Consider the following 113986-nt stretch of genomic DNA (forward strand, 5'->3'; position numbering starts at 1 on the left):
GAGGTTTTTCGCTTGACAGTGCCACCCCATTCCCTTCTGCTTACCCCGCCCACGCAAGTGGCTCGCCGCTTGCTCGGAAGTCCAGTGTTTGAAGATCCCGAGGGGCATCCGACACAAATCGGTGGCCCATGGACATGGCTCGTGAAACCTGGAACGGCGATAACACCAGACGGCATTGTTCATATACACCATGCAGACTATGATGAGTACATGGAAGATGAATGGTGGCGAGACCATGAACATCAGCATATTTGGCAGTATCGACAGATGCGAAACCAGTTTCTACTTGCAATCCTTCTCGATTACAAGGACAACGGTTATGACAATTCCAATTTAGAAAAGGACGCAAACAACTGGGCCAATTTCTTGAGGGACCATCCAGAATGCAGAGAAAAACATCTAGATTAAGCACTTTGTTCGTCGGAGTCTTCCTCGTCACCTCTGCCCTTCAGTTGGTTGGTTGTACCAAACCGTGCAGGATTGTGCTCGTCAATGGAATGGCTGCTCCGGCGGCGGTTACGGTTGACAACGGCGGTTCAGTAACTATTCCCGGCTTTGGACAGGCACTTTTGACAGGGGGGAAAACTCTACGTGTTGGTCAGAACTTCAAAATGGAGATTAATCGAGGTGGCCGTAAAACATCTCAGGAAGTAGATCAGGTCAACTGGAGTGCTGATCGCTACGATGACCTGTTGGTCGTGGTGCTCAGAGAGTAGGTTTTATGACGAGCAACGATAAGAGGATTCTAGAGCAGTCTCTACTGATCGCAATCTCTGTCGTTGGGGTGCTGATGCTTCTGTTCTTTGTTGCCGGTTTTGGGATTCTGTCGGGGATCATCAGATGAAGAAGATGGTTACGGCCGACGAGCTAGTCCCACGCACACGATCTACGAGTCCCTGGCTGGTCTCCACGAGGGCTAACCGTCACGGCGAGAATACAGTTCTGGCCTACGACGCCCTCGGCCGTGCCTGGCGCAAGTTCTTGAACAATGGACTCTACGAGGAGTAATCGTACGACGCCTCTAACCGCCTCATCTCGGTAGGGCTTTACAACCCTTCGCCATCGACGATGATTCGGTTCGAGTCGTATACGTACAACCTCGCGAACCAGATGACGAGCAAGACGGTGGGCGGAGTGACGACGAGTTACACCTACGATCTTGCGGGCCAACTCGCCAGCGAGTCCCGTCCTGGCTACTCGTGCTCGTACACCTACGACGCCAATGGTAACCGTCTCACCAAAACCCTAAACGGAGTCACTGAGACCTACACCTACGACGACGGTGACAAGATGCTCACCGCTGGTTCCAAGAGCTACGGCTACGATGCGGCGGGAAGAACTACGTCCGTCACCAACGGCTCGTCGGTAACCAACCTGAGCTACGACTGGGAATCCAGGCTCACAAGCCTCAGCGGAGCAACGACGGCGAGCTACACGTACAACGGCCTAGACACCCGTGTGTCCAAGATTGAAGGCGGAGTCAGCAACACCTACGTCCGCGACGGCGTAGGCGTCACCGCTCCGGTCATCCGTGACGCTTTTGCCTCCTACACCCCGGCGAGCCACTTGCGTGGGCGGGGCAAGCAGAAGCAGTTTGGGTGGCACTGGTAAGCCCTTCAAGAGATGCTATGAAGATTCTAGGAGCTTGCTTACCAGTGAACCTGCTTGTAACCATGCGTGAGCAGAAATCAAGCCTGAGGATGCGATTCATCACATTCAGTGAAACCCTGCCGCACAGGACTTTGTTCTGATATGATAGGTTATCGATTGTCCTGAACCTGGGAAACTCTGCCCGATGAAAAGGGAGAGATTGAGGTGGAGTCGAGTTGGAAGCATGAGCGAAAGGCTGTTCACTGACAAGCTAGTCTGTTGGAGTTTGAAAGTCCCGAGAGGTTTTTCGCTTGCCAGTGCCACCCCATCCGATTCTTTTTACCCCGGCCACGCCAGTTGCTTTACGGAGTGAGTATGGGAAGGACCCACTTCACAAAGGTAGGTGGCTCTAGTGACTTACATGGACTACCCTTTGAAATTTGATTTGGACGGTGGTTTTGAACTCGTCATTGAAGCGACGAACGGATGCGTGCACGCATACTGCTATCATAGTGGCTCCATTGAAGGTGATGTTTGGCTATTCAATTACGTAACTGACCTGGAAGTTCAGGGCGATGTGGAAATCAAACCAAACCCAGACACTAATTGTCGCGAGCCTAAGCGCCTACAATTGCCAGAAGAAGGTGAGTTTAGAGCCTTTTTTAACCCGGCCAATCGAAGAATAGGAGTCTATCTTAGAGGAACACTCATCGCAGTTATCTGGGATGGGGCCAAACCGGGAAAGTCTGCATTCGCTGCTGTCAGCTCTGGATGGGCCCATGTCATGGAAAATCCACCGGACTTGACTACCTTTCAGTCCTACCCGTCCTGACCCCTACTGACCAGTTCCAAATACACTGACGAGCATTGATCTTCGGGACCAGCACCTAGTTTTTGTCCACAATGTGGTCGGAACAACTTCGCGATACATTTTCGAGTCATTTTGGTGCGTGTGTTCGTCAAACAAGAATAGCAAGATGAAACGTGTGTTGATACGGAGGGGGGTGAGGGTTCCGCCGCAGATGTGGCGGGATACGGCTATACGCCGAATCTCCCGCGCCGCCGCCCGGATCAACACAGCCCAGCACATTGCGTGACTGGGCTGTGTGCGTTTTGGCTTGTTAAAAGTGAATTAAGATGGCAGTGCAAGAAGTATTAGTTTTGAATAGCAACTATGAGCCTTTGAACGTGTGTCATGCTCGGCGGGCGATGGCTTTGTTGATGCTTGGCAAGGCGGATGTATTGGTTCAGCGGGACGAGCCGATATTGACGACTCACGGTGAGATAGATTCTCCGGCGGTGTTGCGGATGAAGTATTTGGTTCGGCGTCCGCACCCCCAGTTGCGTTTGTCGCGTCATGCAGTGTTGGCTCGGGATAACCATATTTGTCAGTACTGTGGTGTGAAGGCGAAAGAGATGACGATTGACCACGTGGTTCCTCGTTGGGCGGGCGGTCCTCACACTTGGGATAACTTGGTGGCTTGTTGTCGCCGGTGCAATTTGAAGAAGGCAGACAAGACTCCGCAGCAGGCAAATATGAAGTTGGCTCGCAAGCCGAAGCGGCCCTCGTTTGTTCCATATCTTTCTTTGCCGACCTATATGAAGGCGCAGGGACGAGATGAATGGCGCGACTTTTTGCCTTATTTTCCTGAACTTCAATCTCTGCCGTTGGCTAGCTGAGGTTTTCCCCTAAGATGATGGCGTCCAGGGGGTAAAATCCCATGCTTAAATGATCCCCATGGATGGGTCGGATCAAGCTCATGGACGCATTATTAATCAAGGGTGGGAAGCGGCTCTCGGGAGTCATCGAGGTTGCGGGAAGTAAAAACATAGCCCTTGCGGTTTTATCAGCGGTGCCGCTAGCGCAGACTCCGGTGCTGCTGAAAAACGTTCCGGTCATTAGCGATACGCAGATCAAGGTTCAGTTGCTGGAGGCGTTCGGCGCTAAGGCTGAGTGGAGGGGAAGCGACCTTCGGCTTGATTGTTCTGACCTGCATTCGGCGGAGCCAGATGAGGATATGGTTCGGCTCATCAGGACTTCTTTTTACATGCTTGGGCCGCTGGTGGCTCGGGTCGGAAAGCTGCGGATGGCGGCACCGGGTGGCTGTAAGATTGGGGCGCGACCGGTCGATTTGCACCTGAAGGGCTTACACGCGTTGGGGGCCAATGTTGAATTGGACGGTGGTGTTTACGAGGCTTCGGCAGGGGTTTTGCAGGGAGCCGAAGTGTATCTTGACATGCCCAGCGCTGGAGCGACTCAGCACATCATGTGCGCCGCAAGTATGGCGCAAGGGATAACCACGATTCAGAATGCGGCGATGGAGCCGGAGATTGTTGCGTTAGCAGAGTTTTTGATTTCGCTCGGGGCGAAGATTACTGGTCAAGGCTCTTCGATGATCACCGTTGAAGGTGTCGATCAGCTCCACGGGTCGGATTACAAGATTCCGGCGGACCGAATCCAGGCCGGAACGTTCTTGATCGCGGGCGCGATGACGGGTGGGAACGTCACGGTTCGGGATATCAATGCAGACGACCAGACAGCCGTCGTCAACAAGTTGCGCGAGGCAGGCGCGGAAGTAGAAACTACCGAGACATCGGTGACGGTTAACGCGCCGAACCGGTTGAACGGGGTGAACATTAAGACGATGCCGCATCCTGGGTTCCCAACCGACGTTCAGCAGCCGATGTCTGCGGCACTGTGTGTTGCCAAGGGAGCTTCGGTGGTGGAGGAGACAATTTACGAATCTCGGACCGGACACCTTCCGGAGCTGAGCCGGATGGGTGCAAAGATTCGGCAAGAAGGTCGTTCGGCTTTCATCGTTGGAGTTGATAAGTTACGAGGTGCAAAGGTTCAGGCCAGCGACCTGAGGGCGGGAGCTGCTTTGTGCTTGGCGGGGTTGGTCGCTGAGGGCGAGACATTGGTGCAAAACATCCATTGGATCGATCGGGGATACGACTCGATAGAGCGAAAACTGACCGAGTTGGGGGCCGAGGCTTTGCGAGTTCAAGAGGGTTAGAAAAGGTAACCTGAGGCTAAGTTGAGATTTGTCCCCCAGTTAGGAATCGACCTCGGAACCGCGAACCTCTTGGTCTACCGGCGCGGAAAGGGGATTGTGCTTTCGGAACCCACGGTTGTCGCAGAAAGCATTACTACGGGGAAGATCTTGGCAGTTGGAAATGATGCCCGTGAGATGCTTGGGCGGACTCCGACGAACATCCGGGCAGTCCGACCGATGAAGGACGGGGTGATCGCGGATTATACAATCACTCTCAAGATGCTGGAGCATGTGATCCAGAAGACTTGCGGGACTCGGTTGCCGTTCAAGTTCGCTCCAACGACTTTAATCTGCGTACCGGCTGCGGTTACCAACGTTGAAAGGCGGGCAGTCATCAAGGCGGCCAAAGAGGCTGGTGCAGGCATTGCGATGACCGTGGAGGAACCGTTCGTGGCTGCGCTAGGGGCGGGCCTACCGATCAATGCTCCAGGCGGGAATATGGTGGTTGATATTGGTGGCGGAACCACCGATATTGCGATCTTATCGTTGGGTGGAATCGTTCTTTCTTCGAGCATTCGGGTTGCGGGAAACAAGATGGATGAGGCGATTATTCGTCACGTTCGCAACGCCTATAACTTAATGATCGGCGATATGACGGCTGAGGATATCAAGATCAAGCTCGGAACTGCTTATCCGGCTTCGCAAGAAGCTCGCATGGAAGTCCGTGGAAGAGATATGATTCACGGTCTCCCGAAGACAATCGAAATTTCGTCAATTGAAATCCGTGAGGCTCTGAATGAGCCAGTGCGGCAGATCGCTGAGAAGCTGTGTCAGGTACTCGAGGAGACTCCGCCGGAGCTTGCGAGCGACGTGATTGAGCGTGGGATTACTCTGACGGGTGGTGGCGCGTTGCTCCGGGGTCTTGACCGATACTTGCAGGACGTCACTCAGGTCGATGTTCGCGTAGCGGAGAATGCGTTAACTTGTGTTGCTACCGGAACTGGCATGGCGATCGAAGACCTGGAGAACATCAAGAACAGCGGAGCTTTGACATCGTTATGAGAACTTTTGCGCTAGTGACATTTCTTATCCTCGCTACCTTGTGTTCTGCTCAAAGCGGGGAAGAATTCAAGAAGCCGACGCCAAAAGTCGTGAAGACCTCGGTAGCTCCCGTGACTCGTGCTGAGGCACGAAAAGTTTTGGATCGCGCATGGAGTGTTCTAGCAAAGGGCCTTAAACTCGCTGGAGGTTCTCCGGTGAAAATGACCAATGGTCCGGAGGCAATCACTAAGAACGAGGTGCTAGCGGAGTTCTCGCTCATTGTTCAGGCCACTACGAAGCAGTTTAAGCGAAGTCCGAGACCAGCGAGTTTTGATGCCAAGAGACTTCGGGTTGACGGAGACTCAGCTCAAATGCAGTTCCTCGTGGCCAAGGGCTTGGTGATGCCGTTGGGGCCCTTGGTGACGGGTAAGAATGGGCCAGTTTCTACCTCGGAGTTTGGCGATGCAGTGGGGGTGTTGATCGCGCGATTGGCCGATCTCTGCCACCTGCCTAGTACGACATATTCGCCGAACTTGATGCCAGGCTAGATTAGCTGCGTAGCCAGACTTGCATAAAGCTCTTTTCGCTCGCGTTCCACTCGCGGTAGGGAATCAACTTGAGGGTTGTTTGGGCAAATTTTGGCTCTTGGTTGTAGTCGTAAAGAGGACCGTCGTCGTCGAGTTGAAGAAGGGCTTCTACTTCAAGTGTAGGGGCTCCGGCTTTCGTGCGCGCGGAGCCAAGTTGAATTTCCTCGGACAGATCAAGAGTGGCCCGCTGGGGGGCACCGTCTTCGGAAAGGCTCTCGGCGCAGTACACGGATGGTCCATATTGAATGGCCACTCGGCCCAAGTTGTCGAGCACTTTTGAACTAGACGCGACGATTCTCGGCTCCATCTCAAACTCGACGTTGAGGGTGCGCTCGCCTTCCCAAACTTCGTCGAATACTGCAAAACCCTCTTCGTACTCGGCGGGCTGGGCGCCCGGTAGCGTGGTTGTGACTTCTTCGGCCCAATCAGGGATTCTGATCGCCAGTCGGTAGCGGGTCGGCTTCGTAGCTTTGACCGTGATCTGGGCTTCACCTTTATGGGGGTATTGGGTTTTGATGCCGACTTTCAGACCATTTTCTAAGGTGAATTCACATTCGATAGGGAAGGCGATGTAAAGGGTCTTGTTGTCGGCCTGCAGTGCGTAATCGGTGATCGAGGCAATCAGGCGTGCAATGTTTGGCGGGCAGCAGGCGCAGCCGAACCAGGGCTGGCGTTCGGTGTTCGCCCGGCTTTCGAGAGGGTTGTCGTAGAAGTATCTCGTTGTGTCTTGTGCTATTCCGCTGAGGACTCCGTTGAAGATGACTCTTTCGAGAACGTCGAGGGGATCTGTCGAAGGGTTTGCTTCAAAAGATCGGCGAGCCCACATTGCCAGAGCGATTCCAGCGCAGGTCTCGGCGTACGCGTTGAGGTTCGGAAGGTCAAAGTCGGCAGTGAACCCCTCGCCGTCGCCGGTTGAGCCGATACCACCGGTGATGTACATTCGCCGTTCGGTGAGGTTCGTCCAGATTCGGTTGAGGGCACTTTGTAGCTCTTGGTCTTTACGGCGGGCGGCTGAGAGTTGAGCAGCGGAGTAGAGATACGCTGCGCGAACGGAGTGGCCGACGATGGTGTCTTGGTCTCGGATAGGCTTATCATCCTGGAGGTAGGAACCGTCATATTTTCCGTCTTTGAACTCGAGCCAGTGGGCTTTCGGAACAATGATGTTTGTCTCCGGAGTTTCGAACTCGGTTTCGAAAGGTGAAGGTCGTTGGCCGCGGCAGTCAATCATCCAGTCGGACAATTCGGCGTACTTCTTGTGTCCGGTTTCGTGCCAGAGTCGGTACAGGGCAAGTTCGATCTCGGGGTGTCCACATGATCCAACTCGCGTTCCTGGGCCGAACGTGTCAGTGATGCAGTCCACTGCTTTGATCGCAACTGGCATGAGACGGGAGTCGCCCATTTGATTTAGAGCGATGCAGGCTTCGACCAGATGTCCGATGCAGTACATCTCGTGCATGTGCACGAGATTTTTCCACTTCCAATCCGGCTTGTTGAGCTGGACCAGCGTGAAGATGTAGCCGTCTTCGGCTTGCGCGTTGACGATCGCCTGGATTGCAAGTTCCATTGCGGCCTTGGTCTCGGAATTTGGGTTGAGCACCTGGGAGTATGCGGCGGCTTCGAGCCATTTGTAGAGGTCACTATCGTCGAATCGGATGCCACGATGGGTTCCGCTTTTACCCTCGGCGACATCAAGAAAGTTCTGTAAGCGGCCGGTTGTAACGATTTGCGTCCATTGGTGGATCAGACCCTTCGCGGCAAGTTCGGTTTGATACCTTCCCCAAAAACCTCCGACGGATCGGAACTGCTTGAGAGGAATGGGAGACGGCATCTTGATGAAAGATTACCGCACATTCTAGGTTCATATTGGGCTATGATAATTATCGTGAAACAGGGAAGTGTGCGGGGGCTGGATGCCGCCTAACAAGCAAAAGTCGAAACGAATTACGTTGCACGATGTTGCTGCGGAAGCGGGAGTTTCCATCCAAACGGTTTCGCACGTCATGACCGGGAACCCTACGGTCAAACTTCCCGAAGCCACGCGCGAAAAGGTTCGAGAGGCCGCGAAGAAGGTTGGATACACTCCCAATCGCCACGCTCAGGCGATTAGGAGCGGAAAAACAAATGTCATTGCTATTTGGATGCCGGTCGATCGCCCAATTGTGAGCTACATGCGCATGCTCCGGTTGGTCTCACGGGAGGCCAAAAAAACCGGGCACGAGCTGATGATTGTTCCTCTAGATCGCGAATCAGGTTTGACGGAGCAAGCAGTTGCACCGAATATGTGGCCGGTTGACGGGATCCTTGCGATGGACTCGGGAGCGGCCGTTCAAAAGTATCGGGAGACCGCAGAGGGGAAATCGACTCCCGTCGTCGTGATCGGATACGAGTTGGTTGAGAACGGCGATGCAGTGGCTTGGAACGTCGCTGAGTCCGTTCAGAGAGCGACGAAGCGGCTAGTCGATTCGGGTTGTAGGAAGATTGTCTACATCACGATGGATTGGCAGGAACGGGATTTTCCGAATGAGCGGCGGCGGGCGGGTTACATGGCCGCGATGCTTCAGGCTGGGTTGGAGTCGTCGGTTGTCGTTGTCGATGAAGAGTCTCGTATTGGTGCTTCTCGTGCGGTTAATGGGTACATCACGGCGAACGGGGTTCCCGATGCTTTCGTTGGTATGACGGACTTGCTTGCGATGGGTGCGGTTCGTGCGGTTCGAGCTGCAGGTAAGCAGGTACCTCAGGATTGCCAAGTCATGGGCTATGGTTCGCATCCTGATGCCGAAGACTTTGAAGTGCCGATTTCGACTCTGCGATCGCCGATCGGCGAGGTGATTCCCCGAGCTTGGGAGAAGTTGAATCAACGCATTGAAGATCCGACTTTGTCTAGCGAGCTTGAGACGTTCGAGATGGAATTTATTAAGCGCGACTCGACTCGCTAGGGCCGCCTTGGCGGAAGCGCTTTGATCGCTGAATAGCTTGTTTCTTCGAGCTCTGCAATCGCCTGTTGGATCGCTGTGATCTGATCCATGAGGGTGATCGTTTTGCCCATCGCCTCGGTCTTCTTGGCGACTTCGGCCAGTTGGAGGATTAAGCCACAAACTCGAGCGAGGTCTTCTGAGGCGGCAAGCGCTTCGGGGTCGGCTGCGACCATGCCGTCCCATTTCTTCCTTTGCATTCCCACAGGGCGGTACTGGCCGTGGAGAGAAAAGACGACCTCGCGCATCGCTTTGCGGATTGATTGTTGGACCTCGCGGTGAGTTTCGTTGCCGAGGACGTTGAGTGAACTCTTTTTTGCAAGCCACTCTTTGACCTGAAAATAGGACGTTGCTGCCGTCTCGAGTTGGGTAGCTAGGGCCGGATGAATTCGTTCGTTCAGCGTTCCCTGAGTGGAGTAGCGGCTGAACTCTCGAATCATTTCTATGTAGTGGGCTTGTAGAGCGTCGGTTCGTTCTCGCCTTGATTCGTCCCTTCGTCGAGCCCACTTGTAGGCTTTGTAGGCAATAAACAATGCGATGCAGAGCCAGACTAGACCGAACCTACCGGCTTGATCCCTGAGAACAAGAATCATGATGAAGGCGACGAGGACAAAAACAAGTACGGCAAAACCGAGGAACCTTCCTTGCTGCCTTGACTCTTCGACCGCCTCAGCCTCGCGCAGAAACGCCGCAAATCGCACCATTCCTCTCCCTAGCCGAGCCACGCTTTAGTTTAGCTTGTCGGCGGGAACACCTTCAGGATCGCAGTCGAGTCAGCTAGAACGCGCGAGAAGTGGGTTATGATTGATTCGTTTGGTGATGAAGTACTGGAAGGTAACGACCGTTGCTCTGGTTGTTTTGATTCTGATCTGGAGTAGCTTGCTGGTCCTCAAGGGTCGTCGCTCAGTGCCCAAGCCAATTGTGATAAGGGCTGCGGTGGATGCGGACTTTCGCGGCTCTGCCGCCTTGCAGTATGCGGCCAAAAGGTATCGGCAGCGCGGCGCCAAATACATTTGGGGGACGAATGATTGCTCTGTATTCGTCTCGGACTACCTCTTGAGGCTCCCTCATCCGCCGAAAACACGACTGACCACGTGGAATCTGAATCAAGTGGATGTTGAGCCGTTTGGACTGACCATCGAAGGTTCAGTCAAACCGGGAGACGTTTTGAACTACCGTTACCGCTCGCGAAAACGAAACGAGGTGGCAGGGCATTGCGGGGTCGTTGTCCAGAAACCGGATGGACTCTGGGTTGTCCATAACTGCGTGAGCATGGGGTTGGCGATACAGCGGATCTCTAGTTTCTACACCACGGCTCAGTCCCTTGGAGTGAGCAAGTTGGAGGTCACAGTTTTGCGGCCGAAGAAATAGAAAATCCCCCGATTGCAGTAAGCAACCGGAGGACCGTGCTTGGCTTAGAAGCGGCCGACGTTGAGGCGTCCGCCCGTTACACATCGAGTGCTCACGGAAGACGTTGCTGTTGTTTGGGACAGAATCGCCGAACGAATCTGAGCGGCGGTTGCCGACGGGTTGATCGACTTGAACAATGCGGCTGCGCCAGTGACGTGAGGTGTCGCCATTGACGTTCCGCTGTACGATGCGTACGCTGACGTGTCTCCTGCTCCTGGAACTGTTGAAACGATACTGCTTCCTGGTGCGAACAAATCCACCTGAGTCTTTCCAAAGTTGGAGTAGCTTGCGCGTTGACCGGCGTTGGTAAGAGCTCCAACTGCGATGACGTTCGACATCGTGTAGTTACTCGGATAGTTGGGAGTCGTGTCGTTGTTCGTTCCGTTGTTTCCAGCGGCTGCGATGAATAGGATGCCGGCGTTGTTAGCCCGTGTGATTGCATCAGCAAGAGCCTGGCTGAATCCGCCGCCACCCCATGAGTTGTTGGTGGCAACGATATTGAGGCCGTGGCGCACCTTCAGGTCGGTGATGTAGTCGATTGCCTTGACTGCATTCGCGGTCGTTCCACCTGATGCTCCGAGGAACTTTGCTGAAATCATCTTGACGTTCCAGCAAACTCCTGCGACACCGATTCCGTTTCCTCCGACGCCTCCGATGGTTCCGGCGACGTGAGTTCCGTGGTCGTCGCCTGTTCCGTCGTACACGGTGTTGTCTCCGCCAGCGAAGTCCCAGCCTCGAGAATCGTCCACATAGCCATTACCGTCATTGTCAACTCCGTCCACCGGATCATAGGGGTTGAGCCAGAAGTTGGCCGTTAGATCAGCGTGATTGAACATGACCCCCTCATCAATGATGCCCACGTAAACCGTGGACGAACCGGTCTTATTGGCGTTCCAGGCGGCGGCGGCGTTGCTGCCAAACGTGTTTGTGCGAAGCGGTGTTGAGGCGCCATACATTCCCCAAAGTCCGCCATTGGTGTACTGGGTGTCATTGGAAACGACCTGCGTCCGGTAGATCCAGTTTGGCTCGGCATAGTCAACGTCACCGTTCGCCTTGAGATCATCGATGGTGTTCTTCACATCGCCAGAAATCTTGACAACGACGGTATCTGTAGCGGTGGTCGCGTTGATGGACGCGGTGGCTAGAGGAGCTTGGTTCAACGAGCCAATGCGCTTGACTAGAGCCTGTCGAACACGAGGCGTCGTCGACTCTTTGAACTTGACGATGATTTCGCCGGGCATGAACGTTGGGCCATTGAGGGGGCCGATGAATTTTGATTGGGCGAAGCCGCACGCGGCTAGACCGAGGACGAGACTTGCGGAGGTCAAGAATCTCAATTGCATGGAATTCACTTATTCCGCAACGCTGCGGAATCATCACATTTTCCCGAGCAAAGCTGTTAGAAAAAAGGGTCTAGTTCGAAAGCCCTAGCGTGGAACTCGAGTGACCCACTTGATTTCTTGTTCTCCCGAGTGCATCACAAGTTCAGAAAGTTGTCCGGCGTGTCCGGCGAGATGGCGAAGATTCATGAGCTGATGATCGAGCTTTGGCATGTTTGGATACCAGTGGAAGCCCGACTCTTGGCTATCAAGATCGAGTCGGTTAATCCAGGATTCGATGTTCTGGTCGATGAACGCCAAGTATTCAAGCATTTTCGCCTTTGGGAAAGGATCGAGAATCGGCGGATTTGCATCATGCCAAAGATCTGTGCAGTCGCGATGGTGCTCCCACGTGACAAAGTCATCTTCGCGAGACATCGCGTAAAGGTGAGTGTAGAAAAGCGCATGGTAGGCAATTCTCCAGAAGTTTCGGGGAAACGTTCCCCCGATCCAAGTCTCTTCTGGACACTTTTCAATTGTCTCGCGAAGCATTGCGAGCGTAGCTCGGTACTGCCCGGTGAGGGCCCGTCTGATTGGCATAGTTTGCGAACGATACCCGGATATACTCGCGGCTGTGTTGGCTGGATTTGCAGGAATAGTATTGGGTTCGCAGGTTGTTCGAGAAGTTCGCGGGACTTGGGTTACAACGACCGCCAACGAGGCGATTAGCAACCCAGCTAACACCTCGGCTTCGATGCGGAAGCTTCGCGAGATTGGGCTGAACACGGTTTACGTCGAGTGCTGGAAGAACGGATATACCGAGTTTCCCTCCGAGGTTATGAAGAAAGCTACGGGAATCTCGATGAAGATTTCGCCGTCGCCAAGTGGGGCAGTGCAGCGAGATTTACTTGACGAGACGCTGAATGCCGCCCATCGCAACGGTCTCATCTACGTTGGCTGGTTTGAATATGGATTCATGGCGGCCTGGAAGGATACGCAGAATGAACTTCGGGCTCGAAAGGACTGGCTGAGCCTAGATAAGAATGGGAATGAGGTTGCTAAGAACGGGTTTGTCTGGCTCAATCCACTTCATCCCGATGCTCAGAAGTTGCTTCTTGGGATCGTCAAAGAGGCTATCAAGAAGTACGACATGGACGGAATCCAGCTCGATGATCGGATCGTTTGGCCGTACATCGACATGGGCTACGATGAGTTCACCCAGAACCTTTACGCCTCGGAGCACAACGGGCAACGCCCGCCTTTGGACCCCAAGGAACCTGAGTGGGTTCGGTGGCGAACTGAGAAAGTTCAGGCCTTTTCCAAACGGTTCGTGAAGGAAGTTCGGGAGGCGGCGGGGAAAGACTTCATCATTTCGCTCTCTCCGGGTCCGCATCCTTGGGCGTTGGATAACTATTTGATCGACTGGCCCGCTTGGAGTCGGTGGACGGATTCGCCGACCTGGGATGAGTACGTGCCGCAGGTGTATCGCATGAACTATCCGTCCTTCGAGCGGGATTGGAAGCAACAGGTTGGATTCATGGGGACGCGGAACAAGGACCTCATCGCCGGAATTCGACTGGTGGGCGATGGTCCAGATCAGAAGGCCGAAGACGTGGTGAAACATCCTTCTTTGACCCGCGAAACGCTGAGCGGCGGGCACTGCTGGTGGTACAGCAAAGGGGTTTTGGAGAAGTTCTCAAACGAGATCGCGGCTTTTTACGATGTGCCGAAATACGGTCAAGCGGCGCATCCGCGTTTTGGGGCGAGCTGGCGTCCTGCTCCGGTGGTCGCGGTCGCGGCAGGTTCAAAGGATCGCTGGAAGGCAAAGTTGACGGTTGGCAACTGGCGGGTGATCGGGAAGTTTAGCGATACCTGGCGGACCGTTGCCACTGTTCGAGCGACCGCCACCCAGCAGGTGGTGGTTTCAGTTAAAGGAGCCGATGCAGTCGAATTCTTGGTCAGCCGCCGGTAGGTTACTACTGGGCCTTCACCAGTTCCAGCCGTCGTCGCCGCTGAGCGTTTGGATGAAATTGAGCTGACCGGAGTGGTACCAGTTGTGGTTGGCTACAAACCGGCAGCGAGCTGAGCTAGTGGTTGGCCCACGTTCGGTTTGAACGGTTCCGAGCAAGTCTTCCTCGGACAGCGCATCGATGGTTGCCATAAACCTGTCGCGCGACGCCAGTAGGCTGGCGATCACTACTTCTTTGGCTTGAAAGTCCGGGGGCGCGGTTACGAATCCCTCGTATGGCCATGGAGCAGGAGTTTCACCTCGAATTGTTGCTCCGATATGGTCATTAACTGCGTTGATTTCGAAGATGATGTCCGCCACGGATCGTGATTTCCCTTGAAAACTCTTGGTGAATAGGTCTTCGGGCATTGCGATCAGGTCCTTCTCCAATATCGTGAATGAACCCCTTACACTTTCGATGGTCTCCGCCTTTGTCATGCTCTGAGATTACTGCAAAGGACGAATCTCTATGCCGAAGCCGAACTCGGCACCAAGCTGGGCGGCGGGATGAAGGGATGCGATTCTGATTGCTTCCTCCATGTCTTCTGCCTCGATGATGAAGACACTTCCGAGCTGTGAAATCCCTGGCACGAACGTGCGCTTGCTCGGCTGTTGCGACGGTCTTAGTGAGACTGCCTGAGAGTGATGCTCGACACCTGCTTCGAAGATCACTTTTCCGGTCTCTCGAAATGGGATGCAGAGGGAGGCGCATTGGGAGAGGATTTCGGATTTGGCGGCCTCCGGGGCCGCATCGAACTCGTCCATGTTCAGGTAACCGAGACAAAGGAATTGCACCTTGTTAGGATACTTACTGGAAATAAATGCTGGGAGTAGCCAGGAAATTGGTGCCCAGGAAAGGACTCGAACCTTCACCTCATTGCTAAGACTGGCACCTGAAGCCAGCGCGTCTACCAATTTCGCCACCTGGGCACAGGCGGACATTGAGTATGGCACGAGAATCGGCGGGGTTGCAAGCGAGACGCGGATCGCAATTTGGACGTAAATGAAACAGGAATGCCTACGCGCGAGATTGCTTTTGTCGTCGAACCCTTAGTTGCCCATGAGGCCGAGGGCGTCAAGATTCGCAGAACCATTGGTAGCGAGCGGCTCGCGATTCTTGATCCGTTCATGCTTTTGGATCACTTGACGCTTGAGGCACCCACCGATGGTCGTGTTGGGTTCCCGAGGCACCCGCACCGGGGAATCGAGACGCTGAGCTACGTGATCGACGGCCGTGTGTTTCATAAGGATTCACTCGGAAATGAGGACTCAGTAGGTCAGGATGAAGCTCAGTGGATGACCGCCGGGCGCGGTATCTGGCACGAGGAAATGCTTGAGGCAGTTGATGGAAAGGTGGAGATGCTTCAGCTCTGGTTTGCGCTGCCGAAGGCAGACAAAATGATCGCTCCTGGGTACGCGGCGGGACGTCAGCTAACGGTGATTGATGAGGATGGGACGCATGTCCGCGACGTTTCGGGGGCGTTTTCGACCATCACTGGCGATCCCTACATCGCCCAAGTTGACCTGAATGAATCCGAGTTTGCTTGTGAGGTGCAAAACCTCGCCACGACCGCGTTCTATGTTTTTCGGGGTTCAGTTTCGGTCGAGGGTCGAGAGGTGGAAGCAGGGAATCTGGCGGTGCTAGGGAGTGGAGACGAAGTCCGTGTAATCGGAAGTGGTCGACTTCTGTTCATCTCGGCGATGCCGTTGATGGAGCCGATTTTGCAGTACCGCTCATTCGTGATGAACCACCCGGACGATATCCGAGTGGTCGAAGAAGACATCAAGAGCGGCCGCTTTGGCTTAGAGTAGATGCGTTTACTCGCCTGCATGGGCGGCTGCACAGGCGGCACAAAATGTTTTGCCGTCCTTCTGCTGCGCCTCGGCAGCGGCGACCATCGTCCCGCAAGCGGAGCACTTCTTCTGCTCGGTTGCGGCGGCAGATGTGGATGGGGTGGAAGAGGTTTTTGAGTTGTCGGCTGGCGCACAACCGAACAGCGACGCGCAAAGGATCAAAGTTGGGAAGACGAGTTTCATCATTTCTGCCTTGTCGATGCTTGATTCTCTCGATCAGTTCCGGGAACTTATGGCTTGATCTGCAACTTGTCAACAGTTTTCTCCACGCCCTTGGTCTCTTGAACGAGTTCGAGAATGAGTTTCTTGGCTTTGAGTGTGGGAATCGTTCCTTTGAGGGTGATTGTGCCCGCTTCGGATTCGACGGAGAACGTGCTGGTGTCAACGCCTTTCCGGAGGTTCAGGACGGTGTTGACTTTGGCGGCAAGGCCAGCGTTCCCGAGTGAGCGGGTTGAGCTTTCGGCGAGTTTGGTGGCGTCCTTTTTGAGGTCCGCTTGGTCAGCGGCATTGCAACCGAGCATCAAAATCGAACCGAGTAGAAGACTTGACTTCATGCTCGTTTAAAGAACCTCTTGTTAACAACAACTCCGGGCTCACGTTTTCCGCGAACTTCGATGGCAACGGCGGTGCCTTGCTTAATATCGGAGCGGAGGAACGCGAAGGCTATCCCGGTATCGAGCAAGGGAGATACGACTCCGCTGGAAACTTCGCCGATTTCTTCGTCGCCTAGGAAGACCTTCATCCCTGGTGCGATGAGCCGTTTGGCTTCGAGCTTGATGCCCTGGAGCTTTGTGCTAGTTCCTTCCTCTCGGGCTTTGTTGATGATGTCCGAGCCGTTGAAGGTTTTGGTTTTGCTGATGACCCATCCAAGCCCGGCGGCGATGGGAGAGAGTTCGTCGGTGAGTTCGTGGCCATAGAGAGGAAGTCCGGCTTCGACGCGGAGGGTGTCTCGTGAACCGAGACCGCATGCCACGACTCCGGCTTGGAGTAGCGCATTCCAAACGGTTTCTGCTTCATCTTTGCTGTAGATCAGCTCGTAGCCGTCTTCGCCCGTGTAGCCGCTGCAAGCGGCAAAGGTTTCGACGCCAGCGACTTTGCAGTTGACGACTTCGAAGAGGGCGGCATCGCGGATCGCGGCGGAGTTATCAGAGAGGTTTGCAACGATCTCGCGTGCAGTTGGTCCTTGGACGGCAACCATCACGGTATCTGCAGTTTTGTCGTGCATCGCAACGGTTGAGGGCATAAACTTCTTCGACCATTCGACGTCCTTTTGGTGGTTGGAAGCGTTGAAGACGACTTCAAAGTGATCGGAAGCTATGCGGTAGACAATGATGTCGTCAACGATCCCGCCCTCAAGGTTTGGCATCATCGAATACTGCCCTTGGCCATCTCCGAGTTTGGAAACGTCGTTTGTGGTGATCTGCTCTAAGAATGCCTCAACGCCTTGTCCAGAGAATGAGACCCGAGCCATATGCGAGACATCGAACATTCCGGCGCCTTCACGGACAGCCTTTGACTCCGCGATGATGCTGGTGTATTGAACCGGCATGTCGTAACCCGCAAACGGCACCATTCGGGCGTTGAGTTTCAGGTGGGCGTCGTACAGGGGCGTTCGCAACATTGCGGCTTCGGACATAGTCTAAAGAATACCGGCGGGTGAACTCGTGCGAAGCACTTCGTGATCCAAAGCGGAAACAAGTTTCCGCACTCCACAGGTCTTACCCTTCGAACGCAAAGACCGGTTCAGGGGTGTGGTCAACGCCGCCCTTCAGAATATCCTCGGCCATCGCAAAGGCGAAGATGCTGAGTTGCGGATCTGTCTCGCGCTTAGCATGCTCGCGGAGTTCCTGAACCACGCGAGGCTCCATATCGGGAACCCATTCGCAGACGTGGAATAGTCCGTGGATCGCCGATCGTCGTCCGACCAGCGACGGAGCATTGAGGCACTCAAGCAGCGCCTGGCCGCCTTGGCGGTGGGGAAGGTGGCCACCGAGCACGACTCCCGCCTTATAGACCGATCTCGCGAAGTCGTCTTCCGCGTCCCAAAGCATTCCCTTCATCGCGCTCACCGCTCTTGCGTTGTCTTCTTCGGAGTCGATGTAAGCCGGAAGATCTTCGAAAAGATCGAGGACGCACCACTGCGCTGAACGTCGCCAAGGATGCTTGCGGTCCTCCAGGATCTCGCAGAGGGCAGGGAAGTAGGAGGTTCGGAAGTGCGAAACTTCCACAAACTCATGCGCCGCGTTGGCGACATCTCGATCTTCGCAGTAGAACAGCTTGATGATGTCTAGAGGCGCAAGCTGGCGGATTTCTCCAGCGTATCGCGATGTTTGCTCCAAAGCTTTGGCGATGATGAATTGCCTCTTAAAAAGTGGCTCGGCAGCCTTTTTGATCGCGTTTAGCATGTCGGGTTCCGTCTCTGCCCGGGCCTCATGCCACAATGCGGGACATCTCCCGAACACACCAAAGGGAGTTCGGGCTACCTCGACGTCGAACGTCTCGCCATACGCTTCGAACGTCGCTTTACCCGTCCAGTCGGATGCCAGCACGTGGTACTCGTAGCTCACGGGGTGTGGCGGCCAGTGGAACTTAATGCGATGCGGCGGGTTGACGGCTTTGCTTCCGGTTCGAGCCGCTACACGCGCGATGTAATCCCGAATGTCCTGAACCAGGGCATCCGAGTCAAACGGCTCTTCAACGCGCTTGTGCGGCATCCTCAACTGTTAAGATACCGCTACTTTGCTGTCGCAAAGTGCGCGGGATACTGAACTCCTGGCTTGTAGCCCGCCCAAAGCAAGCGGTTGAGAGAGTCAAAATCTGCACGATCGATCTCGGAGAAGTCGAGAGTTTTCGACCACTCAGCAAGTTTTCCGCTCTCTGGATTCTTTTCGTTCACGTTGTATTTCGGCTCGATCACTTTAAATGGTTGCAGATCGGGCTTTGATGAAGCCGCCATGATCATCGGGGGTGCTATGGCGTCGTATTGGCTGAGAGGCGCAGTGCCCAGGATGAGACCCATTGTTCGCAGCATCGAGGAGGTGGTGTAGTGCATGGAATCGACGACGCCACGGCGAGTGTACGGCGAAATGAAGTGGGCGACGGTGCGGTGGGCGTCAACGTGATCGGGGCCGTCTTGGGCATCGTCTTGGATCACAAAGATTGCGGTCTCCTTCCAGAACTTGGAGTGAGATACTGCATCGACCAGCCGCCCGAGTGCGAGGTCGTTGTCGGCGACCATCGCCTTTGGTGAATATGTTCCGGGGCTGAAGCCGTGGGTGTGGTCGTCGGGGAGAGCCATCACCATGAGATTCGGTAGCTCACCAGTTCGCTCGGCTTCTTTGAACTCGCGAAGGAAGTCGTCAATCTTTTCGGTATCGCGTCCGCCGCGAGCAAAGATCCTCTCCCACGTCGCGCTGTAGCCATACCTCTCCGGATCGGCTTTGATTTCGGCTGAGTTGAGCGAATCGTGATCTTCCTGAACGTCTACATATTCGCCATAGACTCGGGCTTTGAGTCCCTGTTTTCGGGCCTGCGTCCAGATGTACTCTCCCGGTGAAGAGGTCAGCCTCAAGTCGCTACGAATCTGGGATCGTCGTGAGTAGCCGAGGACCCACTGCTTTTCGCAATAGTCGTTGGCAAAAGCGGCGTCGGTCCACTGGTGTCCGCACTGGGAGCATTCGCCGTCGGCGTAGAAATTGTCGAACAAGATGAAGTCCTTCGCAAGCTGGTGCGAATTGGGAGTGACATCTTCGCCGAACAGGCATAGCGACGGATCGCCATTGCCTTGTTTCATATCGCCGAACACTTGGTCATAGGTTCGGTTTTCGCGGATAACGTAGATCACGTGCTTGATCGACTTCATCGCATCCATCGCCGACTTTTGCTTCATGAGCAGCTCATCGGCCTCGCGCTTTCGAGCAAGTGCACCTTCGCGAGCGGACTGGGTGTACGCCTTCAGTTCTTGGGTTGTGGGAACGTCGAGGAGGGTTAGCCTCCCTTTAAGCATCGTTGAAATGTAGCGGTAGGGGATGTTGTACTGCTGGCCCCGCACGCCTTTGACGGTGGTATCAACTTTGGAGCCGGCGTTTGGTCCGTACTCACCCTTGGCGGTGCCAATGATCAGCCGTTTTCCATCGGGAGTTTCCTTGACAAGGGTTGGATAGCGGTCGGTTGGGATGTGTCCGATGAGGTTTGGTGTGGCCTTGGTGAGATCCACGACCGCCACCGAGTTGTTTCCTGCGTTGGCGACGTAGAGCCGAGATTCATCTCGGGATATGCTCAACGCAACCGGGCTGCTCCCAACTGATTGCGCTAGACCGAAGCCGATGTTGACCTTACTGACCGGCTTGGTGCCGTCGATGACGGCGACATAGTCTGCCCCGGAGACCGATACGAAGAGGCGGCCGTCTTTTGCGTATTGGATCGAAGAAGGGAGAGGGCCCACTTCGGCGTAGCGGGTCATGGACATCGTTTTTGTGTCGTAAATTGAGACAGACTTATCTCCCCAATTCGAAACTGCAATGTGCTCGCCGTTCGGCGAGAGTGCCAGCGCGTAAGGGCGGTAGCGCAGCCGGTTCTTCTGGACTGGATTCCACCCTGAGTCAAGAGTTATGAGTTCGTCGGTCTGGATGTTGAGGACATAGATTCGGTCCTTTGTCCGAACGATGGATGAAACGAAACGGTCATTTGCCGGAATTGACGTATCCAGCCAAGGCTCCTTGCTGACCAACTTTCCGCCATCCAGAGCAAAGCGGTGAATCATTTCGCCCGACTTTGGCTGTCCCGCAGAAAGGAGGATTTCGGACTCGTTCTGGGCGTCCAATCCAATCCAGGCAGTGGGAACGGTGATGGTTTGGCCGACGGTGCCTGATTCTAAGTTAATCAGATTCAAAGTGTGGTCATTGAACCCGGCGGTGTTCACGAGTGCGTGGCGACCGTCGGCAAGGAAGGCGACGTCCTGGGGGAAGTCGCCAGGCAGGTCGATGAGCTTGCCAACTTTGCTGACCGTCCAGCCGTTAGGAAGTTTGAGCGAGCCATCCGGGCGAACTCCGGGGAGATCACCCGTCTTTGCCTTCCAGCCCAGCATCGCCAGTCCAGCGATCATGATAAGGACGCCGCCCGTTTTCAACCCAAACTTTGCCGCCATACGTTTCCCCAATCTCTGGTGCGAAGATTACTCCGCGTCCTTTGCCAGACCTTAGCCAACACTGATTAAGAGAAGGTTAAGCCGGGTCTTGAACTTGGAATTGAAACACATCATTTTCGACGGTGACCCGGACGGTCTGACCCTCCCGAATCTCGCCTTTGAGCAACAAGGTGGATAGCGGGTTAACCAGTTCGCTTTGGATCGATCGTTTGAGCGGACGCGCTCCGTAGACCGGATCAAACCCCTTGATCGCGAGGCTCGTTAGAGCTTCTTCGGTGAGAATGAGTTCGATGCGGCGGTCGGCAAGGCGGCGCTTGAGGCCCTCAAGCTGGATACCGACGATACCCTTGATCTCGTTTTGAGTGAGCGGTCGGAAGACGATCATCTCGTCGAGACGGTTGAGGAACTCGGGTCGGAAGTGGGTCTTCAGCTCTTCGAGTACTAGCGGCTTTACTTCATCAAAGCTTGGTCCGCTAACGGGGTCGCCGTAGTGGTGGCTTCCGATGTTGCTGGTGAGGATGATGACGGTGTTTTTGAAGTCAACCGTGCGCCCCTGGCCGTCGGTAAGACGACCATCATCGAGAACTTGGAGGAGGACATTGAAGACCTCAGGATGCGCCTTTTCGATCTCATCGAGCAGGATGACCGAGTACGGTTTTCTCCTCACAACCTCGGTGAGCTGACCTCCCTCGTCGTAGCCGACGTAGCCCGGAGGGGCGCCGATGAGGCGAGAAACGGAGTGCTTCTCGCCGTACTCGCTCATATCGATGCGGGTGAGGGCTTTATCGTCGTTGAAGAGGAGCTCGGCGAGGGCTTTGGCGGTTTCGGTCTTTCCGACGCCAGTGGGGCCGAGGAATAGGAACGAGCCGATGGGTCGACTGGGATCGCTGAGGCCGGAACGGGAACGTCGCACGGCATCGGAGACGGCGATGAGGGCCTCGCGCTGTCCGACGACGCGCTTTTCGAGCTGCTCTTCGAGGCTAAGGAGTTTTTGCATTTCACCCTGAAGCAAGTTACGGACGGGCACGCCAGTCCACTTGCTCACAATCTCGGCGATGTCCTCGCTATCAACTTCCTCTTTGAGCATTTTGCCATCGGCTTGGAGCCTTTTGAGGTCCTCGCTGGCGACTTCGATGCGCTTGTTGACGGCGGGGATCCGTCCGTATTGGATCTCGCCCGCCCGGGCGAGGTCTCCCGCGTTGGTGGCGTGCTCAAGCTCGCTCTTGAGCTGCTCGAGTTCGGCTTTGCCTTCGCGCACGACTTCGATCTGATCCTTTTCCTTCTGCCAGATGGCGCGGAGACCGCCTGCTTTTTCTTTGAGTTCGGCGATTTTGCGTTCAACGCTTTCGAGTCTCTCCTTGCTCGCGCTGTCTTCTTCTTTTTGAAGCTGTTGCTGGCTGATTTGGAGTTGGACGATTTCGCGTTCGACCTCGTCGATCTCATTCGGCACCGAGTCAATTTCGATTTTAAGTTTGCTACCCGCTTCGTCGATGAGGTCGATAGCTTTATCCGGCAGGAAACGGGCGGTGATATAGCGGTTCGAAAGGGTCGCGGCGGCGACGAGGGCGGAGTCGGTGATGCGGACGCCGTGGTGGACTTCGTAGCGCTCCTTAAGACCCCGAAGGATCATGATGGTCTCGTCAACGGTGGGCTCCTCGACCAAGACCATCTGGAAGCGGCGTTCGAGAGCTTTGTCTTTTTCGATGTACTGGCGGTACTCGTTGAGGGTGGTCGCGCCGACGCACCTCAGCTCGCCTCGGGCGAGCATTGGCTTGAGCATCTGGGCGGCGTCCATGGAGCCTTCAGCTTTTCCGGCACCGATGAGGGTGTGCATTTCGTCGATGAAGAGGATGACTCGGCCCTCGGCTTTTTTGACATCGTCGAGCAGCGCTTTCAGGCGCTCTTCGAACTCGCCTCGGAACTTCGACCCCGCGACCATTGCGCCAAGGTCGAGAGTAATGACGCTTTTGTCCTGAAGGCTTTGGGGCACGTCTCCAGCGACGATTCGCTGGGCGAGACCCTCAACGACGGCAGTTTTTCCGACTCCGGGCTCGCCAATGAGGACGGGGTTGTTTTTGGTGCGTCGGCTGAGGACGTGGATGACGCGGCGGATTTCTTCGTCGCGTCCGATAACTGGATCGAGCTTGCCGCTTCGGGCTTTGGCGGTGAGGTCAACGCCGTACTTTTCGAGGGCTTGGTAGGACTCTTCGGCGTTGGGGTCGTTGACTTTGCGTCCGCCCCGAATGTCATCGATGGCTTTGATGAGATCGGTTTCTTGAACTCCGGCGGCGCGGAGCATTTTGCCGACGTTGCCGGGTTCTTTACTCAGGGCGAGTAGGAAGTGCTCGGTGGAAATGTATTCGTCTTTGAGCTTTTCGGCTTCTTTGAAGGCTTCTTGAAAAATGGTGTTGAGGCGGCCCGTCATGCTCGCGCCGTAGCCAGCCGAGTCCGGGACTTTGGCTTGATTGTCGAGATATTTTTCTAGTTCTTGTTTGATCGGCTGAGTTTCGACGCTGAGCTTTTGGAGGAGCGGCTTGATCAGCCCTTGCTCTTGTTCGAGCAGCGCGAGCATGAGGTGCTCGGCATCAATGGCCTGGTGCTGGTACTTTTCCGCAACGGTTTGCGCGCCTTGGAAGGCGTTTTGGGCTTTGAGAGTGAGTTTATCGAATCGCATATGAGTCTTCTACTGTCAAATCATTGTACGTCAGGATACTCAAAGTAGTTTCGAGTTTGGGGTTCGGAGTGGGGAGTTTTGTGGACAACTCAAAGACGCAGCTTGGTTTGAAACCGATTCGCGTTGGTTCACGTTCAGATTTTCAATCATGAAGCAAAGCGTTTGGCACTGGTTTGCGGTGACGGGATTGTTCATCGGTTCGGTGATGCTCGCCCTTTCGGTCGTCCTTGATCCGAATCGATTGTTAGGTGCCTTCCAGGATAGTCTGCTGATGGCTTGCGTCATCAACCTGGGTTTCGGCGCGTTTGGTGGCTACTTGGGCGGTTTGATCAAGTTCCTCGATTCAAGGGACTCAGTCGAGCTCGCGGCTCTGTTTGGAGTGAAGATCGGGCTGTTTGTGTTTGCGGTCCTGATGATTGTTTCGCTTGTTCTGAAGTGGTGCGATCAGCCGCCGACGGCGGCACCGGGCACACTGATTTTGGCTCCCTTTGCAGAGCCAGGGTTGCTTTGTATCTGCTGTGATCCAACCTGGTTAATGGCTCTCAACGGAGTTGGCTCAGCCGGTTCTTCAAAAGCTGATCGTAAGAAGCTTGAAAAGGAGATTGAGCTACAGCGGAGGCAGGATGCTGAGGATCGGAAACGGAAGTCGGGGTGAGAATTGCGGAAAGGGAAAGTTCACGAGCAGGTTTGGATTGAGTCCGTGTGGGCGGGAATCGTCTGTCTCGTGCTTACGGGGTTGCCTGTTGGAGTAGCTTGGGTGGTTCAAAGGTATGCACCAGGGATGGAAGCTTGGGGGTTCAGGGCCCCGGTCTGGATTCCATTTGCTTTGATAACTAGCGTAGGGTTTGGTTTGGGCCACGCAATAATAAGGAATCGGGACGAGATTCGTACCGTTCGGCAATGGCATCCGAGAGAGTCGGTTTGGCACGGAGTAGGGCATGCGGTGGTGGTCATTGGCGGCGGATTCTGGTTGTTGGGCCGGGGAGAGAACCCGTTTATCGCACCACTTATCGCCGGCGTAGGGATTTACGTATTGTTGGAGGCCTTTTGGCCATTCATACGCGACTACATGACCGGGAGCTTTTGACGTCGGGGTTACTTGCCGATGCAGAAGTCGCGGAAGATTCGCTCCAAGAGGTCCTGATCAGCAGTCTCGCCGGTGATGAGCCCCAGCTCATGGAGGGCGGAGCGGAGGTGGGTGACGAGAAGGTCGGGGGGGTGATTGGCGGCGAGGCCGAGGAGAGCGGTTTTGACGGAGGTCATCGCGGCGCCCAGGTGCTCAGTGTGGCGGCGGTTGGGTACGAGGCCGCTCAGGTCTCCCGACCACTTTTCTAGTTGGCTGACGAGCTGATCTAGTCCGGCTCCGGTGTAGGTCGAGACGAGTATCCCCTCTTCCGAACTGTGCAGATCGGCTTTGTTAGCGACCAAAACGACGGGGGCGTTGAACTGGGTGAGTTCATTCTGGTCTTCCGCAGTCAGGCCCAGGGAGCCGTCGAAGACGTACCAGATGAGGTCGGCTTGGGCGGCCATCGCCCGGGCGCGCTGAATTCCGATTGCCTCGATCTGGTCTCCGGATTCGCGCAGGCCGGCGGTGTCAATGAGGTTGCACTGGAATCCGCCCAGAACGCAGGTCTCCTCCACGTAGTCGCGTGTCGTGCCAGCAATGTCGGTGACAATGGCGCGGTTGATGCCTAGGATTCGGTTGAGAAGGGAAGACTTTCCGGCGTTGGGCGGGCCGACAATAGCAATTCGGATTCCCTCGCGGATGAATAGACCTTGTTGGCCATTGATAATCAACGGGTTGAGGATAGTAGCAACGTCAGAGAGTCTGTTGCCAAGGGCTTGTGTGTCGACTTCGCCGATTTCCTCGCTGAAGTCGACGCTTGCCTCGATTGCGGCTAGAGCGGAGACGAGGTGTTCGCTCGCGGAGTTTACGGAGGAGCGCAATCCGCCATCACGAAGGTCATTTGCAACTAATAACTGACGATCTGTGATGGCTCGGACGCTGTCATTGACGGCCTCGGCCTGGGACAGATCGAGGCGGCCGTTAAGGAACGCTCTTTCTGTGAATTCGCCGGGGCGGGCGAGGCGGGCTCCGTTCTTTTCAAGTTGTTGGATCAGCAGGGTGACCGAGGCGGGGGAGCCGTGGACGTTGAGCTCGGCGGATTCCTCTCCAGTATAGGAGTGCCCGGCGGCAAAGAGGAGGATGAGGCCGTCGTCGCCGTGGGAGAACGTTCCGTAGTAGGCGCGGTGAGACGCCGGGTGGGCGGGGAAGTTGTTGAAGACTTTTTCGGCAACTTGCCAGGCTTCAGGCCCGCTTAGACGGATGATGGCCACGGCTCCGCCGGGGGCAGTGATGGGGGCGCAGATGGTGTCGAACGGAGTCATGACCGGTGGGCTACGAACCTCAAGCGCACATAATCCGCGATCCAGATTCCTTGGTCGTCGCAAAGCGACTGTTGTAGGAGGTACTCGGCGTGCGCGACGGCTTCTTCGGCCTCTTCGGGGCTCAGTCCCGCGAGGGCAGATTTTCCGAAGGTGGCATACCAGCCGCGAACCCCTTCTGGCAACGGTGTTGGACGGTGGATGATCTCAGTGGACTCGACTTCAAAACCGGCCATAACGAGTCGCTGCCGAAATGCAGTTTCGGTGGGATAGTTGTGGGGGTATCGGTCAGTTATGTCGTAGCCCAGCCGTGCGACCCCGGCGAGAAGAGCAGTCCGAACGGCGGCGATGTTTCCGTGCCCGCCAAACTCGCCGACAAATCGGCCATCAGGCTTCAGTGCGCGATGAACGCCAGAGAGAACGGCATCATGGTCCCGAATCCAGTGGAGGACCGCATTCGTAAACACCGCATCGAACTCGTTTTCGAACGAAAGGGCCGTCGCGTCCATCACTGATGCATCCAAACCACGCCCAACTGCGTCCGAAATCATCTCGGCAGAAGAGTCGATGCCTAGGACTGAAGCCCCTTTTTCAGCCAACGAAGCGGTCAAAACTCCGTCTCCGCACCCTAAATCCAAAATTCTTTGTCCCGAAACGTCTCCAAGCAAGTCCAATACGGATGCACCATAGAATGCGACAAATCCGGCATTTTCTCGATATTGCTTCGGATCCCAGGTCTGTGCGCTCACACGAAAGAGGCTACCAGACCTCTAAAGAACCGAGTAGCGATTCCAATAACCTGAATGGGCACCCCAGCAATCCTGCTAGGTTCTTACCTGGCAGTACACCTAGCTGTGATATTTATCAAATTCCATCTCAAATATCACTCCGCCGTGTGGAAAGAACTTTGTGAAGGCGGTTGAAAGAGAAAGTGAGGGGTGGGTTATGCCAATAACAACGACTGTAAGAACTGAAGGCGCAAGCCGGTCGGTTCGATTAACAAAACGAGAAATTGAAGTTCTTAGTTTGATTGCACAGGGTCACAGCAGCAAGGAAGCGGCTGACGTTCTGTATGTTTCAAAGCGAACTGTTGATTTTCATCTTGCCAACATTTACGACAAGCTTCAGGTTAACAACCGAGTGCAGGCGTTCCGCGCCGCAACTAGGTTGGGTCTGATTCCGTTCGAGCCAAGCTTCGGCCATGCTCGCGGCGACGCTTGATCCACGACTGATTGTTCAATCGCGAACGTGCTCTCTACCACTCGGTGGAGGGCACTTTTTGCATGTGGGTGCCTGGTAATTTTGCCAATCCTCCTGTGGGCCATTTACAGCAGAAATAGCAGCGAGTAATCTAGCGATGATGTTATTACGTGTCGGCGTGCTTGCTCTTGGGGCTGTCCTTTCGTCGGGCGCATTTGCCCAGTTTTCGACCGGCAATCTCGCGGTTGTCCTTGTCGGGGATGGAACTACCGCCCTCGGTGCGACGGGTGCAAAGACCCAAATCGTCGAGATTGACAGAGCGACCGGGTTGCTGACGAGCAAAGCTTGGGATCTGACATTTAATGCCTCCACGCGGCAAAACGGAATTGTTTTGACGGGCAACTCGGTGTCGGAAGGCGGACTCAACAGTTACAACGGCAAGGCCGTATTGGGTGGCTATTCCGCGGCGGTCGGGACTGGAAGCCTGGGGAATCTTGCCACAAAGAGAGCCCTGCAAGTGGACTACGGAACGGGTGGGATTACGTTTAGTGACTTTATTGCAGGTGGGAACATTCGAAGTGTTGCGACTTCGGATGGATCAACCTATTTCGCTGCGATGAGCACGGCAGGGGTGATGAAAGGCGTCACTGGAAATCTGACGCCAACGTTTGTTTCTGGCACGGATACCAACATTCGGTTTACACAAGTTGGACCCGGCGTTGAAGTGTTCTACTCAATCAATGGTTCGGGCGGTGGGTTTATGAAGACCACCAATACCGGAAATGCGGCATCTTGGTCCACTGCCGCAAACACCATCGGTATTGCTGATTTCGCATTTAGTTCGGACGGACTAAACCTTTATCTTGCTGCAGATGCCGGGACGACGCCAGGCGCGGGAGTTTATCGGCTCTCTCGAACCAGCACTTCGTCGGCGTTCACCGGTGCGGCGACAAGGATCAGTGATGTCGCTACTCGCTATCTGACGCTCTACGAGACGGGAACCAGCACTTCGGTTTATGCGACCCGACGGCCCACCAACGTGACGAGTACTCTGGTTGCATTGGATGGTGCGGACACGGCCACCACAGTGATTTCGCCTAGTTGGTCCTTTACCACCAGCGCAAATCAAGTTGTGATGGGGGTAGACCTGGTTCAGGTAGTTCCGGAACCTGCGACCCTGGCTGTACTTGGCCTCGGTCTTGGAGTTCTAACCCGAAGACGCAAGTCACGCTGATGTCGAGGGCAGGAATCGTGCTCTGTTCCATGTTTGGAGCAGGGCACTTTCGTTGTGCTCTCGGGCATACTTTGTTGCATGTCTCGGCTGACTTATCTTGATCCATCAAACTTAGAACTTCGCCGTCGCGAAGGATCGTTGTTTTTGGATGTCGAGATTGATGGCGCATGGGTCGAGAATGTGCGTCTTGTTCGGGCGTTTCCTCTGTCTCATACCGAATCGTTCATCTCGGTAAGAGATGAGGATAACAAGGAGTTTGGGATTATCGAGTCGCTTGCGGCTCTCGACAACGAATCTCAAAAGCTCGCTCACGAAGAGCTAGACCGTCGTTACTTCACCCCCGCCATCACCCGAATTAAAGCACTCAAAAACGACGCCTCAATGTGGTGGTTTGATGTCGAAACTACCCGGGGCCCGTCTGACTTTTACGTCAGAAACTGGCGAGATAATGCCCACGAGCTGACTCCCGGTCGGTGGCAGATCACAAGCGTTGACGGCGGACGGTACGAGATATTGAACCTGGATGAGCTTGATGAAAGAAGCCAAGTCCTTATTGAGCAGCTTCTTTAGTGCGATTTATCCGGCGAAGTGCGCCGTGTGCGGACTTGTTGGCTTCGATGTCGTTTGTGACCAATGTCAGCAAGAGCTGATTCGAGAGGAACTCCACTTCGTCCAGCCGATTGCTTTTGTCGACGAAGTATGGGCTTTTCATGCTTATGAGCAGACGGCGGCGGAGATGGTCAAGGCTCTTAAGTATCATCGCGAAACTGCGCTGGGACATCGGATGGCGGGGGACGTTTTGGATGTTTATACGGCGCATTTCGCCTCGGTAGATTTCATCGTTCCGGTTCCGATTCATCGTTCGCGGCTGGCGTGGCGCGGATTCAACCAAGCGGTGGCACTCTGCTCCCGACTACCGGATTCTATGGTTCGAGAGGGCTTGGTGAGGACTCGAAGAACAACACCTCAGGTTCATCTGAATGCTGAAGAGAGAGCGAACAATCTGGAAGGGGCGTTTGAGGCTCTGTCGATTCCAAAGGGTTGTCGAGTTCTTCTTGTGGACGACGTTTTCACCACTGGAGCCACGGCGAGCGAGTGCGCTCGCGCGCTCAAAAAAGCCGGCGCCAGCTACGTTGGAGTAGGTTGCTTTGCGGCTAAGCGGAGGGACTATCCCGCTTCGCCTGCATCGCCTGCATATGACCAGCGAGCAGAAGACCAATAAGCACAAGCGAGGCGATGACCATGACTCCTGCAGGATAGACTTTGCCTTCGGAAAAGAATGGCTTGATGAACCGTCCCATTCCACCAAGCGCAACTAGGAGGGACATGATGCGACCAGCGCGGGGGTTCTTGGTCCAAACAAACAACGAAACTAGCTCTAGCACGCCGATTCCCCCTCCACCCATCAGTGACGGAAGGGATTGCTTTGCCATATAAGCCTCAACCCCTAGGCCGATGCACAGAATAGCGTAGACGACGACCGCCGCGTTGATTGTTTTAGTCATGCAAGGGAGTTTACTAGGTGAAAGTTGGCAGTTGAATCGCTCTCTCTTCCGATTGCGTTTTCTTGTTCAATCTCACACTCTATGTTACAAACTACTTACTCAGCCATGCACATGCCATCGGGGATTCCGCCGGTGTCGTAGGTTTTGACAACCTTCCAGGTCTTTGAGCTGATTTCTGCGATAGCGTGGGAGGTGACTAGGACGACCAGGAGGTTGCCATTCTTGCGACGCCAAAAGTTCATAGGGGCTGGCCATTGGTTTCCGTAATCTTTGTTCGCAATTGGTCTTTGCTTTAACTCGACGGTGGCCGTCTTAGTCCACTTTGTGGTGTCGAACACTTCGACGACACCTGAGCCGACGCAGGAGATGGCGAGTCGTTTTCCGTCGGCGGTAAAGATGGTTCGGATCGCGGCGGGCGTGTCCTTGATCGTGTGGATTACTTCGAGCGAGCGAGTATCGATGATGCTCGTGTCATTTCCACCGACGTTGGCGCAAGCGATATACGATCCGTCGGGAGAGATTGAGATGCCCTCCGCTCTGTTCCCCGCCACAATCTGTTTCGTGATCTTGCCTGCGCTGAAGTCAAAGGCTGTTATCGTTCCGGAAAAGGCGTTGACGGCAAATGCGTTCTTGTTATCGTTTCCGAAAACGACAAGGTGAGTGCCCTTCTGTTGTGTAGGCATTGTTCGCAAAACTTTGCCGCTCGGGACGTCGAACTCGTTGATAGAATCCGATACGTGAGAAGTGAATACAAGACGGTCATTACTTAACCATTGAATGCCGTGTGGGGCGCCGTTTGGCTCAATATTGACGGTCTTCTTGATCTCGCCTTTCTCGATATCTACGAAAGTTAGAGTCTTTCCTGGTCCTCCAGGGCCGCCGCCCATATCGCTGATGGTAGCCGTCTTCTGGTCGGGCGACACCATCACTTCGTTCGGATTTGGGCCGGTGGGCAACTTTGCTCTCGGCTTTCCAGACTTCTCGTCGATTAACCAAACCGTATTCTCCGCCTTGTTGAGAACGAGAATGGTTGGAACGACCTTTGGGGCGAGGAGAGTAAGAACGCAAATCGCAGTGATCATCACACTTATTACGATTTGTAATAGATCAAACGGTTCCAAGAAAGTTCAAAAACCGATGCTCAGACACAAAAATGGAGCGGGCAACGAGATTCGAACCCGCGACCTACTCCTTGGCAAGGAGTCGCTCTACCACTGAGCTATGCCCGCTCGCGGATCAATATGTTACCCCGGTCTTAACGCGGCAGGTCAAGCGTTGCAGTCATAATCATTGCTAATGAGTCCCGACTTAGCTTCCCTTTTGCAAATCGTTCGTGAGCAAGGGGAGTTCGCAAAGTCGACCTCGCTTCGGTCTGAGATCAAGATTAAAGGTGACGGGAGTGTCGTCACTGGAACGGACGTTGCAGTTGAGAAAGCTCTGAGACGCACGCTTCCCGCACTCGCCAAAGGGTCCAGCTTTTGGGGTGAGGAACTCGGGTGGGAAGAAATGTCGGCCGGTGGAATCTGGTTGGTTGATCCGATCGACGGAACTTCCAATTACGCTTCGGGAAATCCCCTGTGGGGAATCTCGGTTGCTTTGCAGGATGCGGAAGGCCTGAAGATCGGATGTATCGTGCTTCCCGAACTGGGTTTTGAGCTCTGCGCAGAACGAGGCGGCGGCGCATTCTGGAACGGTGAGCGCCTTCCGGTTCTCGAGCCAACAGATACTTTGCCTCACGAACTGATCAGTGTTAACGACTCTGCATTTCGTCAGCTGGACGGAGCGGTGGTCGGTAAACCTCGCCTCTGCGGAGCGTTTGTCGTCGATGGAGCGTTTACGGTGCGCCGATGGTTCAAGAGCCTCTATGGAATGAATGAGAAGCTATATGACGTAGCCGCCACAGTTCTGGCAGCCCGAGAAATCGGTTTGGATGCGCGATACTGCGATAGCTCAGTATGGGATGAGAAAGACCTTTTGTCCGATCAGAAGATCGGCAAAGCTTGGCGAATCGGTTTCGTTAACGACTGACGGATGCCGTCGCAAACGCACAAATGCCTTCGGCGCGTCCAATTGCACCAAGGCCCTCGTTTGTGGTCGCCTTGATGCTGATTCGTTCCACCTCGACGCCGACCAACTGGGCTAGTCTTTCTCGTATATCAGTGGCCCGAGGCATGATCTTTGGCCTCTCAGCTTGGATCGCAATGTCGATGTGATTCACCGTCCAGCCGGAGGTGTGAACACGACGAACAGCCTCAACGAGAAAATCAGAGGACGCTCGGTCTTTGTTGGCTGGGTCATCGTTGGGGAAAAGCTGGCCTATATCGCCAGCGGAGATCGAACCGAGAAGTGCGTCGACGACGGCGTGAATTACGACATCCGCGTCTGAATGTCCTTCGAGCCCAATCTCTCCAGGAAATAGAACACCCCCGAGCCAGCACGGACGCGCCGCGTCAGTTGAGAATCGATGGATGTCATAACCCAGCCCTGTCCGGCTCTCCGTCCCGAGCAGAGCCCGAGCACGGGCCAAGTCCTCCGGAGTCGTGATCTTGAAGTTAGCGGGGTCGCCCATGACGTGGTGAGTACGGTACCCGGCTTTTGATAAGAGTTCGACGTCGTCAGTTACTCCTTCGATTCCCTGGGTAATCGCCAGAGAGAACATTTCAATTGGCGCTCCCTGTGGAGTTTGAGTTGCCACGAGATGCGATCGGTCCAGGTGCTCATCAATCTCGGGACCGTCTACGGATTTGATGGTGTCGACTACCGGAATAGCGGCAGCGACCGCCTTGCCCTCAAAGATCTTCTGAGCGACGCGGTAGATGACTTCTGCAGAGACAAAAGGGCGAGCCCCATCGTGGAACATGATTCCCTCACACCCGATCTGCGAGGCTTTCCAAAGTCCGGCTACCGTCGATGCGAGCCTGGTGTCGCCACCCAACAGCACTTCGCCTTCGTTTCCAACTAGTTGCTTGACCGAAGTGAAGTTCGCATCACTACTAACCACGAGAACTTCGGAGATCAGTGGATGGTCGCGAAAGGCAACAAACGAGTGCCACCAGACAGGCTTTCCTTTTAGCAGAATCGCGAGCTTATCGGAACCAAACCGCTGGGCCGAGCCAGCGGCAAGAATCACCGCTCCCAGCTTCATCATCGGCGCGGCTTTCGAGCTCGACCGTCAACCGGCTCGCCCTCAACCTCGGCAAAAATCAACTTTCCACGCTCAGTTTGAATGACCTGGGTAACCATCACCTCAAGAGTTTCTCCGATGTGACCACGTCCGTTTTCGACGATGACCATCGTGCCGTCTTCGAGGTAACCGACGCCCTGTCCAATCTGATTTCCTTCACGAACAATGCTGAGTTCGAGGGTTTCCTGGGGGAGCACGTTCGGGCGGAGCGAAAGTGCTAGGTCGTTGATGTTCAGTACTCGAACATCTTGCAGAGTTGCTACCCGATTAAGGTTGTGGTCGTTCGTCACCAAGTCTCCACCGAGAGCAGTCGCCAAACGAACGAGTCGTGAGTCAACCCCGTCTCCTTGATCGGGCGCCAGGCGATCATGCAGACCAACCTCAATATTGAACTCAGCCTGCATCAATTTCAGGATATCAAGCCCGCGTCGCCCTCGCTGGCGGCGTAGCGCGTCATGGCTGTCTGCGATGTACTGAAGCTCTTCCAGAACGAACTGGGGGACGTAGATTTGACCTTCAACAAATCCGACCCGGGCGACATCATAAACGCGACCGTCAATGATGACGTTTGTGTCGAGGATCTTTAACCCGGTGCGGCGAGCGCGAACCTTACCTCGATACCAGGGCAGCGACTCCTTCATCGTGTGGAGCGCATACACCGAAAGAGCTGTGAACAGGAATCCAATTCCAGCAACGGCCAGCGCGACAACGACCTTGTTAGGAATGATCGCGAGGAAGAAGTTGATAAAGAACGTAGCGACGAGGAAGCCAATAATCGTCCCGAAGAACCAGGTGAGCTTTTCGCTATCATCTGTGCTGTCCCAGCGAGCGCCCAGCTTTTCAACAATGCGCATCAGCAGCGTCGCTACGAACCAGCCAACAAGCACTCCGGCGCCAACAAGCGGTAACAAGCCAAAGAACCCTTCTGGTGCTTTGTAAGTGTTCTCAGATGATGCTCCCAGTCGCCCTGCAACCCAATTGCCGCCCATTTCCAGCCACTCACGACCAAATTGGGCAAACAGCAGAGCCGAACTTGTGGAAAACACTGCCAAGATCAGCCATTGGAGCAGCGAACGTCGCTTTTGTGGATTCACGTTTCGAGGTTTGCGTTCTTGTTCACTCATCTACTTCTGCTCCAACACTTCGATTTTTGCGCCTGATAAGACGGTAAACGCAAACGCCGTGTCAACGTTTCCTTCAGATAGTTTAACATGGGTTGCGCTGAATTCCGGTGCACTTGGAATACTATCGTACGGAACCCACTTCGATCCTGTGAACACTTCAACCCATGCGTGGTAGTAGAAGGTTCCGTCAAAGCTGACCAAGCCACTTGCAAGCTTGGCTGGAAGTTTAGCTGCCCGGCATAAAGTTGCGGTTAAGATCGCGTAGTCCCGGCAAACTCCAACCCGCGTTTTCAGAACTTCGTTCGCGTCGCGCAGAATGCCAATTCCAGCGTCTGGAGTCATGATGGAGTTCACGTGCGTCCGAATCTTTTCCGCCGCTTTTGCAGTGTCTGTCGTGGACCCAACGATCTTCTTTGCGAGGGCGACCATTTTGGGGTTATCGCTCGGGATCAGGTGACTCGCTTTGAGCCACGTCGGTTGCGCTTTCGCACATTCGGATATCGACTTGGAGGGTTCGGCTCGGGGCTGTGTAATGCTGACTGTCCAACCAGAATCGGACTTCTCAATTTTTTGGAAGTCGCCGCTCGGCATCCCCCGAAGATTCTCCGCCGAAACCTTGAGCTTAAGAAACTTTGTGGTTTGGGGGTTGTTAAGTGTTGGAGTCGGTCGAATCGCAGTTACTTCAGCCAGATCGGGCCTTGTCCCGGTGTTTTTTATCTCCTCCAAGGCTTGGGCTTTGCTCAGAGGCTTCATTTCGACACCAATCGAGGTCCCAACTTTGACGATATCTCCCTTTCCGGAAAGATAAATCTTAGTCGTCAGCCGAGGATCCTCGACGATGACGGGAGCAATCGATACTCCGTCCATATCCTCTTTTTCGCCAAAGAATGCTCGGTTCTTCATCAAGGCGACGGAAGAAGGATCGAAAATATAGAAGTTCAATTCCTTGCCGGCGATCCCGGGTTGAGCCTGAAGCGCAGTAATTGGATCGTCGTAGATGCGACCGTCCTTAGGCAGGGGGATCGTCGTATTCGACAGGGTCCCTCCGTTGTTGATGCTTGCCTCAATTGAAGTCTCTGAAAATCGAGCTTCAACGGTTTGCGTCCTTCCCGCACTGGACGTCAGGAACCTCATTCTAAGAGGTCGATTTGCCACAGTAATTGTCTCCGAGTCGATCTTCATGTCGACTTCGGAGCCGATTAGGCCAATTTTTAGAACGGTCAAGGACCGAGAGCGCTCAGCACTCTTCCCGGCAAATACCGTCCGAGTCGTTTCATAGAGCGCATAGCCGACTCGCTGACCCTGCAAATAGACCCCAAAATATTGAGCTTCCAGCATCCCGGCGGCAAGAGACAATGTGACCATAGACCCTATATTGACGCACACGCAGGCCCGAAGCATTCCAAAGAATTGCAACCTTTTATCAAAACTGGGTACGGTGTCCCCGCAAACGCGGCATCATATCTATCGCGGCAACGTAGACTCAAAAGGAATTTATGGCAACCAAACTGGTCATCGTGGAATCGCCTGCAAAGGCGAAAACCATCGGCGGATACCTCGGAAAGGATTACGAGGTGCTCGCGAGCATCGGACATATCCGCGATCTGGTGCCAAATGGCCGAGGTCTTCCGCCCGAGTTCAAGAAGAAGTGGTGGAGCGATTACGGGGTCGACGTTGATAACAACTTCGAGCCGTTCTACGAAGTGCCTGCTGAGAAGGCAGCCCAAGTCAAGAAGCTCAAAGACGCGTTGAAGTCGAAAGAAGAACTGATCCTAGCGACTGACGAAGACCGAGAAGGTGAGGCGATTTCGTGGCACCTTCTCGAAGCCTTGAACCCCGCCAAAAAGGTGAAGATCAGTCGAATAGCATTCCATGAAATCACCAAGGAAGCAATTCAAAAGGCTATTCAGGAACCGCGAGAGATCGACATGGATCTGGTCGAAGCCCAGGAAACCCGCAGGATTCTTGACCGCCTTTACGGCTACACGCTTTCCCCCGTACTGTGGAGCAAAGTCACCAAGAACCTCTCTGCGGGCCGCGTTCAATCTCCAGCTGTCAAGTTGGTCGTCGAGCGAGAACAGGAACGACGGGTCTTCATTGAAGCCGAGTATTGGGATTTGCGCGCTCAGTTCCGGGTGAAAGATGGTTCCTTCACAGCTGACCTCAAAATGGTTGAGAAGAAACGCCTTGCCGAGGGGAGAGACTTCGAACCGACAACTGGTGAGACAAAGGCGGACGTCCTTTGGGTCAATGCTGAAGAGGCCGCAAAGCTTGCGGTCGCAGCTCAGACTGCCAAGCCTTATGAAGTAGAAAGCCTGACCGAGAAAGAGGGCCGGATGAACCCCTCTGCTCCGTTCATGACGACCACCCTTCAACAGGACGCCAACCGCAAGTTTAGCTTCGCGGCAGATCGAACAATGCGAATCGCTCAGACGTTGTACGAAGGCGTCGACATCGGGGGCGAAACAACTGGTCTGATCACCTACATGCGTACCGACTCGCTGACTCTTTCAGGCGAAGCGCTGAGCGGAATTCGAAGCTATGTTGGCAAGCACTATCCTTCGGCTTTGCCGAGCAAGCCTAACCAATACCGAAGCAAGGTCAAAAACGCGCAGGAGGCTCACGAAGCGATTCGTCCGACCGACGTCAACCGGACTCCGTCTTCTGTTCGTGGATACCTCACTGACGACCAATTCAAGATTTACAACCTCATTTGGCAACGTACCGTCGCCTCCCAGATGATTCCCGCAACGGTGTCGCGGACGGAAGCCCTAATTGGGGTGGATAGCACCAGCGGACACCTCACCTTTCAAGCCAATGGCTCGCAAATTCTTGACCCAGGCTTCCTGGCTGTGTACAGGGAGGGCCAAGACGAAGAGGACGACAGTGGAGACAAACTTCTGCCCCGAATGCAACAGGGCCAAGCCGTCGATCTTCTCGATCTCAACGCCCTTGAGCACCATACGTCTGCGCCGTCGCGATACACCGACGCTACATTAATCAAGCGGCTTGAAGAACTCGGGATCGGGCGACCCTCGACATACGCATCGATCATCTCGGTCATCGTCGATCGCGGGTACGTTCGGAAGTCAGGCAAAACTCTCTTCCCAACTTGGCGAGCGTTCATGGCGATGGAGGTTCTTGACGTTCACTTCCGTGAGGTGATGGACTATCAGTTCACCGCGCTAATGGACGAGACGCTCGATGAAGTCTCCGAGGGCAAAGCGAGTGCAAAGGACTACCTGCACTCATTCTTCCTCGGTACCGAAGCAAAGCCCGGTTTGAAGACCATGGTCGAAGAGCGCAAAACCCAGATTCCGTTCCCCGCTCCGATCATCGGAAACCACCCAGAATCTGGCGAGGTCATCATCGTTCGCAACGGTAAAGATGGGGGTGCATTCCTTCAGCTTGGCGACAAAAAGCAGTACGCCAATGTACCTGACGATCTCGCTCCGGCTGACCTTACGGTAGCCAAAGCCGTAGAGCTTTTGAACTCTAAAGCATCAGGGGCCGAATCTATCGGAGTCCACCCTGGGACTGGACGGAATCTCCTCCTCAAGTTCCGCCAGGGGTACTACCTGGAAGCTGAACGAACCGAACAAGAGATCGAAGACAAGGTCAAACCCATCTGGATATCGCTTCCCGCCGGGGCCGATCCCAAAACCCTATCCCAAGAAGATCTGAATATCCTCTGCTCCTATCCGCGTGAAATTTCGAAAGAAGTGTTCTTCAAGATGGGTAAATTTGGCCCCTATGTCGAGAAGGGTGAAGAGCGAAGAACAATCGAGGATTGGCGCGCTGGCGCGACGATGACGCTTGAAGAAGCCGAAGTGATCCTTGCTCAGCCAAAAACCTTCGGAGCAAGAAAGACCGCTGCCGCTGGCCCGATCCTCGAGTTCGGCAACCTTGAAGGGTGCGCCGGTAACGTGCGAGTCCTCAGCGGTCGTTTCGGTCCCTACGTGACGGACGGCGAAACGAACGCAACCCTACCGAAAGGCAAGGACCCCGCAACCGTGACCGCAACCGAGGCAGCCGACATCCTGCAACGTAAACGCGATGCAGGACCGTCGACCCGAAAGCCGTTCAAGAAAGCTGCCGCTAAGAAACCTGCGGCAAAGAAGGCACCGGTCAAGAAGAAGAAGTAGTTCCGCAGTCTAGAATATGAGTGTGGAACTCAAAGAAATCCAGCATGGCTCGGCGGAATACGCTAAAGCAGTCCAACTGCGCCGCGAAGTTCTAAGGTGGCCCCTGGGGCTCGAGTATACGGAAGAACAGTTAGCCGCCGAGGCCAGTGTGAGGCACTTCGTAGGGGAATGTGGTGCCACCGGCGAACTAGAGATCCTCTGCTATGCGCTTCTGACCGAGGAAGTGCCGGGGTTGGCTCGGATCAAGCAGGTAACCGTCCGTCAAGACTGTCAAGGGAAGGGACTAGGAACTGAGATCATGCTGTTTACCGAGCAAGCCGCAATCAAATCTGGCTATGAGCGAGTTACGCTCTGCTCGCGGCACTACGCGATCCCTTTCTACGAGAAGCTAGGTTACGTTTGTACAAGCGACTGGTTCGAGGAAGTGGGAATGCCTCACAAATCGATGCTCAAATCACTTTGATCGGCGTCGCCTTCGAGGCATCGCTGGTAATTTGATCCCGGCCGATTTGAGCATCTGAAAGGCCTTGACCACAGTTCCAATCGTTGCAAGCGCCGGAGCGTAGCGGCCAAAGTTGGCGGATCCTAATTGAGCGATCATCGCTAGTGAATCAGCACCGGTCGAGGTCTTCTCGCCGACATTCTTCACCGTCGATTGCACGTTGGTTGCAATGTCATCAACCTTTGCCGAAATAGAATCCAACCGGTCTGAGATTCGGTCGATCTTCGGCTTCAACTCTTTGCTGAGTTCCAAAACCTTCAGTAACGCAAAAATGAGCACGCAGAAGAAGACCAAGTTGATTACAAAAAACAACCCAGAGACCACCAACCACCAAGATGGAATTTCCACTTCTTAATGATAGTCGGTAATCAGTGGCGCAGGGTTAGAGGGAAGCGAATAATCGTTGAACCCAAAGACGGTTCGATGATCTTCACCAACTCGGCTACTTCACCTTGAACGGCCAGTTCCCGCAGGCCGCCGAGCCCTTGTCATCATTTATATAGACGTACAGCCGATACCGGCCAGGGAGGCCTGGGACCTTGGCTTCTAGCTTCCCGCCTTCGGCGACTTGCCAGCCACCTTGGACGATTGCGCCTGTTTTCTCGCCTTGTCCGTCGTGTTTACGCTCGGGAGTTTCGTCGCGGACTTCCCATCGGACTTTAAGGCTTTTCGAGTCTGGATCGTGATAACTGACATTTGCGCTGAAGGTCGAACCCGGTGAGACTTCTTGACCCTTTATGTCGAGTTCGAACGAGTCGATTTCGGGAGCGCAGTTGTGGGGCAAGTGCCCGCTCCAGGCTCGAATCATGACGTCGACTGCTTCAGTTCTCTCGCCAGTTGGCAAATACATTCCGAACCAAGTCGGAGTTTCTTCCTGCTTGTCTCCCCAGAGGAACGCGTAGGAACCGAGGCACCAACCCTGCTGAGAGCGAACCGACTTCTGGTAGTCGCTTGCGTACTTCTTGGCTTTTTCGGTGGAAGTTGGTTCGTAAGCGGCTCCCCAAGCAGTTTTTTTCGATTCCCAGGGTCCAATTGGACCAAATTCCGTGACGATGTAAGGCTTAGTCCAGCCGGCCTCTTTGAGTCGCCTGGGGACCGTGGCGAGGCCGCCGTAACTGTTGATGCCCAAAACATCAATGGACGGGCAATACTTGCGGATGTTTGCAATCTTCTTTGTGTCGAAGTCGGCAATCACGGTTGAAGTTGGGTGATTCGGATCCAATTGCTTCGCCAGTTTTGCGAGGTCTTCGATCGCCTTCCAAGTTTCAGGGATATCGTTTCCGATTTCCATCTCGTTCCCAAGTCCCCACACAAGGACCGCTGGTTTGTCTTTCAATCGCAGAATATCTTTCTTGACCGACTCATACTGCTCAGCGACCTGCTTTGGGTTCTTGTAGTCAAAGTAATTCTTGTGCCCCAGCCATATCCCGACCATGATCGAGATTCCCCTTTTATGGGCCTCGTCAAGCTCCTCTGCGACCTTCTCGGTTCCCCAAGTGCGCATGGAGTTACCTCCGGCTTCTTTGAGCTGTTTCATTTTGATCGTTCCGCCGACACCTTTGACGAAATACTTCTGGGTTCCGCGCATCAGCTGGTACCCGGCAGGCGTCTTCACTATTGAAACTTTGATGGGTCCAGCGGACTGTTGCAGAGCAAGAGCCAAAGCTGCGAAGAGGAGCATAGGTTCATTCTAGCCGCTCATGTTTCATAATCATATGGGAATGCAGGAGCGGCCGAGTTGGGATACCTATTTCATGGAGATTGCCCATCTTGTGGCAACTCGGGCTACTTGCCCCCGGCGTTCAGTTGGGGCGGTTCTAGTGAAGGACCGCAGAATCCTCGCCACTGGCTATAATGGCGCTCCGAGAGGAATCTCCCACTGCCCTGAGCAGGGTGGAAGCACCGACTGGCCCCAGGGTTGTTTGAAGGCTGGACACTGCATCCGGGCACTTCATGCAGAACAAAATGCGTTGCTCTCCGCGGCCATGATCGGAACTCCGTGCCAAGGCAGCACAATCTACGTCACCTGCCAGCCGTGCAACATGTGCGCGAAGATGCTCATCAATGCCGGAATTGAGCGAGTGATTTATGAAGGTGACTACCCGGATGAATTCTCACTTGAACTGTTCCGCGAATCGGGAATGGAGCTCTATCGCTACGTGGCAAAAGAACTCGTCAAGGTGACTCTTTGATCTTCATCGCAGCCCTGCAGGACTCCCTGAAGGGCATGAAGCAGCCGTTCATTGCGGGGATCATTGCACTGATCGTCAGCTATGTTCTGACGCCCTACGTGCGCAAACTTGCGATCCACAAGGGCGCCGTGGACGACCCGACCCGAGACGATCGAAGGGTTCACACCGAGCCGATCCCTCGTTGGGGCGGCCTCGCGATCTACGCCGGAATTCTGCTTTCTGTGATCTCAGCATTTGTCATCAGTGGCCAGCCGCTAAAACCCTACGTCATTGGAATTCTGTTGATCGGCGGGATTCTCATGCTCGTTGGTGCCCTGGACGATCTTTACCAATACAAGGCCAAACTTCAAGCTGGAATCCTTTTTTTGGCTGGCGTCGCGATCCAGTTTTTCTATAACAATCCCGAGGATTGGAAGCTCTCGCGGGTCCATATCTACGGCTTTGAGATGCCGTTTACCAACCAATACATCTGGCTAGCTTGGGCGGCGATACCGCTTACTGCCATCTACATCTTTGTCGTGACAAAGACGATGGATACGATTGATGGGATCGATGGTCTGACTGCGGGGATCGCAACCATCGCCGGGGCTACGCTTTCGCTCATCGCGGTTTTCGGTGCTCAGCCCCGGGTTGCAATTCTTGCCGCTGCTGTGGCGGGGTCCTCGCTTGGATTCCTGCGACACAACTACAACCCAGCTAAAATCTTCATGGGTACGGGAGGCGCCTATGTGCTCGGCTTCACGCTTGCTTGCCTCAGCGTTGTCGGGACTCTCAAAACTGCCGCCGCCGCCGCGATCTTTATGCCGCTTCTCATTTTTGGGCTCCCGCTCATCGACGCGATGAATGTCGTTGTGCGGCGCATCAAAAACAAAGTGCCGATCACCCAAGCTGATAAGCGGCACATGCACCACGAGCTTCTGGCACGAGGCCTCTCCCAGCGGCAGACAGTATGGGTGCTATACATCGCTGCGGCGGTACTCTGTACAGCCGGACTCCTAGTGATCAGGGTTTTTGGCGCGAAATAGATGGATATTCTACAAGCAATCGTTTACGGCGTCGTCGAAGGAGCTACTGAGTTCATTCCGGTCTCTTCGACGGCCCACATTTATCTGGTTCCTTATGTTTTTGGGTGGGAGAAGCCCGCTACCGAGTTCACCGCCATCATTCAACTTGGTGCTATCTTGGCGGTTGTTCTCTACTTCTGGAGTGATCTTTCCAGGGCTGCCACAGCCTGGGTCAAGTCTTTGATGGGCGGACCGAAAGACACGGTCGAGGTGAGGACCGGCTGGGCAGTCGTAATTGCAACCGCGATTATCTCAATCGTAGGATTGGCTCTTCATAAGTACATCGAGGGCCCTTTTCGTTCACTGTGGGTGATCGGAAGCTCCCTCATCGTGATGGGTCTCATCATGGTTTTAGCAGAGAAGCGAGCCACACAGTCCCGAGGTGCCGAGTCTGTCAGTAACCGCGATGGAGTCCTGATCGGTTTGTGGCAATGCATTGCCCTCATACCGGGTATGAGCCGTAGCGGCTCTACGATCTCTGGAGCCCTCCTCGGTGGGTTCGACCGAGCCTCGGCGGCTAGGCTCTCTTTCTTGATGTCTGTTCCGGCCATTGCGCTGGCAGGAGCCTATGAAGGTGTTAAAGAAGTGAAGCACCTTAGGGAAGCAAATCTCGTAGTGCCTACTTTGGTAGCGACGGTAGCAAGCTTCGCTGTTGGCTATGTCTGTATCAAATGGCTGATGGGATTCATCCAGAAACGTGGTGTTGTTCCTTTTGTCGGTTACCGTGTTGCTCTCGGTGCATTCGTGCTCGTCATGTGCGCGACAGGGAAGTGGGATCCGAATCCCGAACTGAACAAAAAGTCGACAACAGAAAAGGTAACTGCTCATCGTCAGTTGCAGACTCCTGACCTAACCCAAGATGTTTCGCAAAAAATCGCCCGCGCCCGTTGATGTCGAGTGGCTGATTGTCGGTCTTGGCAATCCCGGTCCTGAATACTCGGGAACACGTCACAACATCGGGTTCGAAGTCATCGATGCGGTGGCCGAGAAGCACGGGATCAAACTTGACAAAGCTAAGCACAAATCTCGCTACGGACTGGGCGTCATCGAAGGATCAGGTGTGTGTTTGGTTAAGCCGATGACCTTCATGAATCTCAGTGGACAAGCGGTTGCTCCTCTGCTTAAAGAGCATCGGCTTAAACCTGACCGCCTCCTTATCATCGCTGACGAACTCGATCTTCCGCTTGGACGGCTCCAACTCAAACCCAAAGGAGGCGCTGCTGGGCATAACGGGCACAAGAGCGTGAAGGCGTTGATCGGCACCGAGGAGTATCCTCGGCTCCGGTTCGGCATCGATTCGAGTCGAAAGGAAGATACCATCGACTTCGTTCTCTCAAAGTTCCATCCTGAAGAACGAGTTGACATCCAACAGCTTCTCAAGAAAGCCGTACGTGGAATTGAGGTCCTCGTCGAACAGGGGTTCGAAAGAGCGCAAAACGTTGTTAACGAAGGCTAGCTTGCGAGCAGGAAGGGCTTGTCGGGTCTGACAAAACGCAAGTCAACGCGCACGACCAAGTCCGGATCAACCGCCATCCAAGGGAAGCCTTCAATCGAGGCAAGTGCATTCTCGAACCGTTCGGGTGAGATGTCATTCGAAGCTACGATGAACTCGGAACCTGAGTATCGGCCAACAAGCGATCCAGCGGGTAGACCAACGGAGATTGCCGAAGCGACCCGCGATAAGACCTCGTCACCAACTTTCCGACCAAATCGGCCGTTGATCACGTCGAGATTGCGCACGTCGAACACCGCGACTGTCGGAGAGCCCAGCGACTTCATTCGTGACACGAATTCCGTTCGATTCAATGCGCCTGTCTGAGAATCTACATTTGCAATCAGCGCGAGATGCCCGACGTGAGCCTTGACTTGGTCTTCCGAGTAGGTCCAGCCGGTTTCATGCAACATCACTTGAGACTCATCCAGGAGGGTCTCGTTTAGTCCAATCGTGAAGTCGTGCATGTGCGCCCAATAGTCAGATCGCTGTAACTGGATGCGCTGATCAAACTCCAGTGCCTTCCAAAGCGCCCGCATGGCGCCTTGATGATCTCCTGAACTTTCACATGCCTCGGCGAGCCACCGATGGAGGCTGGCAAGGTCTTCGGCAGATGTCGAATCTGGTGCGTGGATAATCGCCGCCGCGATAAGGTCCTTCGCGCTCAAAAAGTCATCCAGCATGAATTTGGTGTAACCAATGAGACCTTGAATTCGAGCCTCCGTGCGAAATCCTCCGAGCCGGGTCGAAGCCTCGGCAGCCTGCTTAAGATTTGCCAATGCCTCGGATGGTCGATCCTGCAGAATAAATGCCTCCCCCAGAGTCCGGAAGGCCGATTCGTACGATCCTGGGGAGAGTTCCGTTGATCTGTGTTCAAGAATCTTGAGCAGCAGGGACGTGGCGATCTGTGCGTCGACCAGCGCGTAACCGGACTCTTGAAGCTGTTGCCGAGCCCACGCCCGCCTCACGTAAACCTGTGCAAGCGAGACTCGAAGGTCGTCTTCAGACTCACGATCCCCCAATTGGTCCACAATTTCCAACGCACTAATCCGGCAACGAATGGCATGGTCCAACAAGCCTAAAGCCGAATAACTCTCAGCGTAATGCATCAGGATCCAAGCAATCCCTCTCATATCCCGAACTTGACGGAAGTACTCCAGCGCGCTCTGCCAGTCACCGAATGCCTCAACCGGTTTGCCTTCCTCAAGCGACAGCCAGCCGCGAGTCTGGTGGATTCTTCCCATCACGTAGGTAAGCCTGAGTTCAAAGGCGACACTCATCGCGTCATGAAGATGCTTGAGCGCGTCCTCCCGTCTTCCGAGGCAGGCATAGGCTGAGCCGAAAGCCGCCAGGGCGTAGGCTGATGTTTGGTAATCACCCGGATTCGAAAACTCAATCGCAGACTTCGCGAGTTCAATCGCACGATGTGGTACGCGACTGCTCAGCTCAAGTGCGAGCTTTCCATCGGCAAGGGCTTGTTCGTGCTGTTCGGGCATCCGCTTAGCAGTTGCCATGAACCATCGATTCATGGCTAGGGAGGCTTACCGGGTTTCTAGCGACTTCTTCCTTTGCCCAAGGATGTATGCAACCACGCCGACAATTACGAGCAAGTCATCGATCCAGCCAACGACCGGCATCAGGTCAGGCAAGAAGTCGAAAGGGAACAGTATGTACAGAACACCTAAGGCTGCCGCGATGCGGACGCCCTTGGGGTTCTTCGGATTCCGAGCGGCTTCCGCGAGCCGAACACCACGGTTCACACTCTTTAAGACTTGCCGCCAGACTTGGGCGTTACACCCTTGGGGATTTTGGCCTGGCGCATAGCCTCGGTCTCAAAAGGCAATGGTCGTAGCGCAGGATAACTTCGACCCGGGTTTTTCTTCAGAGTATCCGCGGCAAGGGTCCGAATCTTCTTGATTCGGTTAACGTCGTCTGGGTGGGTCGAAAGCCACTCTGGACCGGACCCCGCTCCTTTCATTGCCCTAAACATCTCGAAGACTCGAGCCATCCCTTCAGGGTTGTAGCCGGCCTGCACGACGTGGCGGAATCCGTACTCATCCGACTCCCTTTCCTGGCCACGTCCGTTTGCAACGTCGACGCCAATTTGCTTTATCGCCTGTAGCACAGTCATCTGTTGCTGTCTAACTCCAAAGATTGAACCTAAAATTAGCAATCCAGCCTCTTTCTCTTGAGCCGAGTTCACTGCGCTAGCCCAGTGCTCTCGGCGAATATGAATAATCTCGTGCCCCATGACTCCGGCCAGCTCATCAATCGTCTGAAACTTGTCGATCAACCCGGTATAGAAAAAGATAGGCCCACCCGGGATCGCAAACGCGTTCACTTCTTTGGAGTCAATCACATCAAATGTAAAGACCCAAGGTTCGCTCTTCTTCTCTGCGGCCGAGCGAGTATCCAGGATTTGTTGGCCGACCTGTCGCAATAACTTGACCCTTGGATCGCTCTCAGGAAGAATTTTCTCCTTCTTTCGGAGCTCGGCCGCATACTCGGCACCCGCTTTGATTTGCTCCTCCTTGGAAGGCTTGAACATTTGGGCGGTAGCTCCACTGACCATTCCGGCGAGAACAAGTGGAAGTGCAAGAAATCTCATAGTGTCCATTTTACGACGTGCAACCCAGCCACAAGGCTTCTAAAGAGATGTTGCGAGAAATTCTGTAAAGTCTCGGAGTAGCGGAGCCAATGATATTTCTATCGCAGGGTGAAAATTCGATTCGTTCAGTAAAAAGGCAAACCTGGTAATTCAGCCTAAACCTAAAGACTGCGCGGTAAGGAACCAACACTTTGCTTGGGAGCATCCCGGATCAGACTGGGTGATGAAAAACCAACTATGAAGCGAAACAACAAGAAAAACCGAGGCTTTACCCTCGTCGAAATTATGATCGTGGTCCTTATTATCGGGATTCTCGCTGCGATCGCCGTCCCTAACTTCGTGAAGGCACGAGAATCGGCTCGACGCCAGACCTGTATCGGTAACCTGACGCAGATCAACTCGGCGAAAGAGCAGTGGGCAATGGACCAAAGGAAGACCAGCGGAGACGCTTGCGCTTCGACCGACGTTGCTCCTGCCTACATCAAGTCCTTCCCTGTATGCCCAGCTGGCGGTACCTATACCGTTGCGGTCATCGGAACCAACCCAAGTTGCACCAAGTCGGCAGCGCCTGACCTCCACGTGCTTCCGTAAGCTCCACCGGGATCTTACAACAACAGAAGTCCTCAACCAAGATTCTTGGTTGAGGATTTTCGATGAATGAGTGGGCTCAGCTTGGCGGATATGGAACGACTCTTACGGAAGGTTAATACCACTCGGCAGGAGCGATCAATGCACGCGGAACTGAGAGGAAATTAATGAGCGCTATGAAACGAAACAACAAACAAAACCGGGGCTTCACCCTCGTCGAAATTATGATCGTCGTCCTGATCATCGGGATTCTTGCCGCAATCGCGGTTCCCAACTTTGTGAAAGCTCGAGAGTCGGCTCGCCGCCAGACTTGTATCACGAACCTGAAGCAAATCAACTCGGCAAAAGAGCAGTGGGCAATGGACCAAAGGAAAGCCAACGGTGATGCTTGCGCATCTACCGACGTTGCTCCGAACTATCTTAAGTCGTTCCCAACCTGCCCAGCGGGTGGTACATACACCGTTGCCGTCATCGGTACAAACCCCAGCTGCACCAAGTCCGCGGCGCCTGACTTGCACGTCCTTCCATAACTTCGTTTTCAAGCATAAAAACCTCGGCCGTGTGTGGTCGAGGTTTTTGTTTTTGTGGAGTTTGGAACTTCTGGCACCGATAACTAGGTATGCGGCAACGCGCCTACACCTTGATGGAAATCATGATCGCGGTCTTGATCATGGGTGTGTTGGCGGCAGTTGCGATTCCGAATTTTGTAAATGCCCGTGTACGGGCGAGACAAAAGACCTGTATCAGCAACATGATCCAGCTAGAAACTGCGAAAGAGCAGTGGGCGACCGAGAACAAGAAGTCAACTGGAGATGCTTGTATGCTCTCCGACATCATCGGCCCTGGGTTGCATATCAGAACATCGCCGTCTTGTCCGGCGGGCGGAACGTATTCCGTGAATGCTGTGGGCACCAAGGCTTCCTGCACCCTGTCGGCAGCTCCCGAGTTGCACGCGCTGCCATGAGAACGAACATCAAGAGCAATGTCATTTTTGCTCTCATTCTCGGGGTTACCGCTATCGGTGTTCCTCAAATTGTTCCCGAAGGCCTGTTGACGCAAACAAGGTTTGGAAATTCTAGGGAGAACTCCAGGAAGCGCTGCTGCGTCGCCAATTTGGCCCAAATCCTCTCCGCAAAAGAACAGTGGGGTATAGACCACTACAAAAAGGAAGGTGCACAGATGGTTTGGGGAGACATTGTAGGCCCATACATCAAGAACAAACCAACTTGCCCAGAGGGTGGTATTTATGTTCTCGGCAAGCTGGGTCGCAACCCGAAGTGCATCCAAGTGGGCTACGAAACCCCGCACGTTCTCCCATGAAGATTTTTGTCCGTCCGGTATTGCTACTACTTGCCGTATTCGTTTGGGGCATCGTGGGAAATCAAATTTTCGACCTTCGGCGCGCTAACATTCGGGATGTTGGCAGTGCGCGTTCTCGTTGTATCAGTCAACTTGTCCAACTGGAATCGGCGAAAGAGCAATGGACAATGGACAACAAGGCGCAAAAGGGAGCCGAGGTTACTCTGGTTGACGTGATTCCTTCGTACATCCGAGTTTGCCCAATCTGCCCGCAACAGGGTACATATCTCCTCGGCAAAGTTGGTGATCCAGTTCGTTGTATCGGCGCGAATTCCGATACTGCGCACGTCTTGCCCTCGGCGCCTTCCGCAAACCGAGAACCGAAAACCCCCAAAGTGCCAAACTATAGAGCATGTCCCGACCGATTGTGACCGTCCGAGAGCTGCGCGAGAAATATCTGCGGTTTTTCGCCTCGAAGGGCCACATGATCCACGACTCTGGCTCGCTCATTCCCTACGACGTCACCGGACGCCTGGACGAGAGCCTCCTTTTCAACGGCGCGGGCATGGTGCAGTTCAAGCCCTACTTCCGAGGTGTCGCAACTCCGCCTCAAAAGCGGCTGACGACCGCCCAAAAGTGTGTGCGAACCGGTGACATCGACGAAGTTGGCGACGACAGCCACCTCACCTTCTTCGAGATGCTCGGCAACTTCTCGTTCGGCGACTACTTTAAGAAGGAGGCCATCGATTACTCCTGGGAGTTCCTGACTTCCTCCGAATGGCTCGGCCTTGATCCGTCGCGGCTCTCTTTCACCGTCTTTGAAGATGATCAGGAAGCCTATGACTTCTGGTCCGCTCACCTCACCGCCGCCGGACTCGATCCCTCGGTCCGTATCTTTAAGCTCGGTGACGAAACAAACTACTGGCCCGCCGGCTCCTTCACCAAAGGTCCCCCCGGCCCCTGCGGCCCTAACTCCGAGATGTTCTACTGGCAAGGCGCTGGCGATCCTCCGTCAGCCCCTTACACCACCGAAGACTGGTTGGCCGATGACGCCGCCAAGAACTGGCTGGAAATCTGGAACGACGTCTTCATCCAATACGAGTGGCAGGGAACCGAGAGCGATAGCGGCTGGATCAAAACCGGCATGCCCAACCTCCCGTTCAACGGCATCGACACCGGAATGGGCATCGAACGAACCGTCGCCGTCCTGAACGGCTACAAATCCGTCTACGACACCGACGCCTTTTCAGCGATCTTCGCCAAGTTGGACGAGCTTTGCTCCCCCTCTCCACAAGTGGAGAGGGGGTTGGGGGGTGAGGCAGTCACCGCCGCCCGCCGAATCATCGCCGACCACATCCGCACGGCCTGCTTCTGTATCGCCGACGGAATCCTTCCTGCCAACAACGGTCGAGGCTACGTCCTGCGCCGACTCATCCGCCGCGCTGTCCTCAAAGGCCAACGCACCCTCGGCTTCAACGACCTCTTCATGCACAACGTCGCCGACGCAGTGTTCGAGACCTTCGGTGGTCACTATAAGGAGCTCGCTGAACGAAAAGACATCATCGTAGAAACTCTCAAGAGCGAGGAAGAGCTGTTCCGACGCACTCTCAAACGAGGTTCTGAACTCCTCGAAGAAGCCATCTCGGATTTATCGGGCCAATCCGTCCTCTCCGGCCCCACGGCCTTCCAACTCTACGACACCTTCGGATTCCCCCTCGAAGTCACCCAAGAACTCTGCGCAGAGGCGGGAATCTCTGTCGACCTCGACGGCTTCAACCGAGCCATGCAGGAAGCCCAAGAGCGCAGCCGAGGCGCGCAGGGCGACAAGTCCGCCTACGGCGACCTTGAAGCCACCGAGGAACTCAAAACCGAAGACGCCCCTGACACCACCGAATTCCTCGGCTACTCCGCTACCGAGTCAGTGAGCAGTGTCACAAGAATCCGCCACACCGCCCCCGGCAAAGCCAAAGTTGCCCTCGACCGAACCCCCTTCTACGCCGAAAGCGGCGGACAAACCGGCGACACTGGCATTATCGGTAGCTACCGCGTCACCAACACCACCAAAAGCGCAGGCATCTTCTGGCATGACATCGAAGGTGAGAACATGGAATGGCTCCTCGGAAACGACGTGGAAGTGCGAGTCGAAAGCCCACGCAGGAGCAAAACTCAGCGGCACCATACCGCGACCCACCTCCTCCAAGCCGCCCTCCGTCACCACCTCGGAACCAGCGTGAACCAGGCGGGAAGCTATAACGGCCCCGACAACCTCCGCTTCGACTTCACCCACGGCAAAGCCCTCTCCCAAGAAGAGATCGCTAAGGTTGAGCAAACGGTCAACGAAGAAATCCTCAAAAACACGACCGTAACAACCTACGCCGACCTCCCCATCGCCGAAGCGAAAGCCAAAGGCGCAATGGCCCTCTTCGGCGAAAAATACGGCGACAAAGTCCGCATGGTCGAGATCGGCGAGTTCAGCAAAGAGCTCTGCGGAGGAACCCACGTGCGCACCACCGGCGAAATCGGCCTCTTCAAAATTGTCAGCGAAAGCAGCGCCGCCAGCGGAGTCCGCCGAATCGAAGCCGTCTGCGGCGAGGCCGCGTACGCCCTCGTCAACCAGCAGCAGAGCGACCTCAAAGAAGCCGCCGCCCTCCTCAAGACGAACCCCAAAGAGATTGTCCAAGCCGTCGAAAAGACCCTTGAACAGCTCAAAGAAGAGCGCAAGAAGCGAGAGAAAGCCGAAATGGCCGCGATGAGTGGAGAAAGCACAAAGCAAGAAACCACCAACATTAACGGCATCGAGCTCTGGGTGAAAAACTTCGGCGACGCCGACCAAAAGGTGGCGTCCCAAGCTATTGACAACGAGGCCAACGGGAAACCCGCCCAGGTGACCCTCGGAGCTGTCGTCGGCGAAAAGATCACGTTCATGTGCAAAGTCGGCCCCGACGCCCTAGCCAAGGGAGCCCATGCGGGGAACATCCTGCGCGAAGTCGCGAAGATCGCGGGTGGTGGTGGAGGCGGTCAAGCCGCGTTTGCAACCGCGGGTGGCCGAGACGCCACCAAAGTCGAAGAAGCCCTTAGCGCCGCCGCCGCGATCCTAACCGATCAGCTTTCCTAAGCCGAACCCGGATCAAGCCGCCAACTCCAACCGTCAGAGCCGCCAAAGAAGCCGGCTCTAACGATTGAGACTCACGAGGAGCCATTGATCCGAACATCGCCGGAGCATCCGCCCGCGCTCCTGCCGGAACCAAAACCATCACCGCAACCACCAGTTTCAACATCGTTAACCCGATGGATGACAGCTGCAAGATTCATGCCATTGAAGGCAGGGTGAACTCGAAAGTCGGAAGCCTGCCGCTAGTATGTGGGACTGCCTGATGCGAACGCGCGCCCCGAGCCGTTCGACCGCCTCCAACTTCCGACTTCTGACATCCAACCTGACGAAGTAAACTACTGCCTTGCTACGAACCTTCCTTGCCTCCGTCTTCCGCGCCGCCTTGACCCAGCTCGTTGAGCAAGGCCGCCTGCCAAAGGAGGTTCTAGACGTTCGTATCGAAATTGCCGACCCCAAAAACCCCGATCATGGCGACTTCGCCTGCAACATCGCCATGTCCGCGAGCAAGGTAGCCGGGAAGAACCCGCGCGAATTCGCCGAGTTGTTGGTGGAACCGCTGTCGACCTATCGAGGCGATGTGGCGTACTCGGAGAAAAGCGGTGTCGATAGCGATCCGATTGTGTCCGAGGATACGATCAGTTTCACAACGAAGACCATCATGTACGAGCTGTCCTACGAACTCTTCGACAAAATCGAAGTCGCTGGCCCCGGCTTCATAAACCTCACGCTGAACCCTGAGTACGTCGCCTCCCACGTCGGCGTCATCAACGCCCTGGGTGAAGGTGACCTCGCCAAGCAGAGCCCGGTCGAGAACCCGCTCAAGATCAACGTCGAATTCGTCTCCGTCAACCCCAACGGCCCCATCACCATCGGCTCCGGTCGAGGTGCCGCCTACGGCTCCACCCTCTGCAACATCTTCGAAGCCGCCGGTCACACCGTCCACCGCGAGTACTACATCAACGACGGCGTCAACTCGGAGCAGATGAGGCTATTCGCGGAGTCGGTGCGTGCGCTAGGTCGAGGTCAGGAGGTTCCAGAAAAGGGATACAAAGGTGATTATGTTCACGAAGTTGCCAAATCCCTAGCCGAGGTGAGTTTCGTGCAAAACGCTACGACCATCCACGAGATTGCTGGCTTCTGTGCATTCGCGATCGCGCAAACGTCGTCTCCCACAATCACCCTAGGTAAGTCCAAGAATGGCGAGTGGCTTCATCTTGGCGGGGCAGGATGGAGCCACGCTGGGCTGAGTTCGTTAGTCGATCAGCTGACAATTGAATCTGCGCGAGGGTTCTTCAACCAGGTTGATCGCAAGCTAGGGTCCCTTGGAGTCGTTAAGGATGGCTTCTCTGGAGACGTCGAAGAGCGACATGGCACTGATCCAGCCGCTCAGTGGTATGAATACTCCGTCCCACAGCACGTAGCAAACATCGGGTTGCAACGTGCTTCGGAACGTCTGATGATCGAGGCTCAGCGGTCTGCACTCGCGGCCTTCGGTGTCACCTACGACACCTGGTTCTCCGAGCAATCCCTCCACGACGTCGGAACCGTTGCCGACGAAATCAAATCTCTCGCCGCCAAAGGAATCGCCAACACCGACCCCACCCGGACCAAGCTCAAGTTAGCCAAAGGCGGAAAGATCGAGGATGTGATCATCGAATCCCAAACCGCCGATGTCGACGACGAAGGGGAAGTCCAGCAGGCCGAAGCCACCGCCGAAGGTGAAACCCTTTGGCTCCGCTCCACCAAGCTCGGCGACGACATGGACCGCGTCCTTCTCCGCAAAGACGGTCGCCTTACCTACATCGCCAGCGATGTTGCATATCACAAAGACAAGTTCAACCGCCCAGCCGGAGCGGACAAATTGATCACCATCCTCGGCCCCGACCACCACGGCTACATCGGCCGCCTCACCGCCGTCGTCGCCGCCATGCTCCTGGAGCCAAGCGAACTCGGCGAGCCCTGCCCAGACGAGTTCGACGCCAAGCTCTACCGCGACGAAAACGAGAAAGCCGCTTGCCAGAAGGCGCTGAAAGAAGCCCGCGAGAAACTAGAAGTCCAGATCTACCAACTCGTCCGCTTCATGAAGGAAGGGAAGCCTGCCCCGATGCGAAAGCGGGACGGCAACATCTACGCCCTCATCGACCTCATGCGCGAAATAGGCGAGAAGCTAAAACCAGAAGGAACGGAGCAAGAAAAACTTGAGTCCGGCAAGGACGTTGCCCGCTTCTTCTATCTGATGCGCTCACACGACACCACGTTCGACTTCGACCTCGACCTCGCCGAGAAGCAGTCCGACGAGAACCCTGTCTTCTACGTCCAGTACGCCCACGCCCGAATCTGCTCGATCCTCGAAAAAGCTGGCGAGCAAGGCGACGCCAACCTCGCGCTCCTCACCCACCCCAAAGAGAAAACCCTTATCAAGCGCATCGCCGACCTCCCCAACGAAGTCAGCCGCGCCGCCGAGGACTACGGCGTCCACCGCCTCACCACCTACGCCATCGAGCTCGCCCGGGCTTTCCACGGCTTCTACGGCGATTGCAAAGTCATCTCCGAAGATGCCGCTTTGACCGCGGCCAGAGTTCAGCTTTGCGAGGCGACGAAGAAGGCGCTCAAAGAAACGCTCGATTTGCTTGGCGTCAGCGCTCCGGAGCGGATGTAAACCCCCGAAACGAATCACCATCTTCGTGCGTCCCGTAAGACAGGAAACTCAATGTCAGAAAATCCAAATCGTAGTCTTATCGGAACCGGAATCATCGCCTTTGCGGTGATCGCCTCGACCATGCTCCTCGGCAACGCCGTCGTGCGCGCTCGCGGAGGCGGCGAGATCAAAGTCACTGGCTCCGCCCGCAAGGACATCGACAGCGATATGATCGCCTGGACGGGGCGCATCTCTTATCGTTCGGATACCATGGGAAATGGCTACTCGGCGGTCAAAACGGCGATCGGCAAGCTGACGGATTACTTAAAGAGCAAGGGCTTGAGCGAGAAAGAGATCGTCATCGGTGCGGTCCAGACAACCGCGCTCTACGAAGAAAAGAAGGAAGGCGGATACGACAACGGCGGCTACCGTTCGATCAAAGGCTACGACGTCTCCCAGGCTGTCACGGTGCGATCGACAAAGGTCAACGAAGTCGAGCAGATTAGCCGCGAGTCAACCGACCTCATCGCCCAAGGCGTTCCGCTGGTCAGCGAGACACCGCAGTTCTTCTACACCAAGATCGGTGACGTCAAGCGCGAAATTCTTGGGTTAGCCGCTGAAGACGCCCGTAAGCGAGCTGAAGAAGTCGCTAGTAAGTCTGGCGCCGGAGTTGGCGATGTTCGCGGTGTCCGCATGGCCCCGTTGCAGATCACTCCGCGCTACGACTTTGAAATCTATGACTCAGGTTTCAACGACTTGACCTCGAAAGAGAAGTCGATTTCGGCGGTTGTGACGGTCACGTTCGGTGTGAAGTAGTTCACGAAAAATGGCTCACGTCGCACTTAAGAACGATTATCCCGGCATCGGGGGACTGCTCACAAGCTTTCCCGAAACCGGGAATATCCTCCTCAACCTGGCGGAGACCTTACTGAGAGGGCCGTCGAGCCTCACTTCTGCCGAGCGAGAGACAATCGCCACGATGGTGTCGGCTGGCAACAAGTGCAAGTTCTGCACGATGTCACATGCCGCAGCCGCGCGTTCGCACTGGGGCGAGGATTCGGACATCGTTGATTCGGTCTTAGCAGGGGATTACTCTAAACTTGACGCGAAACTGTCAGCTTTGTTGGCAATTGCCGAACACGTTCGTGGGAGGGTCACCCCAACTCCGGACCACTTGGTCCAGCAAGCACGCGACGCCGGGGCTGATGATAAGGCGATCCACGACACCGTCCTCATTGCTGCCGCTTTCTCGATGTACAACCGCTATGTTGAAGGCCTCGCCACGTACGCACCGGAAGGTATCGAAGCGTACGCAGCGATGGGCGAGCGCCTGGCGAAACAGGGGTACCTGAGCCCTCGTAGCTAGTTAAAGCCAGGTAAGAACTGTGCTTCAGCATCGAAGAGTCGCTTCGTAAGCTCGCGGATCTCTGCCGGGCAGCACACGGCCGAAGTCAATGGGTCGAGCATCAGCGCCCACTCGGCATGCTGCTTCGACTTTTGCACCGCCGCGTCTGCGGCGAGGTCGAAGTAGCGCATGTTTGAGTCGCAGATCGCCGCCATTTGCGAAGGGAGGCGGCCAAACTTCGTGGGCTGGATCCCGTTATGGTTGATCAAGCAGGCAACCTCAACGCAGCCATCATGAGGGAGGTTTGAGATCAACCCCTGGTTCGGGGCAACGTTTCCGTAGACGACGATGGGAGCGTTCTTCTCGATGGACTCGATGATCCAGGCACCGTATTCGAACGACCGCTTGAGGTCAAGCTCCTTCTCGCCGGAGATCATCTTGTCACGGTTCTCATCCGCCGTCTTGCGCCATGTGGGCCAGTTGTTGGCGTAGAACGACTCCTCGCCACGGTAGCCGGTATCGGTGTACTTATCAAGAAGGTCCTTGCGCTTGCGGTAGTAGGGAAGGTACTCGGAAAGGTGGCCGCTTGACTCGGTGATGAACGCTCCAAAGTGGAGCATCATGTCGCTTCGCACGGGTTCCTTGGTGGCGAAATCCGACGATCGATCCGCCGCCATCTCCATGAGCTTGGGATAGAGTGACTTTCTGTCTGGACCGTTGAACTCCGTGAACCAGGCGAGGTGGTTGATTCCTGCACATTGCCACTGAACCTGTTCGTAGGGAACTTCGGCGAAGCCAGCCAGCATTCGTGAAGTCCCCTGGACCGAGTGGCAAAGGCCGATCTGCTGAATCTCCGGCACCGCCCGAGCTCCGGCAAGAATCATCATGCTCATGGGATTGGTGTAGTTGAGCATGATCGCCTTGGGGCAAAGCTCGCGCATGTCGCGCAGGATGTCGAGGTAAACCGGAATCGTCCGCATCCCCTTCATGAGGCCGCCGGGACCAAGAGTGTCGCCGATGTTCTGGCTAATGCCGAACTCGAGTGGGATGTCGTTATCGAACCGAACGCATTCAGTTCCGCTGACTTCGATGGAGTTGACGACATAGTCGATGCCCGTCATCAACTCGCGCCGATTGGTCGAGCCTACAAGCTTCCATTTGTCGCTTTGACCCACCGTATCGATCAGCTTCTGCATCAGGGTCATCTGAAGCTGAAGCCGAGCCCCGTCGATATCGCACAGGCGCAGTTCGCCGCCTTGGTTATCGGGGATCAGGACGACATCGCGAAGCACAGAGTTCGTAAAGAAGCTCCCGGCGCCCATCATCAGGACGTTGACTTTGCGAGGCATCGAACCCGGAAGTCCATTGCGCTCGTCGGCTTTGCTATGGTCGAGGTGCGATTCAGTGGCGGCACTCATAATGAATGCAAAGTTTAACCGCCACCGTTGAAACGCGCCTAGTTTGCAGTCGAAAAATGGATGCTAGACCGTGAAAAGATCATCAATCGACAGTCCTCTCGCCCTCATTCCATCCTAGAAGTGGTGCTATTCTTTCGCTCATCTCCGTCAAAGACCATTCCGGAAGCGCTGATTCCCCACCAAGCTGAAGAACGCGAGTTGTTCCGACTCGAAATCTGCCGTTTGAGTAGCCCACCTGAGGCATTATCGAGAACGCCATCATTGCTAAGTCATCCTCCTTGTATGGGTCCACCAACGCGAAATGTGCATAGACCTTTCCTCTCCATCTCCTCAAGGTTTCGACTTCTTCGACATCTTTTAGGGAGGAAGCGCACCTTGCCTTGAGCATTTGTTTTTGGGAGCTGGTTGGTTGCGGAGTGCTTTCAAGCCAGTCGAACTCTCTATCCTGCTCCGCTTTCATAAATCCTTGAAGCCGTATATAGCTACAGATCGATACAGTGAACCAGGCAAATGCAGGTTCAATTAGTGCTAGTTCTCGTGGTTCGAGTCCAAGCATTGGGGCATGGTTTTCAGCGTCAAACAAAGTTAGGATGTCACGTCTGCACCCCGATGACCTTTGAAATTGGTCGACTTTGAATTCTATGGCGGCCACGCTATCTCTTAAAAAGAACAATCCTGATTCAAGGTTTGCGAGCGCAAGATGTGTGTTTCGGATCATTAATGGTAGCCCTTCTTCCTGATCTGGAACTACGCCGTAAAAAGATCATCAATGGATAGGTATCTCTCGCCCGTGTCATAGCAGAAGGTAAGCACCGTCGCTCCGTCCGGGAGTTCGGGAAGCTTCTTGGCCACCGCCGCCAAAGACGCTCCCGACGAGATGCCGATGAAGATGCCTTCCTCTGCTGCTGCCCGTCGAGCGTATTCAAATGCCTCGGCTTCCTCAATCTGGATCACTCCGTCGAGAGTATCGGTATGGAGGTTTGCCGGGACGAACCCGGCTCCGATTCCCTGGAGCCGGTGGGGCGAAGGGGCTCCACCCGAGATCACCGGGGACTTGGCTGGCTCCACGGCAAAGACCTGGAGAGAAGGGAACTGGGGCTTCAAAACCTCGGCAACGCCGGTGATGTGTCCGCCCGTTCCGACTCCGGTGATGATCGCATCAAGACCGTCTGGGAAGTCAGCCAGAATCTCGGCCGCCGTCGTTCGGTGGTGGACTTCGATGTTGGCCGGGTTCTCGAACTGCTGGGGAATCCAGCTATTGGGCGTTTCGGCGGCAAGCTCTTTGGCCCGCTCGATCGCGCCCTTCATTCCTTTCTCCTTCGGAGTCAGATCGAAGGTTGCCCCGTACGCCGACATGATTTTGCGCCTCTCGATGGACATCGACTCGGGCATCACAAGGATCAACTTGTATCCTTTGACCGCCGCAACCAGAGCGAGGCCGATTCCGGTGTTGCCCGAAGTCGGCTCAATAATCGTGGTTCCCGGCTTGAGCGACCCATCCGCCTCCGCCGCTTCGATCATGGCGAGCGCGATTCGATCTTTGATCGATCCGCCCGGATTCTGCCGCTCGAGCTTCATGAAGACGTTACATCGATCCCCAAAAAGCCGGTTGAGCCGCACGTGCGGAGTGTTGCCGATTGCTTCGAGGATGCTGTTGTATTTCATTTTGGGTTGTATTTCACAAAGGAGCCAGGGGCGACGGATTCGGTGATCCAGGCGTTTCCACCGATGATCGAGCCACGACCGATGACAGTCTCGCCGCCGAGAATCGTTGCATTAGCGTAAATCAGAACATCGTCTTCGATGGTGGGATGGCGTTTCGATTTCGCCATTTCCTTCGAAATCGAAAGTGCGCCGAGGGTCACGCCTTGATAAAGTTTTACGCCGGAGCCAATGACCGTTGTTTCACCAATCACAACTCCCGTGCCATGGTCGATGAAAAACCTTTCGCCAATCTGGGCGCCCGGATGAATATCGATTCCAGTCTCTCGGTGGGCCTTCTCGGTGATGATTCGAGGGACGAGCTTGAATCCTTGCAGATGAAGGAAGTGAGCAAGCCGGTAGTGGGCGGTCGCAAGAAAGCCAGGATAGGAGAGAATGATTTCGTCAAGCGTTGTTGCGGCCGGATCACCAAGGAGAATCGCATTGGCATCCAGCACGAGACTTTCCCTGATCTGCAAAAGTGAAGCAAAGAGTGATTCAGGTCTCAGAGTGGGCAGCTGAACCAGTTTCGAGAGCGATTCGGTTAACTGCGATATTGATTCAAGTCGCTCGCGCACAACTTTGTCCTCACAGTCCGCACTCTTGCAGAGTTCAGGAAAAAGCGCAGAGAGCACTTGTCCAACCCACTGCTCCGACGTGTGCTTTAGCGACAGCAGCGGCCGACTCGCATGAGCGATCTCGATAAACTGCTGGGTGTAGTCGGTTTCGCTCATTGTCCTGAAATACGACTTCATCGTACCGCCCGTCGCAGGAAAGTGGAACCCGTCGCAACGTCCAAGGTATTCTTATCGTATACCTACTTGAGTGTCTAAGACTCAAATGGTTTAACGCCATAATAGTAAGTAAGAGCCAACATGGGAAAAACAGTAGGAATTGACTTAGGAACTACCAACAGCGTCGTCGCCGTCATGGAGGGCGGTGAGCCAGTCGTTATCGCAACGGCCGAAGGCTCCCGAACCTGCCCATCCGTCGTCGGCTTTAAGCAGAATGGAGAGCGCCTCGTGGGCGTTACTGCAAAGCGACAAGCGGTGGTAAATCCGGACAATACAATTTCGTCGATCAAGCGATTCATCGGCCACCAATTCAGCGAAGTCTCCGGCGAGCAGAGCCGAATCAGCTACAAACTCAAAGCCGGGAAGAACGGGCAGACGGTTGCCTATGTGCCCGCTCTCGATAAGGAGCTAACCCCCGAAGAGGTTTCGGCAATGATTCTTCAGAAGCTGAAGACTGACGCGGAATCGTATCTCGGTGAAACGGTCGACCAGGCGGTCATCACTGTTCCCGCTTACTTCAACGACGCTCAGCGAACCGCAACCAAGAACGCCGGGGAGATCGCCGGACTCAAAGTTCTGCGAATCATCAACGAGCCAACCGCTGCTTCTCTGGCCTACGGGCTCGATAAGAAGGCTAATGAGACCATTCTGGTCTTCGACCTTGGTGGAGGAACGTTCGACGTCTCCGTCCTCGACGTCGGCGAAGGCGTTTTTGAAGTTCGCTCGACCAGTGGCGATAGCCACCTTGGCGGAGACGACTTCGACAATAAGATCGTTGACTGGCTTGCTGCGGAGTTCAAGAAGGACCAGGGCGTCGATCTTCTAAAGGATCGTGCGGCCGTCCAGCGACTTCGTGAGGCTGCAGAGCGAGCAAAGATTGAGCTCTCGAGCCAAATGTCGACTCAGATCAACCTTCCGTACGTCACGGCGGTTGACAACGAGCCGAAGCACCTCGACTACTCCATGACCCGTGCGAAGTTCGAAGAGCTGACCAGCGACTTGATGGACCGAGTCAAGAAGCCATTCAACCAAGCGCTCGAAGACGCAAAGATTAAGGCCGGCGAAGTCGACGAAATCATCATGGTTGGCGGCTCCTCACGAATGCCCCAGGTTCAAGACCTGGTCAAGAAGCTCACCGGCAAAGAGCCGAATCGCTCGGTTAACCCGGACGAAGTCGTTGCCATCGGCGCGGCCATCCAGGCCGGAGTCCTTGGCGGAGAAGTCAAGAACATCGTTCTCCTCGACGTCACCCCGCTGTCGCTGGGTGTCGAGACCCAAGGCGGAATTTTCGACAAGCTGATCGACCGAAACACCACGATTCCAACTAAGAAGAGCCGGGTTTACACAACTGCCGCGGATAACCAGCCGGAGGTCGAAATCCACATCCTTCAGGGTGAGCGACCAATGGCTCGCGACAACAAATCGCTCGGACGCTTCCACCTCGCCGGAATCCCGCCTGCACCGGCCCGGGTTCCGCAGATCGAAGTCACCTTTGATATCGACGCCAACGGAATCCTGCATGTTAGCGCGCAGGAGAAAGGAACCGGTGCCAAGCAGTCGATCACGATCACTGGTTCGGGCAACCTGAACCGTGATGAGATTGAGCGAATGGTTCGAGAGGCCGAAATGAACGCCGAAGCTGACCAGCAATTCCAAGAACTCGCCGAGTTGAAGAACAAGGCCGACAGCCTTGCCTCCCAGACCGAGAAGACACTTCGAGATGCAGGTGACAAGATCGACGAGGCGACGAGACAATCGGCAACCGAGAAGATCGAGGCCGTTCGAAAGGCGGTCGTGAGTGGATTTGAAGAAGAAATCAAGACCACCTACGCCGACCTCGAACAGCTTTCTCACTCGATTGCTGAGAAGTTGTACGCAGCTTCCGGAGCCGAAGGCGGAGTTTCTGAAAACACGGCTACTGACGGCGAAGAAGTCATCGACGCCGAGTTTAAAGAAGAAAAGTAAGGACAGCCATTAGCGGTCTGCCCTCAGCCCTCAGCGCTTAGCTGGGGGCTGTTTACTGTTCGGGTCGCGCATTTTTGTGCAAGAGATATTAGGACTGCTCGCTGATGTGTCGGGATTAGCTATGCTTGTTCCTATGGATTTCCGAGTCGTGCGTCTATTGCTTACCGTTTCTACTCTCGTCGGAGTCACAAGTCTGCCACTTGCCCAAACCTCAAAAAAGCTCAACCCTGAGTTTCTTATGGAGAAAATGACGGGAAAATGGGTGATGCGGGGGACGATCGCCGGGGACAAGGTCACGCACGATGTCACTGCGGACCGGATTCTTAACCGTCAATATGTCCGCATTCACGAAGTCTCGCGCGAGAAGGACTCAGCCGGAAAACCTGCGTACGAAGCATGGCTCCACATTGCCTGGGACAAAGCGAACGAGGAGTTTGTGGTCATGTGGCTAGACAATACTGGAGTCACCAACTTTTCTGCCGACGGAGTGGGACACGGAAAGCCGGTTGGTGACCGGATCCCGTTCGTCTGGAAATTGGCCGACGGGAGCGGAATTCATAACACGTTTGCTTACGAGCGCGAGAGCAATTCGTGGTCTTGGAGCATCGACAACGTGGACAAGTCTGGGAAAGCATCTGCTTTTGGCCGGGTGACGTTGAAGCGGAAGTAGAGGTTACAAGCTGGGCTGGCGAATGGCGAATGGCGATTGGCTCGGGTGTTGGGTCGATTGTCAGTGCCACCCGAGGACTTCTCCAGCCCACGCGGTGGTTCGTCGCGCTGCTTTAACGGCTTGCTCGCCGTCGGCTAAGCGCAACTAGGCCAAGACCCAGACACGCAAGGGTCGCGGGTTCAGGTACAGCGGCTACGACAGACACGTTGTCTAGAGCGGGACCGAAAGAAGTTGCGTCGAGGCTCGCAAACTTTAGAGTCGCTGCTGTGTCATCTGCCACGAAGCTGAATGATTTTTGCACCCATCCGATGTTCGGTCTAGAGAAACCTGTGGTGTCGAACGTATAGATTTGGGAGAATGAATCTACAGTTACTTGCGCGTTCTTGACCACCGGGTTACCGTCGGGGTTTCCGGCAAAAAAGAATTCGACGCTGTAGGTGGTGCCGGGAACCGTGACGAAAGACTGCTCTACCGAGCCAGCAAAGACTCGGGACAGATCAATACTCTTAGTGCCGTGTTGGGCAGTCCAATAGCTTTCGATCCAGTCGACGTTTGTCGCGGACCAACCGGGGAGAATGTTTGACGTACCGGGGATGGGCTGAACACCAGCAGAGCCGGTATAGTTACCTAGCTCGAAACTTCCGTTGACAAGAATATTGGCCGAAGCAGATACAGAGATGGCCGAGATGGCAAGTAGGAGCGCGACGCGAATTGTGAACACTCGCAAATTTTACAGCGATATTGCGATTATTCGGCTAGTAGAAATGCTAGTCGTAGCCAATGTGACTCAAGAAACTTCCGGTGCTACCACAATCGCAATTTGGACGCAATGAATCAGCGTGCCGTGATCCATTTGGGGAGTTTTGGGTTGGAGGCATGGAGGAACACTGACAAGCTGGGCGGACGGAGGGCGATTGGCTCGGGTGGTTGGTCGCTTGTCGATGCCAGACTACTTCCTACCTAGTTTGCCAGAAATTTGGATTTTATTAAACTTGCCTAGCAGAGGGTCAGATTTTATAAGAAGCAAAGGTAACATCCCGGCGTGAAGGCAAGTGAGTTAAGACGAGGTACGGCTGTCTTGGTCAGTATCGTTTTCGTACAGATCAGTAATGCTCAGTACACGGCAACAATTCTGAACAAAACGGGATTTGCTAACCCCAAGCCATCGGGTGCTAGCGGAAGTGCTACCGTGGGAACGGGAGACGTCACGGTTGGGCAGGTTCAGATTCCCCATGCCATGCTGTGGACCTCGCCGGGAGCAACTCCAATTGATCTTAACCCAGAGGGGTTCATCCAAACCTTCGCTACTGCCTCAACCGGTACAAATCAGTACGGATACGGGTACGGAGACGTAACCAGCTCGCGTTTTCATGCGCTTAAGTGGTCGGGGACAGCAGGAAGTTACGAAGATCTTAATCCCACGGGTTATCAAACAACGCAGATTTTTGGAGCTCATGGGAACTCGCAAGTTGGGATTGGTTTTGGTTTGATCACAAACAACACATGGAGGGCGATGCTGTGGCAAGGAACCGCCAATAGCTTTGTCGACCTTTCACCAGGAACGGTCTCCTCTGCGAAAGCAGTCGGGGTCTGGGGATCTCAGCAGGTTGGGAACACCCAAGTGAATGGAATGCATGCGCACGCGGCGTTGTGGAGTGGGTCTGCGGAATCCTGGGTCGACCTTCATCCGGCATCTTTTACACGAACCGAGGCCACTGGAGTTTGGAATGGGGTGCAAGTTGGATTTGGAGAGAGCACGGCAACGGGCAACCAGAGCCACGCTTTGCTTTGGCGAGGGTCGGCGGCTTCTGTTGTTGATCTTAATCCGACCGGTTTCTCGTTCTCGCAAGCTCTCGCGATCTCCCAAGCTGGCCAAGTGGGATTTGCGTATGGCGCGGCGACTTCTTTTCGGAGTCGTGCTGGGTATTGGAACGGTACAGCTGGCTCGTTCGTCAATCTCCATTCTCAGTTGACGGGGCTTGGAGTGAACTTCATTGAGAGCCAAGCCACGGGCATCGTGGATAATGGCGACATCGTTGGTTGGGGTTTCGACAGCGCCAGTAACTATCACGCATTGAGGTGGTCGCAACCTGTTCCCGAGCCGGCCACGGTGGCCGCGCTTGGTCTCGGATTGGTTGGTTTGGTTCGCAGACGTCGACGCAACTAGGTTGCGGTAGCGGCTGAAAACTGACGAGCTGGGCGGGCGGATGGCGATTGACTGCTCGACGCTAGTATGGTCGAGTCTTGGGGTGCATGGGAATTCCGTCTAGCGTGATCTTAAACCGGCGGGTAACGATAATGGTGAGTAGATCGAGATCTTCGGCTCGAACGTTCGAGGTGAAGTTCCAATCACCGTTCAGAGCACGGTGTACTTTGCTCAGTTGAGCGGCATGGAAGGTTTTTGACTTGGTCGCTACTGCATAAGGAACTTCGATCAACTTTCCTTCTTCGTCAACCGCCAGCCATGTGCTACCGTCCCTTGTAGGATGCTCAACGTATGCGTCCAAGTCAAAGTCTGGCTCACTCAATCCGATCTTGAATTTGCTCCTTATGAACATCGTCTCAGGAACAATCCTTGCAGGACCGACCTCAACGGGGCTCACAGTATCAATACCACCAAAAGTAAGAACGAGCTGTCCTAGCTTAGCCGAGCGAGTGTTGCGCAAGGAAAAGCCAGACACCCGAAAGGTCACCGAAGCGTCGGCCTCCACCTTGGTCTGCTGTTCGTTTTGACCAACGAGAACGGTGACGACTTGGTAGTTCCACATGGCGTCAGCGTAGGAGACTCCCATACCGTAGCTGTTTCGATAATTGCTCGTCACATTGCCAACGATTATTTGTGGGTTAGAGTAGGGGGTGCCGTCCTTGTGACTCGTGCGAAAATAGAGCAGCCTACACTCTCTTTTGAACATGGCCGGAAACGTCGGCACGTTTGGACCTTGCAGGTAGAGTTCCAACATCTTCTCAAATGCAAGATCTCTCATGCCTTGTACGTCCCAAGCATGAACCGACGTCGGCGTGACCCTGGCGATCCGGTAAAGGGGAGTCGAGTAGGGCAGTTTCTTGCTCACTACTTTGGAAACCCACTCCGGTAAGTCGGGTGTCGGCTTCCATGCAGTGGAAAGATCCCCGGGGTTCTGGGCGGTAAGCACTAACGCGGCAACGTTTAGCAGTGAGAGCATTTTCTTTCTTCGATTATAGGTCAGATTTCTCGAGCCAGGTAAAAAGGGACGGTGTCAGACGGGCGGTACCGGCATTGGAGGAATCCGAACGGGGAAGGGCGGACTTGTTTCGTGACCTCTACATGCCTGGACTTCGCGCACTTGTTCGGTCGCGACGAATTGAAAGACGTGATGGTTCGCTCCTTGCTCAGCGATTGCTGCTACTACGGAGCTCGGTTGCACGGATTCGTCGTGATGTCGCACCACATCCACTTAATCGTTACTCCAAGCGAGACAGAGGAGATTTCGGACCTAATCCAAAAAATCAAGCGAAACTCGGCCAAGGCAATCAATCCGTTGCTGAATGATCAGGAGCGTGCTCAGCTGAAGGACCAGATCGGGCTGAATCAGCGGACGTTTTGGATGCGGTCTTTTCGTGGACTCTTGGTCGATTCCGAGAGGGTCTTTCACCAGAAGTTGGACTATATCCATACGAACCCGGTCCGAGCCTCGCTGGTGGGTCGCCCGGAGGAGTACCGGTGGAGCTCGGCGCGGATGTACTTAGATGAGGTGCTTGACGACCACTTCGTGCTCTCCACGGAGAAGGCTCTGCGACTGTTCTAATACTTCCGATGCCTCCACAGTCGCACTGTGGAGGCATGATTGGTCACTCCGGCTGGTACGGATGCTGTTCAGATGGTGCCGTTCCGAGCTCGTAGGTTGCTCTGCAGGCTGGTCGTCTTAGCCTCCACAGTACGACTGTGGAGGCATCGGTTCTGGCTCTTTTGCTCCCGTGCCTGATGCCGCAGCAGTCTCACTGCTGAGTGCTTGTTTGGGTGCGAGACTTGCCTGGGGGCTGGTCGTTATCGCCTCCACAGTGCGACTGTGGAGGCATCGAGAACAAGCTGGGCGGGCGAATGGCGATTGGCACCCCAGCACGAGTCCCTAGTTAGCCCACGAAGTGGCTCGTCTACTTGATGTTTAGATCAGGCGCAACCTCTAACTTAGTTCCATCCTGGAAGATAATCGCGGCTGGCTCGAATTGAAGTTTAAGTTTCGATTCGTCGGCATCACGCAGTTTTTGATCCTCCGCCATAAACTGGTTGAAGTCTATCTTGCCTGTCCAAGTGACAGTCTTCATAGCAGGAACCGTCTCGTCGTGGCTCAACTTTATTTTTTTGATGGTATCTCCAAACATGTCGAGGAACTTCAGTTCACCTTTGAATCCAGAAATGTCCCTTGTAGACTTGTTTTGGAACCCGAGGGTTACAATAATCGAGTCTGAAAAGTCACCCCCGTTCATCGGATCTGCTGCTCTCACTTTCTTAGAAACTAGAACGACACTGAGTGTTTGATCCACTTTTTTCATGAACTCTTCGCGCTCAGCTCGAAGTTTGTCGGCGAGTTTCTTTTCTTCTGCCTCTTTGGCTTTTTGCGTTGCTTCGATGTTTAACTGCTCAGCAATGGCCTCTTCGATAGTAACCGTCCCCAGTTTCGATGTACCGCCGAACGCTTCTGCCATCTTGGACCGCATCATGTATCGCCCAACAATCTGTCGATCTTGGTCAGACAACTTTTCGAGGGTGGGCTTAAGCTCCTTCTCCCATGTCGAGGCATCGCTCGGTAGAACCGTCTTTTTCGGATCCGCACATCCGAGCGCAAGGAACAGAACTAAACCAGATAGCAACAAACAGTAGCGATTCATATTAAGTGAGAGTTTCCCGAAGAGAGCATATCCTACAACTGAAAACAGATAGTACGTTCAACTTGGATTGCACTTTGTTTGTCTGCTCGGCACCAGATCAGCTTTGGTGATAATCATGCTTTCGGAGCCAGTCTTTGGCGGTTTGGATTTGCTTGTGGGTGAAAAGGTCCCAGAATTTCTCGTTGGCGAGTAGCTGTGCCTCTACAGTCAAGTCGAGCCTTTTCCGTTCTAGCAGAGCTGTGAATCCGATAGAGACCTGGGGCTTATTGAGAAGTTGTTTGGCTGTCTCAAGTCCACCGAATTGACCTAGCATCTTCTTGAAGATGGTTGCGTTGTAGCCCGCTTCGGATTTTGCACGATTGTAGATGGAGACCATCAGTTCGTGAAACTCTTGTTCAAGCTGGGTCATCAACTCGTTCTCCAGGAATGAAGTCGTCTTCTAGCCAGCGAACAAACGTGTTTGCGTGGCGCAGATACGTTCCCTTGGTGTTGATGCTCATACTGGTTGCTTCAACCTCCTCGGTGTACTGTGCCAGCGCGAGTTTGATCTCAGCGAGTGCGGAGGGAGTTACTTTCATCCCTTGACTGTATCACGTTTGGAAGAACACTGACAAGCTGGGCGGACGGAGGGCGATTGGCTCGGGTGGTTGTTCGCTTGACAGTGCCACCCGAGTCCTTACCCAGCCCACGAAGTGGCTCGTCGGAACCTTTAGCCTCGGGATCGCGGATCCCGAGGCATCAAAGTGGCTCTGCAGCGACGAAGTGGCCAGTTGCAAGACCTTGTTTCAATATTTGCTATGCAAAGAGCCTACAAGTAGTATATAAATACGTGGTATGGAACACATCGAACAAACCAAGGAAATTAACCAGATCGCGGTCGCCGGGAAAGTTTTCGGCAGCATCAACGAACACGCCTTTAACGGAACGGTAACAGGAACGGCGAACAGAGCGACAGGTCACGTAAGAAACATCTATCATGGAATCGATCCCGCAATTGGGGCAGAGCTGAGCCGAATCGTACTGGGCCTAACGATTGTTTGCTCTGATATGGCAATCGAAGTCGGCACCGCGCGCAACCTAAACTCGATCGCGCCGATGCAGTCTATGCGACGGCTTGCGACGTACAGGCTGCCAAATCACACGATGCAGTGCTTGCAAACGGTGATCTGGCCTGTTCAGAATATCGCCGTGGTTACCATGGAGTACTCTGGTACTCTACCAGTCGTGAGCGGAGAAGGCCCCCCAATTCCAGACGTGATCTGCGACTTCCAACAGACAGGGCCGCAGACGATTCGTCAGTACGGGCAGACTCATGCTTCATTTGGAGCTGAGGCACTTCCGCTATCGGTGGAAATCGATTACTGGATCAACGTTCACCGAATTGCATGGTCTAAATCGGAAAAACAATGTCTAGCAAACGAGAAAAACTCGTCTAAATATGATGCTACTCGCAGAACGATCACTTACGACACTCATGTGAGGATGCTAGAGGCAAGCTGAGCCATTATCGGAGCCACTTGGTGCCTCCAACCCGCAACAGTGGGGGCACTAAGCGCCAGGACCTACCAGCCCAAATTGTTGCTCTCCGCAAATGAGGAGACCTTATTCATCTGCGAATGGGTCGTATTCATCGAAGGCTTTTTTCGAAACCCGCATAAAGGATTCTTTCCATTCTTCTGGCCGAAACAGTTTGAGTCGAAATTCTGAGTCGAAGACTTCCTCCGAGACCTCGAATTGGGTAATGAAGCCCTCTCGTTGTCGACGAAAGGCATACCAGCCGTCGTTAAATGGATCGTACTCACCAATGATAAACTGTGCTAGAAATCCGTAAGCGGCAAGAAGGTCACACAATTCCTCCACTGAGGTGAAATAGACTCTGTGTTTTATGTTGAGCTTCTTCGTGAGGGCCGAAAAAGCGGGATGTATGGACAGCATCAACTCCTTGGTCAAGTCCTTTGACTCGATCTGATTGGAAAGCACTTCTGATAAATCAACTAGAACTTTGGAGACCATGAGAAGCTCACTTAGGGAGTGGTCGTACCGTTTCTGCCGTTGGGTAACAAGAAACTGTTGAAAGAGCCCAGCCCATTGTTCTCGTAGGAGCTCGATTATTTCCTCATGGGTTCGGAAAGGGAATGTCGCGTTGTTTTGACTGAGCTGCAAGACCTCATCCAAAAATGCGAAAACCCGTATGTCGGCATGTGCTGGTTCGTAGCCTGCCAATTCAGCGTTCTTCTTGTAATTTGCGAATTCGGCGTAGATATCGGCCTGAACAAACACGAATAATTGCTTTCCCAACTCATGGGCGATACGAAGTTCCTTCTGTGAGATTGACGTGTTTTCATCGCCAGATTTACTTCCAAACCTGGCACCAATAATCGAAACAAGAATATCGCAGTTTTCGATTTCTCGGTAAGCACCCTCTTCGGGCTTACCATCCGCTCTATATGGAACGGAGCCTCGCTCGTGCAGAACTGTTTCATAACCCAGAGACTTGATAAAAATTTCTAGGCTCGCGCGGATCGACTGTAGGTCATAAAATGTCGAACTGACGAAGATGCGGGGCTTCGCCATCAACTACACCCGCTCGTTTCTCCGCAGCTGTTGCACTTGAGGCAGACTCCGTTCCTTACCAACGTAAACGCTCCGCAGTTGCCGCAGGGGTCGCCTTCGTAGCCTTTTAGGCGGGCTTCTCTTACCTTCGCGGCGGTGGCATCGGCAGCCGAAGGTGCTAGGTATGCGCCCGCCGCTTCGGTTGTCTTGAGTCTTGAGTCTTGAGTCTTGAGGGCCGGAGCTTCGCTCACTTCGAACAATCCCAATCCGTTGGAGCCGTTGCCGCTGACGACTCGTTCTTCGTAGACGGCAACGTTATTCGCTTGGTTGCGGATGAGGGCGTCGGTGGGCGAACCGAGGGCTCGCCCGCCTTCAAAAGGGAGGGGGTCTTGTTGTCCTCCATCGTTGCCGGCGGAGGCGTTGTAGCCGACGCTGCTGTGGTCGTTTCTTGCGGAGCCGGGGACGTGGTCCTCGAGTTCGCCTTGTTCTTCTTCTTCATCGAAGTCCACCGCTTGTGAGGGGCTACCCATGGTGTCGGAGCGGAGGTCCTCGGGCTTGACTTGCACGAGGTCGGTTCTGCCTAGATAGGACATGCTGAGCTCGCGGAAGATGTAGTCGATGACCGACGTGGACATTTTGATGTTGTCGTGGCCATGGACGGAGCCGTTTGGCTCGAAGCGGGTGAAGACGAACGCCTCGGTGAACTCCTCGAGCGGGACTCCGTATTGGAGGCCGAGGGAGACGGCGATGGCGAAGCAGTTCATGAGCGACCGGAAGGCGGCGCCTTCGCGGTGCATATCGATGAAGATTTCGCCGAGGGTTCCGTCTTCGAATTCACCGGTTCGGAGGTAGACCTTGTGTCCGCCGACGCGGGCCTTTTGGGTGTAGCCTCTTCTTCGGCCAGGCATCACTCGTCGCTTGCTGATGTAGCGGTAGACGAGTTTGGTGGCGATGCGTTCGATCTCGGCGTGGGCCGAGAGGTTGGAAGTTGGAAGTTGGAGGTCGGAAGTTTCCTCACCCCCTAGCCCCCTCTCCACTTGTGGAGAGGGGGAGCCGGATTCCATTTCCATGTCGAGAGTGGCTTCTAGGATTGCGGCGGCGGAGTCGGAGCTGCTGCTGTTGAGCGGCTGGCTGAGTTTGCTGCCGTCTCGGTAGAGGGCGTTGGCCTTGATTCCGAGCTGCCAGGAGAGCCAGTAGGCGTTGTGGACGTCTTCGACGCTGGCCTCGGAGGGCAGGTTGATGGTCTTGCTGATCGCTCCGGAGAGGAACGGCTGGGCGGCGGCCATCATTCGGATGTGGCCTTCGGCGCTGATGAAGCGTTGACCCTTCTTGCCGCAACGGTTGGCGCAGTCGAAGACGGCGAGGTGCTCGTCTTTGAGGTGCGGGGCGCCTTCGACGGTCATGGAGCCGCAGACGTACTCGTTCGCTTCTTCGATCTGGGCTTTGGTGAAGCCGAGTTCGACGAGCATGTTGAACGACCAGTCGTTGATCTGATCTTCGGTAAAGCCAAGGACTGACGTGCAGAACTCGTCACCGAAGGTGTATTTGTTGAAGACGAACTGGAGTTCGAAGGCGGATTCGAGGCCTGCTTCGAGCTTTTGGAGTTCTTGTTCTGTAAATCCGCGAGCGGTGAGGGTTTCGTGGTTGATGTGCGGGGCACCGTTGAGGGTTTTGTAACCGACGGTGTAGCCGATAATGTCGTCGATTTGCTTTCCGTCGTAGCCCATCTTGGTGAGGGCGGGCGGGATCGACTGGTTGATGATCTTGAAGTATCCGCCGCCGGAGAGCTTTTTGAACTTAACGAGGGCGAAGTCGGGTTCGACACCGGTAGTGTCGCAGTCCATGATGAGCCCGATGGTTCCGGTGGGCGCAAGAACCGTCACCTGGGCGTTGCGGTAGCCGTACTTCTCGCCGAGCTCGAGGGCTCGATCCCACGATTTGTGGGCAGCGTGAAGCAGGTCTCCGGGGCAGAGAAGCTGGTCGATGCCGAGGGGGAGGATGCTGAGGCCTTCGTACTCCGATCGAGCGGCGTTGTAGGCGGCGCGTCGGTGGTTACGAATGACGCGGAGCATGTTTTCGCGGTTCGGCTGGTAGGAGGGGAATGGGCCGTGCTGCTTGGCCATTTCGGCGCTGGTTGCATAGCTTTCGCCCCCGAGGACGGCGGTGAGGGCTCCGGCGATGGCGAAGCCTTCGGGGCTGTCGTAGGGGATTCCCATCTGCATCAGCAGGGCGCCGAGGTTGGCGTATCCGAGGCCGAGGGTTCGGAAGTCGTAGCTGAGCTGGGCGACTTCTTTGGATGGGAACTGCGCCATGAGGACGCTGATTTCGAGGACGACGGTCCAGAGTTGGATGGCGTGCATGTAGCCTTCGACGTCGAACTTGCCGGTTTCTCGGTTGTAGAGGGTGGCCAGGTTGATGGAGGCGAGGTTGCAGGCGGTGTCATCGAGGAACATGTACTCCGAGCATGGGTTGGACGCGTTGATGCGGCCATGCGCTGGGCAGGTGTGCCACTCGTTGATGGTGGTGTCGTATTGGAGCCCGGGGTCGGCGGAGTTCCAGGCGGCTTGGCAGATGTCGTCCCAAAGGCCTTTGGCTTTGATGGACTTGACGGTTTTGCCGCTGGTTCGGGCGGTCAGGCTCCAGTCGGAATCGTTCTCGACGGCTTTGAAGAAGTCGTTGCTGACCCGTACGGAGTTGTTGGAGTTCTGACCGGAGACGGTGATGTAGGCTTCGGACTCGTAGCCGGTGTCGAAGGTTGGGAACTCGATGCTGGTGTAGCCCTGCTCGGCGAACTGGATGGCGCGCTGGATGTAGTTGGTGGGGATTTCGTCGAGCTTGGCTTCGGCGATGGCGGTCCAGAGGGCTTTGTTGGTTCGCGGGTTGGCGTTGACTGTTCCGTCGACGTAGGCGGCCTTCATCACGTTGTTGATGTGGCGCTGATTGAGCTTGGAACCGGTGACGAGGGAGGCAACCTTTTGCTCTTCCTTGACCTTCCAGTTGACGAATTCTTCGATGTCGGGGTGGTTGATATCGAGGCAGACCATCTTGGCTGCTCTTCTTGTAGTGCCGCCTGATTTGATCGCTCCAGCGGATCGGTCGCCGACCCGGAGGAAGCTCATGAGACCGGAGGATTTTCCGCCGCCGCTGAGTCGTTCGTTCTCGCCGCGGATCTTAGAGAAGTTGGTGCCGACTCCGCTGCCGTACTTGAAGATTCGGGCTTCGCGGGTCCAGAGGTCCATGATTCCGCCCTCGTTGACCAGATCATCTTTGACGCTGAGGATGAAGCAGGCGTGGGGCTGGGGTCGCTCGTAGGCGTTGGTGGACTTCTTCAGCTCGCCGTTACGGGGATCGACGTAGTAGTGACCTTGAGCCGAGCCGGTGATGCCGTAGGCGAAGTGCATTCCGGTGTTGAACCACTGGGGGCTGTTTGGCGCGGCGACTTGGCGGGCGAGCATGTTGACCATCTCGTCGTAAAAGGTTTGGGCGTCGTCGGCGGAATCGAAGTAGTGGAACTTCTCGCCCCAGTGTCGCCAGCATCCGGCGAGGCGGTGGAAGACCTGGCGAGAGTCAGTCTCGCATTCAGCCGATGGGGTGACGACAGCGGCGTTTTCGCCGGCGTATTCGACTCCGCCGACTTTGCCTGGGGTGAGGCCTGCTTTGCGGAAATACTTTTGCGCCAGGATGTCGGTCGCTACTTGGCTCCAACCGGACGGAACCATGACGTTTTCCATCAGGAAGACGGTGGAGCCATCGGGGTTGCGGATCTCGCTCTTACGCGGCTCAAAGTTGATGCCTGCGTACGGGTTTTGACCAGATTGCGTAAAGTAGCGTCGAATTTTCATGATTTCTCTTCCTGAGTTGGGATGGTGATGAGTTCCTTCTGCAAATGCCGGAAAGGGTTGAGGGCTTCTTCTCGTTGCACAGTCTCAACCATTTCGGCAAAATCGGCGACGGTCTCGAACTCTTGGTAGACCGACGCAAAACGGACATAGGCGACAGTGTCAATGGTGGATAGCTCGCGCATCACGGCGCGACCGATCTCCTTGGTTGGCACTTCATTGTCGAATTTCTTTTGGAGTTGTTCTTCGATTCTGAGCGCGGTGGCTTGTAGGGTCTCGATTGAGACTGGGCGCTTTCCACAAGCGAGGCGCATGCTTTCGAAGACTTTTTCACGGTTGAAGTCGGCGCGGCTCGTGTCTCGTTTGATAACAAAAAGCCTGGCCTTTTCGATGCGCTCGATCGTGGTGAACCTGCGGCTGCAGGACGGACACTCGCGACGTCGTCGTATCGACTCTCCGTCCGAACCTGGACGCGAGTCGAGCACCTTGAGGTCTTCGTTTCCGCACGAGGGGCAATGCATCGATCTTCCGTGATAGCCACTAGATATAGTGGCTTGAACAGTATGCCACCACTAGGGATAGTTTACAAGAGGTTTTTTTCGGAATTTTATGCGCATCGTTTTCCACAGGTTATCCGTCGCAACATTCGGAGAAGATGTAGACGAACCTTGAGTGATATTTTTCGTTCACAATGATAGATCAGAGATGGTGGGGGATAAGGTTCTCAGAACGGTTGTACTGTCTGACGCGGTGGGTTTCACTGCGCGGATGCAAGCCGACGAGCCGGCGGCCCTGATGGCCCTAGCGAATGATCATACGGTCTTTCGGGCGGCGGTGGAATCGCATGATGGTGTAGTGGTGAAGTCCACTGGTGATGGGCTGTTATGTCTTTTTGAAAGTCCGGCCCAGGCTGTGCGGGCGTGCCTCGCGGCGATCCCGATGATGAGCGAGCTTGAGCATCGCTACGCGGTTCATACCGGGGAAGTCACCGTGACGGATGAAGATGTCTTTGGTGATGCTGTGAACATTTGCGCCCGACTGGAGCGCGAGGCGAAGGCGGGCACGATTGTTTGTTCCCGGATGGTTTTCGATCTCGTTCGGGCGCAAGCGTTGCCCGCAGCGAAGAAGGTCGGTCGAGTTGTGGTGAGAGGCGTTCAGGAGCCGCTCGAGATCTATTCATGGGGTTCGCAAATGCGAAAACGCCGAGCCGTCCCTTGGGCGGCGACGAGAATTGCACTCGTCTTGGCTCCGCTCATCGTAGTTGGATTGATTTGGCAGAATCGCCAGATGGCCGAGCCAGCAGACGAACAAGCTGTGCGGCGTTCGGTCACGAAGATGATGCAAAAGGATGGCGCGAACAGCGAGGCGCCCGATATCGAGGCGTTTATCGACGAGACTTACGCGCAAGTTCTGGATGAAGTTGAACAGTATGAGACGGTCAAAGCCGAAGCAAAAAAGAGTGTTAGTCCAGCCAAGGTAGTGGAGTGGCTGAAGTCGAGTCCAATGGGTAAGCGGGAACGTGGTTTGCGCGAAATCGAGCACTGGTCTCTTGCCGCAATGGCGGTGAAGCTGGCGAACTCTAAGGACCCAAGGGTAGTGGTCGAAAAATTGAGTGCCTCGAAGGATGCGTCGGCCGAGATTGCGCTGAAGGCTTTCCGTGAGGAGTTCGCCCCTTTGGGAGTGCGTTAACTAAGCTCACCCTTTGCGGTTTGGAGAGGAGAGAGACTACTCTCGGGCCGAAATTGCTCGGGATGTTCCACACCCAGCTTTGCTGAGCCGTTAACTGCTTGAACTTCGGTGAAGCACTGCCAAATCAGGCTTCGGAGCTACAGGCGCACGACGCCTTATCACCTGTGCAACTCTCTACCGGAGCTGGGGAAGTTGTGGACGAAACCGAGGAGCTATCGTTCACGTAGAATCCGGAACCCTTGAAGGCGATGCCGACGGGCTGGATGACTCGTTTCACGGTACCATTGGAGCCGCATTGACAATCCTTGATCGGGTCTTCGGTGATGCGTTGTTCGAGCTCGAAAGTCTTTTCGCAGGACGAGCATTCGTAGACGTAGGTTGGCATACACAAAGATTTTGAACGATGGAACTCCCATTTCACCAGATTGTTGAAACGAAAGACCTGGCTAGCGTTGCGGCGCTCGTGGTTTTGGAAGGTCTGCTGTCGGGTGATAACGCGTTAGTTTTGGCGATTATGGTTCGCCACTTACCTCGTGAACAGCAGAAGAAGGCTCTGCTATTTGGCCTCGGCGGTGCGTTTTTCTTTCGCCTGGTCGCAATCCTTTTCGCTACGGTCATCCTGAAACAATGGTGGCTTCAGGCCATTGGAGCGGCCTACTTGATCCTGATTTCGATCAAGCACTTCGTCGGCTCGGCTTCAGAAAAAGAGGTCAAGCCGGTCGGAAAAGGGTTTTGGCCAACCGTGATCGCGGTTGAACTGACCGATATTGCCTTTGCAGTCGATTCTGTTCTGGCCGGAATCACTTTCATTCACAACGATGGTCGGAAGATTTGGGTCGTGCTGTTCGGGGCGATTGTTGGAATCGTCTTGCTGAGATTTGCAGCCGGAGCGTTCGTTCGCATTCTTGATCGGTATCCAGTATTGGATCATGTCGCCTATGCTCTCGTGGCCTGGGTTGGCGTCAAGCTCGCGTTCCTCGCAGCAAGCTCGTCGCCACAAGCCACTCCGCACATGCCCCAGCCAATTTTTTGGGGTGTCCTGTTGACGATCGCGGTCGGGGGAACATTGCTGGCGATGAAGTATTCGCACGATCCAAGTCAGGAAGAGTCGGACTCAGCCAATCTGGTTGAGGATGCGCAAGACCTCGAGTACGATGAGGACCGACCTAAGCCCGATACTGTCTGATTGTTTCCTTCAGCAGCTCTTCCACGACCTTAACGTTCACCTTGTTTGGCGAGCTGTATCGCACACAGCACTTTCCGACGCTGAGCCCATCCAAGAGGTGTCGTTTGGCATCAACCACCGGAACTGGGAAGTAGATTGAGATGTACTTAGCCTGACTTGCAAATGCCACTTCCGGCTCTGATTCGCCTGGCCGAGTGTACGCCGCCATCCCGTACTTCATTGATTCTTCCAGCTCTGGGATTACTTCGCGAATTGCTGCTCTCACGCTATTCAGCACTTCGCGTCGTGTTTCAGGGATTTCTGCTAAATAGTCGTCAACCGTCTTTGCTGAGCTTTGCATAGCGCAATTTTTACCCAGAATTGCGCTTTAGGGGATGGGTAACCTTGAACCTGCATGGCTGACAAAGTACGAGTCGGAATTATTGGAGCAGGCGGGATCGCCCAGAACGCGCACATGAAGGGATACGAGACGATCCCGGACAACTGCGAAATGGTCGCGGTAGCTGACCTCAACGAGAAGGTGGCAAACGAAGCAGCCGAGAAGTTTGGGATCAAGCGAATCTACTCGGACTATCGCGAGATGCTTGCCGCTGGAGAGATTGATGCGGTTTCGGTCACGACCCCAAACAAGTTTCACAAGGATCCAACGATTGATGCGTTGAAGGCGGGAATTCACGTCCTTTGCGAGAAGCCATTGGCCATGAACGCAGAAGAGGCAAAAGAGATGTGCGCGGCGGCTCGCGACTCCGGGAAGATTCTCCAGGTCGCCTTGCAGAGCCGGTTCAGCGGCCCTGGCCGCTTCATGAAGGAGTACATCGACGCGGGGAACATGGGCGACATCTACTTTGCTCGCGCTCAGGCTCTTCGCCGCCGGGGTGTTCCGGGTTGGGGTGTCTTTATCGACAAGGAGAAGCAAGGTGGAGGTCCGCTGATCGATATTGGAGTCCACATTTTGGACTTCACGCTCTATTTGATGGGTTATCCGAAACCCGTTTCGGCAAGTGGCAAAACTTGGGACATGCTCGGCAAGAATCCTGACCTGACCAACAACTTCGGCGACTATGATCGGTCGAAGTTCACCGTCGAAGATTTTGCGGTTGGAATGATTAAGTTCGACAACGGTGCGGTTGTTTCGCTAGAGAGTTCGTTCATGGCGAACCAGGGCGAGGGCGAGAGCATGAAGACCCAGCTTTTCGGAACCAAAGCAGGTGCAAACGTCAAGATTTGGGGAGACGACCCGATTGAGATTTACACCGAATCGAATAAGCAGTTGTTCGACCTTAAACCGAAGAACGTGCCGAAGGTTGATTCTCCGCACACGGCTGAGGTCGTAGCCTTTATTGATGCTATTCAGAACGGCAAAGAGTCCCCTGTTCCAGGGCTCAATGGCTTGATCCTGAACGCCATTTTCGACGCCCTTTACAAGAGCAGCGAGACTGGTAACGAGGAGAAAGTCGACGTTTCGTTCTAGAGGAAGTCGCTGAGGTAAATTATGAGCATGAACGCACGGATCGCGATTCTTGGATTGGCCCTTGGACTTCTTCTCACTGGGTGTCACCCGAAGTCTGTGGAGAGCTTCATTTCGGCGACCACGCCTCACGAAGAGAAGCCTCGCTATATGGGCGATAAGGGATCGAATGGCGGGTTCGGCGGAGCGAACAGCGGCACCCGACTCGGAAAGGACAACGGGGGCCGTGCGAAAGGCACTGTCTCTGGCTACGATGACCCGGCAAAGGGAAGCGGAAGCCAGCCTGGCGAAAACCCAGGTGCAGGTGGAGCAAATGGCCCAGCCATGCAAAGCAAGGTAACCAACTCTATCTCCGGCCGCTACAAGAGCTAAGATGGCATTTCGCATCGGTTTGATGGGCTGCGGTTCCGTCGCCGACTTCGGACACCTCCCGGCAATCGGGAGGTGTTCTGATTTTGAGCTTGTCGGCTTGTTCGATCCTGTTCCCGGCAAAGCGGCTTCGTATGCTTCGCGGTTCGGCGGTCAGGCGTTTGAGACGGATGAGGCGTTCTTTGAACAGCCGATGGATGCAGTTGCGATTTGCTCGCCTTTGGCATTCCACTTCGATAATGTGATGCTGGCCTCGCAGCACGGAGTTCACGTGCTCTGCGAAAAGCCAATTGCTCAAAATGAGGACGAAGCCGCAGACATGATCGCGGTCATGGAAGATTCTGGAAAAGGGTTCTTTGTTGGGCTGGTCTACAGATTTTCTCACGTCGCTGCCCAGTTGAAACAGTGGTTGCGAGAAGGGCTGATCGGGGATGTGCGGCACATTCGGATGCAGTATCTCTGGAATCTTCATGGGCAGTGGGTCCAGGACTCAGCAGGGAATTGGATCGAGAGTCCGCTGTGGCGGGGCAGGATGCTTGAGGGTGGACCATTGATTGACTGCGGAGTTCACCAAATCGACTTGATCAGGTGGATGACCGGGCGAGAGGTGGTGTCTTGCGATGGGTTTGGAGCTTGGGTCGCAAAATACGATGCTCCCGATCATGTGACTTGCCATCTAGCCTTAGAAGGTGGAATTACCGCCTCTGTCGAAGTTTCGTTCACATATGGGCATACAACTCGTGAGCCAGTTTCATTCTTCACTTACGAGCTGATCGGAACAGGCGGAGTAGCGCGGTTTGATCGAGATGGCTATTTGCTGGAGGCACGGAACGGCGAAGGCGTGATTCGCTCTGAGGGAGCGAGCGAGAAGGACTTTGATGGCATGTATCGGCAGTTTGCTCGGTACATGGCGAACGGCGAGATTGGCGCGCTTGCCTCGCCGGATGACGCGTTGGTCGCAACGAAGATAGCGATTGAGTGCACAGATCGCGCGATAGCGCGGCGTGTTCGCTAGGCCGTTTAGTCCGTGCTAAAGCCCACCAGTTTGCGTCAGAGCTGACTCTATTTGATCTCTACCGAGATCAAATGGATAGGCTGGTCTCCGACGTTCTCGAGGGTGTGTGGTGGCAACGGTCCCTGCCAGGTAGTTGCACCAGGCTCCACGCAAACTCCAGCAGCCTTTGAGTCAAAGAGTACTTCGCCTTTGTCGTCTCGGCGGATGCAATCTGACCACGAGAAGAAGTAGTTCGTCGAGGAGTTTTGGTGGGTGTGGACCGGAACAGTTTCCCCCGGATTGATCTTTGTCTCCAGGACGCGGACCTTCTTGTTCTCCATCAGTAGCTTGTGGTGATCGGGAGCGGCAATGAGCGCGTCGAGTTCGGGTGGCCATTCAGAGGACATCTCGGCTAGTTTAGCGGGTAAAAGGTTGGGATGGCTTTGGTTCCGCTCCTATTGATGTCTGGATTGTTCGACGATCCGCTAAAAACGCGTGCCGAGCGGACGAAGTATTTGGAGACTTCGACTTACGAGGACGTGGTTAGCTACTGCAAAGCACTCACGACCAAATATCCGAAAGTCTCGCAGTTGGGTTACAGCGGCACATCGGCGAAAGGCCGGCAGATTCCGTTAGTCACGATCGCCGAGCCGATGGTTTCCACCGCGCAAGAAGCGGCTAAGAGCGGAAAACTGGTCATTTATGTGCAGGCCAACATTCACGCAGGCGAGGTGGAAGGGAAGGAGGCTGCTCAACACTTGATGCGCGAATGGGTCCGAGATCGCGGGCTGCTGAAGAAGGCGATCTTGCTCGTGCAACCGATCTATAACTGCGACGGGAACGAGGAGTTTGCTCCGCAGGCGAAGAACCGACCAGGGCAGAATGGGCCGGAAATGGTCGGTTTGAGGCCTAACGGTCAAGGGTTGGACTTGAACAGAGATTGCACAAAGGCGGAGTCGCCCGAGATGCAGGGCGCGCTCCGTAACATCTACTCTTGGAACCCAGATGTTGTTTTTGATTTGCACACCACGGACGGCACCCGACACGGCTACCCCATGACATATGGCGGTCCGGGAAATCCTAATGCTCATCCCGAGCTGTTGAACTATGCATTCAAGGAGTTCTTTCCCGCTGTTCGGTTGGAGGCGCGAAAGAAGTTCAAGTTAGAGCTGCAGGATTACGGAAATGGGTTCTTTCAGGATGGGAAGTGGCGGTTCGAGACATTTGCCGCCGATGCTCGGTTTGTGACCAACTATGCGGGTCTGCGGGGCGCGTTGCCTATTCTCAGTGAAGCAATGGTTTACGAGCCGTTCGACGTTCGAGTCAGAGATACTGAGCGATTCGTCAAACTTTGCCTCGGCAAGATGTTAAAAGACGCCGCCAAGATCAAAGCGATTCATGCGGCTTCTGAGACCTCGATTGTTGGGTCAAAGTTGGCCACCCGGTTCCAAATGACTTCTCGGGGCGAAGAGGAGGTTTTGTTGGAAAAAGGGTTGAGCGCTGGAGTGAGGAACAAGGGGCCAGTTCGAGATATTGAGAAGGTGATGATGCCGGTATTTGATCGTTTCATCGGAACCACCTTTGCCGAAGTTCCATTCGCCTACGTGATCCCGGACTCGGAACCAAAGCTGATCGAGTTACTGAAGTTGCACGGGTTGAAGTTGGAAGTGATCGAGGGGCTTGATCAAGATCCGCCGAAAACCAATCCTCTCGAGGCTTTCCGAATCTCGAAAAGAACCGAGGCCAGATCTGCTTTTCAGGGCCATAAACTCATTACGCTTGAGGGCGAATGGCGCCCCTGGAACCGACCGATTCAAGGGATTTTGGTTCGTTGCGAGCAGCCGCTTGGGCGAGTTGCATTCGAGCTTCTGGAACCTAGCTCGATGGATGGGGCGACGGCCTGGGGAACGATTCAGGACGGATTCATCGAGGACACCTGGCATCCGGTGTCTCGGGTAATTCGACCAGTTAAGCTAAAGACACGACCGCTGTAACCAGACGGCACGGATACAATAGACTTATGCGCCTTCGCGTTTTGCTGTTTGCTTTGGTCATGACCGTGTTGCTTGCCTGTGGCGGAAGCGGTGGCTCAGGTTCACCCGCTCCCTATCGCGGCATTTCGATCACGCCTTCAACGATTAGTTTGAAGCCGAACGAGTCGATCCAGCTAACCGCGGTCGTGGACGGCGGGAATCAAGCAGTGGTTTGGAGCCTTCCGGGCGTGGGTCCTACATCTCAGGGAAGCTTTACGGAGCCGGGCAAGTACAAGGCCCCGGCTGCTTCGGGAAATTACACGATTCGGGCTGAGGTTTCTGGCGAACCAACCAAGTTTGCAGAGGCGGTTGCAAAGGTAGATTCTGGATACGTCGTCAATATCAGTTCAGCGGGAAGTGCGACGGTTGCCTACGGTGGAACCAAGACCTTCAGTGCGACGGTCACCGGTGCTGGTTCGAGCGCGGTGACCTGGACTGCGACTCTGGGAACTATCACGGTGTCGGGCGTTTACACCGCACCGAGCGGAGCAGTGGGAACTTCGACGTTTACGGATACGATCACGGCGACGAGCGCGCTGGACCCAAGCAAGAAGCAGACCTTCACGGTGACCGTTGCGCCTGCGATAGAACTGGTTGCTTTCTCGGGAACCCGGTACGCAATGCCGCTTTCGCGGCAGACTTTCCAGGCGAAGGTTGCGGGAACCGTTGCCACCTCGGGTGTCAACTGGTCAGCTTCTTCGGGAACCATAACTAGTGCTGGCGTATGGACTGGTGATGCGACGACGTTGGGTGATGTGACAGTGACGGCTACTCTGGCGAGCGATACGTCAAAGTCCGTCAGCACTACGATTTCGGTCAGAACCGATTTGATGGTTCGGTTTAACTTCGCTACCGCTGGTTCAATCTCTCTTGGCTTAAGACCTGATAAGGCTCCTCGACACTGCGCTAACCTAGTTTCCTTGGTGAACGAGAAGTTTTATGAGGGAATCAAGTTGCACCGGCGAGAAGAGAACTTTGTTGTTCAGTGGGGTTGTCCATTAACCAAAACGCTCCCGCTCACGGATCCCAGTATCGGAACAGGCGGACCCGGCTATACGATCAATTTTGAGGCGAACGATCTCAAACATCTCAAGTATTCGCTGGGTATGGCGCGTTCGACGAGCTTGGATTCAGCGGGGAGCCAGATCTACGTTTGTCTCGATGATCTGAAGTCTTTGGACGGCAACTACGTCGTGTTTGGATCGGTGATTAATGGTGAGGCCCTGATCGATGCCATCCAAGTTGGTGATACGATCACGTCGGCTACGGTTGAGCCGGTTCCGGCACCTTAGGTTCTAGAACAACCGCATCTTTTTCATCGATGGCTCGGAAGTAGATTTTGCTGTCCTTTACTTCGGCGGTGAAGGCGGCGGTTTTCTGGGTTCCTTCAGGTTGCACTCCTACAGGTCGGTTCATGATCTGTAGAACATCAAAGCGAATCTCGTTTGCCGACACCACATAGGTCCCCTCAAACGGAATTCCACCATCTTGCAGAAGAAATGTCTGGTTCGGTCTGAGTTCAAGGATCACTCCAGCGAGAGCCCTCGAAACTTCCTCGTTTTGGGTGCCTATTGCCTTCCAATCGCGGGAACCCTCCCATTTACCAACGACCTTCGGACCAGAAGCACACCCGGCAAGCAGGGCGACAGATATACTTAGGAAGATGGCCGCCTTCACACCAGAAGTCTACTCGTCCATGGGCTTGAACGATTCGGAGTACGCCCTGCTGACCGAACTTTTGGGGCGCGATCCCTCCTACGCTGAACTGGGAATGTTCGCCGTTATGTGGAGCGAGCACTGCGGCTACAAATTCTCCCGACCAGTTCTGAACCGTTTTAGCAAGTACAAAGAGGCAATGGAAGGTGAGGGCCTGGAAAACGCAGGCGTTGTACCTTTGGGCGATGGGCTGGGAATTACCATGAAGGTCGAGTCTCACAACCACCCATCGTACGTTGAACCCTACCAGGGTGCGGCGACTGGTGTCGGTGGAATTATCCGTGACATTTTGACTATGGGTGCTCGTCCGGTTGCTCTGCTCAACTCGCTTCGTTTTGGCCCAATTGAGGACGGCAAAGCACCAGAGGCGATTGTTCGCAAGAACCGGTACCTCTTCGATCACGTGGTCGAAGGGATCGCGGGTTACGGCAACTGCGTTGGAGTACCCACGGTTGGTGGCGAAGTCAATTTCCATCCCAACTACTCGGGCAATCCATTGGTGAACGCCATGTGCGTGGGTGTTCTCAAACTGGATGAAGTCACAACCGCCGCAGCGAGCGGGGTTGGGAACCCGGTGATCTACCTCGGTTCGTCCACCGGTCGCGACGGAATCCACGGCGCGACCTTCGCTTCGGAAGCATTTGGCGAAGACAGCGAAGCGAAACGGCCAAACGTCCAGATCGGTGACCCTTTCGCAGAAAAGCAAGTCATTGAAGCAACCTTGGAAGCATTGGCAACCGGAGCAATTGTCGCAATTCAGGATATGGGAGCTGCCGGGTTGACTTGTTCGACCGTTGAGATGGCGAGCAAGGGCGGAGTCGGAATGGAGATCAATCTTGATTTGGTTCCGATGCGCGAAAACGACATGAGTGGCTACGAGCTGATGCTTAGCGAGAGTCAAGAGCGAATGATGGCGGTTGCTACGAAAGGCCGCGAGCAAGAAGTCATCGAGGTTTTTCACAAGTGGGGAGTCCACGCCGTTGTGGTTGGGCATGTCACGGACGGGGAAATCCTTCGTGTCTCTCGGCATGGTGAGGTTATTGCCGAGCTGGATCCTAAACTTCTAACTGACCACTGCCCGGTTTATCACAGCGAGCAAATTGAACCAGAATCTTTCCGAAAGGCGGCCCAGTTCGATCCGGCGAGCTTGCCGGAGGTGGACTTGCATTCCGCCCTCCTTCGGCTTCTCGCGAGCCCAGACATAACGAGCAAGCGGTACGTGTACCAGCAATACGACCAACACGTCCAGACTCAGACGGTGAGGTCATCTGGGGCGGCGGACGCCGCGGTCATAGCTCCAAGCGGAGCAAAGAAAGGATTTGCAGTAAAGCTCGACGGAAACGCCCGTTGGACCAAAGCTCACCCACGGCGGGGTGGCCAACTTGCGGTCGTCGAGTCGGCTCGAAATGTCGCCTGTACAGGTGCTCGCCCGGTTGCTGTCACAGATGGACTCAACTTCGGAAACCCAACCTATCCCGAGGTTTACTGGCAGTTTGCTGAAGCCGTCGAGGGAATCGCAAGCGCAAGCGAGGCGATGGACACGCCGGTTATCAGCGGAAACGTCAGCTTCTATAACGAGAGCGAGCTTGGTGAGATTCCGCCCACGCCCATGATTGGAATGGTAGGCGTGCTCGATGATCCAAGCAAGGCGCTAGGTTTGGTTCCTCGTCTTGGGGACACTCTCGCATTGATTCGAACAGGGCAAACCCCTTCAAGCCATCGAGGGCTTGGCGCTAGTGCATTTTTGGTTGATGTGGTTGGACGTGAAGATGGTTACCCAGAAGCTCCCGACCTCGCAGCCGAGAAACGGCTCTGCTATGCTCTTGCAGAGCTTGCAAGTGAGGACGCAATCGCCTCGGCCCATGATGTGAGCGACGGAGGATTGGCGGTAGCTCTGAGTGAGATGGCGATTGCCGCAGGCCTTGGAATCAACGCGAAACTTCCCGCAACCGGACATGCAGTTTCGGAGCTATTTGGAGAGTTTCAAGGAGATGTCGTGGTTTCGACTTCCGACCTAGCAAAGGTGAGAGAAATTGTGGAAAAGCACAATCTTCTGGTAATTGAACTAGGTGAAGTCACGAATGTGCCTGAATTGAACCTAAACGGCACGTTCGGTGCCCTCTCGTGGGGCCTGCTCCACCTTGAGGATGCCTACGAAAACGCGATTCCCAAAATCATGGGTGCCTACGAATTGGCATAGAATATGAGGTGGTCTGAAATAGATATGAAGTCAATGCGATTATTGGTTACGGCTCTTTGTGCCATTGCTCTGAGCAGTGCGTTCGCTCAGGGGCCTACGGATGTTGAAAACGCGGCAAACGTAAAGGTCGTAGCTGCTGCCGAGCAGTACAACAAGAAGACTCTTGCGCTGGGAGATGCGATCGCGACCTTCGAGGGAATCGTTAAAGAGTTTCCAATGAGCGGATCTGCAAACGGCTGGCTAGGGTTCCTCTATCTCAAGAACAACGAAGCTAAGAAGGCGGTTGGCCCACTGGAAGTCGCCTATGCGGCAAACAAAAAAGATACGGAAGTTCTCAACAACCTCGCAAACGCCTATTTCATCACGGACCAAAAAGATAAGGCGCTGCTTCGGTACAACGAGTTGATCGTGGTCGACCAAGCATCCTTTGAGCCTTACTACAATCTTGGAAACATTCACATCCAGAACAAGGATTGGGATAAGGCTATTTTGATGTTCACCAAGGCGGGCGACAAGGCTAAAGATAAGGCTTTCGTTGTCAACAACCTTGGTGTCGCTCAGGAAGGCGCGAAGAAGTTTGATGCAGCTGCGGCTACCTTCAGCCGAGCTTCGGACATGGATCCGAAGAACCAAACCTACGCACGTAACGCTGGCGCACTTCTTTATCGACTTCGCAAGCATTCCACTGCCGCAACATATCTCGAGCGCGCTCTGAAGGCAGGCGCTCAAGACAAGCAAATCGTTCTGGCTCTCGGCGACTGCTACGCTCAAGGTTCTCGAACGGCAGACATGGAAGCACTATACTCGAACTACGAGTCGATGTTTGCCTCTGATTTCACTTACAACTTCAACATCGGCGTGATGAAGAAGAATAAGAAGGACTATGCTGGCGCAGAAATGGCGTTCCGCAAGGCACTTTCGCTGCGGGATTCCGACGGAGCAACCCTTGGCAACCTCGGTGTGATCCTCTTCAATAAGGGTGAGTACGCAGAAGCTCGGGAACTCTTCGAGAAGCTCTCAGGAATCGATCCTTCCGCTAAGAATAAGAAGAACTTTGCCGCGGCTGCAGCTCGATCGGGCGATGTCAAATCTGCAATGCCAATCTGGATGGAGATGCTTCGGCTCATGCCAAGCGACATCGAAACTCGACTTCTGGTTGCAGACGCTCAGTACGAGATGGGCAACACCAAGGAAGCAATGACTCAATACAAGAGCGCGCTTGCTACTAAAGGGACAAGCTCAATGGCTCTCGACGGAGTTGGACGATGCCATCTTCGAGATGCAAACTATGCCGCCGCCGAAGCTGCCTTCCGAAGTGCGATTGCTGCTGACGCAAAGTTTGTTCCGGCGTACAATAACCTAGCAGTTGTTCTTGAGAAGATGAACAAGCGGCCACAAGCGATCATCGTACTCGAAAGGGCAGCCACGATCGATCCGAACAACTCGGATGTCGCTAAGAATCTTAAGAGAATGAAAGCAGCGGGTTAATTGCGAGCCTCTATCGTCCTCAATCTGCATCGTGACGATGCCGCCGAAGCCGCCCAACGGGCGGCACGTTGGCTTTTGGACCGAGGGTGCGAGGTCGTCTCCGAAGACCGCGCCGCCGGACGGCTTGGCCTCCACGCTGTAGGGCCTACGGAAGTTGCCGATTGCGATTTGGTTATCGCCTTTGGGGGAGATGGGACGATTATACGTGCCGCTCATCTTTGTTCCGCAAAAGGAACACCGATTCTTGGAGTTCACTTTGGGCGATTCGGGTTTGTGACTCAGTGTATGCCCGAGGACATTGGCGCGGTTCTGAGTGCCTTTCAAGATGGAGAGCACAAGACCGAACGTCGGATGATGCTCGAGACCTCGCTTGTTCGTGGCGAGAAGTCTGTCGCCACGATCCATACGCTCAACGAATCCGTTCTACAAAGAACGGTTACGGACCGAATGCTGACGTTCGATGTCGAAGTCAACGGTCAGGCGTTGACCAGCTATCCGGCTGATGGAGTCATGGTCTCTACTCCTACTGGCTCCACCGGATACAATCTTTCCGCTGGTGGACCTGTCGTTGATCCGAACGTGGATGCCCTCATCCTGACCGCTCTCGCCCCGCACACGCTCTCTGCAAGGCCGCTGGTACTCGGAGCTGCCTGCACTATTAAGCTGAGGCTGAATAGCGGCGGAGACGCAGTTCTGAGTGGTGATGGTCAGACCCGCTTGCATCTTCTTCCTGGCGATTATGTAGAAATTCGCCGTTCGGAGCGCACAACTAACCTTGTAACCATCCAAAATGAAGACTTCCTTTACAAGCTCCGCAACCGCTTGTTCTGGAGTCAAAGCATCTTGGGAGACAATGACTAACACCGTTCTTCGCGTCGACGATCTTCGAGTAACTTACCCGGTAAACAAGGGTGTGGTTCACGCCCTTGATGGTGTCTCGCTTGAAGTCAATGAAGGAGAGATAGTTGCGGTCGTCGGAGAATCAGGTTGCGGCAAAACAACGTTGGCAAAGGCCGTGCTCGGCTTGCAGCCCACTTCAGGCGGTTCAATAGTACTCGGCGGCCAAGGGGTGGTGAAGACCACGAGCGATATGGCGTCGCGAGTGGGAATGGTCTGGCAAGACCCTTACGCCTCACTCAACCCGCGCTGGACGATCTCTCGCTCCATCGCAGAGCCAGGAATGCTAATGAACGTTCCCGTTGATGTGCCGGCGGTGATGAGGCAAGTTGGGCTTGATGAGCGGTTCACTGATCGTTTTCCGCACCAGCTTTCGGGCGGTCAGCGGCAGCGAGTCGCCATCGGTCGCGCCTTGGCATTGCGTCCTCCCTTGGTCATCTGCGATGAGCCGACTTCGGCTCTGGATCTTTCTATTCGGGCGCAGATTCTAAATCTGCTTAAAGACATTCGGACCGAGCTTGGCTGCGCGTTCCTGTATATCTCGCACGACCTAATGACGGTTCGCTTTCTTGCTGATCGGATTGCGGTCATGTATTTGGGTCGCATCGTAGAGACTGGGCCAACGGAAGAGATTTTTGCAAATCCGAAACACCCTTACACTCGCGCCCTGCTTGAGTCTGCTCCGACGCTCGATAAGTTGGGTTATCTGCCCGAGCCGCTGGAAGGCGAGCTGCCCGATCCCAAAGATGTCAAACCCGGTTGTCGCTTTGCTGACCGTTGCGTTCGCCGCCAAGACATTTGCGCCACCGTGAAGCCTGAAGGAACGACCGAGGGTGAGCGAACTTTCTACTGCCACAATCCGTTTTGATCGACATGGAATCCGTAAGCTACGCCCGCCAGAATTTTGATCGAGAACTCGAGATCATGGAGCACGAGCTTCTTGAGATGGCGAGTTGGGTTGAAAAGATGGTGGCGGATGCATCGAATTCCTTAGTGAAACTCGACCCCGTGCTGGCCAAAGAGGCGATTCAGCAGGATGATGCGATAGACGAAAAAGAACTGGTGATCGAGTCTCTCTGCATGAAGATCATCGGGCTCCAGAACCCGATGGGTGCGGACCTTCGACACGTGGGAGCGACTCTTAAGATCATCACTGATCTCGAAAGGTGCGCCGACCTTGCAGTGGATTTGGCCAAGGCGACTTTGAAGATTGAGCGAGAAGAAGGGCGAACGGACATTATTGACTTGGGCAAGTTTGCGATTCTTTGTCGGAAAATGCTTCACGACGCCATGGAGGCGTTTGTGCGGCGAGATTTGGATCGAGTTGAGTTGGTTGGAACCCAGGAGAACGAGGCGGATAAGATTTATCGCGAACTTCGGGCGCAGGTGTTCCTGCTGATGCGCCGTGACCCGGACTCGGTGGTTGCCCACGGCTGGCTTTTCCAGGCGATTCACCATTTGGAAAGGATCGCCGACCACTCAGTGAACATTGCCGAGCGAGTTCACTACATGGTCACGGGTGAGCTCAAGCAACTCGCGGGCTTTGAAGAGCAGTAAGTGTTGGTGCCCAGGGAGGGACTCGAACCCTCACGGTATTACTACCAAAGGATTTTAAGTCCTCTGCGTCTACCATTTCGCCACCCGGGCAACGGAACCAAGATTATATCGGAAATTCGCCCTGAAACACCGTGGTGGCCTCGCCCTCGAGGGTGATTGGTGAAGACCAGGTGTCCGCCGAAACCCAAACCGTGCCTCCTGGATTCCGAACTTCGATTCTTCCGCCGCGTTTGCGTCGGCGCATCCAGTCTACTGCGGCGGCTGAAGAGCCGGTGCCGCAGCCCAAGGTCTCTCCGACGCCACGCTCCCAGATGCGAATCTTTAGTGCCTCGCCTTCGCGAGCGGCCCAGATCACGCTGGTTCGGTCAGGAAATCGGGGATCGACTTCGATACGGGAGGAGATGGCGCGGAACCCATCGTCGTCGGGCAACGACCCTACTGGCAGAACAACATGCGTAGACCCAGTCGACAGGGCGGAACCCGATAACACAACCGACCAATCGGAATCTCGGCCCGCGAAAATCGTCTCGTCGAACAGTTCCCCGGCGATGATGGTGGGAACGTCCTTCGGCTCGTAGGAGGCGGTACCGATCATGGTTTTGATGAGCGGACCCTCGACGGTTACCGCGACCGTGCGATCAAGGTGCCGGATGTTGAACGATGGTCCCACCATGCCTTGGTCGAAAGCGAATCGGGCAGCGCAGCGGAGCCCGTTTCCGCAGAAGTCTTCCGTCCCATCTGGATTGAACATTCGGAGGCGGAGATCATCGCCCTCAACTCCCACCGCCAACAAGCCATCTCCGCCGACTGAAAAGTGATCTCGGCACATCGAAATGGCTAATTCTGGCAGTACTCCCGAGAAATCGCTCATCAGGACGAGCGGGAAGTGGTTCCCGATGGATTGAACTTTCCAAAACCTCAATTCATCGGCTCCCACCAGCATTCGGCAGATTTCATTACGGCGTCAAACAATTTACCGTCTGGCGAGATCATCGGAAGCCACCATGCGGCGGGGCGGCGATTCGCATTCTCAAGCCCTGTGCTAGAAACGATGGCTTCACGGATCAGCTTGAGCCGCTTCAGCTCGGCTTCGATCTCAATTTCCCGTCTTCTTTCATGGGCCCGCATCACTGCCGGGTCCTGGGATGCTTCGCGTTGTTTTCGGCCCAGTTTAACCAGAGCGGCCTTGAGGGAATCTCTTTCGGATTGGAGCAAGAAGAGCTTTTGCCCATAGAGTGCCCGGGTTTCCATATCAGTTTCGGTAGCTAGTCGGTCAAAAATCCGTTCGCGGAAGTGCTGCCCTTTCTGCTTTTCAAGTGCCTGCCATTCGACGCGGATTTCTCTGAGACGACCGTAAATTCGCCTTCGTTTCTCCGACAACTCTTCGACCTCACGTGAGAGGACCGATAACTGACGCTGGAGCACGGCGTACTCCTGGGCCTGGGTACTCCAAGCTCCACCAACGAGTTGCTCGATGAATTGAAGAAGGTCAATCGGTTTTCTGATCGTACCGAGCCTGGCGAGCCTCTCTCGCTGCTCCACGCCCACCGCCCGCCACCGAGCTGCGAAAGAAGGGAAGCAGATATCGTCAGACCCGAACGCCCGATGCAGCGGCTCGGGCATTTTGAACCAGCCTTGCAGGCCATCTAGTGAATCCCAGAGCTGATATCGGATTCTGAGGATTGGGTTCACTTTGAAGTCCAGAGCACGATGAAGCTCGCGAGATGCCTTGACGTAGGACGAGGCGCCCTCGTGGAAGGAAAACACGAACTCGCGGCCCAGCATTCCGATGAGGGTGACGGCTTTTCCGACGAGAATGCACTCAGGTCCAAACTTATCCTCAATGAGACCAGCGAACTCTTCGAGTGATTCGATTGGCTTCTTGAAGGAGAGGAACTTGGGACTTGGGGTGTTGATGACCATCCCCCGATTTCCAATGCGAATCGTTCCTCGTCCGACGCCGGGGATCACGAGGTCGAACGGGATCGCACCCGTGCCGAACTTGGCAAGGCTGTAAAGGCCCGGATAATCTTTAATCGCCGTGTCGTATGCTGATCTGGCCGAAGAATCCTCGATGAATCTTCTCACCAGTTCGAATCGAGGAAGAGAGCACGTCGAAAGGTTGAATCGGAGCAACTCGCTGGTCTGCGTCGTTTTCATTGGGACGGGCCGATTGGCGACAAACGAGTAAACCTTGGGGAGCAAGTCGCGGTAGACCTGGGAAAGTGTCTGGCCGTCTCGTTCTGCTGAATCGCAGAAGTGGGCATTGAGTTCGTCGCCTTTTTGAACGGCCTTAGGGAATCCGTCTCCGCCAAACGAGGAAGTTGATTCATCAATCGCCCACTTGAGCGTTTTGCACAGTTCGCGGCTGAGCGAATCGGTCTTCACTTCAAGGGTGATCGGCGGTTGCTCGTCGAGCGAGACAATTCCGCGCCAGCCCCAAGCCTGGGTTGCTTCATCGAGGAAGCCCTTGCGAATCTGGTTCAGTCGGTCGAAGCGGAGACCGGCCTTGATCAGCGCATCCTTGGTAATGACCGTTTCGGAGCCGAACAGGCAAGAAAATTCGGCAGCGGCGGACCAAAGGGCCTTTGTGGATCCGTCGTTATGAGGCAGGGTCAGGAATTGATTTTTGGCGTGCTTAGTGCCGGGTGCCTTCGCGAAATAGTCCGTATCATGAACTCCGGCAACGAAAGTCGCGCCTGCCTGCGCGGCTTCAAGAGCGAGACCGGCCTTCATCGGCTCATCCCAAAAAACCGTCTGCCCCAGGGCCAAGAGCGGTGCCCCAGGCGCGACCGTGCCGAGCTGCTCAACAGCCTCGCGCAAGGTCATACAATCCGGTTCGCTCATCCGCCCCTATTCCTTATGCCGATTTTCGCGGCAGGGTTCCAGTTTACAGTCAAACGGTGAGGCAACAGGCTCCAGGATTCAGGATTGAGTTTTCACGCGAGGACTTTCCCTTCAATCCGGAAGCCTGATGGTCAACTGCCCCAGAAGTTCATCGTGTCCAACGTAGAAGTGCTGAGAGAACTCGCCGGGCTTCAGCCACACCAATGCCGAAGGCACACCGTGGAGAATCAGTGAAGCAACCTCGTGCGCCTCGGAGGTGGTGACCACTACACCCGAGGTCGCGGTGACCATCAGATGTAGAAGGTCTTCCTCACCTTCGAACTGGTATCGGTAGGGGCCAATGGTGCCGCCGAAATCGTTCGGCTCCAATCCCACGTTGATCAGGGCAAACTGATCGGATGGGCGCGCGCGGGATGGGTCGAAGTCTGGAAGTTTGATGCGCGTTTCGGACCGAATGCACTCTAGAACTCGCGCCATCACCTGATTGCGCTGTTCGATCTCGTCAGAAGTTGGAGCAAGGGGCATCTGCTAGGAGTATACAGTCGTGTATGAGCGAGTACGTCGTCCCGAGTGAAACCCGAATAGGGCATGTTCACCTCAAGGTCAGTGACCTGGAGCGGTCGCTTGAATTCTACTGCGGATTGCTCGGCTTTCAGCTCACTCAGCGGTATGGTGCCGACGCGGCTTTTGTATCGGCCGGCGGGTACCACCATCATATTGGGCTGAACCAGTGGCATAGCAAAGGAGCTGGGCCAGCACCGCAAAGGGCACCAGGTCTCTTTCACGCAGCGATCCTCTATGCGACTCGCGAGGAACTCTACGAAGCGGTCAAACGAGTTGAACACCTAGTCGAAGGCTCAGCCGACCACGGTGTCAGCGAAGCCTTCTACCTTTCTGACCCCGATGGTAACGGCTTAGAACTGTACTGGGACAAACCCGAAAACGTGTGGCCTCGGGACGAAAAACACGGCCTTGCGATGTACACAAGGCCGCTTTGAAGTGGAAATGGTGCGTTTAGTTAGCGCTGTCCGCCGCCGCCAGGTGTCGGGTTGCCTGTCGGGGCTGTCGAACCGCCACCTGAATTAACCATTTCTTTGAACTTCGTGCGTTCTTCGTCGGTGAGGTTTTTTCGCGTGTCGATCGCGACAATCTTTTGTTGCGGGCTGAGAGCCTGCTTTTGCAAGTTGTCGAACCACTCTTGCGAAGACATTTTGTCTAGCGTGGCAATTGCCTTGTCTGCGGCTGCAGGGTCAGGGCCTTCGGCACTGCCACAGCCAATCATCATTACCAGTATGGGAAGAAGGAGAATAGCTTTTTTCATGGATAGTTTTGTGCATCCCCAAAGAAGGCTCTGGGGATGCGATCATTGTCCTACTGGACGGAAGGCGAAGCCCAGTTGAAGCCCCAAGCCTTATAGTCAGTTCGAAGACCAGCACTATCCGTACAGTTTTCTCGTCCACAAGGGTGAAGAGCCCTGAACTTGTTATACTTGGCATGTCCGTCAACATAACCAACGTTTGATCCTTCGCTAAATGGACCCCTGTAGTTAGCGCCCCAGAAGCTTGAATAGGCAGATCCTACACTTGCTCCGTTGTCGCAATTGCCGTCAACACATCCGCCTGGCCATTGGGTACCGATGGAAGGGAAGTTTGACCACATTGCAACCTTGGCAATGTTGGTGAACTTTCCGGAGGTCATAGAGATGCCACCGTCAATGTTTACGGTAGCACTGGTATTCCACCAAGGGCCGGTACAGGATACTTGCCCCTCATTCAGAGACTCGTTCCAAAGATAATCTAGAGGTGGGTAGATGTCATCGTAAAAGTTTGCCTGTCCTCGAGTGGACACGCCGAGCGCACCAACACAAGGGCTAGCTGGGTTTTCCATGTAGAAGCCGTAGCCATTTCCACCTTGCTTCTTCTGGTACGAACCAATTTTGAACGTCGAAACCGACGATGTGAAAACCTGTCGGTTCTTGATGTAAGGCATGAATCTCGCCGCGTTAGCGTAGAAGTCAGGCCACTCAACGAATGGAAGCATGTCATCGGTATCAGCCGTGTAGAGAATGCCACCCATGGTGTTATTCTTGATGTTGCTGAGATCAGAGGTCTTCTTGGCTGCCAATTTCGCCTGAGCGAAGACTGGGAAGAGGATCGCGGCGAGGATTGCGATAATCGCAATCACGACGAGGAGTTCGATGAGCGTAAACGCTCGATTGTTTTTCATGGTTGTTGTGTTTGCTCCTAAATGGAATTCGCTCGGCGTTGAACCGAATCCCCTTTCGAAACAGCAAAGAGCTGAACCTTGGGGGCAAGCGAGGATTTCTTCGCAACCGTCGCCAGCACGCGGGCAGACTTGGGTCGCATTTTGATGATTACCGGTCGGTCGGAAACCGCAAAACGGTCCCCGGAGATGATGTCAGAAAGTCCCCCGCTTGCGAGCTTTCGCACGCTTGTTGGAGGGCGGAGAGAAATCGTTTGTTCCATTTCGGAACGGTTGAAGGCAACAACGACGGCGTCTTTGTCGCTGGTGCGGTAGTAGGCACCTACCTTGTCGCTTTCGGTGCCTTCAATTTCGGCGAATTCCACGTTCGGAGTCCAGAGTGCCGAGTTCGTTTTCTTGAGTGCGGCGAGCTTTTTGTAGTAGCCGAGCATGTCGTTGGCTGGAGTCGCCATTTCCCACGCCATTCCTCGACGGTTGTCGGGGTCGGCTCCACCTTCCATGCCGAGTTCTTCACCGTAATACACGCTGGGCGCACCGACCCAGGTGAACTGGATTGCGGCGCCGAGCTTTTGAAGATCCTTGTCTCCACCGGCCTCGGTGAGGAACCTTGCGGTGTCGTGGCTACTCAGCAGGTTCATCATGTTGTTGCTGACCTGCGGAACGTAGCTCTCGTGAACCTTCATGAGCTGGTTCGCAAATTGGGTTGAGTTGGTGGTGCCTTTGGCGATGAACTTGAGGCAAGCGTCGCGGAACTGGTAGTTCATTACCGAATCAAACTGGTCACCCTTTAGCCAAGGGTTTCCGTCGCCCCAAATTTCGCCAATGATCCAGACGTTTGGATTGGCTTTCTTGACCACGGGTCGCATTGTTCTCCAGAACTCTGGATTCACTTCGTTTGCAACATCAAGCCGCATTCCGTCGAGGGCCGAGTTCTTTAGCCAGAACTGCGCCATCTTGAGGAACCAGTCGCGGGCTTCGGGGTTGACGATGTTTACCTTCGGCATGGAAGGGAAGCCGTACCAGGCTTCGTAGGTTTTGCTGTCTCCGCTCACTACGGGGAAGCTCTTGGGGAAGTACCAATCCTTGTACTTGCTGTCTTGCCCCTTTTCGGCAAGATCCTTGAAGGCAAAGAACCGTGGCGAAGTGTGGTTGAAGACGAAATCCATCACGGTTCGGATTCCGCTCGCCTTCATCTCTTTGGTAAGAGCAATGAACTCGGCTTGCGTTCCGAATTCTTTGTCTGGCTGATAAAAATCGTCCGCCTCGTAACGGTGGTTGCTCGGGCTGGCGAAGATTGGGTTGAAGTAGACCGTGCCAACTCCGAGGTCTTTCAGGTGCTTGAGGTGCTTGCTGACGCCTGCGACATCTCCGCCGAATCGGTTGCCGTAGGTCGGTTTTGCGTCCCACGGCATGACGTCCGCAGGGTCGTTGGCTCGGTTGCCGTTAGCAAATCGATCTGGGAAGATTTGATAGACGACGGTTTGTGGAACCCACGCTGGGGTGATGAAAATGGGGGTCTTGGCTGGGTCAACTGAATAGGAGTAGGAGGCCTTCGCTGCGCCATCGGTGACTTCAAAACGGTAGAACAACTTCGACTTTCCGTCCCAAGGAAGGTCGGCTTTCCAGTTGGAATAGAAGTCGTCAACGGGCGATTCTTTTGCACTCACGGACACTTGTCCAGAAACTACTTTGACCGATTGAACATCGCCTGGACGGGTTCTGAATTTCAGCTGAACCTTGCCGTTGTAGAAGTTGAAGTAGGGAGCCAGCGGCTCGTGGAAGATCGCGCTTTTCGCGGTTTGCCCATCGGTTCGGCTAGCCTTGAGCTTGTAATCCGGAGGGGTGATGAAGAGGATCGAGTTGATATTCCCGCCTCCGTCGTCCTCATTCTTGTTGGCTTTGGGGTCGGTGATCCATTGATCGCCGTTCTTGATGAACTTGTATTGGTGCTTGCCGAGACCGAGCTTGATGTTTGTTGTCCAGGTGCGACCGTCGGAGTCAAGAGTGAGCGGGTTTGCGTCCTTGTTCCAGTTGTTGAAGGTTCCTGCAACGCTGACCGAGTTGAGCTTCTCGTCGGCGACGAAAACGAACTTATGCAGCGTGTCTTGCACCAGGAGCATGCCGACAAGCATCATCGGATCACCCCTTTTCGCATTGTGCTGTGCCGAAGGCTTAGCTTCGCCGGAATGATGAGACGGCGGTTTGCTGGAACATCCTCGCCATCAATAATGCGAATCAAGCGCTCTACAGTCTGTTTGACAAGGGCGGGAATGTTGAGGTTGACGCTTGTGAGTCCTCCACCGACCGCTTCGCAAAGGCTGGTGTCATTAAATGAAGCCAGGCCGAGATCATCAGGAATTGAAAGACCCTTCTCGCGAGCGGCGATCGAGACCCCGAGTGCCATGAAGTCGTCCAGAACGACAACTGCATCAGGTCGGTCATCTTGGCTCAGGAATTCAAAAGCAGCTTTTCGGGCATTCTCGCTTCCAAAGTCAGCATGGTAGACCAGGTGATCATCCTGACTCCCTCGAAGCGCGCGTTGGTACCCGGCGATGCGATCGTCCGACACGGTGATTCCTGATCTAGCACCTAGGAACGCAATTCGCTTGTACCCCTGCTCAACTAGGTGCCTGGTGAGGGTTTCTGAAGCAAGGACATTGTCGTTGTCAACACTGTGGACTTCGCCCGCGTGGAGCGGGTTGCCGATGAGAACGAAGGGAAAGTGGTCACGTTGGAGCCGGATGATTCGATCGTCAGAGGCTTCTGACTCCACGAGAATTAGCCCGTCCACGCGCCGGGTGCGGAGCATTTCATCGTAGATCGCTTCGTGCGAGAAGTCGCTCATTGCGGAGTCGACGCAAAGGTGGAAGTCTGATCCGGAGAGTTCATCAACGATTGATGAGATCAAGTTGGCAAAGAACGGATCGTTTGAGATGCCGCCTTGGGGCCGCTTGATCACGAGTCCGATCATTCCGGCTCGTTTACTGCGAAGGGCTTGAGCGCGCACGTCAGGCTTGTAATTCTTCTCCGCCATGATGCGAAGGACTCGGTCGCGAATTTCGGGTTCGACCCGGACATCACCCGACAGCACACGCGAGACCGTAGCCTGTGAGACCTTTGCCAACCTTGCTATATCGCGCTGTGTCACCCTCATTGGTGCGTCCTTACAACTCTCGGTTCATCCCGTGAATTCGTATTCACAAGAATCATAACACAAGAATACGAATTCTCAACAACAATTTTTGTTCCGTATGCACAAAAAAAAACCTGAGAAGGCACTCTTCTCAGGTTTTTTGAATCTGGTGATATGTTTTAGAGATCGATTCGCTTGCTGCTTCCGCCGCCGCCATCGTTTCCGTCAAGGATTCTTTTGACAAATGTGACAAGCTCGATTGGGTTGAACGGCTTGGTGAGATACATGTCTGCACCGTAGTGGTAACCCTCAAAAACGTCCTTATCTTGCGCCTTTGCGGTGAGCATGATGACCGGAAGTGACTCAGTCTCTGGCTCACGGCGAAGCGACTTGAGAACCTCAAAGCCGTCCATGTAAGGCATCATGACGTCGAGAACAGCCATGTCTGGTTTCTCCGCCTTAACCTTTTCAAGCCCTTCTTTTCCGTCAAACGCGGTTACAACCGTGTAACCCTGTTTCTCAAGGTTGACTTGAATCAGGCGAACTATATGTCGCTCATCGTCACAAACAAGAATTTTTTTCGGCATCCAGATTCTCCCAGGTCGTGCCTGTTCTGCGGGTGAATCATACCACGGATTTGCCGGGTGCATCTAGCCGTTTTGGCGTTTAAGGGTCAATCGGCTCGAAAAGGTATCCTGTTCGGGTGAAACTTTGCCGTTTTGAACTGAAATCCGAGCCAGGAACAATTCGCTCAGGAATGGTTTACGACGGAAAAATCTATGAAACCGACGGGACCGAGGCCATTGGAGTTCATGAGGCTGCCGATGTGCGTCCGCTTGCCCCGGTGCCGACTCCGCCTTCGATTCGGGTGTTCCGGACGGATGTTGCGGAGACCGGTTTTGTGTACGCCAACCCTGCCGCCGTGATCGGGCCAAGCATGGTGATCGAACTTCCTGATACCTCCGCCGAATATGTGGTTCGCTCCTATATTGGAGCCGTGATTGGTGGGACTGGCTACCAACTCGACGAAGACGAAGCTGAGGCAGTTCTTCTTGGTTTCACTCTTGTCAACATTCTTTCTTCAAACAGCATTCAGCAAGACGACGGGCCCTTGATCGGCCGAGCGCAGGATTTCGGAATCATGGTTGGCCCCGTGATCACGACTCCGGACGACCTCGATGATGTGATGACCCCTACGGACAACGGAATCATGTACAAGCTTTCGGCGTCAATTAGGGTGAATGGCGATGAGAAGGGCTTCCTGAACTTCGAGGAGTTTTCGCTTTCTCTCGTCGAAGCTGTAAAGCTCGCCAGTGAAACCTGCACCGTCAAGAGTGGCGACCTTCTCTGTATCGGACCTCTATTCGAGGATTCGACCTGCGCCGTTTCAAAAGGCGACGAATTTCAATTTTCAATGGAGCGTCTTGGGATGCTCTCCACCAAACTTGGCTAACAAATGAGCGAAATCAATAAAACCACGCTGGACAACGGCGTACGAATCCTTGTCGAAAATGTCCCCTATGTCCGCTCAGCGGCCATAGGGCTCTGGTGCAAAACCGGCTCACGCCATGAGTTTGAGCACGAAGCTGGGATTACCCACCTCATCGAGCATATGCTCTTCAAAGGAACCGAACGACGGACGGCCAAGGAGATCGCGGAGTCAATCGAGGGTCGCGGAGGGATGCTCAATGCATTTACGGACAAAGAGTCTACTTGCTATTACTGCCGAGTTCTCTCGGACGATGTCGCGAATGGCGTCGACGTACTGTCGGACATGATGCTGCACTCAAATTTTGATCCCGAGGAATTGGAGAGGGAAGAAGAAGTTGTCTGCGAGGAAATCAAAAGATCTCTTGATGAGCCGAGTGACCATGTTCACGAACTTCATCTTGGCTACCGCTGGGGTGACCACCCGCTTGGAAAGCCGATCATCGGCACCGAAGAGTCAGTTCGCTCCTTCCGGGCAACCAACATCCGGGACTACATGGATCGGCGCTACCGTGCAGAAAACGTTGTCCTGAGCATCGCAGGAAACGTCGATGTTGAGCAGGTCAAAGAAGTTGCTGAAAAGTATCTGGGCAAAATTCAAAGTGGTGGTGAGTCGACGCAGGTCTCACGACCATCAGGTATTGCCGCCGTGAACGAAGTTAGTAAGGACACAGAGCAGGTGCACTTCTGCATCGGAACGGATGGAATTTCAGTGTACGACGAGGAAGAAATCGCGGTGATGAGCATTCTTGATTCAGCCCTTGGCGGCTCGATGTCCAGCCGTCTCTTTCAAGAGATTCGGGAGAAACGGGGTCTCGTTTACTCTGTCGGCTCGTACGTCCTTAGTTACGGAGCGGGCGGAGCGTACACCGTTTACGGCGGAACCAGCCAGAAGAATTGGGAACTGGTGAAGGACCTTGTTCGAAAAGAATTCGATGACGTGATGGCAAATGGCCTCTCGGCAGACGAACTTGACCGAACGAAAAAATCGCTCGCTGGAAATCTCGTGTTGGCTCTTGAGGGGATGAACTCCCGTATGATGCGGCAAAGCCGAAACGAGTTGAGCTATCAGCGACAAGTGACCGTCGATGAGGCTCTCGAGCGACTGAACAAGGTGACGAACGACCAAATCGTCGCCCTTGCCAGCCGAACGTTGGGCGCTGACAAAGTGAGCATCACCGCTATCGGCCCCTTCTGACAAATGGAACTAGAAGCCACTCGCGAACTGATAAGAGCCGCCGCCAATACTTGGTCGGAAGACGATCTGTTGAACGAGATGGTGCATATCGTCCAACGAGAGACGAGAGCTGATTCGTGCGATATTCTATTCCGAGACTCTCAAGATGGGCTGATTCTACGCGCGAGTACGGTTGTGCCGGAAATGGTCGGGAGGCTCAAACTCGGAAAGGGAATTGGAATCACCGGACAAGTCATTCTGCAGGGAGAGGGCGAGTATGTATCGAACCATGCGTTTAAGCATCCAAACTACGCGAAGTATCCTGGCCTGAGTGAGCACGAATCGGGCGCCGTGGCGGCAATTCCTCTGCGACACGTGACTGGACACCTTTTCGGAGTGTTGTTATTGAGGCGCCAGAAGCCCTGGCGCTTTTCGGCACCGGTTAAGAAGAAGCTCGAAGAGAGCGCGACGACTTTGGCGATGGTCTACAAGTCGTTCCGCGCCGGGTTTCAAGTCGGGGCTCAATCCAACCGACTGGGAGCTTTGAACGAGGTCACTCAGCGGATGACGAACTCGCCCTATTTGGACGAGATTCTTCAGCTGCTGGTTAACCTCACTGCTCAACAGTTCAACTACAAGGTGTGCACAGTTCGGCTCGTTGATGAGGCAGGAAAAGAGCTCGTCCTCAAAGCCACGCAGGCTACGGTCAAGGCATACCAGCGCAAGCGGGCTATCCAAATCGGAGAGTCCATCGCAGGACGCGCTCTAGAAGAAGACCGACCGATCATTGTGCGCGACGTCCAGACCGACAGCGAGTACATCGGCCACGATCTGGCAGTTGAGCAGGGCCTAAGAAGCATGATCTGCGTCCCGCTCAGCATTGCCGAGAAGCCTGTTGGAGTTTTGAGCTGCTACACCGAGGAAGTCCGAGACTTCTCGCCCGATGAGATCAAGGCCCTCGAAACTCTGGCTCAACAGGCCGCGCTCGCCATTGAAAATGCCAAACTTCAAGTGCGCGGAACCCTGATGCAGGAAATGCACCACCGGGTCAAAAACAACCTACAACAAGTTGCATCGCTCCTACGCCTTCAACTCAGAACGGCGAACTACAAGACACTAGAACAAGCGCTTAACGACGTCCTTACCCGTATCCTAACGATCTCTTCAGTTCATGATCTACTGAGTCGAGAAGACCTCGACCACGTTGGCATCAAGAGTATCGCCGAGGCTCTTGTCCACCACCACCAAAGTTCTCTGCTCATGCCGAACAAAAAGATTTCCTTTCTTGTTCGTGGCGTTGACTTAAAGTTGAACATGAACCAGGCAACTTCCGTGGCTCTTCTTTTGAACGAGCTAATCAGTAATGCTATCGAACACGGGTTTGAGATTTGCAGCGAGGGAGAGATTCACGTGACGGTCGAAGAGAAGGACGGGAACGTTAATCTCTGGGTCAGCAATAGCGGCGACAAACTGCCCCCGGAATTCAATCCAAAGGACTCGAAGAGCCTCGGGCTTCAGATCGTCGAAAACCTATCTCGATCCATGAACGGAACTTTTTCGCTCCGTGATGTGTTAGGTTGGACGGTCAGCGAAGTCAGTTTCCCAAGACAGACCGGCGAATAGCCCTGTAAGAATTACCTGGCTCTGCCATAATTGAGAGGAGAAGTATGGAGTTTTTCAACCCAGAGTCCGGCGCGCCTGAGAGTGCATTGGAGGTCATGATGGTCCCACTGCTGTTCCTTGTATTCGCAATCCTTGCGTATTCCGCCTCAAATCGGTACCTGGAGAACGAGGGGAAGCGACCTAAGTGGATGCCAGTTGTCTATGTCGCCTTCGGATTGGCACTGCTTTTCGGATTTCAGAAGTACATGTTTACGCGAGAGCTTCTGTACGCGAACACCTTGACAACGGGCAAGGTGCGGTATGCGCACTACCTAGGTTTCCTTCTCCCGCTCCTGACTGGAATCGGAGTTGGCATCAGGGAGTTCTTCCGAAAGCGGGCAAACGCGGAGCGTCTTTACTAGGTTTCCTAGTAAACTTGCGGACACAATGACAACTGCGAACGAAGAAGTTCCGGTTCAAATCGGTCTCACTACTAACGAAGCCCCGTTTATTGAAGAGCGCAAGGCGGCTGGCGAGCTCTACATCCAGCAACCGTACAATCTCTATTCGGAAGCGAACCACGAGGCTTGGGCTGCGCTCTACTCGCGAATGGCTCCGCGCTGGGAAAAGTATGCTAACCAACACTTCATGCGGGGCATCGCAAATCTGTGCCTCGATCCTCGGCGAGTCCCGAAGCTTGATGATGTTAACCAGTTTCTAAATCCCCTGACTGGGTTTAAGGCAAAGGCCGTTGCTGGCTACGTTCCAGCATTTATGTTCTTCGATTGCCTTCGCAATCGCGAGTTTCCCACCACGATCACCATCCGGCGCGGTGACAAGCTCGACTATCTTCCGGAACCCGATATCTTCCACGACATCGCTGGTCATGTGCCAATGCACACAGACCGAGCTTTTGCCGACACGTTGGTTAGGTTCGGTGATCTGGCTCATCTCGCAGCGGAGATCGCTCAAGGAATCAAGGATCCCGAGAAGCAGGTCAGAAAGGTCGAGAGCATTATCAAAGCGATGGCCAGGTTCTTCTGGTTCACCATCGAATTCGGATTGATGAAAGAATCCGACGGGATGAAGGTGTACGGCAGCGGTTTGCTCAGCTCATATGGTGAGATCGAGCACTGTGTCGAATCGCCAGAAGTACAACGATATCCGATCCAGCTCGAATGGGTCATCAACCAGTACTTTGAAATCGACCACTACCAACCCTTGCTGTTCTGGGTTGACAGTTTTGATCATCTCTTCTCGCTCGTTGGCGAGCTTGAGCTGTGGATGAAAGACGGCAAACTCGACAACGTCTCGCCAGGTGAGCCGCTTGTCAACGAGGCGGATTTGCGGAGCTTTATTGCCGCCGAATTCAGCTCTCAATCGGTAGACTAGGAGAAAGAAATGCGTGTAGAAATCTTGATGCCCGAGCTTGGTGAATCTGTCCATGAAGGAACAGTCAGCCGCTGGTTAAAACAGGTAGGCGACACCGTCAAGGAAGACGAGCCGGTAGTTGAGATCATGACCGATAAGGTCAACACCGAACTCGGTGCTCCTTCGGCGGGCGTGCTGGCCGAAATCGTTATCGGCGAAGGTGCCCCAGTCAAAGTTTTTGAAGCGATGGGCTTTATCGAGACGGATGCAGCTGCCGCTGCAAGTGCACCTGCTCCTGTAGCCAAGAAGGAAGAAGCTCCGAAAGCCGAATCGCCTGCTCCAACGCCGGCAGAACTTGCAACTTCCAACCTTCAACCTTCAACTGAGAAGCGCTGGTACACCCCGCTCGTCCGCGCTATGGCGAAGGACAACAATGTCTCCGACGCCCAACTCGCCACGATCACTGGCTCTGGCGAAGGCGGACGGGTTACCAAGAAGGATCTCGAGGCATTCCTTGCAGGTAGCGGCTCCAAAGCTGCTCCGGTCGCAAAGGCTCCAGAATTCAAGGCTCCGCCCACAACCGTAGCTGGGCCAGACCAAGAAGTCACCCCTCTGGCTGGAATGCGAAAGATGATCGCCGACCACATGGTCAAGTCATCACAGGTCCCAACCGTCACCACGATCACCGAAGTCGACGTTACTCACATGGTTAACTTCCGGGATAAGAACAAGGAGACGTTCCTTGAGACCTACGGTGTCAAGCTCACCTACACTCCGTTCTTTATCAAAGCTCTCACCGAGGCTGTTGTCGAGTTCCCGCTAATGAACGCCGCCCTGATGCCTGATAACAACATTGTGAAAACCAAGGGCGTTCACATGGGCGTCGCGGTTGCGCTTGGAGCCAAAGGCGAAGGCGGCCTCATCGTCCCCGTCATCCGAGACTGTCACTCTAAGTCGCTGATCGACATCGCTCGGGACCTGGATGTCATCGCGAAGAAGGCTCGGTCTAACTCGCTTTCCGTTGCTGATGTGCAAGGCGGAACCTTCACGTTGACGAATCCGGGTACCTACGGTGCTCTGTTCGGAACCCCGATGATCAACGCGCCCCAGGCGGGAATCTTGGGCGTTTACGCGATCAAGAAGACCCCGGTCATTGTCGACGACATGATTGCCATCCGCTCTATCATGCACCTGGTTCTGACATACGATCACCGGCTGATTGACGGCATGCTGGCCGGAGCTTTCTTGGCTTCCGTTCGCGATAAGCTTGCGAAGTTCGATTTCTTTAAGTAACCAGCCAACAACTCCCCACTCGATGGGGAAGGGTCCGCTCAAAGGTTGCCTCAACGGCAAGCTTTGAGTGGAGGATGTGACTCAGGTCGAACCGGTGGGTCCGTTCTTGTTTCCTACAAGCCGCCGTTTTCGAGGATTGTTGTACCGTTTGAGCGAAGCCTGAACGGCGAGAACTGCGACGCGTTTTGGTGGGGACACCGGGTTCAAATGGGGTCTCATTTCTCGATTCTGGTGGGGACAAGTGGGGACAGCAATTTGGCCTCGGTCATTGGCTTACAGCAATTAGCGGAAGAGAACTGCGACGCCTTTTGATGGGTAGTAAGGTTCAACGCGGTACGTGTTTGTGGAGAAAGGTCGGTAGGGGTGGGTAGGAGTGCTGGGAGTTGGGAGTTGGGAGTTGGGAGTGAGGCTTCTTCATCGCATTGCTTGAACAACAGTGGGGCAGTTGAGATACCCGGACTTGATCGGGATACTCCGTGCGCGGTCTGCAGAATTTGATCTTCTACATATAGGCGAAGAAGTCGAGGGTTTGTCAACCTGCGATTTGCTTTGGGGCGATCATTTTGATCGCGCCGGTTCCCACCCACCACGGCCCCGTTTGGCTGGTGCTTCGAATTTGGTGGCTTGTCTGGGAGTACGGGCTCGCTACGCTCGGTGGACCTTTGGGAGGGCGGGTTTTGCTCTATTTTGTTGGTGGGCAGGTTGGGGGGCTCCCAGGTGATTTCGGCTTGGTTTATCCCGAAGTCTCGTGACCGTGAGCTGGTAAAAATGTTCTTAGGCAGGCAAAATTTGAAAGACGGGTAGATGAAGACTACTTCTGAGGATGGTGCTAAGACAGTCTCCTTCCTCCTGTATCCCCTGTCCTGATTGTCCCCCTCAGAGTCCGAGGAATTACTGGCGAACGCCCTCGGACAAGCAAGGGAAGCCGCACGAAGTTTGGCGAGAAGTGAGATTCCGAAAACGCTAAGGGCGGTTGATTCCAGAACGATCGCGAGCCTTGAAAATGCGGGACAATGGGTCATTCTCCGAGTCGGAAATCGAGGGTCACCGGAAGCACTACGAGATAAAATTGCGAATGTCTGGCTACGACGAAGCAACGATCTCGAAGGTGACTCGTTCGACGAAGCTGAACGGATACATCCTTGCTTGGCATGATGCTAAAGCCGCCTAAAAGCGGGTTATGGCATCATAAGTTAGAGCCGCGTGATGAATCAAGTTGCGTTCTTTGACACTAAACCGTACGATCGCGAATACTTCACGCGGGCCATCAGCGGCTCGACCCTAGTGGCGGAGTTTCACGAGTTTCGTCTGAACACCGAGACCGCGTCTAGTGTCGAAGACAGTTCGGCGGTGTGCGTATTCGTGAACGATAAACTCGACCGTCCCTGTCTCGAACAGCTCGCTCGATCAGGAGTTCGGATGGTGGCCCTTCGCTGTGCGGGCTTCAACAACGTCGACATAGCCGTGGCCAAACAACTCGACATCGCGGTCACTCGGGTTCCCGCGTATTCACCCCACGCGGTCGCCGAACACGCGGTGGCCCTTCTCCTAACCCTGAACCGCAAGATTCACCGCGCACACAACCGAGTTCGCGAGCACAACTTCGCTCTTGAAGGGCTCGTCGGATTCGATCTTTTTGGAAAGACAGTGGGAATTGTAGGTACTGGCAAGATCGGGCGGGCTGCCGCGCAGATATTTCGGGGATTTGGAACCGAGGTCGTGGCCTATGACCCCTTTCCGATGGAGGGCTGGGCGCAGGACATCGGCGTTCAATACGTCCAGTTCAGTGAGCTCCTGTCCCGGTGTGATATCGTCTCGCTCCACCTGCCTCTCACGCCGGATTCGGTTCATCTCATCAACCAACACTCGATTTCGCAGATGAAACGAGGAGCCTATCTGGTCAATACAAGTCGGGGCAAACTCGTGGACACGTCCGCGCTTTTTGCGGCGCTCCAGGGCGGTCAACTTGGTGGCGTCGCCCTTGATGTTTATGAAGAGGAAGAAGGAATCTTCTTTGAAGACCACTCAAATGCGATGCTCGGTGATGAAGTTCTCTCTCGTTTGCTAACATTTCCGAACGTCCTGCTGACAGCTCATCAAGCATTCTTAACTCACGAGGCGCTCACCGCAATCGCAACAACAACCGCCGAGAACGTTAAGAGGTTCTACCTCGGACATCCGTTCACCGAAGGCTCGGTCCTAGCTTGATGAACATAAAATGACCACCTTTTTCTCGCACAACGTCCACTCTGAGTATTACTTTGGAAGTAAGCAGCAACCAAAGACGAGCACCTAGGAGTGTAGCTTACGCCACCGAACTCTGGCCTAGACGCGTACAGAATAGGTTAGAATCTACTCGTGGTGAGGGCAAAACTGAGATTGCTCGGCGGAGACTTGTTGGTCGGGCCGCAAGGCGTCTCTCTTTCGCCTAAGTACCACGAGAGTTTCCGGCTTATTCGGTACGTGGCGGCGCAGGGTAGATCAGGGGTTACGAGTTCATTTCTCGCGGAAGCCCTCTACTCCGACACCTGGGACGATCCCCAGACGGGTCTGCGCACCCAACTCGGGAGGGCCAATCGGCGAGCTCAAGAAGTTGGTCTCGAAAAGCTACTTGAGCGATCTGGTGAGAGTATTCAGTTCGTTTCGGGAGTTGTAACCTGCGACTTATGGGACCTTCACGATTCATGCAAAGGCTTTTCTAACTCTCTCGAATCTATTGAGTGCGAACAGAGCGCATTTGCACTGCTCGAAGAGATTGAGCCGGAAAGGCTATCCGAAGTTCTTCGAACTGAGCCCGACTCAGATTCGACTCGAGTCATCGCCGAAACCCTGCTTTTCTGCATGGAGAGAATAGTGATTCTTCCCACATTGGGGGGACATCGAGTCAGAATTGTTCAAATTCTTGGTGTGATTAGCTCGTATTTGCCGTTCACTTCCCTGAACATCGAGTCTATTTTGAAACTCTACGCAGCGTGTCACTGCCGTCAAGAAGTTTTGCAGACCTACTTAGACTATGAGACGCAAATCGATAACGAACTGGGAGAACTCCCCGCCGCGAGAATCAAAGAACTTTGCGAATCTCTTTTGCGCAACTTGGACTATGGCGCAGAAAGTCAACTCGTAATGCTTCCTCGATGCCCAGACGTCAGCTTTGGACTCGAGCACTTGCTGGACGAGACCGTGAGGACGATTCAGGGCGGGGGAAAGATTTACGTCGGGGGAGTTACCGGGGTAGGAAAATCTCACCTGTTGCGAAAGATTGTCCACCAAGAGTCGCTCGCCCTGTTTCGATTCGGCTGGATCGATCTGGAGGAGGTTTCGCCCGATGATCTTACTCACATCCTTCCAGATAGTCCGGCGGATATCATCATCATTGACGGCTACAATTCAAGGCACGCAGCCAACTTGGCTTACCTCCAACGGGTGTGCCGTTTCCACGCCATCGTTGTGGCTGGAGTCTCGTCAGTCGGGTTCTCTTACGATGCCTCTCTGACAGTTCAACCCTTAGAAGCTGGCACGGCTCATAACCCTGGGCCAGCAACATTACTCCTCGAGCACGGGTTAACTGAACCAGTCAACGTCTTGACCAGACAGTTTTCGGTGCGACTCGCAAAGTCAGCATATGGACTTCCTATCAGCCTAAAGCTATCGGCTTCCCTAGCAAATACCCTGGGTCTCCGATCTGTTGTTTCGCAATTGGAGGAAAACACGGAAGAAGGGCCGTCAGCGGGTAAGTTTCTCCACACTGCTCTTTCTGAAACCCTCCACCAGTTTGGCCCCGATACCCGAGCCGCAGTCATTGCAATGGCAGGCTTCGGCGAACGACTACCGGTTTCATTAGTGACCAAACTCTTCAACCTCGACATCTTTGCCTTGAAGTCGATCGTAGACTCGGGACTCCTTTTGTCATATCCTCGCAGTGGCGAGGTTCGATTAGCAGAAGCGATTGCCGAACAGATGCGTGGTGGCAGGTTTGAATCGGAAATCAGAGAAAGTCAAATCAGATTTGAAACCGCAGTCGTGAACTTGTGCGTATCCAGCGGGATCCACGCTGCTAGTGATGAATTGTTAGTCTCGCATCTTCGGGTCTTTTTCCGAGTCGCGCAAAGCCTTGTGTCTCGAAAACAGTACGAGTTAGCCCTACAGCTTGTTTCCGTTTTGCGTCCCCACATCGCGGCTTTTACTGACGTCAACTTGGTACCGGAGGAGCTCGAAGGTGCACTCTGGAACTTGGAAATCGACGGCTCAAACTTTATTCGCTACTCGCTGTCAGTTGGCGCGTTGTACATCTTAAGGCACGATCCGGTCGGGTTAGAACACTTCTTCAACTTGGCGGTTAGTGATAGCAGATTTGCCGAGTCACCGCTAGAGTTACAGATTGACTTCTACTCCCAGATGGGACTTGGTCATCGACTCGGAATGCGTTTAAACGATTCAGAAGACATTTTCGATAAAGCGTTGAGAATGTTGGATGAGACCTGTTCGCCTGCCTTAGAGCTGAAGTTACTCCACAATAAATCGATCACTCTGGCAGTGGCAGGAAAGTATGCCGAAGCTCTGAAGACAAAGCGCGCAGCACTCCAGCTCGCTGAGTACGCTCCGAACGACCACTACCGGCTCGAGCTGTTGCATATGGAGGCAGTATCCATGTACGAGGCCGGGCTTCCCCTCGAAGATATCAAATCTTCTTTCCAGGTAGCGATCGGTTTCGCCAGGATGTACCGACTTTCTTTGCAAGAAGGATGGATGCTTCAGAATGCGGCGCATATACTCGGAAATTCGTTGACCCCGGTCGAGCGTGCTGTGATGGCCCTGGTCGGAATAGGGCTACACATTAGCGAGGGATTAAGTGTCGAAGTCCGGCGACACGTTAAGTCCAGCTGCGTGCTTTTGCGTGAGCTGTTAGCCGCATTGAATCATAAGTCGATAGCGGTTGAAGCAGCTCTCTTTGCACAGAGACTAGGTCCTTTGCCTTCTGTCACGAGCCAAAAAGAAACCGTATGCGAGCCGGATACAAACGCAGTTTTCTTTCCGTATGAAATTCCCGCTTCTTTAGTCAGTCCGGCCGAAGTGTCTGAATTCGTGAGTTCCTGCATTCGTAGCCTATCGAGTCATCCTGACGCGGAAATGGCGGTAAACGTTTGGGGATTGGATATCGGCAGATGGCAAGAATTTCGAAGAACAGTTACCGTTACAACTGAATTGAAAGCTGCTAGCAGGAACTAGTTGGTGTGCTTGTGTCTGCTATTGTTAAGGCCATCCGGCGAAAGGACAAGAGGCTATTTTAGATCCGTTCCGTTGTATCCACCCGGAGTCAGGTTTGGATCAGCGGAACCAAAGTTGGGGTTGACTGTCATTTGCGACGCGGCAAAGCTCTTCGAGTGGCCATCAACAAAGGTTAGATTTCGACGTCCCTCTAGTGAACCGGGGCCGATGGAGAAGCCGACGTTTTTGCCCCAGGGGCCAACGGGGCCAGTTTGCCCAAAGTTGTGAGCATTCACCCACTCAAAAACCATCACCTTTGAAGCTGGCTGTGAAACCTGTGTAAAGGAGACCGACTCACATGTCCCAACTGGACAAGCTGCGTCGCCTGCCAGCAGGCCCAGAGATGTTACTGACGCCAAGAATGAAGGAGGTCGGTAGAGAGATGAGACGTACGAGTAAGAGGTGTCGTTGAATGCCGAGCGCGAAGCATCTGAAGGACAGTAGAGCAGAGCCGAGGAAGAGTCGGAATCGTACTGGCTTCCAGCTCGACTCTTGAGTGCGATACCCAGATACGGCATCAAGGGAAACCGGAATCGGCGGCCGGTCCAAAGACCCGTCACATTCGTGTTTGGAAGCATATCGTCTGAATCTGAAGCGTATAGGGTGAACGCCAAACCAACGCTTTTCAGGTTAGAAAGACATGCTGTCTGCTTCGCAGCTTCCTTCGCTCGGGCGAAGACGGGGAAGAGAATCGCGGCCAGAATGGCAATAATAGCGATCACCACCAAGAGTTCGATAAGGGTGAAACCGCGGCGAATCTGCATTGTTAAGACCATAAAGATACCTTGCCAAGCGAATGAGGGTCGAAATCTGGTTGAAAACAGGTTATAATCGGCGTGATCCCCATCGATGGGGAGCATCGGAGTAACAAATTGGCAGGAGTCGCATTCAAAAGCGTAAGCAAGATATTTGGCAAGGACGTCAAAGCAGTCAACGACCTTAACCTCGAAGTCAGAGACCAAGAGTTTATGGTTCTCGTCGGCCCCTCGGGCTGCGGAAAGACGACTGCGCTACGCATGATTGCTGGTCTCGAAGAAGCGTCGCTGGGCGACATTATGATTGGCGAAGTTCGCGTGAACGATGTTCCGCCAAAGGACCGCGATATTGCGATGGTTTTCCAAAACTACGCGCTGTACCCGCACATGAACGTGTATGACAACATCGCGTTCGGTCTGCGACTTCGGGAGCTAAAGGGCTTCTTCTGGCAGCTTGCCAACGCCGCCGAAGCGAAGAGAATTAAGGAAGACATCGACAACCGCGTGAAAGAAGCGGCGCGAATGCTCGATATCGAAAAGTATCTCACACGCCGTCCAAAGGAGCTTTCCGGTGGCCAACGCCAGCGCGTTGCGCTAGCGCGAGCCATTGTGCGAAAGCCAAAAGTCTTCTTGATGGACGAGCCCCTGTCCAACCTAGATGCTAAGCTCCGAGTTCAGACTCGCTACGAGCTGATCTCGCTCCACCGGAAGCTTGGGATTACGACGGTTTACGTTACGCACGACCAGGTCGAGGCCATGACGATGGGTCAGCGGATGGCGATCATGAAGGACGGAGTCCTCCAGCAGTGTGACAAGCCAGAAGAGGTCTATTCGCATCCGGCAAACAAATTTGTAGCAGGCTTCATCGGCTCGCCTCCAATGAACTTCCTCGACGCTGTGATCAAAGAAGGGAGGGTCGACGCAGGCGCTTTCTCCTTGCCCCTCCCTAGCGGGCACCCGGCGATTGCGATGAACGGAAAGCGAGTGACCCTTGGGATCCGCCCGGAAGAGCTTTTCGACAAGGCACTACCAACCAACGTCCCGGCAACGCCGGACAATACGTTGAAAGCCGTGGTTGACGTTATGGAGCCCCTGGGGCACGAGTACGTTGCTTATCTGCAGGTTAACGGGGCAAAGCTCGTTGCCTCGATCGATAAGGAGACCAAGCTGCGCCCGGGATCTGAAGCGGACATTCTGGTGAACATGGATCGCATCCACATCTTTGATGCTGATACTGATCAGGCCATTAGATAAATCACTGCAAAATGATATATGGTTCAGGGTTTTAACAGTTCCATAACCTTTGCTTCGTGATATGTAAGGTTTCATATCAGCGTCATGTCGCGACGCGCATTTACCCTGATCGAACTCTTGGTGGTCATCGCCATCATCGCCATTCTCGCTGCCATCCTCTTCCCAGTTTTCGCACAGGCGAAACTTGCGGCCAAGAAGTCAGCTGACCTAAGCAACACTAAGCAGATTGGAGTTGCCCTTCAAATTTATCTCGCTGACAACGATGACACATTCATGCCGTCGAATCACCGCGAGAACAACAGCGCAAACTTCGAAACCCACTGGTCATGGATGTTGCTACCTTATCTAAAGAACGAGCAACTATTCGTCTCTCCAGCCTGTAAGATTAACGGCTGGGCTCCTTCGCAGTATAACAACACCAACAACAACCGCGGCTTCGGAATTCCGAGCATTCAAACGGATTATCCTACGTCATACCCCGCGACCTACACCCAGCAGGTCGGTCGCATCAGCTATGTAGCGAACCAATCGATCATCGGTCGCAAGCGAACCACTGCCGATACTTCCAACGTAGTTAATGCAACCGCCATTGATGGCGTCAGCCAAACCATCGTGGTTGCGCCAGCGACAGAATCGAAGGAGTGCATGAGAGGTACCGACGGTGAATATCGTACGTACCGACCAGCCTTCGGTATTGCCGCAAGGGGTCAGCTGGCTCTTTCAGGATCCAGTCTTCCTGCTGCATCTGCCTTGCCGTTGGAGGCTATTACTTGGGCAACGGCATCAACGTTGTGGAATCGTTGCGAAGGTAAGAACGGCGTGGTCGCTGGACAACCTCCAGTCGATTTGACCCTTCGATTTACCAACTCCGGCCGGTTCGACAAGGGTAACAACTACGTGATGTGCGATACATCGGCAAAGTTCCATCCAACGAATGCAACGTTCAATCCACAGCGCTACATGTGGGGTAAGGCTGCTTACTCACTCGGCGGACTTCCGGTTATCAACCCAGCCACTGGACTAGAAGTTCAGTAAGGCGTTCGCTCAAAATCAAACTGCTTGGCCGCTTGGTCAAGCAGTTTTCTGTTTATGATTTACCAACTTGCCTCTCTAATTCTCTTTACTCAGTCCGTTGAATTTGACGCGGACGACCCGGCGTTTGCCTATCATGCGTCACAGCCCGACAAATCACTGCTTATCGGGACCGATAAGCAGGAGGGACAAGGTGCGCTTTACGCATTCGATCTCTCCGGAAAAGTTGTTGCGAAGTCGGCGCCTTTGGATCGGCCGAATAATGTCGATGTCTTCGACGGGTCGCAGTCCTTAGTTGGCAAATCACCTTTAGCCGTTGTGACGGAGCGGTTACGGAACAGGCTGAAGATTTTTCAAGTGAACTGGTCGGGGGACATCTTCATTGATGTTACAGGCTCAACGGAGGTGTTTGCCTCCGAGACTGGGGAGGATAAGGCGCCGATGGGTGTCGCCACTTGGAGCTACGGGGGGCGGTCATTTGTGTTCGTAACGCCCAAGGCCGGAGGCACTTCGCGGCACTTGGAGCAGCTGGAGCTGAAATGGAATCCGTTGACCAAGAAGGTTGATGCTCAAAGTGTGCGACGTTTCGGAGCATTTAGCGGCAAGAAGGAAACGGAGTCGATTGTCGTTGATTCTGATACAAGCCGGGTCTTCTACTCGGACGAAGGAATCGGAATTTGGGTTTATGATGCTCGACCTGAGGCAGCAGACCGACCTCTGATGCTGATTCGTAACCCTCAGCATCTCGGCGACCATGAGGGGTTGGCAATCATGGGTGACCTACTCGTATCTACTGACCAGCGCAAGGAGCGATCCTACTACTGGTTTTACGATAAGCGAAGTGGGATTCCTCGGGGCGGATTCTCTGCAGAAATTGATGAAACGGATGGTATCGACATCATCGATCGACCAGGTGTGCGCCTCATGGCAGCCATGAATAGCAAAGGCAAAAACTTCGCCCTGATCCCGCTCGACTGGGTGAAAAAGCAGGTTGGCAGGTACCCTATAGGGCGTGATTGATCGCTACTCTACCGCCGCAATGAACGACATTTGGTCCCAGCAGGCCAAGTTCGAAAGGTGGCAGGAAGTTGAGGTTGCGATCTGCGAGGGTTGGCAGGAGGCGGGGGTGGTTCCTGCTGCCGACATGCGCGAGATTCGCGAGAAGTCGGCTTTTACGATTGCTCGATGTGACGAACTGGAGCTGGAGACTAGGCACGACCTTGTGGCTTTCGTTCGCTGCCTTGAGGAGAATGTTGGATCAGCGGGGCGATGGATTCACTATGGGGTTACGTCGTACGACGTGATTGATACCGCGCTCGGAATGATGCTACGCGATTCCTGCTCGGTTCTTCTTGAATCGGCGGGCCGACTTCGGGATCAGATTGAGCGACTGGCGGAGGAGCATATTGACACTCCCCAAATCGGGCGAACGCACGGGATTCACGCCGAACCGATTACCTTCGGCTTTAAGTGCGCGAACTGGCTAGCCGAATTGGATCGAAACATTGTGCGGATCAAGACCTGCCAGGAGGAGCTTTCTTACGGCAAGATCAGTGGAGCGGTCGGCATTCACGCAGTTGTTTCTCCTGAAATGGAGAAGTCGGTTTTAGCTCGACTTGGACTGAAGGCAGAACCTTCTTCGACACAGATTATCAACCGCGACAAGCACTCGCAGTTCATCAACGTTCTCGCCGTGATGGGCGGGGGGCTGGAGCGAATTGCAACTGAGCTTCGAAACCTTCAGCGGACCGAAATTCTTGAAGTCCAAGAGGCCTTTGCGGCGGGTCAGACTGGTTCGAGTGCAATGCCGCATAAGCGGAACCCTTGGAACTCGGAGACGGTAGTCGGTCTTGCTCGTCTTTTGCGGGGTCATGCATTGTCGATGCTGGAGAGCGTTTCGACTTGGCACGAGCGCGATTTGACGAACTC

114 protein-coding genes and 3 tRNA genes (1 of these 117 cut by a window edge) are annotated in these 113986 nt (G+C 54.5%); 63 read left to right on the forward strand and 54 right to left on the reverse strand.

Translation table 11 applies throughout. The annotated features are described in order from the left end of the window. The 9 genes from WCK51_12265 to WCK51_12305 form a co-directional block, all read left to right on the forward strand. Positions 1 to 408 (forward strand): hypothetical protein (locus WCK51_12265; protein ID MEI7577660.1); only part of this gene is annotated, 408 nt, incomplete at its 5' end. Between the two features lie 5 nt (positions 409 to 413). After that, complete coding sequence (locus WCK51_12270) at positions 414 to 716, forward strand: hypothetical protein (GenBank protein MEI7577661.1); 303 nt, start codon at positions 414 to 416, stop codon at positions 714 to 716. 124 nt (positions 717 to 840) lie between these two features. Further along, on the forward strand, positions 841 to 1008 hold the full coding sequence (locus WCK51_12275) for a hypothetical protein (protein ID MEI7577662.1): 168 nt from the start codon (positions 841 to 843) through the stop codon (positions 1006 to 1008). Between the two features lie 60 nt (positions 1009 to 1068). After that, entirely contained in the window at positions 1069 to 1611 is a 543-nt protein-coding gene (locus WCK51_12280; protein MEI7577663.1) for a hypothetical protein, read from the forward strand. A 391-nt stretch (positions 1612 to 2002) separates the two neighbouring features. Next, positions 2003 to 2422, forward strand: a complete 420-nt coding sequence (locus tag WCK51_12285; GenBank protein MEI7577664.1) for a hypothetical protein — start codon at positions 2003 to 2005, stop codon at positions 2420 to 2422. A 305-nt stretch (positions 2423 to 2727) separates the two neighbouring features. Continuing rightward, positions 2728 to 3270, forward strand: coding sequence for an HNH endonuclease (locus WCK51_12290; protein ID MEI7577665.1), 543 nt, complete (start codon positions 2728 to 2730; stop codon positions 3268 to 3270). Positions 3271 to 3350: 80 nt separating this feature from the next. Continuing rightward, entirely contained in the window at positions 3351 to 4607 is a 1257-nt protein-coding gene (gene murA / locus WCK51_12295; GenBank protein MEI7577666.1) for a UDP-N-acetylglucosamine 1-carboxyvinyltransferase, read from the forward strand. Between the two features lie 21 nt (positions 4608 to 4628). Next, positions 4629 to 5648 carry a rod shape-determining protein gene (locus WCK51_12300; protein MEI7577667.1) on the forward strand — a complete coding sequence of 340 codons (1020 nt, stop codon included), beginning with the start codon at positions 4629 to 4631 and terminating at the stop codon, positions 5646 to 5648. 14 nt (positions 5649 to 5662) lie between these two features. Beyond that, on the forward strand, positions 5663 to 6175 hold the full coding sequence (locus WCK51_12305; protein MEI7577668.1) for a hypothetical protein: 513 nt from the start codon (positions 5663 to 5665) through the stop codon (positions 6173 to 6175). 1 nt (position 6176) lies between these two features. On the opposite strand, the gene WCK51_12310 is transcribed toward WCK51_12305, so the two are convergent. Beyond that, complete coding sequence (locus tag WCK51_12310; protein ID MEI7577669.1) at positions 6177 to 8042, reverse strand: beta-L-arabinofuranosidase domain-containing protein; 1866 nt, start codon at positions 8040 to 8042, stop codon at positions 6177 to 6179. 82 nt (positions 8043 to 8124) lie between these two features. On the opposite strand from WCK51_12310, the gene WCK51_12315 reads away from it, so the two are divergent. Then, positions 8125 to 9150, forward strand: coding sequence for a LacI family DNA-binding transcriptional regulator (locus WCK51_12315; protein MEI7577670.1), 1026 nt, complete (start codon positions 8125 to 8127; stop codon positions 9148 to 9150). On the opposite strand, the gene WCK51_12320 is transcribed toward WCK51_12315, so the two are convergent. Next, complete coding sequence (locus WCK51_12320) at positions 9147 to 9911, reverse strand: hypothetical protein (GenBank protein MEI7577671.1); 765 nt, start codon at positions 9909 to 9911, stop codon at positions 9147 to 9149. The genes WCK51_12315 and WCK51_12320 overlap by 4 nt on opposite strands. Before the next feature lie 94 nt (positions 9912 to 10005). Between WCK51_12320 and WCK51_12325 the strand changes: the two genes are divergently transcribed. Next, positions 10006 to 10557, forward strand: a complete 552-nt coding sequence (locus WCK51_12325) for a hypothetical protein (protein ID MEI7577672.1) — start codon at positions 10006 to 10008, stop codon at positions 10555 to 10557. Positions 10558 to 10601: 44 nt separating this feature from the next. On the opposite strand, the gene WCK51_12330 is transcribed toward WCK51_12325, so the two are convergent. Both WCK51_12330 and WCK51_12335 read right to left on the reverse strand, forming a co-directional pair. Beyond that, positions 10602 to 11939, reverse strand: coding sequence for a S8 family peptidase (locus WCK51_12330; protein MEI7577673.1), 1338 nt, complete (start codon positions 11937 to 11939; stop codon positions 10602 to 10604). A gap of 84 nt (positions 11940 to 12023) precedes the next feature. Continuing rightward, complete coding sequence (locus tag WCK51_12335; protein MEI7577674.1) at positions 12024 to 12515, reverse strand: DinB family protein; 492 nt, start codon at positions 12513 to 12515, stop codon at positions 12024 to 12026. Between the two features lie 34 nt (positions 12516 to 12549). Between WCK51_12335 and WCK51_12340 the strand changes: the two genes are divergently transcribed. Next, positions 12550 to 13887: a family 10 glycosylhydrolase gene (locus WCK51_12340; GenBank protein ID MEI7577675.1), complete on the forward strand. Its 1338-nt coding sequence runs from the start codon at positions 12550 to 12552 to the stop codon at positions 13885 to 13887. A 15-nt stretch (positions 13888 to 13902) separates the two neighbouring features. Here WCK51_12340 and WCK51_12345 read toward each other — a convergent pair whose 3' ends face one another. From WCK51_12345 to WCK51_12355, 3 genes are all read right to left on the reverse strand, one after another. Beyond that, positions 13903 to 14361 (reverse strand): DinB family protein, encoded by a 459-nt coding sequence (locus tag WCK51_12345; protein MEI7577676.1) that lies wholly within the window; start codon positions 14359 to 14361, stop codon positions 13903 to 13905. Positions 14362 to 14370: 9 nt separating this feature from the next. After that, entirely contained in the window at positions 14371 to 14718 is a 348-nt protein-coding gene (locus WCK51_12350; GenBank protein MEI7577677.1) for a hypothetical protein, read from the reverse strand. A 48-nt stretch (positions 14719 to 14766) separates the two neighbouring features. Further along, positions 14767 to 14853: transfer RNA gene (locus tag WCK51_12355), tRNA-Leu, on the reverse strand. A gap of 84 nt (positions 14854 to 14937) precedes the next feature. Here WCK51_12355 and WCK51_12360 point away from each other — a divergent pair. Next, the gene (locus tag WCK51_12360) at positions 14938 to 15735 is read left to right on the forward strand and encodes a pirin family protein (protein MEI7577678.1); all 798 of its coding nucleotides are present in this window, start codon (positions 14938 to 14940) and stop codon (positions 15733 to 15735) included. Positions 15736 to 15741: 6 nt separating this feature from the next. Here the strand turns inward: WCK51_12360 and WCK51_12365 are convergent, their stop codons facing one another. The 6 genes from WCK51_12365 to clpB all read right to left on the reverse strand — a co-directional run bounded on the left by WCK51_12365 (position 15742) and on the right by clpB (position 23597). Further along, positions 15742 to 15963 (reverse strand): hypothetical protein, encoded by a 222-nt coding sequence (locus tag WCK51_12365; protein ID MEI7577679.1) that lies wholly within the window; start codon positions 15961 to 15963, stop codon positions 15742 to 15744. A 44-nt stretch (positions 15964 to 16007) separates the two neighbouring features. Beyond that, the gene (locus WCK51_12370; protein ID MEI7577680.1) at positions 16008 to 16331 is read right to left on the reverse strand and encodes a BON domain-containing protein; all 324 of its coding nucleotides are present in this window, start codon (positions 16329 to 16331) and stop codon (positions 16008 to 16010) included. Beyond that, positions 16328 to 17413 (reverse strand): glycine cleavage system aminomethyltransferase GcvT, encoded by a 1086-nt coding sequence (gene gcvT, locus WCK51_12375; GenBank protein MEI7577681.1) that lies wholly within the window; start codon positions 17411 to 17413, stop codon positions 16328 to 16330. Before gcvT ends, WCK51_12370 begins: the two co-directional genes overlap by 4 nt. Before the next feature lie 82 nt (positions 17414 to 17495). After that, complete coding sequence (locus tag WCK51_12380) at positions 17496 to 18491, reverse strand: hypothetical protein (protein MEI7577682.1); 996 nt, start codon at positions 18489 to 18491, stop codon at positions 17496 to 17498. Between the two features lie 20 nt (positions 18492 to 18511). After that, positions 18512 to 20923: a bifunctional YncE family protein/alkaline phosphatase family protein gene (locus WCK51_12385; GenBank protein MEI7577683.1), complete on the reverse strand. Its 2412-nt coding sequence runs from the start codon at positions 20921 to 20923 to the stop codon at positions 18512 to 18514. Between the two features lie 76 nt (positions 20924 to 20999). After that, complete coding sequence (gene clpB, locus WCK51_12390; protein MEI7577684.1) at positions 21000 to 23597, reverse strand: ATP-dependent chaperone ClpB; 2598 nt, start codon at positions 23595 to 23597, stop codon at positions 21000 to 21002. 148 nt (positions 23598 to 23745) lie between these two features. Here clpB and WCK51_12395 point away from each other — a divergent pair, with 148 nt between their 5' ends. After that, positions 23746 to 24252: a hypothetical protein gene (locus tag WCK51_12395; GenBank protein ID MEI7577685.1), complete on the forward strand. Its 507-nt coding sequence runs from the start codon at positions 23746 to 23748 to the stop codon at positions 24250 to 24252. Positions 24253 to 24692: 440 nt separating this feature from the next. Here the strand turns inward: WCK51_12395 and mnmE are convergent, their stop codons facing one another. Continuing rightward, positions 24693 to 25985: a tRNA uridine-5-carboxymethylaminomethyl(34) synthesis GTPase MnmE gene (gene mnmE / locus WCK51_12400; protein MEI7577686.1), complete on the reverse strand. Its 1293-nt coding sequence runs from the start codon at positions 25983 to 25985 to the stop codon at positions 24693 to 24695. Next, on the reverse strand, positions 25982 to 26731 hold the full coding sequence (locus WCK51_12405; GenBank protein ID MEI7577687.1) for a class I SAM-dependent methyltransferase: 750 nt from the start codon (positions 26729 to 26731) through the stop codon (positions 25982 to 25984). The genes mnmE and WCK51_12405 overlap by 4 nt, the downstream gene beginning before the upstream one ends. Positions 26732 to 26927: 196 nt before the next feature. Between WCK51_12405 and WCK51_12410 the strand changes: the two genes are divergently transcribed. The 4 genes from WCK51_12410 to WCK51_12425 all read left to right on the forward strand — a co-directional run bounded on the left by WCK51_12410 (position 26928) and on the right by WCK51_12425 (position 29638). Next, positions 26928 to 27203 (forward strand): response regulator transcription factor, encoded by a 276-nt coding sequence (locus WCK51_12410; GenBank protein ID MEI7577688.1) that lies wholly within the window; start codon positions 26928 to 26930, stop codon positions 27201 to 27203. Between the two features lie 136 nt (positions 27204 to 27339). Next, the gene (locus WCK51_12415) at positions 27340 to 28416 is read left to right on the forward strand and encodes a PEP-CTERM sorting domain-containing protein (GenBank protein ID MEI7577689.1); all 1077 of its coding nucleotides are present in this window, start codon (positions 27340 to 27342) and stop codon (positions 28414 to 28416) included. A 78-nt stretch (positions 28417 to 28494) separates the two neighbouring features. After that, the gene (locus WCK51_12420) at positions 28495 to 28986 is read left to right on the forward strand and encodes a DUF1854 domain-containing protein (protein MEI7577690.1); all 492 of its coding nucleotides are present in this window, start codon (positions 28495 to 28497) and stop codon (positions 28984 to 28986) included. Continuing rightward, a complete protein-coding gene (locus WCK51_12425; GenBank protein ID MEI7577691.1) occupies positions 28949 to 29638 on the forward strand; it encodes a ComF family protein in 690 nt (229 codons plus the stop codon). The genes WCK51_12420 and WCK51_12425 overlap by 38 nt, the downstream gene beginning before the upstream one ends. On the opposite strand, the gene WCK51_12430 is transcribed toward WCK51_12425, so the two are convergent. From WCK51_12430 to WCK51_12440, 3 genes are all read right to left on the reverse strand, one after another. After that, complete coding sequence (locus tag WCK51_12430) at positions 29571 to 29921, reverse strand: TMEM14 family protein (protein ID MEI7577692.1); 351 nt, start codon at positions 29919 to 29921, stop codon at positions 29571 to 29573. The two genes, WCK51_12425 and WCK51_12430, sit on opposite strands and share 68 nt — an antisense overlap. Positions 29922 to 30016: 95 nt before the next feature. Further along, on the reverse strand, positions 30017 to 31003 hold the full coding sequence (locus WCK51_12435) for a hypothetical protein (GenBank protein ID MEI7577693.1): 987 nt from the start codon (positions 31001 to 31003) through the stop codon (positions 30017 to 30019). A 72-nt stretch (positions 31004 to 31075) separates the two neighbouring features. Beyond that, a tRNA-Gly gene (locus WCK51_12440) sits at positions 31076 to 31150 on the reverse strand. Between the two features lie 67 nt (positions 31151 to 31217). Here WCK51_12440 and WCK51_12445 point away from each other — a divergent pair. Further along, positions 31218 to 31949: an inositol monophosphatase family protein gene (locus tag WCK51_12445; protein MEI7577694.1), complete on the forward strand. Its 732-nt coding sequence runs from the start codon at positions 31218 to 31220 to the stop codon at positions 31947 to 31949. On the opposite strand, the gene ispF is transcribed toward WCK51_12445, so the two are convergent. The 3 genes from ispF to WCK51_12460 are packed head-to-tail and all read right to left on the reverse strand — an operon-like array spanning position 31939 to position 35594. Further along, on the reverse strand, positions 31939 to 33069 hold the full coding sequence (gene ispF, locus WCK51_12450; protein MEI7577695.1) for a 2-C-methyl-D-erythritol 2,4-cyclodiphosphate synthase: 1131 nt from the start codon (positions 33067 to 33069) through the stop codon (positions 31939 to 31941). The two genes, WCK51_12445 and ispF, sit on opposite strands and share 11 nt — an antisense overlap. After that, positions 33066 to 34229, reverse strand: coding sequence for a PIN domain-containing protein (locus WCK51_12455; protein ID MEI7577696.1), 1164 nt, complete (start codon positions 34227 to 34229; stop codon positions 33066 to 33068). Before WCK51_12455 ends, ispF begins: the two co-directional genes overlap by 4 nt. Continuing rightward, positions 34230 to 35594, reverse strand: a complete 1365-nt coding sequence (locus tag WCK51_12460; GenBank protein ID MEI7577697.1) for a transglutaminase domain-containing protein — start codon at positions 35592 to 35594, stop codon at positions 34230 to 34232. Positions 35595 to 35725: 131 nt separating this feature from the next. Between WCK51_12460 and topA the strand changes: the two genes are divergently transcribed. Next, positions 35726 to 38374, forward strand: a complete 2649-nt coding sequence (topA, locus tag WCK51_12465) for a type I DNA topoisomerase (protein MEI7577698.1) — start codon at positions 35726 to 35728, stop codon at positions 38372 to 38374. A 22-nt stretch (positions 38375 to 38396) separates the two neighbouring features. Next, a complete protein-coding gene (locus WCK51_12470) occupies positions 38397 to 38837 on the forward strand; it encodes a GNAT family N-acetyltransferase (GenBank protein MEI7577699.1) in 441 nt (146 codons plus the stop codon). On the opposite strand, the gene WCK51_12475 is transcribed toward WCK51_12470, so the two are convergent. Both WCK51_12475 and WCK51_12480 read right to left on the reverse strand, forming a co-directional pair. Continuing rightward, positions 38829 to 39224 (reverse strand): hypothetical protein, encoded by a 396-nt coding sequence (locus WCK51_12475; protein ID MEI7577700.1) that lies wholly within the window; start codon positions 39222 to 39224, stop codon positions 38829 to 38831. The two genes, WCK51_12470 and WCK51_12475, sit on opposite strands and share 9 nt — an antisense overlap. Positions 39225 to 39318: 94 nt before the next feature. Then, positions 39319 to 40557 (reverse strand): glycoside hydrolase family 2 TIM barrel-domain containing protein, encoded by a 1239-nt coding sequence (locus WCK51_12480; GenBank protein MEI7577701.1) that lies wholly within the window; start codon positions 40555 to 40557, stop codon positions 39319 to 39321. A gap of 19 nt (positions 40558 to 40576) precedes the next feature. On the opposite strand from WCK51_12480, the gene WCK51_12485 reads away from it, so the two are divergent. Genes WCK51_12485 through pth form a run of 4 tightly spaced genes read left to right on the forward strand, consistent with a single transcriptional unit; the run spans position 40577 to position 43588 of the window. After that, complete coding sequence (locus WCK51_12485; GenBank protein MEI7577702.1) at positions 40577 to 41068, forward strand: cytidine/deoxycytidylate deaminase family protein; 492 nt, start codon at positions 40577 to 40579, stop codon at positions 41066 to 41068. Further along, entirely contained in the window at positions 41065 to 42093 is a 1029-nt protein-coding gene (locus tag WCK51_12490) for an MraY family glycosyltransferase (GenBank protein ID MEI7577703.1), read from the forward strand. Before WCK51_12485 ends, WCK51_12490 begins: the two co-directional genes overlap by 4 nt. Next, positions 42094 to 43023, forward strand: coding sequence for an undecaprenyl-diphosphatase UppP (gene uppP, locus WCK51_12495; protein MEI7577704.1), 930 nt, complete (start codon positions 42094 to 42096; stop codon positions 43021 to 43023). Further along, entirely contained in the window at positions 42992 to 43588 is a 597-nt protein-coding gene (gene pth / locus WCK51_12500) for an aminoacyl-tRNA hydrolase (GenBank protein MEI7577705.1), read from the forward strand. The genes uppP and pth overlap by 32 nt, the downstream gene beginning before the upstream one ends. Here the strand turns inward: pth and WCK51_12505 are convergent. The 3 genes from WCK51_12505 to WCK51_12515 are packed head-to-tail and all read right to left on the reverse strand — an operon-like array spanning position 43585 to position 46232. Next, positions 43585 to 45153, reverse strand: coding sequence for a diguanylate cyclase (locus WCK51_12505; protein ID MEI7577706.1), 1569 nt, complete (start codon positions 45151 to 45153; stop codon positions 43585 to 43587). The two genes, pth and WCK51_12505, sit on opposite strands and share 4 nt — an antisense overlap. Before the next feature lie 12 nt (positions 45154 to 45165). Beyond that, a complete protein-coding gene (locus tag WCK51_12510; protein ID MEI7577707.1) occupies positions 45166 to 45384 on the reverse strand; it encodes a DUF1232 domain-containing protein in 219 nt (72 codons plus the stop codon). Between the two features lie 5 nt (positions 45385 to 45389). After that, positions 45390 to 46232: a M48 family metalloprotease gene (locus WCK51_12515; GenBank protein ID MEI7577708.1), complete on the reverse strand. Its 843-nt coding sequence runs from the start codon at positions 46230 to 46232 to the stop codon at positions 45390 to 45392. Positions 46233 to 46469: 237 nt separating this feature from the next. Between WCK51_12515 and WCK51_12520 the strand changes: the two genes are divergently transcribed. The 4 genes from WCK51_12520 (at position 46470) to alaS (ending at position 51234) form a co-directional block, all read left to right on the forward strand. Next, positions 46470 to 46823, forward strand: coding sequence for a prepilin-type N-terminal cleavage/methylation domain-containing protein (locus WCK51_12520; GenBank protein MEI7577709.1), 354 nt, complete (start codon positions 46470 to 46472; stop codon positions 46821 to 46823). 173 nt (positions 46824 to 46996) lie between these two features. After that, on the forward strand, positions 46997 to 47350 hold the full coding sequence (locus WCK51_12525) for a prepilin-type N-terminal cleavage/methylation domain-containing protein (GenBank protein MEI7577710.1): 354 nt from the start codon (positions 46997 to 46999) through the stop codon (positions 47348 to 47350). 89 nt (positions 47351 to 47439) lie between these two features. Then, entirely contained in the window at positions 47440 to 47784 is a 345-nt protein-coding gene (locus WCK51_12530; GenBank protein MEI7577711.1) for a prepilin-type N-terminal cleavage/methylation domain-containing protein, read from the forward strand. Positions 47785 to 48531: 747 nt separating this feature from the next. Continuing rightward, positions 48532 to 51234 carry an alanine--tRNA ligase gene (alaS, locus tag WCK51_12535; GenBank protein ID MEI7577712.1) on the forward strand — a complete coding sequence of 901 codons (2703 nt, stop codon included), beginning with the start codon at positions 48532 to 48534 and terminating at the stop codon, positions 51232 to 51234. Here alaS and WCK51_12540 read toward each other — a convergent pair. Then, positions 51194 to 51397, reverse strand: coding sequence for a hypothetical protein (locus tag WCK51_12540; protein ID MEI7577713.1), 204 nt, complete (start codon positions 51395 to 51397; stop codon positions 51194 to 51196). The two genes, alaS and WCK51_12540, sit on opposite strands and share 41 nt — an antisense overlap. A 177-nt stretch (positions 51398 to 51574) precedes the next feature. Between WCK51_12540 and WCK51_12545 the strand changes: the two genes are divergently transcribed. The 3 genes from WCK51_12545 to WCK51_12555 are packed head-to-tail and all read left to right on the forward strand — an operon-like array spanning position 51575 to position 55235. After that, positions 51575 to 53890, forward strand: a complete 2316-nt coding sequence (locus WCK51_12545; GenBank protein ID MEI7577714.1) for an arginine--tRNA ligase — start codon at positions 51575 to 51577, stop codon at positions 53888 to 53890. Between the two features lie 51 nt (positions 53891 to 53941). Next, positions 53942 to 54685, forward strand: coding sequence for an SIMPL domain-containing protein (locus WCK51_12550; GenBank protein MEI7577715.1), 744 nt, complete (start codon positions 53942 to 53944; stop codon positions 54683 to 54685). 10 nt (positions 54686 to 54695) lie between these two features. Next, entirely contained in the window at positions 54696 to 55235 is a 540-nt protein-coding gene (locus WCK51_12555; GenBank protein ID MEI7577716.1) for a carboxymuconolactone decarboxylase family protein, read from the forward strand. Here WCK51_12555 and WCK51_12560 read toward each other — a convergent pair. The 4 genes from WCK51_12560 to WCK51_12575 form a co-directional block, all read right to left on the reverse strand. Continuing rightward, the gene (locus tag WCK51_12560; protein MEI7577717.1) at positions 55232 to 56632 is read right to left on the reverse strand and encodes an alpha-glucosidase/alpha-galactosidase; all 1401 of its coding nucleotides are present in this window, start codon (positions 56630 to 56632) and stop codon (positions 55232 to 55234) included. The two genes, WCK51_12555 and WCK51_12560, sit on opposite strands and share 4 nt — an antisense overlap. Before the next feature lie 82 nt (positions 56633 to 56714). Continuing rightward, positions 56715 to 57350: a hypothetical protein gene (locus WCK51_12565; protein MEI7577718.1), complete on the reverse strand. Its 636-nt coding sequence runs from the start codon at positions 57348 to 57350 to the stop codon at positions 56715 to 56717. A 29-nt stretch (positions 57351 to 57379) separates the two neighbouring features. Next, positions 57380 to 58297 carry a cysteine synthase A gene (cysK, locus tag WCK51_12570; protein MEI7577719.1) on the reverse strand — a complete coding sequence of 306 codons (918 nt, stop codon included), beginning with the start codon at positions 58295 to 58297 and terminating at the stop codon, positions 57380 to 57382. After that, a complete protein-coding gene (locus WCK51_12575; GenBank protein ID MEI7577720.1) occupies positions 58294 to 59088 on the reverse strand; it encodes a serine O-acetyltransferase in 795 nt (264 codons plus the stop codon). Before WCK51_12575 ends, cysK begins: the two co-directional genes overlap by 4 nt. 120 nt (positions 59089 to 59208) lie before the next feature. On the opposite strand from WCK51_12575, the gene dnaK reads away from it, so the two are divergent. Together dnaK and WCK51_12585 are read left to right on the forward strand one after the other, a co-directional pair. Next, positions 59209 to 61092 (forward strand): molecular chaperone DnaK, encoded by a 1884-nt coding sequence (gene dnaK / locus WCK51_12580; protein ID MEI7577721.1) that lies wholly within the window; start codon positions 59209 to 59211, stop codon positions 61090 to 61092. A gap of 133 nt (positions 61093 to 61225) precedes the next feature. Further along, positions 61226 to 61762 carry a hypothetical protein gene (locus WCK51_12585; protein ID MEI7577722.1) on the forward strand — a complete coding sequence of 179 codons (537 nt, stop codon included), beginning with the start codon at positions 61226 to 61228 and terminating at the stop codon, positions 61760 to 61762. 112 nt (positions 61763 to 61874) lie between these two features. Here the strand turns inward: WCK51_12585 and WCK51_12590 are convergent, their stop codons facing one another. Continuing rightward, on the reverse strand, positions 61875 to 62483 hold the full coding sequence (locus tag WCK51_12590; protein MEI7577723.1) for a choice-of-anchor C family protein: 609 nt from the start codon (positions 62481 to 62483) through the stop codon (positions 61875 to 61877). A 108-nt stretch (positions 62484 to 62591) separates the two neighbouring features. Here WCK51_12590 and WCK51_12595 point away from each other — a divergent pair, with 108 nt between their 5' ends. Beyond that, on the forward strand, positions 62592 to 62726 hold the full coding sequence (locus tag WCK51_12595) for a hypothetical protein (protein MEI7577724.1): 135 nt from the start codon (positions 62592 to 62594) through the stop codon (positions 62724 to 62726). Positions 62727 to 62804: 78 nt separating this feature from the next. Next, a complete protein-coding gene (locus WCK51_12600; GenBank protein MEI7577725.1) occupies positions 62805 to 63929 on the forward strand; it encodes a PEP-CTERM sorting domain-containing protein in 1125 nt (374 codons plus the stop codon). 61 nt (positions 63930 to 63990) lie between these two features. On the opposite strand, the gene WCK51_12605 is transcribed toward WCK51_12600, so the two are convergent. Then, positions 63991 to 64944: a hypothetical protein gene (locus WCK51_12605; protein MEI7577726.1), complete on the reverse strand. Its 954-nt coding sequence runs from the start codon at positions 64942 to 64944 to the stop codon at positions 63991 to 63993. A gap of 111 nt (positions 64945 to 65055) precedes the next feature. On the opposite strand from WCK51_12605, the gene WCK51_12610 reads away from it, so the two are divergent. Further along, a complete protein-coding gene (locus WCK51_12610) occupies positions 65056 to 65547 on the forward strand; it encodes a transposase (GenBank protein MEI7577727.1) in 492 nt (163 codons plus the stop codon). Positions 65548 to 65893: 346 nt separating this feature from the next. Here the strand turns inward: WCK51_12610 and WCK51_12615 are convergent, their stop codons facing one another. The 3 genes from WCK51_12615 to WCK51_12625 form a co-directional block, all read right to left on the reverse strand. Then, positions 65894 to 66628 (reverse strand): hypothetical protein, encoded by a 735-nt coding sequence (locus WCK51_12615; protein ID MEI7577728.1) that lies wholly within the window; start codon positions 66626 to 66628, stop codon positions 65894 to 65896. Positions 66629 to 66725: 97 nt separating this feature from the next. Further along, positions 66726 to 67037, reverse strand: coding sequence for a hypothetical protein (locus WCK51_12620; GenBank protein ID MEI7577729.1), 312 nt, complete (start codon positions 67035 to 67037; stop codon positions 66726 to 66728). Further along, on the reverse strand, positions 67024 to 67206 hold the full coding sequence (locus WCK51_12625; protein ID MEI7577730.1) for a hypothetical protein: 183 nt from the start codon (positions 67204 to 67206) through the stop codon (positions 67024 to 67026). The genes WCK51_12620 and WCK51_12625 overlap by 14 nt, the downstream gene beginning before the upstream one ends. 256 nt (positions 67207 to 67462) lie before the next feature. On the opposite strand from WCK51_12625, the gene WCK51_12630 reads away from it, so the two are divergent. After that, positions 67463 to 68128 carry a hypothetical protein gene (locus tag WCK51_12630; GenBank protein MEI7577731.1) on the forward strand — a complete coding sequence of 222 codons (666 nt, stop codon included), beginning with the start codon at positions 67463 to 67465 and terminating at the stop codon, positions 68126 to 68128. A gap of 102 nt (positions 68129 to 68230) precedes the next feature. Here the strand turns inward: WCK51_12630 and WCK51_12635 are convergent, their stop codons facing one another. From WCK51_12635 to nrdR, 3 genes are read right to left on the reverse strand one after another with little or no spacing between them, the layout of a single operon-like run. Further along, the gene (locus tag WCK51_12635; protein MEI7577732.1) at positions 68231 to 69202 is read right to left on the reverse strand and encodes a DUF4062 domain-containing protein; all 972 of its coding nucleotides are present in this window, start codon (positions 69200 to 69202) and stop codon (positions 68231 to 68233) included. Continuing rightward, on the reverse strand, positions 69202 to 73023 hold the full coding sequence (locus WCK51_12640) for a vitamin B12-dependent ribonucleotide reductase (GenBank protein MEI7577733.1): 3822 nt from the start codon (positions 73021 to 73023) through the stop codon (positions 69202 to 69204). The genes WCK51_12635 and WCK51_12640 overlap by 1 nt, the downstream gene beginning before the upstream one ends. After that, positions 73020 to 73541 (reverse strand): transcriptional regulator NrdR, encoded by a 522-nt coding sequence (nrdR, locus tag WCK51_12645; protein ID MEI7577734.1) that lies wholly within the window; start codon positions 73539 to 73541, stop codon positions 73020 to 73022. The genes WCK51_12640 and nrdR overlap by 4 nt, the downstream gene beginning before the upstream one ends. Before the next feature lie 184 nt (positions 73542 to 73725). Here nrdR and WCK51_12650 point away from each other — a divergent pair, with 184 nt between their 5' ends. Further along, positions 73726 to 74709, forward strand: coding sequence for an adenylate/guanylate cyclase domain-containing protein (locus WCK51_12650; protein MEI7577735.1), 984 nt, complete (start codon positions 73726 to 73728; stop codon positions 74707 to 74709). A gap of 124 nt (positions 74710 to 74833) precedes the next feature. Here WCK51_12650 and WCK51_12655 read toward each other — a convergent pair whose 3' ends face one another. Beyond that, on the reverse strand, positions 74834 to 75094 hold the full coding sequence (locus tag WCK51_12655) for an FmdB family zinc ribbon protein (protein ID MEI7577736.1): 261 nt from the start codon (positions 75092 to 75094) through the stop codon (positions 74834 to 74836). Positions 75095 to 75112: 18 nt separating this feature from the next. On the opposite strand from WCK51_12655, the gene WCK51_12660 reads away from it, so the two are divergent. Then, positions 75113 to 75895 carry a TerC family protein gene (locus tag WCK51_12660; GenBank protein ID MEI7577737.1) on the forward strand — a complete coding sequence of 261 codons (783 nt, stop codon included), beginning with the start codon at positions 75113 to 75115 and terminating at the stop codon, positions 75893 to 75895. On the opposite strand, the gene WCK51_12665 is transcribed toward WCK51_12660, so the two are convergent. Then, positions 75876 to 76235, reverse strand: coding sequence for a DUF1801 domain-containing protein (locus WCK51_12665; protein MEI7577738.1), 360 nt, complete (start codon positions 76233 to 76235; stop codon positions 75876 to 75878). The two genes, WCK51_12660 and WCK51_12665, sit on opposite strands and share 20 nt — an antisense overlap. Before the next feature lie 54 nt (positions 76236 to 76289). Between WCK51_12665 and WCK51_12670 the strand changes: the two genes are divergently transcribed. From WCK51_12670 to WCK51_12680, 3 genes are read left to right on the forward strand one after another with little or no spacing between them, the layout of a single operon-like run. Continuing rightward, positions 76290 to 77366, forward strand: coding sequence for a Gfo/Idh/MocA family oxidoreductase (locus WCK51_12670; GenBank protein ID MEI7577739.1), 1077 nt, complete (start codon positions 76290 to 76292; stop codon positions 77364 to 77366). 27 nt (positions 77367 to 77393) lie between these two features. Continuing rightward, complete coding sequence (locus tag WCK51_12675; protein MEI7577740.1) at positions 77394 to 77735, forward strand: hypothetical protein; 342 nt, start codon at positions 77394 to 77396, stop codon at positions 77733 to 77735. 1 nt (position 77736) lies between these two features. Continuing rightward, positions 77737 to 78747: a Gfo/Idh/MocA family oxidoreductase gene (locus tag WCK51_12680; GenBank protein MEI7577741.1), complete on the forward strand. Its 1011-nt coding sequence runs from the start codon at positions 77737 to 77739 to the stop codon at positions 78745 to 78747. Positions 78748 to 78794: 47 nt separating this feature from the next. Here WCK51_12680 and WCK51_12685 read toward each other — a convergent pair whose 3' ends face one another. Continuing rightward, positions 78795 to 79133: a hypothetical protein gene (locus WCK51_12685; GenBank protein MEI7577742.1), complete on the reverse strand. Its 339-nt coding sequence runs from the start codon at positions 79131 to 79133 to the stop codon at positions 78795 to 78797. A 30-nt stretch (positions 79134 to 79163) separates the two neighbouring features. Between WCK51_12685 and WCK51_12690 the strand changes: the two genes are divergently transcribed. Continuing rightward, a complete protein-coding gene (locus WCK51_12690) occupies positions 79164 to 80720 on the forward strand; it encodes a M14 family zinc carboxypeptidase (protein MEI7577743.1) in 1557 nt (518 codons plus the stop codon). Between the two features lie 26 nt (positions 80721 to 80746). Further along, on the forward strand, positions 80747 to 82051 hold the full coding sequence (locus WCK51_12695; GenBank protein MEI7577744.1) for a peptidylprolyl isomerase: 1305 nt from the start codon (positions 80747 to 80749) through the stop codon (positions 82049 to 82051). Here the strand turns inward: WCK51_12695 and WCK51_12700 are convergent. Continuing rightward, the gene (locus WCK51_12700; GenBank protein MEI7577745.1) at positions 82023 to 82436 is read right to left on the reverse strand and encodes a hypothetical protein; all 414 of its coding nucleotides are present in this window, start codon (positions 82434 to 82436) and stop codon (positions 82023 to 82025) included. The genes WCK51_12695 and WCK51_12700 overlap by 29 nt on opposite strands. Between WCK51_12700 and purL the strand changes: the two genes are divergently transcribed. From purL to phoU, 5 genes are read left to right on the forward strand one after another with little or no spacing between them, the layout of a single operon-like run. Next, positions 82423 to 84675: a phosphoribosylformylglycinamidine synthase subunit PurL gene (purL, locus tag WCK51_12705; protein MEI7577746.1), complete on the forward strand. Its 2253-nt coding sequence runs from the start codon at positions 82423 to 82425 to the stop codon at positions 84673 to 84675. The two genes, WCK51_12700 and purL, sit on opposite strands and share 14 nt — an antisense overlap. 24 nt (positions 84676 to 84699) lie before the next feature. After that, complete coding sequence (locus WCK51_12710; GenBank protein MEI7577747.1) at positions 84700 to 86163, forward strand: tetratricopeptide repeat protein; 1464 nt, start codon at positions 84700 to 84702, stop codon at positions 86161 to 86163. After that, on the forward strand, positions 86164 to 87024 hold the full coding sequence (locus WCK51_12715; protein MEI7577748.1) for an NAD(+)/NADH kinase: 861 nt from the start codon (positions 86164 to 86166) through the stop codon (positions 87022 to 87024). After that, positions 87017 to 87928 carry an ABC transporter ATP-binding protein gene (locus tag WCK51_12720; GenBank protein ID MEI7577749.1) on the forward strand — a complete coding sequence of 304 codons (912 nt, stop codon included), beginning with the start codon at positions 87017 to 87019 and terminating at the stop codon, positions 87926 to 87928. Before WCK51_12715 ends, WCK51_12720 begins: the two co-directional genes overlap by 8 nt. Before the next feature lie 5 nt (positions 87929 to 87933). Continuing rightward, a complete protein-coding gene (gene phoU / locus WCK51_12725; protein MEI7577750.1) occupies positions 87934 to 88617 on the forward strand; it encodes a phosphate signaling complex protein PhoU in 684 nt (227 codons plus the stop codon). A gap of 4 nt (positions 88618 to 88621) precedes the next feature. Here phoU and WCK51_12730 read toward each other — a convergent pair. From WCK51_12730 to WCK51_12745, 4 genes are all read right to left on the reverse strand, one after another. Further along, positions 88622 to 88707: transfer RNA gene (locus WCK51_12730), tRNA-Leu, on the reverse strand. Between the two features lie 13 nt (positions 88708 to 88720). Further along, on the reverse strand, positions 88721 to 89560 hold the full coding sequence (dapF, locus tag WCK51_12735; GenBank protein MEI7577751.1) for a diaminopimelate epimerase: 840 nt from the start codon (positions 89558 to 89560) through the stop codon (positions 88721 to 88723). Continuing rightward, a complete protein-coding gene (locus tag WCK51_12740) occupies positions 89536 to 91464 on the reverse strand; it encodes a hypothetical protein (protein ID MEI7577752.1) in 1929 nt (642 codons plus the stop codon). Before WCK51_12740 ends, dapF begins: the two co-directional genes overlap by 25 nt. A 111-nt stretch (positions 91465 to 91575) precedes the next feature. Next, positions 91576 to 91989 carry a hypothetical protein gene (locus tag WCK51_12745; GenBank protein ID MEI7577753.1) on the reverse strand — a complete coding sequence of 138 codons (414 nt, stop codon included), beginning with the start codon at positions 91987 to 91989 and terminating at the stop codon, positions 91576 to 91578. Positions 91990 to 92012: 23 nt separating this feature from the next. On the opposite strand from WCK51_12745, the gene WCK51_12750 reads away from it, so the two are divergent. Continuing rightward, positions 92013 to 92462, forward strand: coding sequence for a VOC family protein (locus tag WCK51_12750; protein ID MEI7577754.1), 450 nt, complete (start codon positions 92013 to 92015; stop codon positions 92460 to 92462). Between the two features lie 20 nt (positions 92463 to 92482). Here the strand turns inward: WCK51_12750 and WCK51_12755 are convergent, their stop codons facing one another. From WCK51_12755 to WCK51_12775, 5 genes are all read right to left on the reverse strand, one after another. Further along, positions 92483 to 92785, reverse strand: coding sequence for a hypothetical protein (locus WCK51_12755; GenBank protein MEI7577755.1), 303 nt, complete (start codon positions 92783 to 92785; stop codon positions 92483 to 92485). Positions 92786 to 92835: 50 nt separating this feature from the next. Beyond that, positions 92836 to 93690, reverse strand: coding sequence for a prepilin-type N-terminal cleavage/methylation domain-containing protein (locus WCK51_12760; protein ID MEI7577756.1), 855 nt, complete (start codon positions 93688 to 93690; stop codon positions 92836 to 92838). A gap of 17 nt (positions 93691 to 93707) precedes the next feature. Continuing rightward, positions 93708 to 95822, reverse strand: coding sequence for an alpha-amylase family glycosyl hydrolase (locus tag WCK51_12765; GenBank protein ID MEI7577757.1), 2115 nt, complete (start codon positions 95820 to 95822; stop codon positions 93708 to 93710). Continuing rightward, entirely contained in the window at positions 95819 to 96841 is a 1023-nt protein-coding gene (locus tag WCK51_12770) for a LacI family DNA-binding transcriptional regulator (protein ID MEI7577758.1), read from the reverse strand. The genes WCK51_12765 and WCK51_12770 overlap by 4 nt, the downstream gene beginning before the upstream one ends. A gap of 158 nt (positions 96842 to 96999) precedes the next feature. Continuing rightward, on the reverse strand, positions 97000 to 97407 hold the full coding sequence (locus WCK51_12775) for a response regulator (protein ID MEI7577759.1): 408 nt from the start codon (positions 97405 to 97407) through the stop codon (positions 97000 to 97002). Between the two features lie 116 nt (positions 97408 to 97523). Between WCK51_12775 and WCK51_12780 the strand changes: the two genes are divergently transcribed. From WCK51_12780 to WCK51_12805, 6 genes are read left to right on the forward strand one after another with little or no spacing between them, the layout of a single operon-like run. Next, positions 97524 to 98273 (forward strand): fumarylacetoacetate hydrolase family protein, encoded by a 750-nt coding sequence (locus WCK51_12780; protein MEI7577760.1) that lies wholly within the window; start codon positions 97524 to 97526, stop codon positions 98271 to 98273. A 3-nt stretch (positions 98274 to 98276) separates the two neighbouring features. Next, complete coding sequence (locus WCK51_12785; protein MEI7577761.1) at positions 98277 to 99506, forward strand: pitrilysin family protein; 1230 nt, start codon at positions 98277 to 98279, stop codon at positions 99504 to 99506. A gap of 3 nt (positions 99507 to 99509) precedes the next feature. Next, positions 99510 to 101108, forward strand: a complete 1599-nt coding sequence (locus WCK51_12790) for a GAF domain-containing protein (GenBank protein ID MEI7577762.1) — start codon at positions 99510 to 99512, stop codon at positions 101106 to 101108. A gap of 44 nt (positions 101109 to 101152) precedes the next feature. Beyond that, positions 101153 to 101509 (forward strand): hypothetical protein, encoded by a 357-nt coding sequence (locus WCK51_12795; GenBank protein MEI7577763.1) that lies wholly within the window; start codon positions 101153 to 101155, stop codon positions 101507 to 101509. 25 nt (positions 101510 to 101534) lie between these two features. Then, complete coding sequence (locus WCK51_12800) at positions 101535 to 102479, forward strand: phenylalanine 4-monooxygenase (GenBank protein ID MEI7577764.1); 945 nt, start codon at positions 101535 to 101537, stop codon at positions 102477 to 102479. A 9-nt stretch (positions 102480 to 102488) separates the two neighbouring features. Then, positions 102489 to 103751 carry a dihydrolipoamide acetyltransferase family protein gene (locus WCK51_12805; protein MEI7577765.1) on the forward strand — a complete coding sequence of 421 codons (1263 nt, stop codon included), beginning with the start codon at positions 102489 to 102491 and terminating at the stop codon, positions 103749 to 103751. An 81-nt stretch (positions 103752 to 103832) separates the two neighbouring features. On the opposite strand, the gene WCK51_12810 is transcribed toward WCK51_12805, so the two are convergent. Then, positions 103833 to 103970 (reverse strand): hypothetical protein, encoded by a 138-nt coding sequence (locus WCK51_12810; protein MEI7577766.1) that lies wholly within the window; start codon positions 103968 to 103970, stop codon positions 103833 to 103835. Between the two features lie 987 nt (positions 103971 to 104957). On the opposite strand from WCK51_12810, the gene WCK51_12815 reads away from it, so the two are divergent. Both WCK51_12815 and WCK51_12820 read left to right on the forward strand, forming a co-directional pair. Next, positions 104958 to 105959 (forward strand): 2-hydroxyacid dehydrogenase, encoded by a 1002-nt coding sequence (locus WCK51_12815; GenBank protein MEI7577767.1) that lies wholly within the window; start codon positions 104958 to 104960, stop codon positions 105957 to 105959. A gap of 153 nt (positions 105960 to 106112) precedes the next feature. After that, positions 106113 to 108977 (forward strand): hypothetical protein, encoded by a 2865-nt coding sequence (locus WCK51_12820; protein MEI7577768.1) that lies wholly within the window; start codon positions 106113 to 106115, stop codon positions 108975 to 108977. A 53-nt stretch (positions 108978 to 109030) separates the two neighbouring features. On the opposite strand, the gene WCK51_12825 is transcribed toward WCK51_12820, so the two are convergent. Further along, on the reverse strand, positions 109031 to 109780 hold the full coding sequence (locus WCK51_12825; protein ID MEI7577769.1) for a prepilin-type N-terminal cleavage/methylation domain-containing protein: 750 nt from the start codon (positions 109778 to 109780) through the stop codon (positions 109031 to 109033). 108 nt (positions 109781 to 109888) lie between these two features. Here WCK51_12825 and WCK51_12830 point away from each other — a divergent pair, with 108 nt between their 5' ends. From WCK51_12830 to purB, 4 genes are all read left to right on the forward strand, one after another. Further along, positions 109889 to 111025, forward strand: coding sequence for an ABC transporter ATP-binding protein (locus WCK51_12830; protein ID MEI7577770.1), 1137 nt, complete (start codon positions 109889 to 109891; stop codon positions 111023 to 111025). A gap of 84 nt (positions 111026 to 111109) precedes the next feature. After that, complete coding sequence (locus tag WCK51_12835; GenBank protein ID MEI7577771.1) at positions 111110 to 112060, forward strand: prepilin-type N-terminal cleavage/methylation domain-containing protein; 951 nt, start codon at positions 111110 to 111112, stop codon at positions 112058 to 112060. 54 nt (positions 112061 to 112114) lie between these two features. Continuing rightward, a complete protein-coding gene (locus WCK51_12840; protein ID MEI7577772.1) occupies positions 112115 to 113077 on the forward strand; it encodes a phytase in 963 nt (320 codons plus the stop codon). Then, positions 113070 to 113986, forward strand: partial view of an adenylosuccinate lyase gene (gene purB / locus WCK51_12845; protein ID MEI7577773.1) — the 5' portion only. The gene runs 379 nt beyond the window's last position; only the first 917 of its 1296 coding nucleotides appear in the window; its start codon is at positions 113070 to 113072; the stop codon falls past the right edge of the window. Before WCK51_12840 ends, purB begins: the two co-directional genes overlap by 8 nt.

The organism is Armatimonadota bacterium (assembly GCA_037138755.1).
GTDB lineage: Bacteria > Armatimonadota > Fimbriimonadia > Fimbriimonadales > Fimbriimonadaceae > Fimbriimonas.

Coding starts and splice junctions, on each gene's coding strand:
- WCK51_12275 (MEI7577662.1), top strand. CDS start 841: ATGAAGAAGATGGTTACGGCCGACGAGCTAGTCCCACGCACACGATCT.
- WCK51_12280 (MEI7577663.1), top strand. CDS start 1,069: ATGATTCGGTTCGAGTCGTATACGTACAACCTCGCGAACCAGATGACG.
- WCK51_12290 (MEI7577665.1), top strand. CDS start 2,728: ATGGCAGTGCAAGAAGTATTAGTTTTGAATAGCAACTATGAGCCTTTG.
- murA (MEI7577666.1), top strand. CDS start 3,351: ATGGACGCATTATTAATCAAGGGTGGGAAGCGGCTCTCGGGAGTCATC.
- WCK51_12310 (MEI7577669.1), bottom strand. CDS start 8,042: ATGCCGTCTCCCATTCCTCTCAAGCAGTTCCGATCCGTCGGAGGTTTT.
- WCK51_12315 (MEI7577670.1), top strand. CDS start 8,125: ATGCCGCCTAACAAGCAAAAGTCGAAACGAATTACGTTGCACGATGTT.
- WCK51_12325 (MEI7577672.1), top strand. CDS start 10,006: ATGAAGTACTGGAAGGTAACGACCGTTGCTCTGGTTGTTTTGATTCTG.
- WCK51_12330 (MEI7577673.1), bottom strand. CDS start 11,939: ATGCAATTGAGATTCTTGACCTCCGCAAGTCTCGTCCTCGGTCTAGCC.
- WCK51_12335 (MEI7577674.1), bottom strand. CDS start 12,515: ATGCCAATCAGACGGGCCCTCACCGGGCAGTACCGAGCTACGCTCGCA.
- WCK51_12345 (MEI7577676.1), bottom strand. CDS start 14,361: ATGACAAAGGCGGAGACCATCGAAAGTGTAAGGGGTTCATTCACGATA.
- WCK51_12360 (MEI7577678.1), top strand. CDS start 14,938: ATGCCTACGCGCGAGATTGCTTTTGTCGTCGAACCCTTAGTTGCCCAT.
- WCK51_12365 (MEI7577679.1), bottom strand. CDS start 15,963: ATGATGAAACTCGTCTTCCCAACTTTGATCCTTTGCGCGTCGCTGTTC.
- WCK51_12370 (MEI7577680.1), bottom strand. CDS start 16,331: ATGAAGTCAAGTCTTCTACTCGGTTCGATTTTGATGCTCGGTTGCAAT.
- gcvT (MEI7577681.1), bottom strand. CDS start 17,413: ATGTCCGAAGCCGCAATGTTGCGAACGCCCCTGTACGACGCCCACCTG.
- WCK51_12380 (MEI7577682.1), bottom strand. CDS start 18,491: ATGCCGCACAAGCGCGTTGAAGAGCCGTTTGACTCGGATGCCCTGGTT.
- WCK51_12385 (MEI7577683.1), bottom strand. CDS start 20,923: ATGGCGGCAAAGTTTGGGTTGAAAACGGGCGGCGTCCTTATCATGATC.
- clpB (MEI7577684.1), bottom strand. CDS start 23,597: ATGCGATTCGATAAACTCACTCTCAAAGCCCAAAACGCCTTCCAAGGC.
- WCK51_12395 (MEI7577685.1), top strand. CDS start 23,746: ATGAAGCAAAGCGTTTGGCACTGGTTTGCGGTGACGGGATTGTTCATC.
- mnmE (MEI7577686.1), bottom strand. CDS start 25,985: ATGACTCCGTTCGACACCATCTGCGCCCCCATCACTGCCCCCGGCGGA.
- WCK51_12410 (MEI7577688.1), top strand. CDS start 26,928: ATGCCAATAACAACGACTGTAAGAACTGAAGGCGCAAGCCGGTCGGTT.
- WCK51_12415 (MEI7577689.1), top strand. CDS start 27,340: ATGATGTTATTACGTGTCGGCGTGCTTGCTCTTGGGGCTGTCCTTTCG.
- WCK51_12420 (MEI7577690.1), top strand. CDS start 28,495: ATGTCTCGGCTGACTTATCTTGATCCATCAAACTTAGAACTTCGCCGT.
- WCK51_12425 (MEI7577691.1), top strand. CDS start 28,949: ATGAAAGAAGCCAAGTCCTTATTGAGCAGCTTCTTTAGTGCGATTTAT.
- WCK51_12430 (MEI7577692.1), bottom strand. CDS start 29,921: ATGACTAAAACAATCAACGCGGCGGTCGTCGTCTACGCTATTCTGTGC.
- WCK51_12435 (MEI7577693.1), bottom strand. CDS start 31,003: ATGATCACTGCGATTTGCGTTCTTACTCTCCTCGCCCCAAAGGTCGTT.
- WCK51_12445 (MEI7577694.1), top strand. CDS start 31,218: ATGAGTCCCGACTTAGCTTCCCTTTTGCAAATCGTTCGTGAGCAAGGG.
- ispF (MEI7577695.1), bottom strand. CDS start 33,069: ATGATGAAGCTGGGAGCGGTGATTCTTGCCGCTGGCTCGGCCCAGCGG.
- WCK51_12455 (MEI7577696.1), bottom strand. CDS start 34,229: ATGAGTGAACAAGAACGCAAACCTCGAAACGTGAATCCACAAAAGCGA.
- WCK51_12460 (MEI7577697.1), bottom strand. CDS start 35,594: ATGGTCACATTGTCTCTTGCCGCCGGGATGCTGGAAGCTCAATATTTT.
- topA (MEI7577698.1), top strand. CDS start 35,726: ATGGCAACCAAACTGGTCATCGTGGAATCGCCTGCAAAGGCGAAAACC.
- WCK51_12480 (MEI7577701.1), bottom strand. CDS start 40,557: ATGCTCCTCTTCGCAGCTTTGGCTCTTGCTCTGCAACAGTCCGCTGGA.
- WCK51_12485 (MEI7577702.1), top strand. CDS start 40,577: ATGTTTCATAATCATATGGGAATGCAGGAGCGGCCGAGTTGGGATACC.
- uppP (MEI7577704.1), top strand. CDS start 42,094: ATGGATATTCTACAAGCAATCGTTTACGGCGTCGTCGAAGGAGCTACT.
- pth (MEI7577705.1), top strand. CDS start 42,992: ATGTTTCGCAAAAAATCGCCCGCGCCCGTTGATGTCGAGTGGCTGATT.
- WCK51_12505 (MEI7577706.1), bottom strand. CDS start 45,153: ATGAATCGATGGTTCATGGCAACTGCTAAGCGGATGCCCGAACAGCAC.
- WCK51_12515 (MEI7577708.1), bottom strand. CDS start 46,232: ATGAGATTTCTTGCACTTCCACTTGTTCTCGCCGGAATGGTCAGTGGA.
- WCK51_12520 (MEI7577709.1), top strand. CDS start 46,470: ATGAAGCGAAACAACAAGAAAAACCGAGGCTTTACCCTCGTCGAAATT.
- WCK51_12525 (MEI7577710.1), top strand. CDS start 46,997: ATGAAACGAAACAACAAACAAAACCGGGGCTTCACCCTCGTCGAAATT.
- WCK51_12530 (MEI7577711.1), top strand. CDS start 47,440: ATGCGGCAACGCGCCTACACCTTGATGGAAATCATGATCGCGGTCTTG.
- alaS (MEI7577712.1), top strand. CDS start 48,532: ATGTCCCGACCGATTGTGACCGTCCGAGAGCTGCGCGAGAAATATCTG.
- WCK51_12540 (MEI7577713.1), bottom strand. CDS start 51,397: ATGTTGAAACTGGTGGTTGCGGTGATGGTTTTGGTTCCGGCAGGAGCG.
- WCK51_12550 (MEI7577715.1), top strand. CDS start 53,942: ATGTCAGAAAATCCAAATCGTAGTCTTATCGGAACCGGAATCATCGCC.
- WCK51_12555 (MEI7577716.1), top strand. CDS start 54,696: ATGGCTCACGTCGCACTTAAGAACGATTATCCCGGCATCGGGGGACTG.
- WCK51_12560 (MEI7577717.1), bottom strand. CDS start 56,632: ATGAGTGCCGCCACTGAATCGCACCTCGACCATAGCAAAGCCGACGAG.
- WCK51_12565 (MEI7577718.1), bottom strand. CDS start 57,350: ATGATCCGAAACACACATCTTGCGCTCGCAAACCTTGAATCAGGATTG.
- cysK (MEI7577719.1), bottom strand. CDS start 58,297: ATGAAATACAACAGCATCCTCGAAGCAATCGGCAACACTCCGCACGTG.
- WCK51_12575 (MEI7577720.1), bottom strand. CDS start 59,088: ATGAAGTCGTATTTCAGGACAATGAGCGAAACCGACTACACCCAGCAG.
- dnaK (MEI7577721.1), top strand. CDS start 59,209: ATGGGAAAAACAGTAGGAATTGACTTAGGAACTACCAACAGCGTCGTC.
- WCK51_12585 (MEI7577722.1), top strand. CDS start 61,226: ATGGATTTCCGAGTCGTGCGTCTATTGCTTACCGTTTCTACTCTCGTC.
- WCK51_12595 (MEI7577724.1), top strand. CDS start 62,592: ATGAATCAGCGTGCCGTGATCCATTTGGGGAGTTTTGGGTTGGAGGCA.
- WCK51_12605 (MEI7577726.1), bottom strand. CDS start 64,944: ATGCTCTCACTGCTAAACGTTGCCGCGTTAGTGCTTACCGCCCAGAAC.
- WCK51_12615 (MEI7577728.1), bottom strand. CDS start 66,628: ATGAATCGCTACTGTTTGTTGCTATCTGGTTTAGTTCTGTTCCTTGCG.
- WCK51_12620 (MEI7577729.1), bottom strand. CDS start 67,037: ATGACCCAGCTTGAACAAGAGTTTCACGAACTGATGGTCTCCATCTAC.
- WCK51_12625 (MEI7577730.1), bottom strand. CDS start 67,206: ATGAAAGTAACTCCCTCCGCACTCGCTGAGATCAAACTCGCGCTGGCA.
- WCK51_12630 (MEI7577731.1), top strand. CDS start 67,463: ATGGAACACATCGAACAAACCAAGGAAATTAACCAGATCGCGGTCGCC.
- WCK51_12635 (MEI7577732.1), bottom strand. CDS start 69,202: ATGGCGAAGCCCCGCATCTTCGTCAGTTCGACATTTTATGACCTACAG.
- WCK51_12640 (MEI7577733.1), bottom strand. CDS start 73,023: ATGAAAATTCGACGCTACTTTACGCAATCTGGTCAAAACCCGTACGCA.
- nrdR (MEI7577734.1), bottom strand. CDS start 73,541: ATGCATTGCCCCTCGTGCGGAAACGAAGACCTCAAGGTGCTCGACTCG.
- WCK51_12650 (MEI7577735.1), top strand. CDS start 73,726: ATGGTGGGGGATAAGGTTCTCAGAACGGTTGTACTGTCTGACGCGGTG.
- WCK51_12655 (MEI7577736.1), bottom strand. CDS start 75,094: ATGCCAACCTACGTCTACGAATGCTCGTCCTGCGAAAAGACTTTCGAG.
- WCK51_12660 (MEI7577737.1), top strand. CDS start 75,113: ATGGAACTCCCATTTCACCAGATTGTTGAAACGAAAGACCTGGCTAGC.
- WCK51_12665 (MEI7577738.1), bottom strand. CDS start 76,235: ATGCAAAGCTCAGCAAAGACGGTTGACGACTATTTAGCAGAAATCCCT.
- WCK51_12670 (MEI7577739.1), top strand. CDS start 76,290: ATGGCTGACAAAGTACGAGTCGGAATTATTGGAGCAGGCGGGATCGCC.
- WCK51_12675 (MEI7577740.1), top strand. CDS start 77,394: ATGAACGCACGGATCGCGATTCTTGGATTGGCCCTTGGACTTCTTCTC.
- WCK51_12680 (MEI7577741.1), top strand. CDS start 77,737: ATGGCATTTCGCATCGGTTTGATGGGCTGCGGTTCCGTCGCCGACTTC.
- WCK51_12685 (MEI7577742.1), bottom strand. CDS start 79,133: ATGTCCTCTGAATGGCCACCCGAACTCGACGCGCTCATTGCCGCTCCC.
- WCK51_12690 (MEI7577743.1), top strand. CDS start 79,164: ATGGCTTTGGTTCCGCTCCTATTGATGTCTGGATTGTTCGACGATCCG.
- WCK51_12695 (MEI7577744.1), top strand. CDS start 80,747: ATGCGCCTTCGCGTTTTGCTGTTTGCTTTGGTCATGACCGTGTTGCTT.
- purL (MEI7577746.1), top strand. CDS start 82,423: ATGGCCGCCTTCACACCAGAAGTCTACTCGTCCATGGGCTTGAACGAT.
- WCK51_12710 (MEI7577747.1), top strand. CDS start 84,700: ATGAAGTCAATGCGATTATTGGTTACGGCTCTTTGTGCCATTGCTCTG.
- WCK51_12720 (MEI7577749.1), top strand. CDS start 87,017: ATGACTAACACCGTTCTTCGCGTCGACGATCTTCGAGTAACTTACCCG.
- phoU (MEI7577750.1), top strand. CDS start 87,934: ATGGAATCCGTAAGCTACGCCCGCCAGAATTTTGATCGAGAACTCGAG.
- dapF (MEI7577751.1), bottom strand. CDS start 89,560: ATGCTGGTGGGAGCCGATGAATTGAGGTTTTGGAAAGTTCAATCCATC.
- WCK51_12740 (MEI7577752.1), bottom strand. CDS start 91,464: ATGAGCGAACCGGATTGTATGACCTTGCGCGAGGCTGTTGAGCAGCTC.
- WCK51_12745 (MEI7577753.1), bottom strand. CDS start 91,989: ATGCCCCTTGCTCCAACTTCTGACGAGATCGAACAGCGCAATCAGGTG.
- WCK51_12750 (MEI7577754.1), top strand. CDS start 92,013: ATGAGCGAGTACGTCGTCCCGAGTGAAACCCGAATAGGGCATGTTCAC.
- WCK51_12755 (MEI7577755.1), bottom strand. CDS start 92,785: ATGAAAAAAGCTATTCTCCTTCTTCCCATACTGGTAATGATGATTGGC.
- WCK51_12760 (MEI7577756.1), bottom strand. CDS start 93,690: ATGAAAAACAATCGAGCGTTTACGCTCATCGAACTCCTCGTCGTGATT.
- WCK51_12765 (MEI7577757.1), bottom strand. CDS start 95,822: ATGATGCTTGTCGGCATGCTCCTGGTGCAAGACACGCTGCATAAGTTC.
- WCK51_12770 (MEI7577758.1), bottom strand. CDS start 96,841: ATGAGGGTGACACAGCGCGATATAGCAAGGTTGGCAAAGGTCTCACAG.
- WCK51_12775 (MEI7577759.1), bottom strand. CDS start 97,407: ATGCCGAAAAAAATTCTTGTTTGTGACGATGAGCGACATATAGTTCGC.
- WCK51_12785 (MEI7577761.1), top strand. CDS start 98,277: ATGAGCGAAATCAATAAAACCACGCTGGACAACGGCGTACGAATCCTT.
- WCK51_12790 (MEI7577762.1), top strand. CDS start 99,510: ATGGAACTAGAAGCCACTCGCGAACTGATAAGAGCCGCCGCCAATACT.
- WCK51_12795 (MEI7577763.1), top strand. CDS start 101,153: ATGGAGTTTTTCAACCCAGAGTCCGGCGCGCCTGAGAGTGCATTGGAG.
- WCK51_12800 (MEI7577764.1), top strand. CDS start 101,535: ATGACAACTGCGAACGAAGAAGTTCCGGTTCAAATCGGTCTCACTACT.
- WCK51_12805 (MEI7577765.1), top strand. CDS start 102,489: ATGCGTGTAGAAATCTTGATGCCCGAGCTTGGTGAATCTGTCCATGAA.
- WCK51_12810 (MEI7577766.1), bottom strand. CDS start 103,970: ATGAGACCCCATTTGAACCCGGTGTCCCCACCAAAACGCGTCGCAGTT.
- WCK51_12815 (MEI7577767.1), top strand. CDS start 104,958: ATGAATCAAGTTGCGTTCTTTGACACTAAACCGTACGATCGCGAATAC.
- WCK51_12825 (MEI7577769.1), bottom strand. CDS start 109,780: ATGCAGATTCGCCGCGGTTTCACCCTTATCGAACTCTTGGTGGTGATC.
- WCK51_12835 (MEI7577771.1), top strand. CDS start 111,110: ATGTCGCGACGCGCATTTACCCTGATCGAACTCTTGGTGGTCATCGCC.
- WCK51_12840 (MEI7577772.1), top strand. CDS start 112,115: ATGATTTACCAACTTGCCTCTCTAATTCTCTTTACTCAGTCCGTTGAA.